Raw genomic sequence first — 115,343 nt, 5'->3', positions numbered from 1 at the left:
TCGCCGCAGGCTCCGGCCTGCGGCGACCCCGGACCTACAGAGAAGCACGGGGCCGCACGGACCCTAGAGGCTCAGCGCGACGGCGGCGGTGACGCCGCCGAGACCCAGCGCGAAGGCGGCTTCAGTCCAACCGCCCTTCCCCCAGCGGAACGGGCGGTCCAGGGCGAGCCGTCCGGGGCCGATGGCGGCGATGGCCAGTGCGACGACCGCGATGCACACGTTGTACTCCACGCCACCCTGTGTCGCCCATAGACCATGTGCCGCGGTGACGGTCACCATGGCGTTGATCATCACGCCGATCAGGGCAGCCGCCGCCAGTGGTGTGAACAGTCCCAGAGCCAGACCGATGCCTCCCAGGAACTCGGAGCCACCGCCGATGGCGGCGAACACCGTGCCGGGGTGGTACCCCAGTGCGGCGAACCCTTTGCCCGTGGCGGTGAGGCCCTCACCACCGAATATTCCGAAGAGTTTCTGACAGCCATGGCCTGCCATCAGCAGGCCGAACGTGATTCTGATGAGGAGCAGCCCGCAATCGGCGGCGGACACTGCCGGCCGCGCCGGGACGTCGGCCGCAGGACTGGGCGAGGCGCGCAACTGCTCAACTATGGACTTCACCGGGGGCTCACTTCTGCTCCGAGGTCCCGGGGCGGTGCCGACCAGCCACCAAGGAAACGGCAGGGCGGGTTGTTCAGTCACTGTGGCGTTTGTAAGGAAATGCCAGGTCCGGAAGACCGCGACGCTGCCGGGACGCAGTCGCGGCGAAAGTCAGCTGGACTGTCGCCACCGTTCTCGCATCAGTCCGGTCAGGCCGCCGGCCATTTTCGTTATGAAATACATGACGTCGGCTTGTCTCTTTCCATCATTACCCCATGCCTCCCTCGGTGCCGAGCCTGCAGCGGGGGTGTGCACACGTTACTTGCGGGTGGTTCATGACCGTCCGTCATCTTCCCTACGGCATCCGTCGACGCGCCGGGCAGCAGCCAACGTGGGTGGAGACGATACGGAGCCGGATGCGCGAGATTGCTGCCGCACCCCATGCGACCTGCAGAAACAGAATCCAGAGCCCTGCGAGGGTGTTCGTGCCGGTCACCTTCCGACCAGGGCCGCGCGGGCCGCTCGTACCAGCCGGGTGGCGCGGCGCGGCGGTCGCGCGGCGGCCCGGTCCTGCCACCAGTGGGTCAGCCGGCGCCGTGCCGCGTTGTCGGCGGGCCGGCCGGAGACCAGCAGCCCCTCGGCGAAGTCCAGCGCGTCGCGCCGGTAGCCGGCGGACATGGGACGGGTCCTGGCGTACGCGAGGAAGGCGTCCCGGTAACCGGCGCCCAGAATCTCCGGCAGCTCGGGTGCCACCTTGGCGACGACCCCGGCCCGTTTGGCGGCCAGGGCATGGCTCTGGATCCCGAGTCGGCGGTGGTCGAAGCCCTGCGGGGCGGGGGCGCCCGCGACGAGGGCGGAGAGCAGGGCGGTCTGGGCGACCGCGATCCGGTCGCGCACGGATTCCGGGGTCGGACCGGGGCTCCGGACAGGTCGCGGCACGGAATTCCCGGCGTGCGCGGACGCACCGGCGCCGAGGGCAGCCGCCCGGTCCAGCGTGGCGCGGATCGTGATCATTTCGCCCGCCAGCTCCTCGGCCGGCGGGAAGTCGTCGTCCCGTTCCAGGAGGACGCCGGGCGGGTCGACCCGCGAGCGGAGTTCGGCCAGGACGTCGAGCACGGGCTCGGTGACCGGGTGGGCGTGAGTATCGTGCCAGACGCCGTCCTTCTCGACGCCGCCCGCCACATGTACGTACGCGATGGCCTCCACCGGCAGCTCGTCGAGCGCGGTGGCCGGGTCTTCGCCGCGGTTCACGTGGTTGGTGTGCAGATTGGCGACATCGATCAGCAGCCGGACACCGGTGCGCTCGACCAGCTCCGCCAGGAACTGCCCTTCGGTCAGCTCCTCGTCGGGCCAGGAGATCAGCGCCGCGATGTTCTCCAGTGCCAGCGGCACCGGCAGCGATTCCTGCGCGATCCGTACGTTCTCGCACAGCACGTCCAGCGCGTCCCAGGTCCGCGGTACGGGCAGCAGATGGCCCGCTTCCAGCCCCGGCGAAGCGGTGCGCGGGCCCCCGGCCCGTACGAACGCGATGTGCTCGGTGACCAGCGGCGTGCCGAGCAGCTCGGCCCGGGCCGCGAGATCCGCGAGCCGTCCCGCGTCGGGGCGCTCGGCCCCGCCGAGGCCCAGCGAGACGCCGTGCGGGACGACGGTGACATCGCGTGCCCTGAGCCGTACCAGCGAATCGGGCAGATGGTCGGTGCAGATGTTCTCCGCGACCGTCTCCACCCAGTCGATCCCCGGCAGTGCCTCGACGGAGTCCGCGATCTCCGGCCGCCAGCCGATGCCGATTCCCAGTTTCATGTCGTCCCCCTCCTCCACCGTGTGCAGGTCTGATGGCCCTGGCAGGTGGTGGTGAATCCGGAGAGGGGGACGTTCAGAGGTTGATTTGAGGTTCCCGACAGCCTTTCAGCCGCGCAGCGCGGGATGGTCGGCGACCACGGTGCACGACCCCGGAGCGATCTCGGTGAATCCGGCGTCGCGCACCACCGGAAGTCCGCTCACCGTGAGTTCCTGCCAGCGGCCCGCCTCCGCAGTGGCGACCGACAGCGGGAAGTCCGCCTCGCGCCACGCCTTGCGCTCCGTTTCGGACAGCTCCCACCAGGCGAGCTGCGCACCGTGTCCGGCCTGCGCCATCGCCTTGCCCGCCGACATGTCCAGCTCCGGGTTCAGCCACAGCACCGGGCCCGCGGGATCGGGCGCGGCCGGCGGCTCGGGGTCGTCCAGATCCGTCCCTGACACCTGGAGCTTCGCCAGCTCCTTCGGCCAGCCGTCCAGAGGCACCGGCGGGAAGACCCGTACCTCGGCGCTCTCGCCCGTGACCGTGATGCCGGGCAGCGTGGACGCCTTGCGCCACTCCGCGCCGCGCGCCCGCCGCACCACCTTGCGGATCCGGGCATCCTGCCAGTCCCGCATCGCCCGCGCCCACTCGCCCTCGCCGGCCGACCGCTCGTCGGAGAGCATCACGAGCACCGCGCGCGCGGCGGTCCGCAGCGCGTCGGTACGGGCCGGGGGAGCCGTCTTCTCGATGCGCACGACCAGCGGCAGCACGTACTGCGGGGCCTCGTCCCGGTGCGTCCGCTCGGACCTGAACGGGCTGTCCGCCGCAGGGGAGCAGGACATGGCCGGGGATTCGGACGGGGATACGGGGGCGTCGTTGTCACTCACTCGTCCCAGTCTGCCAGCCGCCCGAGAATCGCTTCTTGGCGGAATGAATCGCTCTGGGTAAGGATGCACAGCATGAAGAGCGATCTCTTTTCCAGCGAGAACATGGCGCAGCAGGCAACCGCCCCCGGGATGACCCTGCAGAACGCCAAATCCATCAAATACGCCGTAAACGGCGAGATGTACGCCCGTCAGGGATCGATGATCGCCTTCCGTGGTGATCTGCAGTTCGAGCGCAAGGGCCAGGGCCTCGGCGGCCTGCTCAAGCGTGCCGTCACCGGCGAGGGGCTGCCGCTGATGGCGGTCCGCGGCCAGGGCGAGGCCTGGTTCGCGCACGAGGCCGCCGACTGCTTCATCGTGGACATGGAGCAGGGCGACGTCCTCACCGTCAACGGCCGCAACGTGCTCTGTTTCGACGCCACGCTCTCCTACGAGATCAAGACGGTGAAGGGCGGAGGGATGACCGGCGGCGGCGTCTTCAACAGCATCTTCACCGGATACGGCAAGCTCGGCCTGATGTGTGAGGGCCACCCCATCGTGATACCCGTCACGCCCCAGCAGCCGGTGTGCGTCGACACGGACGCGGTGGTCGGCTGGAGTGCCAACCTGACCACATCGCTGCACCGCTCGCAGAGCCTCGGCTCGATGGTGCGCGGCGGGTCCGGAGAGGCCGTCCAACTGCGGCTGGACGGCGAGGGCTTCGTGATCGTGCGGCCCAGTGAGGTCAAGCCCGAGAAGCCGTCGGCCAACTGAACCTGAGCGGTTGGCAGAAGGCTTCGCAGGAACCCGGCCCCGTAGCGCGCAGGGGCGGGCAACAGCTGCCCACCCCCGCCCATCAACGCATCAGCGCCACGGCCCCGTCACCGCGAACGTCGTCCCCGGCGTATAGCAGTTGACGAACATCGTCCCGCCGTCCGGGGCGAATGTGACCCCGGCGAACTCGCCCCACGCGGGCTCCTCGGACGTCCCGATGTTCTGCCGGCCCCGCGCCATCGCGTACACCTCGCCGCCCCGCGTCAGGCCGAACACATGCTGCGAGCCGTCGCCGTCCTCGCACACCATCAGCCCGCCGTCGGACGCCAGGCAGATGTTGTCGGGGGACTCGCCGGGCAGTTGCACGTCCGAACCGGGACCGAAGACGATCACCAGCGTGAGGCGACGCCGCTTCGGCTCGTACCGCCACACCTGGCCGTAGTGGTCGGCCGCCGAACCCTGCGAGCTGTGCGCGAAACTGGAGACGAAGTAGATCGCGGACCCGCCCCAGTAGCAGCCCTCCAGCTTCTGCGCGTGTGTGATGCCCTTCGGGCCGAAGTCCTGGAACCGGATCGGGGTTTCGGCCGCCTGCGGATCCGGTACGGGAACCCACTCGATGCCCTCGAAACTCGCACCGGTCTCCTGGACCGCGGAGAGGTCGGGGACGCCTGGCACCCGCATGGCCTCCAGATGGCCGCCGGCCCGCAGTGAGCCCGTCCCGCCGAGCGGTTTGTCGGGCAGGAAGCGGTAGAAGAGCCCGAACGGCTTGTCGAACGCGTCCTCCGTCTCGTACACGATCCCGTTCTTCGGATCGATCGCGATCGCCTCATGCTGGAAGCGGCCCATCGCGGTGAGCGGCACGGCCCCGGTGCGGTGCGGATCGGCGCCGTCCACCTCGAAGATGAAGCCATGGTCCTTGGTGTAGCCGTTGGTGCCGGCCTTGTCCTCGGTCTCCTCGCAGGTCAACCAGGTGTTCCAAGGGGTGCGGCCGCCCGCGCAGTTCACCGCGGTACCGGCGATGGCGACGCGTTCGCCGAGGACGTTGTTGCGGCCGTCGAGCTCCAGGACCGTACAACCGCCCTTGCCCATCGGGTCGTAGGTGAGGCCCTCGACGGTCGGTACCGGGATTCTTCCGGCGGCGCGGTTCTCGTGGTTGCGTACGAGACGGACGTGTCCGTGCCGGCCGCTGAAGGCGGCCATGCCGTCATGGTTGCTGGGGACCTGGCCCTCGCCGGAGCGGAGCGGGTCGCCCTCCCGGGACAGGACCCGGTAGCGGAAGCCTTTCGGGAGGTCGAGCAGACCGTCCGGGTCGGATACGAGCGGGCCGTAGCCGCTGTGTCCCCGGGCGGCGGCGGTGCCCGCGAAAAGTTCGGAGAACGCCCCGGCGAAGGCGATCGAGGCAACGGCCGCGCCGCTGCCGGCCAGGACCTGTCGTCGTGTTGCGAGCTGTCGTGCTGATGCTGATGACATGAGGCAACTCCCTGCTGGCGGACAGGAGATGTGACCCGCATGTGTGTACCACGCGTATCGTCGCGCGGGAACCATGCGGGTCACGAGCCTCGTGAGTACCACTGGCCCACAGGGGCCCCGTGGGATCAGGCCAGGGACGCGGTGAGCGTGATGGTCGTGCCCGTGAGCGCCTGACTGACCGGGCAGTTCGCCTTGGCGTCCTCGGCGGCCTTGACGAAGCCCGCCTCGTCGAGACCCGGCACCTCGCCGTGGACGGTGAGGTGAATACCGGTGATGCCGGTTCCGGGCTGGAAGGTGACCTCGGCCTGCGTGTTCAGCCGGGTCGGCGGGGTGCCGGCGGTGGCCAGGCCGTTGGACAGGGCCATCGAGAAGCAGCTGGAGTGTGCCGCCGCGATGAGCTCCTCGGGGCTGGTCTTTCCGTTCGCCTTCTCCGCGCGGGACGGCCAGGAGACCTCGTAGTTGCCGATGCCGGAGGAGTCGAGGGTGACGACACCCTTGCCCTCGATCAGGTTGCCTTCCCAGACCGTGTGCGCCTGACGCGTGGTAGCCATGCTGGATCCCTTCGAACGGTGTGCGCGGTGAGACGGGAGATAGGAGGCGCCCCGGGGCACCTCGGGCGTACCACCCGAACCTGCATCGGCTGGTACGCCCCCGAACCTACTGCGCCACCAGACCCTTCGCGTCGCGCGCCAGCGCCGTCAGCCGGGAGATCGCCCGGAAATACTTCTTCCGGTACCCGCCGTTCAGCATCTCCTCACTGAACAGCTTGTCGAACGGGACCCCTGAGGCGAGCACCGGAACCTCCCGGTCGTACAGCCGGTCGGCGAGGACGACGAGCCGCAGCGCGGTCGACTGGTCCGGCACCGGCTGGACCTCGGTGAGGCAGACCGCCCGCAGGCCGTCCGTCAACGCGCCGTAGCGGCTCGGATGGACCCGGGCGAGATGGTCGAGGAGCGAGGGGAAGTCGTCCAGGCTGGCTCCCTCGGTGGCGTACGCGGCCTTGGTGACCTGCTCGTCCGAGTACGGCGCGGGGGCCTCGGGCAGCCCGCGGTGGCGGTAGTCCTCGCCGTCGATCCGCAGCGGACGGAAGTGCGCCGACAGCCCTTGGATCTCCCGCAGGAAGTCGGCGGCGGCGAACCGGCCCTCACCGAGCTTGCCGGGCAGCGTGTTGGAGGTGGCGGCGAGCGCGACCCCGGCCTCGACCAGCCGGCTGAGCAGCGATGACACCAGTACCGTGTCACCCGGGTCGTCCAGCTCGAATTCATCGATACACAGGAGCCGGTGCCCGCTCAGCGTCCGCACGGTCTGCTGGAAGCCCAGCGCGCCGACGAGGTTCGTCAGTTCGACGAAGGTGCCGAATGCCTTCAGTGAGGGTGCGGCGGGCGTGGCGTGCCAGAGGGAGGCCAGCAGGTGCGTCTTGCCGACGCCGTAGCCGCCGTCGAGGTAGACCCCGAGGGGTGCCGCGGGCGCTGCCGGCTTCTTGCTGAACCGCCCACCCGTCGCCCGCCACCACCCCTCCAAGGAAGCGCTTCGCGCTCTCCTGTTCTTGCCGGAGCCAGTGGCATGTGCCCCGCCGAGCCCGGCCGCGAAGCCGCTCAGGACGTTGACTGCCTGGGCCTGGCTCGGCTGGCCGGGGTCCGGGACATACGTTTCGAAGCGTACGCAGTCGAAGCGTGGTGGCGGCACCATCTCGGCGACCAGGCGGTCGGCGGGGACGTGCGGCTCAAGGGCACACAGGGACAGCGGGGCCGTTTCGGCTATGGGGCTCTGCCCCGGCACGGCGGTGGAGGACGACACAACCCTCAACCTTAAGCGCCGTGCCAGACTGCAGAACATGCGACGCCTCTTCCCTGTGACCGACCTGACACCGGCTGACGACGAAGGGGAGTGGAGCCTGGACCAGCTGGCCGACGCCTACGCGTACCCCGAGCAGGACAGCCCCTGGCTGCGCGCCAACATGGTTTCGACGCTCGACGGCGCCGCCCAGCACGACGGGCGCTCGCAGCCGATCTCCTGCGCGAGCGACATGCTGATCTTCGGCACCCTGCGCGCTCTGGCAGATGTGGTCGTGGCGGGCGCGGAGACCGTGCGGCTGGAGGGCTACCGGCCCGCCAGGGCCCGCGAGGCCTTCGCTGCCCGCCGGGCCGCGGCCGGGCAGGGGCCCGCACCGGCGATCGCCGTGGTGAGCGGCAGCCTGGACCTGGACTTCTCGTTGCCGCTCTTCGCCTCGCCGCTCGTCCCGACCCTCGTGCTGACCGGTACCGGAGCCCCTGCAGACCGGATCCAGGCAGCGCGGAAGGCGGGCGCCGAGGTGGTGATCGCGGGGGAGGGCTCCCGGGTGGACCCCGCCAGGGCCGTACAGGAGTTGGCGGACCGTGGACTCAAGCGGCTGCTGACCGAGGGCGGGCCGAGGATGCTGGGCCAGTTCGTGGCGGCCGGGGTGCTGGACGAGCTCTGTCTGACGCTCTCGCCGATGCTGACCGCCGGAGACGCGCAGCGGATCGCCGGTGGCCCGTCGGTGGCCGTGCCGGAACGATTCGCCCTGACATCGATGCTGGAAGAGGCCGGGTTCCTCTTCACTCGATACCGTCGGATCTGACAATCAGCGGAATTTGTCGTTCCGGTTAGCCCCCGGAGGGCACAATTACTCTCGCAGACCCCGTGCGAGCACGGGGAAGGACGGTTTCAGCAGAGACCGGTGACGGTCACTGAAGCAGAAGGGCGCCCGTGGTGTTCACCAGCGTTTTGATGATCGAGAAGCCCCTCACTTCCGAGGACGTCGAGTTCGTCACCACCCTGCACGGGGAGGAGCAGACCTCCTTCGTCGTGCTCATGCAGCCGCGCGGTGACCAGGCCGATGTGCTGTTGCGGGCCATCGACGACCTGGCGATGGGCGATCTGAAGGAAGCCGCCCGGGAGGGTGAGGAACCGGAGGGCAAGAATGCCAGGCAGTCCGCCGAACTGGCGCTCGAAGTTTCGCTCGAGGCCCTGCGGCAGGCAGGCTCCGAAGCGGTCGGACAGGTCATCGAGACGCACCCGCTGGACAAGCTGAAGTCCGTGGTCGACGAGGCGGGGGCTGATGAAGTGATCGTGCTGACGGCACCGCACTACGTGGAAGAGTTCTTCCACCGGGACTGGGCGTCCAGGGCCCGGCACAAGGTCGGCGTACCGGTGCTGAAGCTCTTCGCGCACAGCGAATAGGCTGGGCGGGTACTCGATTCGACTTCTGGGGAGACACACGCATGGCACCCGGTATTCCTGCCGCCATGGAACGGCCGCACTTCATCGGCATCGGCGGCGCCGGAATGTCGGGCATCGCGAAGATCCTCGCCCAGCGCGGCGCGAAGGTCGCGGGCAGCGACGCCAAGGAGTCGGGAACGGCCGAGGCGCTGCGGGCGCTGGGGGCGACCGTCCACATCGGACATGCCGCCGGACATCTGGCGGACGACGCCTCGTGCGTGGTCGTCTCCAGCGCCATTCGCCCCGACAACCCGGAGCTGGTGCGCGCCGCCGAGCTGTCGATCCCCGTCGTGCATCGCTCCGACGCGCTCGCTTCCCTGATGGGGGGCCTGCGCGCGATCGCGGTGGCCGGTACGCACGGCAAGACGACCACCACATCGATGCTGGCCGTCGCCCTGTCCGAATTGAACCTCGACCCCTCGTACGCCATTGGGGGCGACCTCGCGGGCCCGGGCACCAACGCCGCGCACGGCGAGGGCCGGATCTTCGTCGCCGAGGCGGACGAGAGTGACCGCAGCTTCCAGAAGTACGACCCCGAAGTCGCGATCGTCCTCAACGTCGAGCTGGACCACCACGCGAACTACGCCTCGATGGACGAGATCTACGAATCCTTCGAGACGTTCGTCGGCAAGATCGTCCCCGATGGCACCCTGGTGATCGCCGCCGACCAGCCCGGCGCCGTCGAGCTGACCGAGCGGGTGCGCGCCCTGTCCTCGGTGAAGGTCGTCACCTACGGCGAGTCCGAGACCGCCGACGTACGCGTCCACAAGGTCACCCCGCGCGGTCTGACCAGCGAGGTCACGGTCCTCCTGAACGGGAAGTTCCTCACGTTCACGGTCTCCGTGCCCGGCCGTCACTACGCCCTCAACGCGGTCGCGGCCCTCGCCGCCGGTGTCGCCCTCGGTATCCCGGCCCACAATCTGGCCTCGGCCCTCGGTAAGTACACCGGGGTCAAGCGCCGCCTCCAGCTCAAGGGCGAGGCGGCCGGGGTGCAGGTCATCGACTCGTACGCACACCACCCCACCGAGATGACCGCGGACCTCGAAGCGATGCGCGGCGCCGCATCCGACGCACGCCTCCTGGTCGTCTTCCAGCCCCACCTCTTCTCCCGCACCCAGGAGCTCGGCGCCGAGATGGGCCAGGCCCTCGCGCTGGCCGACGCCTCCGTGGTTCTGGACATCTACCCGGCCCGCGAGGACCCGATCCCCGGCATCACCAGCGACCTGATCATCGCCGCCGCAAGGTCCGCGGGCGCCGATGTCACCGCGGTCCACGACAAGGCGGCGGTCCCCGGGGCCATCGCGGGAATGGCGAAGCCCGGCGACCTCGTTCTCACCATGGGGGCGGGCGACGTCACGGACCTCGGCCCGCAGATCCTGGACCACCTGTCGAGCTGAGGGAGCGCCGTGTCGTACGACATCGAGAAGCCGGACGAGCAGTGGCGGGCGGAGCTGACCCCCGCCGAGTACGCGGTGCTGCGCCAGGCCGGCACCGAACCCGCCTTCGTCGGCGAGTACACCGATACCAAGACCACGGGCGTATATTCCTGCCGCGCCTGTGACGCGGAGCTGTTCCGCTCCGACACCAAATTCGAGTCGCACTGCGGCTGGCCTTCCTTCTACGACCCGAAGGACACGGACGCGGTCGAACTGATCCAGGACCGTAGCCACGGCATGGTCCGCACCGAGGTCCGCTGCGCCCGGTGCGGATCGCACCTCGGCCATGTCTTCGAGGGAGAGGGCTACCCGACCCCGACGGACCAGCGGTACTGCATCAACTCGATCTCGCTGTGGCTGACGCCGGACGAGGGCTGACGGCCACGACCTGAGCGAGGGCCGGCGCCTGGCGTCAGCCCTCGTTCTCGTCCTCGGCGCTCTCCGGCCGCAGCAGTGGGTGCGCGACCCCAGGGAAGACTCGGGCCCGCACGACCGGCACTCGTGCTTCCCGACGGGGCTTCCGTCCCTACGACCGCCGCACCCGTGCTGTCAGCCTGCTGCCGAGCCGTCTGCCGAAGCCGCCCGGCGGCCGGTTCCACGCCCGGAACGCCTCCGCCGTGCGGCTGCTGCCCGTACGCTCGGCGGCCTCCTCCACAGCCGCCACCTCACCGGCGGACAAGCCGCGCACCACAGGTCGCAGCACCTCCTCCAGCAGCGCCGCTCGCGTCTCGCTCCAGGCGCGACCCGCATGCGGGTGTGAGCTCCAGACGGTGAAGCAGTCGGCCACATAAGCCGGTTCGGAACGCAGCCGGGCGAGGACCGTGTCATGACGGGCAGCCCGGCCATAGGCCGTGATGAGGTGCGCGTCGTCGCTGTGGACGAACGCGTACAGCTCCGCCTCGGGCCGGTCCGGAGCGAGCAGCCTCCCGGCCAGTGCGCCGAACGCCTGGTCGCGTACGCCCGGCTCCACCGGTTCGGCCCCGGCGCAAAGCTTCCGGGCCCGTTCCGTCCAGCCGGGCTCCGCCGCCCCCGACCGCACATCCCGTGCGAACTCCAGGAGCAGCAGGGCGCCGCGCACCCGCGCGTCGATCTCCTGAGGGAAGCCGCGCAGCAGGTCATGGGCGAGTTCGGGGGCCTCCTCGTCGTCGGCGGGGGCACCGAGCGCCGCCGCGACCAGGGCAGACCACGTACCGGCTGTACGGTGCGCGTCGGAGGTGGTCCCGCCAAGCAGCTGCCGGGCCTCGCCCGTCGTGGGCGTGGCCTCGCCCCAGACCAGCCCCACCGCCGTGCGCAGCACCAGTGGTTCGGTGAAGGGTGACATTCCACCGGCGCGGAGCACCGTGTGCAGCACCGTCACCCGGTCGCCGCCGCCCGCCCTGGCGTCCGCCGCCGCCGCACACATCCGCAGATGCGGCAGCGCCTGCGTCCCGGTGAACGGCAGGGCGACACTGGTCAGCAGCCGCTCCGTTCCCGCCGGATCGTTCGGGGCGATCCGGTCCAGTTCGCCCAGCAGCCCGGTACGGACATCGAACTGTTCGTCCAGGAGGCCGAGCAGCACCGGCACGCAGTCGGCCGCCCCTTCGTCGAGCAGGGACCGGGCCATCCGGCGTACAACATCGGGGAGCAGGTCCGCGCAGTCCACGTCGAGCAGCCGTGCGATCCGCAGCAGCTGCACGGTGCGCGCCACACCGGGGCCGGGCACGGTGGGTGCGCCGGTGGCGAGCTCGGTACGGAGGTCGTCGCCGAGGGCTGTGACGAGTGCGGCGGCGGCACGTTCGCCGGCCGGTTCGGCGAAGGCCGAGCGCGCGGGTAGTTCGAGTATGACATTGCCACCGCGTACCGCCTCCGTCACCAGCAGGGCGGCGAGCGATGCGGTTGTGGCGGCGGGGGACCGCCCGTCGAGGGCGGTCAACAGCCGTGCCACACAGGACAGTTCGTGGGTCGTGCGGTCGATGCCGGGAGCGGTCAGTGCGTCGGCCAGCCGCCGCGTCCGCTCCTCGTCCAGCGCGTACGGCCGCTCTGCGGCCCAGTCAGCTGCCGCGGCACGTTCGACGGGGCCGAGCGTGATGCCCGCGCAGAGCGCCATGAGGGCGAGCGGTCCGGCGGCGAAGGGCTCGCCGGGCAGCTCTGCCGCCGCCTGGAACAGTTCCGGAGACCGGCTCCGCCAGATCCGGGCGCAGGTCTCGGCCCAGGCGTCGTCCACCGGTCCCTCCGGGCGCGGCCCGGAGCAGGTGTGCACCCGCAGTCCGATGTCGGAGCCGCTCGGTTCCGGTGCGTCCTCCGGCAGCACTCCGACGACCCGGTGCGGGGAGTGCGCGGGACGGCGGGTGTAGGTCGTGAAGGTCAGCCGCTGTACGTTCTCCGGCGGGAGTACGGCTCCGGCCAGGGCGATCCACCGGGCCACATCGGCGCTCTGCCGCTCCACGAGAACCACTCGCGTCGACGACGATTCCTCGCTGGCCCGGCGCAGGTCGGCGAAGACCGCCGCCAGCCAGGGGCTCCGGGAGACCGCGAAGTCGTTCAGCGCCTCCGGCCCGAAGGCGGCGGAGGCGGGCAGGGAGCTTATTCGGCCGGGCGTGCCGCCGTCCGGTGTGGTGGAGGCCCAGTTCGGCGACCGCCAGGCCGTGATCGCCGGCGCGTCACCCGGCAGCCGGGTACCGGCCGGGAGATGCACCGCGTGCGCGTGGAAACGGCCGGCTCCGGGGCCGCCGAGCGCCACCGTACGGCTCAGCAGGTGGCTGCCGTCGGACAGTGCGCTGAAGCTGAACGCCTCAGGGAACGATCGGAGTTCAGCGGTCGTGGGGTGGTACGGGGCCCCGGCCGGCGGCTCGTAGCCGAGGAGCTGCTCGGCCTCGGCCAGCACCGGCGTGGGTATACCGGCGCTGACCGCCGTGAACCGTGCGCCGCCCCCGTCGTCCCCCGCAGAGGCAGAGGTGTAGTGCAACTGCGCGAGGCTCATGCGTCGGCCCTCTTCGTCCTTGCCGCGAACGTCCCCGTACCGTCAGCACGCCCGCTCCGTCGGCCGTCCGTCGAGGGCAGGCCGTCCGGGCGCGGCGACGACCCCGGCGGGGAGCGGTCCGCAATCGCGGGAGCGACGCTATCAAGGCGCACCGCTCCCGCATGCACCCTGCCGCTTTGCGTACTGCCCCGGTCCTGTGGCTGCGTTCTCGCCGCGCCTCGCTCGCCCCCCGGCGCACGGCAGGAACCCGCTCAGTGCGCCGTCACCACTCCAATGGCCGACGCACCGCCCGCCCTTCCGGTCGAAGAATGTCTTCGGATTGACCAATCCCCCCAAGGGCACCGAAACCCGGACCCAAGGGTCGCTCTGCGTACAGGAGTTAATCGGATGAATCTCAGGACTCTCTCCGCGGTCGCCGCCGTTCTGGCGCTGGCCGGTCTCACCGGTGCGTCCACGGCCCATGCGGTGCCCGGCACGGTCTCCGGAGACGGTGGCAATCGCATCGGCGTCCTGCGTGCCAACGGCGACGCGCACGTCAAGGAGGGTGGCCTCAGCGCGACGTGGGTCAAGGAGCACGACAACGTCAAGCAGGTCACCCTGTCCGGCAACCGCATCGGCGTTCTCACGGGTGACGGCGTCGCCTGGGTGAAGGAGGGCGGCCTCAGCGCCTCCTGGGTCCGGGAGGCCGACGACGTCAAGCAGATCGCACTCTCCGGCAACCGCATCGGCGTCCTGAAGGACAACGGCGATGCCTACGTCAAGGAGGGCGGCCTCAGCGCGACGTGGGTCAAGGAGGCCGACAAGGTCAAGGAACTGGAGCTCTCGCGCAACCGCATCGGCATCGTGAAGGGCAACGGCGACGCGTACGTGAAGGAGGGGGGCCTCAGCGCCACCTGGGTCCGGGAGCACGACAACGTCATCGGCATCGACCTGGCGGGCAACCGTATCGGCGTTCTCACGGCTGACGGCGTCGCCTGGGTGAAGGAGGGGGGCCTCAGCGCCTCCTGGGTCCGGGAGCACGACGACGTCATCCAGCTCGAACTCTCGGGCAACCGCATCGGCGTCGTGACCGACAGGGGTAACGCGTACGTGAAGGAGGGCGGTCTCAGCGCGAGGTGGGTACACGAGTACACCCACACCATTCAGATCGCCCTGTCCGGCAAGCGCATCGGCGTCCTCAAGGGCGACGGCGACGCCCGGGTCAAGGAGGGCGACCTGAGCGCCAGGTGGGTCCTGGAGGCCAACAACGTCACCGAGCTGGCGCTGTCCTGACACGTGATGCCTGACATGTGATACCCGCCGCGCCGCGCAACGGAGTTGATCCGGTGCGCGGCGCGGTGTCGTGCCGGTCTCCCGTCCGGTCAGTCGCTCACGGCGTAGGCGACGAAGCCGGTCCAGGCGGCGGGGGAGAGGTCGAGCTGGGGACCCTGCTCGACCTTGGAGTCGCGGACGTGGACGGTGGTGGGACAAGCGGCGACCTCTACGCAGTCATCGCCGGAACCGCCGCTGTAGGTGGACTTGCGCCAGGAGAGGGCGACTTCTACGCAGGAGTCGCCGGATCCGCCGCTGTAGCTGCTCTTGAACCAGGACAGGTCTGTGGTGCTCATACCGCTCCTCGCATCCGCTGCAACAGGCCCACGGAGTATTCGAGGGAGTGAGCCTGTGAACGCATCCTGGCATACCGCATCTGGAGCATGCTGACGACTGCCGGGTCGGCGTGGAAGTGACCACTTTCCTGTCCTTCGCTGTAGCCGAACCACTTGTGATCCGGGGCCTCCAACAGCCTCATTGGACCGTCCAGCCCGGCGTGACTCTCCCGAACCTGCGGCATGATCTGGACCTCGATGTTCCGGAGCTGGACCAGCCGGAGAACGTGATCGATGAGGTTCCTTGTGACCTCCGCACCGCCCGTTCGCCGTAGGAACAGGTGCTCTTCGAGGATGAAGCTGTACGCGGTGTTGGGCCGTTCCGTCAGCAGGCGCTGTCGATCGAGTCGAGCCGTGAGTTGTGCCTCGATCTGCTCGTCTCCGAGCGGCGGAAGCTGATTTACGAACAGTGCTCGCGCGTATGCCTTCGTCTGTAACAGCCCTGGAACCAATCGGCATTCGTATGTGTACAGGCTGAGCGCTTCCGTCTCCAACTGCGCCCACTGACGGAACCAACTCGCCAAGCCCGGCCGCCTCGACAAGTGCTTGGCTGCAGCCTTGATGACCCCGAATGCGTTGAGCACGTCCTCTGCCCGCTCGACGAACGCCAGCGGTGGGAACCGCCGCCCCTGTTCGATCGAGGCGACCGTCGGCACCGAGTACCGCACCATCGGGGCGAACTGTTCCTGTGTCAGCAGCGCTCGCTTGCGGAAGACCTTGACGACTTCCCCGAACGCCTTCAGGCTGTCCGACGGCTCCGGCTCCCCGTTCGCGCCCGTCGCTCCACCTGTTCCGCCGACGCCGTCCGTCATGTCCGGCCACCTCCCGTGCCCTGTGCCTGCGCCTGTCCCGGTCCGCAACTCACCCATGGTCACGGACTGTTACGCGTACCGTCCACCCTCTGCACCCGTACGCTGACTCAGCGTACGAGTCGCTGAGCTGGTCCGATGGGCGTTCCGACCGTCACGGTGGGCGCATGGAAGCATCCTCCACTACCCAACCGCCGGTCACCGTACGTGTGTTCGCGCAACGCTTCAGTTCCACGCCGCGAGGGGCAAGGCTTGCCCGTCATCTTGCACTGCACGTGCTGCACGACTGGGGCATCCCGTACCGCAGTGACGCGTCGGAGGCGGCAGCGTTGATCGTTGCCGAGCTTGCGGCGAACGCAGTCACGCACGGCCGGGTGCCGGGCCGTGACTTCGAGTTGCGGCTCACCCACGCACCGGGCGATACGGACCTGCTCGGCGTCCTGCGGATCGAGGTCAGCGATACGCGGGGCGAGCGGCGCCCACCGGGGCCGGGGGAGCTTCTGCCGCCGCCGCCCGGTTCCGGCTGCGGGCACGGGCTGATTCTGGTGGAGGCGCTGGCCGACCGGTGGGCGGTGCTGGACCGCGTACCGCTGGGCAAGACGGTCCGTGCCGAGCTGGACCTGCTGTACTGACCGGCGCGGGACCGCCCGTTGCGGCCGGATTATCCGGGCAGTGAGGACGACTCACCGAAAGCGGCGCTGACCACGCATTCCATGCGCGGACGCACCGCCCGTGATCGCGGGGACCGGGAATACTTCGTCGCCTTCGGGGCTCCGAGCTGGACGGGGTGATCAATCGGCACGTGCGGCGTCAGCGGAGTGGGGCTGACCTGAATGCTCTGTCCCGCGGGTGGTCACGACGGGCCCACGAACTGAACGACATTGTCAGATGCGCCGTTGCGCTATCAGATTTGCGCTCTGCCGCCATCAACGAATAGTTCGATTCCCGTGACGAAGCTGGAGTCATCCGAGGCCAGAAAAAGCGCCGCCTTGGCCACTTCGTCGGGCTCCCCCATGCGGCCCATCGGAATGGTGGACGCAATCCTCTCGACGGCGTCCTGGGGTTGCGCCGCCAAAAGCGGCGTCTCGATCGGACCAGGGCTGAGGACGTTGGACCGGATACGGCGATCCTTCAGCTCTACCGTCCATCCTCGAACGAAATTCCGGATGGCAGCCTTGCTGGCGCCGTAGACCGAGAACTCGGGTGTTCCCTTGGCGCTCGCAACGGAGCCCGTGAGAATGATGGAGGCACCGTCATTCAAGAGGGGTAGGGCCTTTTGTACCGTGAAGAGCACCCCCTTCACATTGATGTCGAAAATTTTGTCGAAATGTTCTTCTGTGACGTCTTCCAGCGAAGCGGACTCGGATAGACCGGCGTTGGCGAAGACGATATCGATTCGCCCCTTCGCCTTGACGGTCTCGTAGAGGCGGTCAAGGTCGGCCGGTTCGGCGACGTCGCCCTGAATGCCGGATGCGTTGCCGCCGATTGCCTGCACGCCCTCATCGAGTTCTTTCTGGCGGCGGCCCGTGATGAAGACATAGGCGCCCTCTCTGACGAAGAGTTTTGCTGTGGCCAGCCCGATTCCTGTGGTGCCACCGGTGATGACCGCCGTCTTTCCCTGTAGCTTGCCCATGGCCACTGCTCCCGGTAATGGTGGATACGGATGGTCGGACGGTCCGGGTTCATCCCGGACGAGGCAATCATTATTCGGAAAGATCAGGTCGAGCCGATACATGCACGCCCAATGGCGAATTAAACAGCCAGGCGGCGGTCCGAGTGGCGTTGTCTGCCGCACCTGGTGGCTGAGAAAGTGGCGCCGACCGGCGCGACGAATAGCAGCGCGGGCGCATCGGCGCATGACCAGGTCGTGAGCATCGCTGGGGGCTTGGCTGTCGGAGCGGACGGTCATCGATGGCCTAAACGTTCTGCGTCACGGCGCGAGGTTGCGACCGCGGGCCTGGAACCCTGCTTCGCGATGGTTCTCTCGGGTGGTGATGGCGGCGGGATCACCCGGGGCGGGTAGTCAGGGATCTGTGCCGCCAGTTCCTTTCTCGTACTCGCCCCTTTGAGGAGCCGTCGTGAAATTCGGGGTTTCGACCTTCATCACCGACCAGGGCATCCGCCCGACCTCGCTCGGAACCGCCATTGAGGAACGTACGTTCGACTCGTTGTTCATCGCCGAGCACAGCCATGTCCCGGCGAGCCGCGAGACGCCCTACCCGGGCGGTGGCGAGCTGCCGGAGATCTACTACCGCACCCTCGACCCCTTTGTCGCCCTGACCGCGATCGGTGTGGTGACCGAGCGGCTGCTGTTGGGCACCGGCATCGCGCTGATCCCGCAGCGCGACCCGATCATCACGGCGAAGGAGGTGGCCTCGCTCGACCTGGTCTCCGGTGGCCGGGTGATTCTCGGCGTCGGTGTCGGCTGGAACCGTGAGGAGATGAGGAACCACGGAACCGACCCCTCCACTCGCGGCCGGCTCACCGATGAGCGGCTGCGTGCCATGCGGGAGCTGTGGACCGAGGAGAAGGCCGAGTTCCACGGCGAGTTCGTGAACTTCGATCCGGTCTTCGCCTGGCCCAAGCCCGTGCAGCGCCCCCATCCGCCGATCTACGTCGGCGGCGGCGAGGGCGCGTTCCGACGGGTGGCGCAGCTCGGAGACGCGTGGCTGGCCAACAGCATGTCGCCGCAGGATCTCGGTCCGCAGATCGAGCGGCTGCACGCCCTCGCCGACCGCGAAGTGCCGGTGACGGTGTACGCGGCTCCCGACGACCCCGAGCAGATCGAGGGCTACATCGGTCTGGGAGTCGAGCGGCTGTTGTTCTACGTACCGACGATGCTGGAACGGGAGACGCTGGAGTACCTGGACCGACTGGCTGAAGTCGCTGCCCGGTACCGCTGAGGCGCCGGAGACCGCTGCGCCTCGGGAGTGTGCCACCGATCGGAAATTCCGTAACCGTCGTAACCGCCGTGATTGCCGTATCCGCCGTGACTGCTGGGAAGGGATGCGATGCCCGCCCTGACAAGTGCTGAGGCACGGGAGCGGTTCGCCGTGGCGCGCATCGCCCATCTCGCGACGGCCGACACGGAGGGCCGCCCGCACCTGGTTCCGGTGGTGTTCGCCCTGGACGGCGACACGGTGATGCTGGCCGTGGACGACAAACCGAAGCGGACGACGCGGTTGAAACGCCTGGCCAACATCGCCGCCAATCCGTCGGTCTGCCTGCTCACCGACCACTACGAGGACGACTGGGACCGCCTGTGGTGGGTTCGGGCCGATGGCGAAGCCCGTGTGCTCCCGCCGCCGGACCGGTCCCCCGAGGCAGCCCGCTGTATCGGCCTGCTCACGGCGAAATACCGGCAGTACGCCGACCAGCCCCCGGGTGGACCGGTGGTCGAGGTCTCGGTCCTGCGCTGGAGCGGCTGGCGCGCCACGTGACAGCGCGTTGGTGAACTGCCACCTCCGGCCACTCGTCGTGATGAGCCCGTGACGACCCGACCTCTCTGAACGGCCCAGCGTATCCGCTGTCGCCTCAGCTACTTTGTGACTTCGTCATAGCTACGGAGGGAAGGGCCGTCTCGTCAGCCCAACAGGGTGGCGCAGGCCCGGGAGTTGCATATGGACTTACAGGACGCGCAGGACACGGCCAAGAGGCTACGGGCGATCAGCGACGAGCTGTCAGACCGCTTCTACGAGCGCGCTGACATGGTGCGCACGCTGGTGGTGACACTGCTGGCAGGGCAGCACTCGCTGGTGCTCGGCCCGCCCGGAACGGCGAAGTCCGAGATGGCCCGGGAGCTCACGGGCAGGATCGAGGGGGCGTCCTACTGGGAGATCCTCCTGTCGAAGTTCACCGCGCCGACGAAGATGTTCGGTCCCATCGACGTCGCCGCGCTGGCCCGGGGTGAGTACCGCCAGATCTACGACGGCCGCGCCACGACCGCGCACGTCGCGTTCATCGACGAGATTTTCAAGTGCTCCACGGCGGCGCTGAACGAGACGTTGGGCTACCTCAACGAGCGGATCTACCACCCCGAGAGCGGCGGCGAGCCGATCCGCTGCCCCCTGATCGGGGCCATCACGGCGAGCAACGAACTGCCCAGCGGAGAGGAGACGGCCGCGATCTACGACCGGCTGCTGGTGCGGATCGAGGTTGGGTACCTGACAGACCCATCGAACTTCGCTGCGCTGGTTCGCTCCGCCGTCAGCCGCCCGGCGGCACCGACACGGACCACGGTCGAGCTGGCCGCGTTACAGCGCGCCGTGACCGAAGCCGTCCCGGCAGTGGACGTCCCCGACGTGATCGTGGATGCGGTGTGCACACTGCGGGCCGCCCTGCGCCGCAAGGAACTCGTCGCCTCCGACCGCCGCTGGCGGCAGGCGGTGGGACTGCTCCAGGCGTCGGCGTACCTCGACGGCCGCCCGGCGGTCGCCGAGAACGACCTGTCGGTGCTGACTCACGTGTTGTGGGACTCCCCCGCCGAACGCCCGACCGTCGAGCGCGAGGTGTTGCAACTGGTCAGTCCCGACGTCAAGGAGGCGCTCGACCTGGCGGACGTCATCGAGGAGCTGGAGGCCCAGCTCGACGCCATGGCCGGGCAGTCCCGCGAGGCGCTGAGCCAGTGGGTCATCAAGAAGGCCCACAACCAGCTCGCCCTGGCGGGGAAACGGCTGGAGAAGCTGCGCGAGGAGGCGGCGAGCGGCGGCCGCTCGACCGCCGCCATTGACCGAGTCACCTGCCGCCAGCGCGCCGTCCGCGCCCGCGTTCTCACCGAGGCCCTCGGCGTGGACGCAAGCGTGGTGCAGGCCCAGCTCTGAACACCGGTGGGACAGGCCATGGACAGGACACTGAGCAAGCTCGACGAGCTGACAGGCCGGGGCGGGAAGTGGCTGGGACTGTCCGCCACCGCTCCCGAGCGGCACACCGCGGCCGTAATCGCAGACCGGTTCGACCAGATCACATGGCGCGAAACCTACGAGCAGTCGGCCGGGCTGCGCGATCTGGCCGAGGAGCTGAACAAGCGCTACTACCACACCACCGACCTCCTGGCCGACGCGTTCCTTGCCGCCTACAAGGTCAGCCCGCGGCTGCGCGAGCACACGGACATGGACCCCTGCCGTCTGGTGAACCACCAGGTCATCACTTCACTGGTGGAGTCACTGGAGTTCGCCGAGCTGCGCCGGGAGACGGCCGGCGACCCCTACGCCGCCGCCATGGCCGTGCTCGCCCAGGCCGCCGCGCTCCGCGAGATGCTGGAGCGCTCCCGGAATACCCAGGAGCAGGCCGAGCAGGCGAAGAAGGCTGAGCAGGGCGCCGAAGGCGCGGCGACCGCCGTTAGCGAGGCGCTCCAGCAGGCCGCCGACGAGGCCGACGAGGACGGCACGGTGCCGGCCCCGGCCGCCGACACCGTACAACAGGCGATCGAGGCCGCCAGAACCGCCGAGGCCGCTGCGCAGCAGGCCGCCCAGGGCGCCGCGCAGGCCCTCGTGGCGGCGGCCCCCGGTATCCGTGCCGCCGCGCGGAACGCGGCGGCGAAGGCCGCCGACGCCGCGCGGGAGGAGGCTGCACTGATGCGGGCATGGGGAGTTGGTCCCGGTGAGCTGGAGCGGATGCCGTTCGACCAGCGCGCCCGGCTCGCCGAGCGACTGCGCACCGGCCGTCTCGCACAGTGGGCCGAGCTGATCGGTCGCTTCCGGCAGATGGCCGGCGGTGAGCGCGCCCGCAAGGTGGAGAACGCTGCCGGGGAACTGGTCGGCGTCACGCTCGGCAATGACCTTTCCCGCGTCATCCCCTCAGAGCTGGCCAACCTGGGCCTGCCTGAGCTGCGTGCGGTGTTCGCCGCGCGCTACGCCGCCGGGGAGCTGATGCTCTACGACAGCCTGGGAGAGCAGGCCACCGGCCAGGGCGCCATCATCGCCTGCGTAGACACCTCGCACTCCATGTACGAGGCAGGGCCAGGCGGAGTCACCCGGGAGGCCTGGGCGAAGGCGTGCGCCCTGGCGCTGCTGGATCAGGCCCGCCACGCGGGGCGTGACTTCGTCGGCATCCTGTTCTCCGCCGCCGACAAGATCCAGATCTTCCGCTTCCCGGCCGGCCGGCCCGCCGACACCGCCCGGATCCTCGACTTCGCGGAGACCTTCCTCGGTGGCGGAACCAGCTACCAGACGCCGCTGACAGCGGCCGGCGAACTGCTGGAGGAGGAGTTCAACGACGCCGCCCGCACGCGCGGCGACATCGTGATGATCACCGACGACGATTGCGGCGTCACCGAGGAATGGATGCGCGGCTGGAACGACACCAAACACCGGTTGGGCTTCCGGGTCTTCGGCGTGGTCATCGGCGCCCCGCGGGCCGCCGAAGCCGACTCGGTCCTGGATGCCCTGTGCGACAACCTCCGCTCCGTCGAGGACCTCACCGACGTCCGCGCAGCCGCCGACCTCTTCCGCGTGATCTGACCCGGCTTCCTCCCCAGCGGGCTGAACCTGGCGCCGCAGGCGGTCGTACCCGTGATCGCAAGCCTCTCAACTCCCCAGGAGGACACGTCATGACAAAGAAGAAGCTCGGCTGGGCGCTCGGCGCGGGTTCCGCCATGATTCTCGGCCTGGGCGCCGCGGCCTCCGGGGTGTCCAGCGCTAACGCCTCGAGCCTGGACACGTCCGCCTCCACCGCAACGCACCCGGTCAAGGTGGAGGTCTTGGCGCCCAAGCACGGGGACCACGCGGGCGTGGAGGGCAAGGGCTGGTTCGTGGACCTGAAGCTCTCCTTCCGGGGCAAGTCCCTGGAGCAGACCGGGTTCAACGGGCTCCAGCTCACCGGCCCGGCCGCGCACAACAACATCGCCCCCTTCCCCGGCACGTTCTCCACAGGTCAGGACGAAAAGATCCCTGGACTGGTCGTGCTGGACTCGACCACCAACAGCACCCTCCCCGGCTTCTCCGGGCCCGGCACCAACCTGGCCAACCTGTTCAACCTCTCCGGCGTCACCAACCGCACCCCGCAGAAGACCGAACTGTGGGACAGCTGGATCGTCGGTGCCCCCATCGCGGGGCAGGATGTCGACACCACCCTGACCGTGGCCGTCGTCGACGACCTCAACCACGATGGCATCTACAACGACGCGCCCGGCGTCGTGAAGGACCTCAACGGCGATGGGAAGGTCGACGCCAAGGACCTGCGGCAGGTGGGCGTCGCCTCCAACATCGTCACCGTTCCATTCCACATCGAGGCCGACCCCGCCTGAACCCCGTCAGGCCCTAACGGCCTGATCCACTCTCTATCGTGCACCAGGCCGTAAGTCGCCGCTGCTGCTCCTGTGAACGCCTGCGTGTGTGCCGCAGTGCGCGCCGGCGCTGATGAACGGAGCGGCGACGATGCCGTCCCGCCCTTCTCCGTCTGCTGCTCCGTACGGGGTCGCCGACACGGGACTGTGCTCCGCAGGTTCCCGGGCCAAGGCCCCACGGCATCGTCCGGGAACCTGCTGGGCCGGCGCAAGGTCCTCAAATCTCTACGCCCGTCGCACTTGACTGCCAGACGGGCCTGCCGACACCCGCCCCTCCACACCACCATGAGGAGCCACTCCCATGAACTCCCTGAAGACCCGTGCGGCCCTGGTCGCCTCCATGGCACTGCTGGTCGCCTCCGGAGCGACGTCGAGCGTCGCTGCCGCCCCTGCGCCCGGGCACGATCGCACATCCGTGGCGCTCGCCTGGTACGACACCACAGCTGACACGATCGCGACGGCTGGCTCATCACTCCCACCGGTGACCAACAGTCGTACCTGGGCGGTCAGTTGGATCGCGGCGGCGCGGGCCCTGCAACATGTGCCGTCCGGGGTCGACCGTAGGGACTACCAGGATGCGGCGCTGGGCGCCGCGGTGCACCGCGCCCTGGTGGAGCTGATGCCCACTCGTGCCCCGGAGCTGGATGCCGCACTGCAGCAGACCCTGGATCAGATCCCGGACGGCCCGGCCGAGACCTTGGGCGCCGCGGCCGGCGAACGCCAGGCGTTGGAGGTCCTGCAAGAACGCGAGGGAGACGGCCTCGACGCGGCCTCGGTAAACGCCCCCTACACCCCGCCGCCGGTTGCGCCGGGCGTCTGGCAACCCACCCCGCCCGCGTTCGCCCCCGCCATCCAGAACGGCACCCGGTTCGCCCGGCCCTTCCTGCTGAAGAGCGGCAGCCAGTTCCGACTGCCCGCGCCTCCCGCTCCGACGTCCAAGCGGTACCAGACCGACCTGAAGGAGGTGCGAGACTTCGGCGAGCTGAACAGCACCGTGCGCACCGCGCGGCAGACCGACACGGCCAACTTCTGGTTCGACTCCTCGCTGACCCTGTGGACCAAGCCGATTCGCGTCGCGCTCGCCGCCACCTCCCACCAGCCGCTGGTCAAGCAGGCCGAACTCGTCGCCCTGACCAATGCCACGCTGGTGGACACTCAGATCGCCACCTCCGACAGCAAGTACACCTACCCGCTGTGGCGCCCCGTCACCGCGATCCGAGCCGGCGTCGGTGAGATCCCTGCCGACCCGTCATGGACCCCACTGCACCCCACCCCGGCGCACCCGGACTACCCCAGCGGCCACAACACCTACGCAGGCGCGACGGAAACCGTTCTCACCGCCCTCGTAGGACCGCGCACGGCCCCGTTCACCCTGACCAGCGCCACCGCACCAGGCGTTGAGCGCACCTACACCGCTTGGCACCAGCTCTCGCTGGAGAACATGGATGCGCGGGTCTGGCTGGGCATCCACACCCGGCTCGCTGACGAGGCCGGGATAGCACTGGGTACCGATGTCGCCAGGTATGGCGTGAGCCACGCCCAGTCGCTGTTTCAGGAACACTGAATCGGCCAGGTGAACACCGCAGGACCGCAGTAGCCCGCGGACCCCGCCCGGCCAGAAGCTGGACGGGGTCCACCGTGAACCGCACCCGTATGAGGGGCAACCGGCCCTGCGGCCGGTCGTACGGAGATCAAGAGGGCATGAAGCGGAGCTGCGGGCGCGCTTAAGAAAACCTCGATGGACCTGTGGCGCGGGGTGCGGCAGATTTCTCCGTGACGGCGCAGGATGGTGCGCGGCAGCCGGTCGACGCGCGCTGCCATGTCGTCCCTCTCTTCTTCCCCGGGCCGCAGGCTTGCCTCAATGCTGCCCCCGGCCCGGGGTACTCAACGCCGTACAGCGCAGGGAGCCGCAGCCGTGAAGGCACTCGTGAAGCAGAAGGCCGAGCCGGGACTCTGGCTGATGGATGTGCCCGAGCCGGAGACCGGCCCCTCGGATGTACTGATCAAGGTGCTCCGCACCGGCATCTGCGGTACCGATCTGCACATCCGGAACTACGACGGCTGGGCCCGGCAGGCCGTACGCACCCCGCTGGTCCTCGGACACGAGTTCGTCGGTGAGGTCGCGGAGATCGGCGCCGATGTCGTCGACATCAACGTCGGCGACCTGGTCAGCGGCGAGGGCCACCTGGTCTGCGGGAAGTGCCGCAACTGTCTGGCCGGCCGTCGTCACCTGTGCCGTTCCACGCTCGGGCTGGGCGTCGGCCGGGACGGTGCGTTCGCCGAGTACGTCGTCCTGCCCGCGTCCAACGTCTGGGTGCACCGGGTCCCCGTCGACCTCGACGTAGCCGCGATCTTCGACCCGTTCGGCAACGCCGTGCACACCGCGCTGTCGTTCCCGCTGGTCGGCGAGGACGTGCTGATCACCGGCGCCGGACCGATCGGTATCATGGCCGCCGCCGTCGCCCGGCACGCCGGCGCCCGTCACGTCGTCATCACCGACGTCAGCGAGGCCCGGCTGCAACTGGCCAGGAAGGTCGGCGTCAGCCTCGCTCTCAACGTCAGCGAGGAGACCATCTTCGACGGGCAGAAGCGCCTTGGACTGCGCGAGGGCTTCGACATCGGCCTGGAGATGTCCGGGCGGCCCGAGGCAATGCGCCACATGATCGAGAACATGACGCACGGCGGCCGGATCGCCATGCTCGGACTGCCGTCCGAGGAGTTCCCCGTTGACTGGTCCCGCATCGTCACCTCGATGATCACCATCAAGGGCATCTACGGCCGCGAGATGTACGAGACCTGGTACGCCATGTCCGTACTACTGGAGGGCGGCCTCGACCTCGCCCCCGTGATCACCGGCCGGTACGGCTACCGAGACTTCGAAGCGGCCTTCGACGACGCGGCGAGCGGCCGCGGCGGCAAGGTCATCCTGGACTGGACCGCCTGACCTCCGACCGCCTCCGTACTCAGCTGGGAGACACCCTCATGTTCGACTCCGTACGCGACGACATGCGCACTACCCTCGACCAGATCCAGGCCGCCGGACTCCACAAGCCCGAGCGTGTGATCGGCACCCCGCAGTCCGCGACCGTCGCCGTCACCGCGGGCGGCCAGCCCGGTGAGGTGCTCAACTTCTGCGCCAACAACTACCTGGGCCTCGCCGACCACCCCGAGGTGATCGCCGCCGCCCGCGAGGCGCTGGACCGCTGGGGCTACGGCATGGCCTCGGTCCGGTTCATCTGCGGCACCCAGGAGGTCCACAAGGAGCTGGAGCAGCGGCTGGCCACGTTCCTCGGCCAGGAGGACACGATCCTCTATTCCTCCTGCTTCGACGCCAACGGCGGTGTCTTCGAGACCGTTCTCGGCCCGGAGGACGCGGTCATCTCCGACGCCCTCAACCACGCCTCCATCATCGACGGCATCCGCCTGTCCAAGGCCAAGCGCTTCCGCTACGCCAACCGCGACATGGCCGACCTGGAGACGCAGCTGAAGGAGGCGTCCGGGGCCCGGCGCCGACTCGTCGTCACCGACGGCGTCTTCTCCATGGACGGGTACGTCGCCCCGCTGCGCGAGATCTGCGACCTGGCCGAGCGCTACGACGCCATGGTCATGGTCGACGACTCGCACGCCGTCGGATTCGTCGGCCCCGGCGGACGCGGCACGCCCGAGCTGCACGATGTGATGGACCGCGTCGACATCATCACCGGCACCCTCGGCAAGGCGCTCGGCGGTGCGTCCGGCGGCTACGTCGCGGCCCGCGCCGAGATCGTCGCCCTGCTGCGCCAGCGCTCCCGCCCGTACCTCTTCTCCAACTCGCTCGCCCCGGTCATCGCGGCAGCCTCGCTCAAGGTCCTCGACCTGCTGGAGGCCGCCGGTGACTTGCGCGAGCAGCTCAATGCCAACACCGCGCTCTTCCGTACCCGGATGACCGAGGAAGGCTTCGACGTCCTGCCCGGCGACCACGCCATTGCCCCCGTCATGATCGGGGACGCGGCGAAGGCAGGCCGGATGGCGGAGCTGCTCCTGGAGCGCGGTGTGTACGTGATCGGGTTCTCGTACCCGGTCGTCCCGCAGGGCGCGGCCCGTATCCGCGTCCAGCTCTCCGCCGCGCACTCCACCGCGGATGTGAACCGCGCCGTGGACGCGTTCGTCGACGCGCGGGCGGCGCTGGGGGAGTAGCGGCGCTGAGGACGGGGCGCGCTGACCGGGCCCTGTCCGGGCCCGGCCCGTCGGCTTCGCCTCTTTGACCCTGCCGCCCGCAAGTCGCACCCGGGCGGCGGGGTCACCTCTGTGACCTGGGACAATGGGGCACATGATCGATGCACGGCGGCTGCGCATTCTCCGTGCGGTGGCCGACCACCGCACGGTGACTGCCGCAGCCGCCGCGCTGTATCTCACGCCCTCCGCGGTCTCGCAGCAACTCGCCGCGCTGGAGCAGGAGACCGGGCACCGGCTGGTCGAACGCAACGCGCGCGGCGCCCGGCTCACTCCAGCCGGCGAGATCCTGCTGACCCACACCAACGCGGTGCTGGCCCAGCTGGAACGGGCCGAGGCGGAGCTCGCCGCATACAACGCGGGGGATGCCGGTACGGTCACGGTCGCCGCGTTCGCCACTGGCATCGGCCTGGTCCTCGCCCCTGCGATCGCCGAACTGACGTTCACCGCGCCCGGCATCCGGGTCCGCGTCCAGGACGCCGAGGGCGATGCGAGCGTGCCGATGGTGCTGGACCGGCAGGTGGATGTCGCGGTCGCCGTCGAGTACCGGGGCGCGCCGGGCGAGGACGACCGGCGGCTGACCCGGGTACCGCTGTACTCGGAGCCGTTCGACGCGGTGCTGCCGGTGGACCATCGGCTGGCCCACCAGGAACAGGTGGCGATCGCCGACCTGGAGCAGGACTCGTGGATCGGTCCGTACCCCGGCAACCCATGCCATGACGTGGTGGTACTGGCCTGCGAGTTCGCCGGGTTCCAGCCGAGGCTGGAGCACTCCTCGGACGATTTCCGCGCGGTGGTCGCGCTGGTCGGCGCGGGTGCCGGGGTGGCGCTGGTGCCGCGGTCGGCGTTGCGGGGGATGCAGCTGACTGGGGTGGTGGTGCGGCCGGTGGAGGGCAGCGCCCCGACCCGCCGGGTCTTCGCCGCGGTACGGCACGGGGCGGAGGGGCATCCGCTGATCGCGCCGGTGCTCGACGCGCTGGCCACGGCGGCGGTACGGGAGGCGGCGCTGCCGGCCTCGCCCTGACGCGCGCCCGCGGGCGGGGGCGTCCGCCTGTCGTGACGCGCGTCCGCGGTGGGCTGAACCCCCACTCGTGCGGACCGGCACGCACGGGCAGGATGCTTTATGCCGTATCGCATCGCCAGGAGGTCCGCATGTCCAGCCCGAACCAGCCCGTACCGTTCACCGCCGACGACTACCGGGCCCGGATGACGCGTGCCGCCGAGAGCGCCGCCGAAGCAGGGCTCGCGGGAGTGCTCGTCGCGCCTGGCCCGGACCTCGTCCACCTCACCGGATACCAGCCCGTGAACACCGAACGCCTCACCGTCCTCGTCCTCACGGTCGGCCAGGACCCGGTTCTCGTCGTCCCCACCCTGGAGGCCCCGGACGCCGAGAAGGCCGTCGGCGCACCTGCCCTCACCGTCCGGGACTGGACCGACGGCAAGGACCCCTACGCCGTCACCGCCCCGCTGCTCGACGGGCGGGGCCGGTTCGCGGTCAGCGACAACGCCTGGGCGATGCACCTGCTCGGACTGCAGCGGATGCTTCCGGACACCTCGTACGTCTCCCTCAGCGAGGCCCTGCCGATGCTGCGCGCGGTGAAGGACGCCTCGGAGCTGGAGCGGATCGCTGCCGCCGGTGCCGCCGCCGACGCCACGTACCGTGAGATCCTCAAGGTGCGCTTCGCCGGCCGCAAGGAGACCGACATCGCCGCCGATCTGGCCGATCTGCTCAAGCGGTTCGGGCACTCCCAGGTCGACTTCACCGTCGTCGGCTCCGGCCCGAACGGCGCCAACCCGCACCATGAGGCGGGCGACCGCACCATCGAGCGGGGCGACATGGTCGTGCTCGACTTCGGCGGCCTCAAGCACGGCTACGGCTCCGACACCTCCCGTACGGTCCATGTCGGTGAACCCACCGCCGAGGAGCAGCGGGTCCACGACATCGTGCGGGAGGCCCAGGAGGCGGGCTGCGACGCGGTCCGGCCCGGCGCCGCCTGTCAGGAGATCGACCGGGCGGCCCGCGCCGTCATCACCGAGTTCGGCTACGGCGAGCGCTTCATCCACCGAACCGGACACGGGATCGGCGTCACCACCCACGAACCGCCGTACATGATCGAGGGCGAGGAGCAGCCGCTGGTGCCCGGGATGTGCTTCTCCGTGGAGCCGGGCATCTATCTGCCGGGCCGGTTCGGTGTCCGGATCGAGGACATCGTGACCGTGACTCAGGACGGCGGCCGACGTCTCAACAGCACCGCGCGCGAACTGGCGATCGTCGAGTAGCCGGACGCGGGGCGGACAGGCCCCGGTTCAGAGGCTGTCGGGTGACCTCGGATCGGGCGGCCACCCAACAGCCTCAGCCGTCGGCCAGCACCACGCACGACTCCGGCGGCAGATGCAGCAGCCCGTCGCCGCCCGGGGCCTCCACCGGCTCCCACGCGGCCACCACCCTGACTCCGACACCCAGGCGCCGACCGCCGCCCAGCGGGATCGCGGCCGGCTTCTCGTCCAGGTTGACCGCGATCCGCAGATCACCCCTCCGGTACGCCAGCCAGCGCGCCTGCTCGTCGTGTGCGGTCCGTACCGACTCCAGATCCGGGTCGGAGAGGTCGGGCAGGGCCCGGCGCAGCGCGATCAGCTTGCGGTGCCAGGCGTGCAGACGGGCGTGCGGCTCCTGAGCCGGTTCGCTCCAGTCCAGGCAGGAGCGGTTCCTGGTGGCCGGGTCCTGCGGGTCCGGAATGTCGTTCGCCGCCCAGCCGTGCGCCGCGAACTCGCGCCGCCTGCCGCTTTGGACTGCCTCGGCGAGCGCCGGATCGGTGTGGTCGGTGAAGAACTGCCAGGGGGTGCGGGCGCCCCACTCCTCGCCCATGAACAGCATCGGGGTTAAGGGCCCGGTCAGTACGAGGGTCGCGGCGCAGGCCAGCAGGCCGGGGGAGAGCGTGGCGGAGAGCCGGTCACCCAGTGCCCGGTTGCCGATCTGGTCATGGGTCTGGGCGTAACCGACGAAGCGGTGGGCGGGGGTGCGGGCGATGTCGACGGGGCGGCCGTGGGTACGGCCGCGGAAGCTGGAGTACGTACCGTCGTGGAAGAACACGCGCGTCACGGTCTTGGCGACGGCGGCCAGCGGGGCGGCGGCGAAGTCCGCGTAGTAGCCCCGGGACTCACCGGTCAGCGCAGTGTGCAGGGCGTGGTGGAAGTCGTCGTTCCACTGGGCGTGCAGGCCGATGCCGCCCGATTCGCGCGGTGTCGTCGTCCTCGGGTCGCAGCGGTCGGACTCGGCGATCAGCGAGAGCGGACGGCCGAGTTCGGCGGCGAGCGCGTCGGTCGCGGCGGACAGCTCCTCCAGGAAGGTCAGCGCCCGCGTGTCGACCAGGGCATGGACCGCGTCCAGCCGCAGCCCGTCGAGCCGGTAGTCGCGCAGCCAGGCGAGCGCGCTGCCCAGCAGATACGCCCGCACCTCGTCCGAACCGGGGGCGTCGAGGTTGACCGCCGCGCCCCACGGCGTGTGGTGGGTCTTGGTGAAGTACGGGCCGAAGGCCGGAAGGTGATTGCCGGACGGGCCGAGGTGGTTATGGACCACATCCAGGATGACCGCGATCCCGAGACCATGCGCCGTGTCGACAAAACGCTTGAGCCCCTCCGGGCCGCCGTACGGCTCGTGCACGGCCCAGAGCGACACCCCCTCGTACCCCCACCCGCGGGTACCGGGGAAGGGGCAGACCGGCATCAGCGACACATGGGTGATGCCGAGTTCGGCGAGATGGCCGAGCCGGGCCGCCGCGGCGTCGAAGGTGCCCTCGACGGTGAACGTACCGATGTGCAGCTCGTACAGGACGGCGCCCGGGAGCCCCCGGCCCGCCCAGTCGTTGCGCCAGCTGTACGCCGAGTGGTCGACGACGGCGCTCTCGCCGTCCGGCCCGTCCGGCTGGCGGCGCGAGCGCGGATCGGGCAGCACCGGCCCGTTGGTCCCGCCGCCCTCGCCCCCGTTGAGCACAAAGCCGTAGCGGTCCCCGTCCGACGCCTCGGCTTCGGCCGTCCACCAGCCGGCCCGTACAGAATCACGCTCCATTGCCCGCAGCGCATCCGCCAGCCGCAGTTCGACCGAGTCCGCATCCGGTGCCCATACCTCGAACAGCATGCAACGCTCCTCGTCTCCTCGCCCCCGTGCCCCATGGTCGGCATCAGCCGCGACGACTGACTGGCGACACTGGATCGAGCCCGTTACTGGCGATTAGGTCTGGTTCTGATCACTGCCCCGCAAGGTTCTGCTCAATACGCACTCCTCAATACGCACTCCCTCTTACGGCTGTGGAGGCCGGTGTGAATGTGCCGGCGTTCCCGTCCGCTTTCCTCCGGGGAGCCTCCGCCTCCGCATCCCAGACCGAAGGGGCGTCCCGGAACAAGTGCTACGCGCGGGTCTGGAGGGCGGAAGCGGGCTTGTCCTGGACACTCCGGGGCGGTCGGTCCGACAATTGGCTCCGTGACGTCTCCCTTCGAGTTCCACACGTATCCCGCGCGGCTGTCCGACGCCCAGCGCGAACGTGTTCTCGGCGTACTCAGAGACGGCGCGGCACAGGGCAAGCTGTCCCACGACACCTTCATGCGGCGCATGGAACTGGCCCTCACGGCCCGGCGTTCGGAGGAGTTGGAGGCTCTCACCGCCGACCTGGAGAGCGAAGGCCGCTGGTCACGGCGGATACTCCGGGTCGTGAGCGGAGTGTCCGGTTTTCCAGGCCGGGTGCGCCGGGTCTGGCAGACCGAACGCCTCCCGAAGCTCCTGCTCCCCGCCCCCAGCCCGTACCCCCTCCTGATCGGCCGCGATCCGGGCAACGGGCTGCGGCTCAACCATGAGACCGTCTCCCGGCTCCACGCGGAACTCACCGTGCAGGGCGGCCGCTGGATGCTGCGCGACCTCGGCTCGACCAACGGCACCTGTGTCAACGGACAGCGGCTCACCGGTATGGTCCCGGTCCGTGACGGGGACCAGGTGAGCTTCGGGCGGATGAGCTTCCGGCTCTCCGCGCCCGTCCTCGGGCCCCCTGCCTGAGAGGCTGTCGGGTGGCCTCTGATCGGGCGGCCACGCCCTGGCACGCACGCTTCCCGCGTTGCCGAAATATCCTCGTAGCGCCTTCCCCAAGCTCTCAAGGAGCAGGGGAGACCCCATCCGAGGACATCCCGGCGCCTTGGAATCGCACGCACCAGACCGCGTCCGCTTTCCGATCGGAGGCCACCCGACAGCCTCTGAGTGGGCCGAGGGCCCGGTGGCGACGCGTACGGCGCACAGACACGGTCGCGATCACGGAACAGCCGTTGGCGCCAAGAGATGATCTCGGTTGCTGAGCTGCTTGTTGCCTTGGAAACGTCGTGAGGCACTGGTCACGCCGGGCGGGGACGCGCGAGCCGTTGACCAACTGCTCCAGAGGCGTTGTTGCGAGGGTATCGCACCTGGTCAGGCGGCATATGACTGCTGTAGCTGCAATTGAATCCGTGTGCCACGGTGAGGTGCATGGAGGGAAATATGCACACCCATATGCACGAACAACACGATCATGGACATGGGCGCGTGAACGCGGAGCGCCGGCACGGGGGTTCGCGGCCGGCTCGGGTGCGGCACCGGTTCGCCCACCTGGTCCGGCCGCACAGTCACGAGGTCGGTGACAAGGTCGACGCGGCGATGGAGACCTCTCGGGAGGGGACGCGCGCGCTGTGGATCTCCCTGGCCGTTTTGGGGCTCACCACCGTCATCCAGGCCGTGATCGTCGTCCTGTCCGGGTCGGTGGCGCTGCTCGGCGACACCATCCACAACGCCGCCGACGCGCTGACCGCTGTGCCGCTCGGGATTGCGTTCGTGCTCGGGCGCAGGGCGGCGAACCGCCGCTACACCTACGGCTATGGCCGTGCCGAGGACCTGGCCGGCATCCTCATCGTGGCGACCATCGCCGCGTCCGCGGCCCTGGTCGCCTGGGTGGCCGTCGACCGGTTGCTCAACCCGCGCGACATCACCCACCTGTGGGCCGTCTCCGCGGCAGCGCTGACCGGGTTCGTCGGCAATGAGTGGGTGGCCCGCTACCGCATCCGCACGGGTAAGAAGATCGGTTCTGCTGCGCTGGTCGCGGACGGGCTGCACGCCCGCACCGATGGCTTCGCCTCCCTTGCCGTTCTGCTGGGCGCCGGCGGGGTCGCGCTCGGCTGGCAGATGGCCGACCCGGTCATCGGCCTGCTGATCAGCGTTGCCATCCTGCTGGTCCTCAAGGATGCCGCCCGTGAGGTCTGCCGACGTCTGATGGACAGCGTCGACCCTGCACTGGTCGAAGCCGCAGAAAGAGCGCTGCGCGGCGTGGAGGGCGTGCTGGACATCGGCCAGGTTCGGATGCGGTGGATCGGCCACGCTCTGCGGGCCGAAGCCGACATCGTCGTCGGCGCAGGCCTGACCGTTGTTCAGGCCCACGAGCTGGCCGTCGCCGCCGAACACGCTCTCATCCATGCAGTCCCCAGGCTGACGGCCGCGACCGTCCACACCGACCATGTCCCCACTGGCGGCCACGACCCGCATGCCGCCCTCGCCCACCATGGCGTTCGGCCCCGGGCGTTGTCAGTGGTGCCGCTGGCGCGAGGCAGGGCAGAGCGGAGTTCCGTACGTCGTCGGCGTCGGCACACTGCCGTGGCGCCGGGGCGTCGCCGCCGACGACCTGGCGGAGGCGGTGCGCCCGCTCATCAGCGACCTGCGCATCGGACCCCGTATACCCCCGCGGGTATTTGACAGTCGCGGTGGTGCATGTCTACCGTGGTCACGAAATAATACCCATGGGGGTATGCGGGTAGGTGTCGCGGTGTGTGAAGGAGGGCGCCGCCCAGGCGGGCGTTCCGCCGTTTTCTTTTGGCCATCCTTATACCCCCGGGGGTGTAAGGCATCGTTGCGGAGGGTTCCTGTGTTCTTCACCCAGTACTACCTCGACTGCCTCTCCCAGGCGTCGTACATGATGGCCGACCAGGCCAGCGGGCAGGCCGTGGTCGTCGACCCGCGCCGTGACATCTCGGAGTACATGGCCGATGCCGAGACCCGCGGCTTCACCGTCGTCGGCGTCATCAACACCCACTTCCACGCCGACTTCGTCGCCGGACACCTGGAGATGGCAGCCCGCACCGGTGCCTGGATCGGCTATGGCCACCGCGCCGAGACCGAGTACCCCATCCGCAAGCTCACCGAGGGCGAGCGCATCAGCCTCGGCGACGTCACCCTTGAGATCCTGGAGACCCCCGGGCACACCCCGGAGTCGATCAGCGTGCTGGTCTACGAGCACGCCGCCGACACTGTCCCGTACGGGGCGCTGACCGGCGACGCACTGTTCATCGGTGATGTGGGGCGGCCCGACCTGCTCGCCTCGGTGGGTGTGACTGCCGAGGAGCTCGGCGCGATGCTCCACGACAGCGTCCAGAACAAGTTGATGGGCCTACCGGACGAGGTCCGGGTCTTCCCCGCCCATGGCGCTGGCTCTGCTTGCGGCAAGAATCTCTCCACCGAGAGGCAGTCCACCATCGGCGAGCAGCGCGCCACCAACTACGCCTGCGCGCCCATGAGTCAGAAGGACTTCGTGGCCCTTGTCACCGCGGGCCAGTCCGCGGCACCGGGCTACTTCTCCTACGACGCGGCACTGAACCGCAAGGATCACGAGCTGTACAACCCGGCCGCAGCACCCCGGCCGCTGACCGTCGAGGAGTTCTCGGAGCTCCGCGGGGCCGGAGCCGTTGTGGTCGACGCCCGCGGCCCACAGGAATTCGCTGCCGGGCATGTGCGCGGGTCGATCAACGTGCCGGCCGACGGCCGGTTCGCCGAGCAGGCCGGAACCGTGCTCACGCCCGACGCGGAACTGCTGGTCATCGCACCCGAGAACCGCGAGGAGGAGATCGTCACCCGCCTCGCCCGGATCGGCTTCGACCGGGTGGCCGGCTACCTGCGCAACCCCGACGACGCCCTCGCGGCCCTGGAGGACGAGGCCGGCCCCGCCAGCCGGCTGACCGCCGCCCAGCTCCGTACCACCCTGGAGAGCGGAGAGCCTCCGCTCGTGGTCGACGTACGCAACTGCTCGGAGCGCGCGGCGGGATTCATCGACGGCTCGTTGCACATCTCCCTCGGCGACCTGCCCCGGCACCTGGAAGAGATCCCGCGAGACCGTCCGCTGGTCCTGTACTGCGCGGGCGGTCACCGCTCGTCCATCGCCGCCAGTCTGCTGCGCCATCACGGCTTCATTGACGTCTCCGACCTTCTCGGCGGCTATGCCTCATGGGCGCTGCTGACCGAACCGACCGCCACCTGACCCCAGGCATCACCCGAGACCACCGGCATGCCCGCGAGGAACAGTCCGTTCCCTGACGAGCCCTGGCGGACTGCCGGTGTCCTTCCCCCACTCAGACCGACCACCTATGGAGCCCCCCATGACCAGCACCGCTTCCGGCACCGCCGCAATCGACTCCGCCGCCCTTCAGCGGCTGATCCAGGAAGGCCGCGGACCCCGCCTTCTCGATGTCCGTACTCCCGGCGAGTTCCGCACCGTTCACATACCCGGCGCCTGCAACGTGCCCATGGCCATCCTGCGCGAGCACCGTACCGAACTCCTCAGTTACCTCGACGAAGACGTCGTCCTCGTCTGCCGCTCCGGCACCCGCGCCGCACAGGCAAAGGCCGCTCTCGCCGAGGCCGGACTGCCGAACCTGCGCGTCCTGGACGGCGGCATGACCGCATGGGAGACGGCGGGCGCCCCCGTCAACCGCGGCTCCGAACGCTGGGACATGGAACGCCAGGTCCGCCTCGTCGCCGGATCCATCGTGCTGACCACCGGGCTCGTCGGCTTGCTGGTACCCGGTGTCCACCTGATCGGCACCGCCGTCGGCGCAGGCCTGACCTATGCGGCTGTCAGCAACAGCTGCGCCATGGGCGTGCTGCTGTCCAAGCTGCCCTACAACCGTGGCCCGCGCACCGACATCCGCACCGTCACCACAGCCTTGCGAAACAAGGCCTGATCACGGTCGTCATCACGCCACCCCTGTGCGTCGGGATCAGCCTCGGTGTACTCGGTGGCGGAGGCTGGGTCCTCACCGTGGCCGTTCCATCCCCGGACGGCCACGGAGCGAGGCCCGGCGCGACCGGGTTCACCGCCGTCACCCGGACGGCCGTACATCGACTGCGCAACACTCCCGTCGGTGATCCCCTGATGAGGAACCGCGCCGCACACCGGCGCCCTGACGCCCCGGGGGTACCGATGCAGGCCGACGCGCCGGAGGGCATACCCGCACCGGACCCCGGCCGACGGGCCGGCCAAACTGCACGCGGATCCCGCCCCGGCACCGGCCCCAGCCTGCTCGCACCCGGCGCCGCGCACGACCCGTACCGGCTCTACCGCATCCTGCGCGAGGAATACCCGCTCAGCTACGACGCGCCCCTGGGCGCCTGGCTGGTCAGCCGATACGCGGATGTGACCACGGTCCTCAGCGACCCCCGGTTCACCGGGTTCCCGCACGACAGTGCGCCCAGCGGCGGCCCCGCACCCCTCGGACTCTGCCACGGCACCACCCTGTGCGCGCCCCGCAAGCAGCGCAGGGCCGCGACCGGATCAGTACCACGTCACATGGCCGAGCGGATCGAGCGGGCCGCCTACGTGCTGGCGCGCCGCATCGCGAGCCGCCAACAGGCCGACCTCGTCGAGGAGTTCTGCCGCTGGCTGCCCGCCGGTTCCGCATCCGGCCCGCCCGCCCGCCCGCACACGACCCGGCTGCCCCGCGCCGGCACGGGCGCCGTCGCCACACCCTGCACCCGGCACACCGGCCTCCGCGAGACCGCGCTCGCCTCCTTCCTCGCCAACCTGCTGGACGCCCCCGACCTCCTGGCCGCCCTGCGCATCGAACCCGCCCTGGCCATCCGGGCCTGGACGGAGTCGCTGCGTCGCAACCCACCCGTCCAGGTCGTGCTGCGCCGCACCGTCACCGAGGTCACCCTCAGCGGCGGCACGCTGCCGGCCGGGGCAAACGTCGCCTGCCTGATCGGCTCGGCGGGCCGCGATCCGGAACGGTTCTGTGCACCCGACCTCTTCGATCCCTTCCGCTGCGACCAGGGCCGGTCCCTCACCGGACCGGCGGGCTGCCCGGCCGTTGTGCTCGGCCGGCTGGAGGCCCAGCAGGGCCTGCGCGCCCTGCTCGACGCGATGCCCCGGCTGCGCTGGGCGGACGGATTCCGCCCGGCCGGCACCGGGGTACTCACGCGTGGACCACGGGCCCTTCTCGTCCGGCCCGGCTGAGCAGCGCCACCGGACGTTCCGCGAAGAGCTCGACCAGCGCGATCGTGGCCCCGGTGAACTTCCGACCGGGCACCAGCAGATCGGTCCACGGCCCGTCGTCCGGCAGCGTCAGCTCCGTCCCGCGCCAGCCGCCCGACTCCGCCAGCCGCAACGACAGCCTGGTCACCGCGGTGACCACCTCGCCCGAGCGGCAGAAGGCCACACAGTGCGCGGCCGCCGGCCCATGGGCGTTCAGCGGGGCGTACGTACCCGACTCGCCGAACACCTCCGGCCGTTCACGCCGCAGCCGCAACGCCGCCGTGGTGAGCTCCGCCTTCTCACTGAAGGCCTCGTTCCCGGACGGGTGGCGCAGCGGCCGCCGGTTGTCCGGGTCGACCAGCGCCACGTACTCCCGTTCCGTGCCCTGATACAGATCCGGCACACCCGGCATCGTCAGCTGCACCAGCGCCGCGCCGAGCACATTGGCCCGTACGTACGGGTCGAATCTGCCCGTGAACCGGTTCAACGCCTCGCGCACCGGGCCGTTGACGGCAGCCGGTCCCGCAGCGACGAAGTCCGTCACCGCCCGCTCGTACGCCGGATCGGGCTCGGTCCAGCTGGTGAAGAGCCCCGACTCGCGGACCGCCTTCAGCAGTGCGGGCTCCAGCCTGCCCGCCATCTCCCGGACCGGCAGCTTCGCGCAGCCGAAGGCCGTCTGCCAGGCCTGCCAGGCGAGCTGCGCATCGGGAGCGGTCGCGGGAGTCACCCGTCCCAGCTCCACCAACAGCCAGGACCACTGCTCCGGACACTCGGTCAGCACCGCGACCCGGGCCCGTACATCGGCGCTCCGCTTGGTGTCGTGCGTGGTCAACGCCGTGCCGGTGGCGGGCCAGTCGCGCGCCAGCCGGGCACAGAACGCATGGAACTCCTCCGGCGTCACCGCCGGGTGCCCGGGATCGCCGCCCACCTCGTTCGCCGAGATCAGCGGTACGTACCGGTAGAACGCCATGTCCTCGACCGACTTGGCGCGCAACGCCGACGCGGTCTGGGCGAACCGGGTGCAGAACGCCGCCTGGTCGGGTCCCTCGCCCAGCCGCCCCAGCGCCAGCTCCCGCACGACGTCCACGGCCGACGCCTCCTCCGGAACGGAGAACACCGCCTTCGCATCCCGTACGGCCGCATCCGTGAGCGTCGCCTCCGCCGCCTTTGCGCGGGGCCCGCCGGGTGTCACATAGGGGCGGTAGACGGGTACGCGTACCAGAAGTTCACGCACGGCGGTGTGCAGCGTCCAGGGTGCGTGGTCGCGCAGTGCGGGGTCCTTGGCGCAGATGCGTACGGCGAGTTGGGTCAGCAGCTCGGTCTCGGCGGCCAGTTCATGCGTCACCACCCGGTACGCGGCCCGGCGGACGGTCGACGTCCAGTCGCCGCCGCGGTCCCCCGCGGGCCCCGCGTACTCCCGGTAGCGGCCGAGCAGCTCCGCGGCGCCCATCGGATCGACGAAGAGGCCATCGATCCGGTGCAGCGCGTCGTACCCGGTCGTCCCTGCGACGGCCCAGCCCGCGGGCAGCGGCTCGGTACGGCTGAGAATCTTCTCCACCACTGTCCACCGGCCGCCGGTTGCCGCCGAGAGCCGCTCCAGATAGGCCGCAGGATCGGCGAGCCCGTCGGGGTGGTCGATGCGCAGCCCGTCGACGACCCCGTCCCGGACCAGTTCGAGGATTTTGCCGTGGGTGGCGGCGAAGACTTCGGGGTCCTCCACCCGCACCCCGATGAGGTCGGAGATGGTGAAGAACCGCCGGTAGTTCAGCTCGGTACGGGCCAGCCGCCACCAGCCGAGCCGGTAGTGCTGGGCATCCAGCAGCACGGGCAGCGGCAGGCGGGCGGTGCCGGTCCGCAGCGGGAACTCCTGCTCGCCGTAGCGCAGCACCTCCCCGTCGACCCGGAGCTTGTCGATCTCGTCGCCGATCCGTCCGGCCAGCACCGGCAGCAGCACCTTGCCGCCGCCTGCCGCCCAGTCGATGTCGAACCAGCGGGCATACGGGGACCCGGAGCCCTCGCGCAGCACCTCCCGCAGCGCGTGGTTGTGGCGGGGGACGGCGGCCATGTGGTTGGGCACCATGTCCACGACCAGCCCGAGACCGTGCTCACGCGCCGTACGGGCCAGCTCCCGCAGCCCCTCCTCACCGCCGAGCTCGGCGCGTACCCGGCTGTGATCGACGACGTCGTACCCGTGTCTGGAGCCGGGCACGGCTTCCAGGACCGGGGACAGATGCAGATGGGAGACGCCGAGCGCGGCGAGATACGGCACGGCGTGTCCGGCGGCCGCGAACGGAAAGTCCGGCTGGAGCTGCAGTCGGTAGGTGGCGGTGGGCGTCATGCGCCGTTACGTACCCAGCCTGCGGGCTCCTGTGTCACCGCACGCCGCAAACGCCTCGACCGGCGGTGTCGTCGATCCAACAGTCGGGCCGGAGGCCGAGCCCTACGCCGCCCGCTGCAGCACCGCCATGCTCCGCCCCACCAGCGTCATACGTTCGCCCGCCGACACCTTCGGTCCCGAGCCGGGAAGAACCCCGGCGGGGCGCGCCGTGTCGACCACTACCAGCCACTGCCGGCCGTGATTCACCGGAACGGAAAATTCCAGCGTGTCGGCGCTCGCGTTGAACATCAGCAGGAACGAGTCGTCGGAAATCCGTTCGCCGCGCGGCCCCGGTTCCGAGATCGCATGGCCGTTGAGAAAGACCGTCAGTGCCTTGGCATGCGCGGCCTGCCAGTCCCGTTGCTTCATCTCGCCGCCTTCGGGTGTGAACCACGCGATGTCCGACAACTCGTCGTGCGTGCCCTCGACCGGACGGCCGTGGAAGAACCGGCGGCGCCGGAAGACCGGATGGTCGCGGCGGAGCCAGACCATGGCCCGGGTGAACTCCAGCAGACTGCTCCCGAGACCGTTTCCGTCCGCCGGACCAGCCTCGTCCGCATCGTCCGTCGCGGGCTCGGCCGGGTCGGGCCAGTGCACCCACGACAACTCGCTGTCCTGGCAGTACGCGTTGTTGTTGCCCTGCTGCGTACGCGCGAACTCGTCGCCGTGGCTCAGCATCGGCACGCCCTGCGACAGCATCAGCGTGGCGATGAAATTCCGCATCTGCCGCATCCGCAGCTCCAGAATCTCCGGCTGGTCCGTCCGGCCCTCGGCGCCGCAGTTCCAGGACCGGTTGTGGCTCTCGCCGTCCCGGTTGCCCTCCCCGTTCGCCTCGTTGTGTTTGTCGTTGTACGAGACCAGGTCGTGCAGCGTGAATCCGTCGTGGCAGGTGGTGAAGTTGATCGAGGCGAGCGGCCGTCGGTCGTCGTCCTGGTACAGGTCCGACGATCCCGTCAGCCGTCCCGCGAACTCGGCGAGGGTACGCGGCTCGCCGCGCCACAGGTCCCGCACGGTGTCCCGGTACTTGCCGTTCCACTCGGTCCACAGCGGCGGGAAGTTCCCCACCTGATAGCCGCCCTCACCCACGTCCCACGGTTCGGCGATCAGCTTCACCTGGCTGACCACCGGGTCCTGCTGTACCAGATCGAAGAACGACGACAGCCGGTCCACCTCGTGGAACTGCCGGGCCAGGGTGGCCGCCAGATCGAAGCGGAAGCCGTCCACATGCATCTCCGCGACCCAGTACCGCAGGGAGTCCATGATCAGCTGCAGTACGTGCGGCGACCGCATCAGCAGGGAGTTCCCGGTCCCCGTGGTGTCCATGTAGTACCGCTGGTCGTCCGCGAGCCGGTAGTACGAGGCATTGTCCAGGCCCCGGAAGGAGAGCGTCGGGCCCAAGTGGTTGCCTTCCGCAGTGTGGTTGTAGACCACGTCGAGGATCACCTCGATGCCGGCCTGATGCAGCGCCCGAACGGCCTGCTTGAACTCCAGTACCTGCTCACCGCGGTCCCCCCAGGAGGCATACGCGTTGTGCGGGGCGAAGAAGCCGATGGTGTTGTAACCCCAGTAATTGGCCAGCCCCGCGTCCACCAGCCGGTGGTCCTGGACGAACTGGTGAACCGGCATCAATTCGATCGCCGTGACACCGAGTTCCGTCAGATGGGCGATCACCTCCGGATGGGCCAGCCCCGCATAGGTCCCGCGCATCTCCTCCGGCAGCCCTGGATGGAGCATCGTCAGACCCTTCACATGGGCCTCGTAGATCACCGTGCGGTGGTAGTCCGTACGGGGCCGCCGGTCGTCACCCCAGTCGAAGTACGGGTTGACCACGACCGAGGTCATGGTGTGCGGCGCCGAATCGAGATCGTTGCGCGCGTCGGGCCGGCCGAACGGATAGCCGTACACTGCCTCGCCCCACCGGACCTGTCCGGCGACGGCCCGGGCGTACGGGTCGAGCAGCAGTTTGGCCGAATTGCAGCGGATACCGCGCTCCGGTTCGTACGGCCCGTGGACTCGAAATCCGTACCGTTGACCCGGCATCACCCCGGGCAGATAGGCATGGCGGACAAAGGCATCGGTCTCCCTGAGCTCCACCGCCGTCTCGGAACCGTCGTCGTGCAGCAGGCACAACTCGATTCGGTCGGCGGCCTCGGAGAAGACCGCGAAGTTGGTCCCGGCGCCGTCGTACGTGGCACCGAGGGGATACGCCTGTCCCGGCCAGACCTGCATAGGTTGACTCTTCCACTTCTGATCCGGGTGCCTGGGGCTTGCGGGAGCTGCTTGAGCCAGATCTTCCCCGAAAGAGGTGCGGCTGCCTAGGAAGTCGCGCGGTCCGGTCAACATCGGGCTTCTCCGTGTCGCCCGGAACCGGGATCCGGAGACCCGAGCCGGTCCACGGCCCGCACAGGGTCCCGGACAGGGCGCTCAATCGCTATGAATCCGCTCACTATGGCAAATCTCGTCGTGGAGAACGTGTCTGCGTAATGGGCGAGTTGAGGAATCAGCCTGTGCATCCGGCTGCACTGGCTGCCGCTCGCGGAGTACCCTTCCTTGATCGTTGGTGGGGGAGTGGAAGGCGGTGCGCGGGTGAGCTCGGGAGGGTTCGAGCTGCCCCCAGGTGACACAGGTCACGAGGGGGAATCCACCGATGCCCCGCCTGGGGCGGTGTCACTTGCGCAGCCCATGGAGATCGGCGCGGAACTGGGCTGGGGAGCGGACGCCTGGAGCGAGGTGCGTACGCGCGCCCAGCGGGCAGGGCGTGCGTACATCTGGCTGAATCTCGTGGAGCAGCGGCTGCGCGCCGTGGTGGCCGCGGTGCTCCGGCCCGTCTACGAGCCGGTGCACGGCGAGGACTGGGTGGTGGCCGCCGCCGGACCCGCCGGGCAGGAGTGGGTGCAGCGTGCCGTCGCCGTACGCGAGGTCTCCCGCCGCAAGGGGTATCTGCTGGACCCGGCCGACGACAACGTCCTCAGCTTCCTCACTCTGCCGCAGCTGCGTGAGCTGATGGTCCAGCACTGGCCGTGCTTCGAGCCGTACTTCGACGACCGGCGCGAGGTGGAGCTGGCGCTCGACGAGCTGGAGGTCGCCCGCAACGTGGTCTCCCGCAACCGCGCCCTCAACGAGGCGGTCCTCGCCCAGGCCGAGCGCGCCTCGGCCCGGCTCCTGGAGATCCTGGGGGGCGGCGCCGCGGTCCCGTCCTACGACCGGCTCCCGGTCGACGCCGTCGAGGAGCTGGTCGGCGACCGGTACGCGGACGTGGTCTCCGTCCACTCCGACCGGGTGCGGCTCCAGCGCCAGCTGCCCGCCGAGGACCTCTTCGGAGGCTCACGCCGCCTCGATGCGATCGGTATAGGACTCAACCTGCTGGTGCAGAACTTCTCCGGCCGCAGGCTGATCCGGCTCGCCGAGTCGGGCTGCCGGGTCCGGCTGCTCTTCATCAACCCGGCCAGCAGCGCGGTCAAGCGCCGGGAGCGGGAGCTGGGTCTCAAGAAGGGCGAGCTGAGCCGGTCGGTGGAGATGAACATCCTCCATATGCGCCGGGTCCGCTCCAAGCTCCGCGATCCGGGCGCCTTCGAGATCCATGTCTTCGACGAGACGCCGCGCTTCACGGCCTATCTGGTGGACGGCGACGGCACGGACGCCGTCGGGGTCGTCCAGCCGTATCTGCGGCGCGCACGCGGCATGGAGGCGCCCGTGCTGGTGCTGCGGGGCGGTGGGCGCGCGGTGGTCCGGGCGGGTCAGGACAACGAGCACGGGCTGTTCGAGACGTACCGCGAGGAATTCGAGTCGGTCTGGACGGACTCCCGGCCCGTCTCCTGACGCCCCTTCCAGCGTTGTCAGTGGTGCGTGCGAAGGTGGTCATCACTTGGGGGAACGCACCACAGAAGGAGGTACGGGATGAGCTGGCACCAGGAGTGCCTGGTCGGCTTCGGCCCGGAGGTGAGCGGCACGGACCCGCTGGAGGCCCGGATCGCCACCGCCGCGGTCGTCGGGGCGGGGGCGGTCCGATGAGCTGGATCAGCGGGCCGTTGCTGGCGTTCGACCTGGAGACCACGGGGACGGATGTCGAAACCGACCGCATCGTGACGGCGGCGGTCGTCCGGCTGGAAGCGGACGGATCCGTATCGCAGGAGCGGACCTGGCTGCTGAATCCGGGTGTGGCCATACCCGAGCAGGCATCGGCGATCCACGGCATCTCGACGGAACGTGCCCGCGAGCACGGGGCGCCGGCCGCCTCCGCGATCGAGGAGATCACACGGGCCGTCGCTGACGGGCTGCGCTCAGGGACGCCGCTGGTGGTGATGAACGCACGCTATGACCTGTCCCTGCTCGACCGTGAGTGCCGGCGGTACGCGGTCGAGTCGGTCAGCGAGCGACTGGGCGACGTGCCTTCGCCGGTCATCGATCCGTTGGTGATCGACAAGCATGTTGACAAGTACCGGAAGGGGAAGCGGGCCCTCCACGCGCTGTGTGCCCACTACGGGGTGTCGCTCGACGACGCGCACGACGCGAGGGCGGACGCCGTGGCCGCTGCCCGCGTGGTGCGGCGCATGGGGGAGAAGCACCAGCCCGTCGGAGTGATGCCGTTGGAGGACCTGCACGGTCTTCAGGTGCGCGCGGCGGCCGAGCAGTCGCTCTCTCTGCAGGCCTACCTCCGGCGCACCGCGGACCCGGCTGCGGTCGTCGAACCAGCCTGGCCGCTCATCCCCCGGAGGCGGGAGCCCGCAGGCGGTTGAGGGCGATCCGGCGGGGCGAGGGGTGTCAGTTCGGAGCCGGTGAAGCCGTCTTGTCGGCCTCGAAGTCGTAGCGGATCTGGTCTCTGTCCACGGATGTGATGGTGACCGTCACACCCAGGGTGCAGCCGTCGTCCGCGGTGAGCGTGCACCGGGTTTCGGTGCCGACCTTCCCGGCGAGGCCCTGGTCGTGGTGCCGCAGACCTCACAACCTGCCGAAGATCACTCCGCGCCAGGTCCAGCCCGACTCGAGGGCGGCGTTCCGCAGGGGTTTGGTCAGCTGCGCGCTGTCGAAGCTGAATGTCTCCGTCGCTTCGAGGCGGCCGTTCTCCCCGCGTTGGAGCGTCCAGCTACGGGAGACGGTCCTGCCCGCGCCGCGCGCGTACTCCGCCGAAGTCTGGAGCCGCGGAGGATTCCCGACGCGGGTGACCTCCCACTGCTCCTCGACGGCACGCACCTCAGGGACCTCCTCGACCAGGCGCATCCGGATCCGGAGGGCGTGCGTCAGCTGGGACCCGATGAAGAAGGGCTGCCAGGCGGGCTCGGCGATCCGCCACTCCGCCACCAGATCGGCTTCATGCGCTGCGCCGTCGCTGATGATGTACGGGACATCCGGCCGGTTGAGGCTGAGCAGGGCTGTCCTCAACTCCTCGGCTGAGCGTGGCGCGACCCCGCCCTCGGGGCGCTTGGTTCCGGTCAGCATGTCGAAGAATCCCATGATGTCAACCTATGAAGGGGTCGGATTGTCGGCGTGAGAAGGGCCGTTCCGGCGGGACATCGCTGGGCGAACTCGCGAGCTTCTGCTCGCCGCCTTCTCCGACTCCCATGGGCAACCCCCGTTGCACTCGCACCTGTTCGGCTTCACGGCTAAGAGGCATAGTACGGAAGGTCATTGGGCACCGGACAGGCTCCCCCGGGACTCGGCACCGCGCCCTCGCCCGAACAAGGGCATACGCCCGTGAAAACCGCTCGGCGGACCGATGGGGAGACATGGGTGACCGGGTGCACGGCGGTGCGGGCGGGCGGCCCGCTGCGCGTATTCAGCTCTTCCGCGCGACGGGAAGCGCCGTTCAGAAGGGGTACCAGCGCACCTCGGGGTCGTCCGCGCGCAGTGATGCCACCCTGCGCCGGAATTCCGTCAGCGCCTTGGGGTTCGCCGGGGCGTGCTGGGAGACCCAGGCGCAGCTCGCCGTCTCGCGGGCGCCGCGCAGAACCGCGCATCCGTCCCAGGTACGCACGTCCCAGCCGTACGCTTCGGTGAACGCGTCGTAGGCATGGGCGGGCAGGCCGTACCGGTCGCGGGAGAGTGCGAGGACCACCAGATCGTGCTCGCGCAGGTCGGCGGAGAAGGTCTCGAGATCGACCAGCACCGGCCCGTCCGGGCCGACGTGGACGTTGCGGGGGAGCGCGTCGCCGTGTATGGGACCGGGCGGCAGGTGCGGGGCAAGGGCCGCCGCGGCCTTCGCGAAGCCGTCGCACCGGCCGCGCAGATAGTCGGCGTCGGCCGGGTCGATCGCATCGCCCGCGAGCCGTAGCCAGCGCTCGACCCCGCCCAGCAGGTCGCGGCGCGGCAGCGTGAAGCCCTCCGGGGCCGGCAGCGCGTGCACCTGGGTGAGCAGCGGGGCGAGATCGCACGGCTCGGCAGGACGTACGGCATCGGGCAGCCGGTGCCAGAGCGTCACCGGGTTGCCCTCCACCAGCCGTGCCTCGGGCTCAGCGACCCGTACAGCGGGGACACCGGAGGCGGCCAGCCACTGAGCGACGGCCACCTCGCGCTCGGCCCGGTCCCGCAGTTCCGGGTTCTGCACGGCGTCCCGGCCGACCTTGACCACCAGGTCGTCCACGGCGAACACCGCGTTCTCACCCAGCGCGAGCAGCTCCGCACCGCCGGACAGTCCGGCAGCGGTCAGCACCTCGCGCGCACGCATTTCGTTCATGACTCCGATTTTCGCATCCGTGCAGGCCGCCTTGACGAACCGACGGCCCCTCAGCACGATGGCGAGGGCTACCTGAGCGGCCAGAACGGTACAAAACCGATCGAATGACGCAAGGGGGCGAATTCGTGACATTGGCGAGTGCAACCGTACAATCCGGGAGAGACGGTCCGCCCGGCAGCCCGCTCGACAAACGCACCCGGCCGACCAACCGGAACGCCGGCCCTTGGTTCCTGGTACTCCCCGCGCTGATCCCGATCCTGATCCTCAGTGTCGGCCCGCTCCTCTACGGCATCGCGCTGGCCTTCACCGATGCCCAGTCCGGCCGCACCCGTTCCACCCAGTGGGTCGGCGGGCTGAATTTCCAGGACCTGCTCCACGACACCCTGTTCTGGGATTCGTTCCGGATCGGTCTGCTGTGGGCGGTCGGCGTCACCGTCCCGCAGTTCGTACTGGCGCTCGGTCTCGCCCTGCTGCTCAACCAGAATCTGCGCATGCGCTGGCTGGCGCGGGCGCTGGCGATCATTCCGTGGGCGATGCCCGAGGTGGTGGTCGGCATCATGTGGCGGCTCGTCTACCACCCGGACGCCGGCATCCTCAACGAGGCCATCCGCGATCTCGGCCTCGGCGACGGCCGGGACTGGCTGACCGGACTGGCCACTGCCTTGCCCGCGGTGATCGTCGTGGGTGTCTGGGCCGGTATGCCCCAGACCACCGTCGCCCTGCTGGCCGGACTGCAGAACACCCCGCACGAACTCCACGAGGCGGCCGCGCTCGACGGAGCAGGTGCCTGGCGCCGCTTCCGCACTGTCACCTGGCCCGTGCTCAGACCGGTCGCGCTGTCCATCACCGCGCTCAACTTCATCTGGAACTTCAACTCCTTCGCCCTGGTCTACGTACTGACCAACGGAGGACCCGGCGGCCGCACCCGGCTGCCGATGCTCTTCGCGTACGAAGATGCTTTCCGCTACGGACAGTTCGGCTACGCCGCGGCGATGGGCTGTGTGATGGTCGCGGTGATCTCCGTGATCCTCGCGGTGTATCTCGTCGGCCGGATCGGGGGAGGCGAGGACCGGTGAGCCTGCGCACCAGCAGATCCGCACGCGCCGGACAGTACGTCGCACTACTCGGCTATCTCGTCTTTCTGGCGTTCCCGTTCCTGTGGCTGATCTCCACAACCTTCAAACCGGCGCGCGAACTGGGTTCCCTGCACCCGGCCTGGATCCCCGAGCATCCGACGCTGGACAACTTCCGCACGGCATTCGACGAACAGCCGCTGCTCCAGGCCGCCACCAACTCGCTGATCGCCGCGCTCTGTGCCGCCCTCGTCGCGGTCCTCATCGCCACGCCCATGGCCTATGTCATGGCCCGCCACCGCTCCAGGCTCTCGAAGGTCACCACCGGATGGGTCGTGGTCAGTCAGGCGTTCCCGTTCGTCCTGCTGATCATTCCGCTCTTCCTGGTCCTGAAGAATCTCCATCTGATCAACACCCTGTGGGGGCTGATCATGGTGTACGTCGTTTGGGCGCTGCCCTTCGCGCTGTGGATGCTGGTGGGATACGTACGGGCCGTGCCAACCGAGCTCGAAGAGGCCGCCTCGGTCGACGGCGCGGGCAGACTGCGGACGCTCGTCTCGGTCACCGCCCCAGTGCTGGCCCCCGGCATCGTCGCCACCGCACTCTTCGCGTTCATCACCGCATGGAACGAGTTCTTCTTCGCACTCGTCCTGCTCAAGACACCGGAGAAGCAGACCTTGCCGGTCGTACTGACCCACTTCATCGGCACGGAGGGCGCGGCCGATCTCGGGCCGCTCGCCGCCGCCGCGTTTCTCGCGACCCTTCCCTCGCTGGTCATCTTCGCGATCATCCAGCGGCGGATCACCGGCTCCATGCTGACCGGGGCGGTGAAGAGCTGATGCGCGCATCTGTGCGGACGGCGGCCGCCGCCGTGACCACCGCGCTGGCCCTGCTGCTCACCGGCTGCGCGGGGACGGGCGACGGCAGGGACGACAGCGGGCGGACGGAACTCAGCTTCCAGTCGTTGGCCTGGCAGAAGGAGTCCGTCGACGCCAACAAGCAGTTGGTGAAGGAGTGGAACGAAACCCACCCCGACATCCACGTCAACTACGTCCAGGGCAGCTGGGTCACCGTCCATGACCAACTGCTCACCTCCTTCGAGGGCGATGAGGCGCCGGACATCATCCATGACGCCTCCGACGACCTTGCCGACTTCGCGTACGGCGGCTACCTGGCCGATCTGCGGACGCTCCTGCCGGAGCGGCTGACCGCCGACATTCCGCAGCAGAGCTGGCGGGCGACCACTTTCGGCGAAGGTGTCTACGGAGTTCCGTTCCTCCAGGAGCCCCGTGTCCTGATTGCCAACACCAAGATCCTCAAGGAGTCGGGAGTCCGTATCCCGAACCCGGGCAAGCCCTGGAGCTGGACGGAGTTCCGGCAGATCGCCAAGGAGCTGACGGGCAAGGGGAGATACGGCGTCGCCTGGCCGCTCAAGGAGCCCGTCTCCGTCACCCTCAACCTCGGCCTCTCCGCCGGTGGCCGGCTCTTCCACCCGGGTGCCGACGGCAAGGTGACCATCCGCGCGAGCGAGGGCGACCAGGTCGTTCCCGGCACCATTCACGACCAGGTCAACATCGATCACAGCGCTGCCCGCACCGCGCTCGGCATGGGTGGCTCCGACACCCTCCCCGGATTCTTCGGCGGCAAGTACGCGCTGGTTCCGCTCGGCTTCTCATACCGCCAACAGGTCGTCGAGCAGGCCCCCGAGGGCTTCGAGTGGACGGTCCTGCCCGCCCCGGCCGGCAGCGGGGGCCTCGCCCAGGGGGTGAGCCCGCAGACCCTCTCCGTCTCGGAGGCCAGCCCGCACAAGAAGGAGGCCGCGCAGTTCATCGACTTCCTGCTCCGCCCGCAGAACATGGTGCGCCTCGCCAAGGGTGACTGGATGCTCCCGACCGGCACCGCGGCCCTCGCGGATCCGGCCCTGCACACCGACAAGGACGGCTGGTCGACCGGTGTCGCCATGGCGAAGGCGCTCAGGCCGGCGCCGGCCCAGTCGGTCCGCGGCTACCCGGAATGGAAGGACAAGGTCGCCACACCCTCCCTCCAGGAGTACTACAGCGGGGCCATCGGCGCGCAGGAGCTGAGGAAGCGTCTGGTAGAGGACGGGAGCCGGGTACTGGCCCGCTATCAGCGCTGAGGCGCCCTGAAAACCACATGCACGAGACGTCTCGTCTCGTCTACGGTGAGGGCATGCCGAAGACCGAGCGCACCCATATCGCCATGTTCTCCATCGCCGCCCACGGGCACGTGAACCCCAGCCTGGAAGTCATCCGGGAGCTCGTCGCCCGTGGGCACCGCGTCAGCTACGCCATCCCGGCGTCCTTCGCCGAGAAGGTCGCCGCCACCGGCGCCGAACCGGTGCTCTACACCTCGGTGCTGCCGACCGAGGAGGCCCCGGACGCCTGGGGCACCGAACTGATCGACAAGCTCGAACCCTTCCTCGACGACGCCGTCCAGGCCCTGCCCCAGCTCATCAAGGCCTTCGACGGGGACGAACCCGACCTCGTCCTGCACGACATCACCTCCTACCCGGCGCGGGTCCTCGCCCATCGCTGGAATGTGCCCGCCGTCTCGCTTTCGCCCAACCTGGTCGCCTGGGACGGATACGAGGAGGAGGTCGGCGAGCCGATGACCGCCGAGCTGAAGCGGTCCGAGCGCGGACGGGCGTACTACCGGCGCTTCCAGGACTGGCTCACCGAGAACGGGATCGACCAGCACCCGGACCCGTTCGTCGGCCGGCCGCCGCGGTCGCTCGTCCTGATCCCCGAGGTACTGCAGCCGAACGCCGACCGTGTCGACAGGGCGGTCCACACCTTCGTGGGCGCCTGCCAGGGCGACCGTGCGGACCAGGGGGAGTGGCGGCGTCCCGAGGGCGCCGAGAAGGTGCTGTTGGTCTCCCTCGGCTCGACCTTCACCAACCAGCCCGGTTTCTACCGCGACTGCGTCACGGCCTTCGGCTCCCTGCCCGGCTGGCACGTCGTGCTCCAGATCGGGGCCTGGGTCGACGTCGCCGAACTGGGTGACGTACCAGCCAATGTGGAGGTGCGCCCCTGGGTGCCGCAGCTCTCCGTGCTGAAGCAGGCGGACGTCTTCATCACCCACGCGGGCGCCGGGGGCAGTCAGGAGGGGCTCGCCACCGCCACCCCGATGGTCGCCGTGCCGCAGGCCGTCGACCAGTTCGGCAACGCCGACATGCTCCAGGCGCTCGGTGTCGCCCGCCACCTCCCGATGGCGGAGGTGACCCCCGAGTCGCTGCGGGCCGCCGTGCTCGCCTTGTTGGGTGACCCCGAGGTGGCGAAGAGGGCCGCGGCCGTGCGCAAGCAGATGGCGGGGGAGGGCGGAACGAAGCGGGCGGCCGACCTCATCGAGGCCGAACTTCCCGCCTGACGGGCCGGGGTGGAATCAAAGAGAAAACCGGAACCTGCGTCGCGGGCGACGTCGATGATCGGCGGCCGTCATCTGAGCTTGCCCGCGACCGCCTTCATGAGCTGCGTCTTCGCCACGGTCAGCGCGAACCGCTTGCCGGCGCCGGACGCCGGCTTCGCGTACCAGGGCAGGCCCCAGCGGCGCCACTTGGCGGGCTTCAGGTCCTTGGGTAGGGCGGGCAGGGGCACCGACCAGTCGCCGAGGCGGAGTTCCCCGCTCCATACGCCCGGGGCGAGGTCGCAGACCGGCACGTGGACGGAGAACAGGTCCGCGTGCGGGGAGCGGGTGACGGGGAAGACGGCGGTGGCCCCACCGTCACCGGTGAGGGCCGCGACGAGCGGGGCGGCCTTGGGGGACGCGCCGAGCGTGCAGCGCCCGCTGACCAGCAGTTCGGTGGGGGAGCCGGCGTTCCAGCGGACGGCCTCGAACGTGAAGCGGGACCGTACGAGGTGCTTCTTCTCGCCGAGGTCGAGGGTGTAGTTGCCGTGCGGCTTGGTGGTGTAGACGGTGACGGCACGGGCGCCGCGTGCGCTTTCCACGATCCGTGTGTCCGGCTCGCCGGACAGCTGCTCGGCGCGCTTGCTGCCGATCCGCACCTCGCGGGTCAGCCCCTGGGCGCCCACGGCCAGCGACACGTCCCACAGCCCGTCGCCGAGCGGGGCGCCCCCGGCGGCGGTGTCGATGTCGACGACGGCCTCGAACCCGGCCTTCTCGTACGCGTACCGCCCCTCGTCCTCGTCGGCGCCGAGCCCGGGGGTCGCGGTGTGCGTGACGGGCAGCCGGTACTCGGTCCCGCTGTCGCGTTCCCGCAGCACCAGCTCGGTGGTGACGTCATCGGTGGCGACCCGGTGCAGATACGCGTGCCCGGCCAGCCGCAGCTCGGTGCCGCGCAGTTCGGCCCGCGCGACATGGTGCCGCACGCCGACCTGGGCGGTGACGTCGTAGCACGCGTCGGGGACGGCTACGGCGGGGTCGCGGAAGAAGGGGTACTGGGCGTAGGCGCGGCCCTGCTCGACGACGAGCGGGGTGGCGGACGCGGACTTGGCCAGCCGCTTCTCGAACGCGGTGAGTTCGAGGACCTCGTCGAGCATCTGGTGGCGCACGAGGTGCAGCCGCAGCCGCGCCATCGCCGAGAGCCGGTCGGCCAGGCCGTCGTGCCAGAGGGGTTCGATGATCTCGGCGAGCCGCCTCAGCGTCTTGACCTGTGTCTCGCGGGGTTCCCACACCAGGTGCCCGCCGAGCAGTTGCTGGACCTCGACGGTCAGGTGCCGGTGGGCCAGGTGGTCGCGGCCGGGACCCGGCGGCACGTTCTCGATGATCATGTCGACGACGCGCGGCAGGAAGCGCAGCCGGGGCTCCGAGCCCGAGGTCCGCTTGGTGATGTTGCCGTTGTCGTCCCGCTCGACCCAGAACAGGCAGTCGTAGTCGGCCAGTACGGATATGCCGGAGGCGTGGATGTACGCCGGGCCGACGAACAGCTGGTCCTCGCCGATCTTCAGGTCCGTCGGGAACCGCAGCCGGTACCGTTCCAGCAGCTCGCGGCGGAACAGCTTCATGGGATTGAGCGTCCAGTAGACGCGCGACGAGTAGACGTCGGTCTTCGGCTGGTTGCGCCGGAACATCGAGGTGGGCGCACCACGGCCCCCGACGCCGACCATTTTGCCGAGGACGACATCGGTGCCGTTCTTCTCGGCCAGGGCGACCATGCGCTCCAACGCCTCGGGCCCGAGATAGTCGTCGGCGTCGAGGAAGAAGACGAACTGCCCCCTGGCTTGGTCGAGGCCGACATTGCGGGGCGCGGACGGGCCGCCGGAGTTCTCCTGGTGGATGACGCGCAGAAGGCCCGGGTGGACGCCGGTCAGCCGCTCGAGTTCCTGGGGCGTTCCGTCGGTCGACCCGTCGTTGACGACGATGACCTCCAGGGCGTCCCGGCCGATGCTCTGCTCGGCGACGGACGTGATGCACCGCGTCAGATAGGGCATCGCGTTGTACGCAGCGATAATCACCGAAACGGTGGGGCCGGCCATCGTCATGCTCTCCAAAGTGATGCGGGGCACAGCCCACTTCGCCGGCTGTCATACCGCTGTCGCCGTTCACTCATGGGTAAGGTGCCGGTAATCGTGTGAAGATACCATGACTTGCCTGTGAGTTCACGGTGACCGCGGCGGCCGACCGGCCCCCGGCGGCCATGGCCACGGCCACGGCATCCACGTGGCGGGCACCATCGCCGGTGCGACGCGATCGCCGGCCGCCGCGCCCTCCTCCTGCCGAATGCTGAACGCGCCGCCCGTTTCGGCCTGCCCGGAGGGAAATCTTCAGCACTTGGTTCCACCTCTGCCCGATTCGCTGCGATTTGGACATGGTGAAAAAAGTGAGTCATTGACAATTGCTTTCGCGCTGGGCTTCACTCCTTTCGGCGGTGAGCGGCGCAAAATTCCCGGTCCGAAGCGGGGGATTGTCGTCGCGAACGGTTCAAGTCATGCCCGCTCGAATGTAAATTCAGAGTAAAAGATGGAGGTGCTGTTATGAAGTTCCTTTTCTTGCTCAAGGACAAGATGACGCCGGAGAAGAGCCTGAAGGCGTACGCCTGGTACCACTGGTACTAAGCCGACGGAACGGTCCGTCGCTTCGAGGGACACGGTCAGTCGATTCGGGCCCGTGTCCGGCCAGGCCTCATCGGCCCGCCGGGCGCGGGCCCTTCCCGCTTCTTGGAGACCATCGATGCACATGTCCGGTACCGGCAGCCGCGCCCGGGACGTCGTCTTCGCGCCCAGACTCCAGGCGCTCCTGCGAGACCATCGGGGCGAGGAGGTCTTCCGCCTGGACCCCGGCACCGTCGGCGTCGCCGGGGCCGACCTGACGGACCGGATTCTCGCTAGCAGGCCGGCTGCCGAGGACGAGCGTCCCACATTCAAACCCCTCCACGGTCGGTCCATTCCGCGCACCGAGGCGTCTACGGTCATGCAGGCCATCGGCCGGGACGTGCGGGCGGCGCTGAAGAAGCCCATCGGTGCGGTCGACCTCTCCGGCGAGTGGCCGCACGTGGGCCATGTGTTTCTGCGCGATCTGGTTCTCGGAGCCGACCCCTTCCGGCTGCGTATCCTCATGGACCGCGCCCTGGAACTGACGCCCAAACTCACCTGGACGGTCATCGCCGCAGGGGCCGCGCTGCCCGGCCGGCTCCGCCCCGGCGCACCCGTCTCCGCCATCGCAGGCCTGACCGCCGACGCCGTGGGCTACAACGACCGTCGCTACGCGATGGGTCTGTACCGGCGGGCGGCGGCCCCGGTCTGCTTCACCGTCTCGACGCTCGTCGCCAACGCGCTCTGGCTCGGATCGCCCTTCGATGACGACACCTCGAACCGGAACATCCTGTACGAGGCAATGCGACTGCTGCCACCCTCCTGGAACGTCCTGCGGAAGGCGTCATCGGAGTACCCCGCTCTCGACTCCCGGATCGGCGCGGCCGACGACGTTCTGATCCTGCCGCTGGTGAGCCACCGCGACCCCGCGCTCTGGGAGGACCCCGACGAGTTCCGCCCCGAGCGCTGGGACAGCCTCGACCCGGACGACCAGCCCGGGTACCTGCCCTTCGGACATGCCTCGGAACGCTGTTGGGGGCGGCACATGGTGATGCCGCTCGCCGAGATGCTGCTCGACATGCTGCGCGGCGACGGTCTGACGGTGAGTCCGGAGCAGACCACCGCGAAAGTGCCCCTCGCCGGGCTGATGGGGGTCTCCGAGGTCCGGATCGTCCGAGGCTGACCTCAACGTGGTCACCTCGTGAGGGCTCTGTGAACACAGGGGCGGAAACAAGCCATCCCCCCGTCCGTCCGTGCGGTCGGGCGGGGATCGTCTTTCCGCGTGTGAAGTGTGCCGGTGGTGCCGTAAGACCCGTGTGCGCGAAGGACGTTGCGGCGACCGTGCCCGGCTTGGGCACGGCTGGCCTGTTTCTTATTACGAAGCCTTATTGAATAAGTCACAGCCTCATGAGGGGCTTGATCTGAGCGCGTCAATCGGCGAGGGTTTCGAGCCGTCCCCCGGAGATATTCCGGCCGGGGGCCAATCCCCCCACAAAGAATGACGAGGAGACCCCTCTTCATGGCAATTCACAAGCGCGCACGCCGGATCAAGCTGACCGCGGCGATAACCGCCGTGGCCGCGGCCGCCGGAGTCACCCTGATGGGCGGCTCCCTCGCCGGAGCCGCTCCCGCTCCCGCGATGGGCACCGTCTACGGTGCGGAGGCGGCGAACGCCGTATCGGGCAGCTACATCGTGATGCTGGATCACAAGGCCGACAAGGCGAAGCTCGCCAAGGAGTACGGCGGCAAGCTCAAGCGGAGCTACAGCTCCGCCATCAACGGCTTCTCCGCCAGCGGCCTTTCGCTCACGGAGGCCAAGCGCCTGGCGGCCGACCCGGCCGTCTCCAAGGTCGTCCAGAACAAGAAGTTCCACATCAGCGAGACCCAGAACAACCCGCCGTCCTGGGGTCTGGACCGGATCGATCAGACCGAGACGACCGGCGACAACACGTACACCTACCCGGACAGCGCGGGCGAGGGCGTCACCGCATACGTCATCGACACCGGCGTCCGCACCACACACAACGAATTCGAGGGCCGGGCCAGCTCGGGTTACGACGCCGTCGACAACGACGACAGCGCCGACGACGGCAACGGTCACGGCACCCACGTGGCGGGCACCATCGCCGGTGCGACCTACGGGGTCGCCAAGAAGGCGAAGATCGTCGCCGTCCGGGTCCTCGACGACTCCGGCTCAGGCACCACCGAGCAGGTTGTCGCCGGCATCGACTGGGTCACCGAGCACCACGAAGGCCCTTCCGTCGCCAACATGAGCCTCGGCGGCGGCGCGGACGAGGCGCTCGACGCCGCGGTCCAGAAGGCCATCGCCTCCGGAGTCACCTTCGCGGTGGCGGCCGGAAACGAATCCGCCGACGCGAGCGACAGCTCCCCGGCCCGCGTCCCCGAGGCCATCACGGTCGCCTCGTCCACGGTGGACGACGAGCAGTCGTCGTTCTCCAACTACGGCTCGATTGTGGACATCTACGCCCCGGGCTCGGACATCACCTCGTCCTGGAACGACAGCGACGACGCGTCCAACACCATCTCCGGTACGTCCATGGCGACCCCGCACATCGTCGGTGCCGCCGCCGTCTACCTCGCCGGTCACCCGGACGCCACCCCGGACGAGGTCGCCACGGCGCTGACCGAGGGCGCCACCCCCGACGCGATCTCCAACGCGACCGAGGGCACGCCGAACAAGCTGCTGAAGGTCGTCGAGTAACCGACCTCGCAGCCGTCACCGGGTGAACGCCGTCCGGCACGACGGAACCGAAGGCCGCCGCGCCCTCCCCCACGGGGCGCGGCGGCCGCACGGTGCGAAGAGCTCGCCCACGCGACGCGCTGTCCCGTACTTCCGTCACCAAGGGCCTCGTCGCCACCCCGCCACGATCATGGCCGAACTCACCTCCCGCTGATGCTGCCGCGTCACGCACTGAGCGCGGCGGTCCGGGCCGCCGGGACGCGGGCCTCGTCGTACCGGGTCAGCAGCAGCCGCGCCAACTCCGGTGACGCGCCCAGTACATGGGCAAGTACGTCCGCCCCGGCCGCGCCTGCGGCGATACGGTCCGGCAGGCGGCCGGGCGCGATGACGTACGGGGCCACCGCCACCCGTCGCACCCCCTCGGCCCGCAGGGCCCGCACCGCGTCCTCGGTACGGGGGAGTGATGCGGAGGCGAACGCAGGCCGCACGGCGCACCAACCGGTGTGCCGCAGCTCCCGCGCGATTTCAGCGATCACTGCGATCGCCTCCGGGTTGGTGGAACCCGCCGAGGCCAGCACGAGACCGGTCGATCCCCGGTCACCGGGGCGGACCCCGGCCTCGCGCAGTCGCCGTTCCAGTGCCGAGTTCAGCAGGGGTGACGGGCCGAGCACCTCGCCCTGACGGATGCGGAGCCGGGGCTGCCGGGTCCGGGCCTCGTGCAGCACCGCGGGGATGTCGGACTTCGCGTGGAAGGCCCGGGTGAGGAGCAGGGGAAGCGCGATGACATCTTTCGTCCCTTCCGCCTCCAGGCGCTCCAACACCCCTGTGACGGCAGGGGCGTTGAAATCCAGGAATCCGGTCTCCACGCGCAGCCCCGGTCGCAGCGACCGGGCCCGTGCGGTGAGCGCGTGCACGGTCGCCGCGTGCCGCGGGTCGCGGCTGCCATGGGCGATGACGAGGAGGACCGGGGCGGACATGGCGTGCTCAGTTCTTGACAAGGAGACCGCGGCTGCGCAGCACCCACCGCTCCAGCGGGCTGAAGATCAGCAGGTCGATCGCGACGCCGACGGACAGAATCAGGATGATGGCGAGGAAGATGCCGGGCATGTCCGCGTTGTTGCGGCCGTTCTCCAACAACTGACCGAGTCCCAGGCCGAGATCGGGGGAGGATGCGATGATCTCGGCGGCCATCAGCGAGCGCCAGGAGAACGCCCAGCCTTGCTTGAGACCGGCCAGATAGCCGGGCAACGCGGCCGGCAGCACGATGTGCCAGGTCCCGCGCAGCCCGGTCGCCCCGAGCGTACGGCCCGCCCTGAGGAACAGCGGCGGCACCTGGTCGACGCCGGAGACCAGTCCGCTGGCGACCGAGGGGACGGCGCCCAGCAGGATCACGGCGTACATCATCTTGTCGTTCAGCCCGAGCCAGATCACGGCCGGCGCCACCCAGGCGACCGACGGCAGGGACTGCAGCCCGGTCAGGACCGGGCCGACCGCGGCCCGTACGAACTTCACCCGGGCGACCAGCAGACCCAGCGGCGTACCGATGGCCACCGCCATCAGGAAGCCGAGCAGACCGCGCGAGATGCTGGTCCAGACGACATCCAGGAGCGTCCCCTGCAGCCACATGCCGACCGCGCTGTTCCACACCGCGGCCGGTGCGGGCAGCTTGTAGTCGTCGGTGGCCTGGGCCTCGACGAGCAGCTGCCAGACGGTGATCACCAGCGTCACCGCGAGGACCGGCGGCAGCACCTTGCTGACCAGCACCTTGCGCACGGGGGTGCGGCGCACCTGCACGGCGTCCAGCGCGTCGAGCCCGGCTTCCAGACCGGCCAGGTCGTGGGGCTTCGCGTCAGTGCCGGCCATGACGGCGGATCTCCCCACGCAGTTGTTCGGTGATCTCGACGGACAGCTCAGCGACCGCGGTGTCCTCGATACGGCGCGGCTGCTCCATGCCGACCGTCCACTCGCGGGCGATCCGGCCGGGGCGGGACGACAGCAGGACGACCCGCTCGGCCAGCCGCACCGCTTCGCGCACATTGTGTGTCACGAAGAGGACCGAGACGTTCGTCTCGCGCCAGATCCGGGTCAGCTCGTTGTGCAGCACATCCCGGGTGATGGCGTCGAGCGCGGCGAACGGCTCGTCCATCAACAGAAGTTGACTGTCCTGGGCGAGAGCCCGGGCCATTGCCACCCGCTGCCGCATGCCGCCCGAGAGTTCATGCACACGCTTCTTGTACGCCCCGCCCAGCCGCACGAGTTCCAGCAGCCGCTCCGCTTCCGTGCGGCGCTCCGACCTGGGTACGCCGCGCAGCCGCAGCGCGAGTTCGATGTTCTTGCCCGCGGTCAGCCACGGGAACAGGGCGTGTTCCTGGAACATGAGGGCCGGCCGCCCGCCGGGGGTCTCGACAAACCCCGCGGTCGGTCGGTCGAGTCCGGCCACCAGATTGAGCAGCGTCGACTTTCCGCACCCGGAGGCTCCCAGCAGGGTTACGAACTCGCCCGGCGAGACATCGAGCGTGATGTCGTCCAGGACCAGCTGCTGCCCCTCCGGTCCGCCGAAGGACTTGGAGACATGTGCGATACGGGCGGCGTGCCCGACCGCTGTACGGTCGTCGGCCTTGGTGAGGGTGGTCGTCATGGTCGTCACCTCCTGGGAATCCTGGATTCGGCTTCGGGTTCGGGGTTCGGGTTCGGGCGTTTACTTGACGCCGAGACCGGCGTCGGCGACCTCGGGTCTGCCCGCGGCCTTCAGGACCTTGTTCAGCGGTTTCAGGTCGTAGATGCCCGTCAGGTCCGGCTTCTCCAGCAGACCGGCCTTCACCGCGTGCTCGGCCTCCGCATCCAGCGTGGTGGCCAGCGGGTCATCGGTGATCTGGATCGACTTCCACGCCGGGTCGATGATTTCGGCGGGCAGCGCCTTGCCGGTCAGCTTCTCGAGGGCGGCGTTGGCGGAAGCCTTCGCCTTGTCCGGGTTGGCGTTGATCCATGCGTTGGTCTTCACCGAGCCGCGCAGTACCGCCTCGACGACGTCCGGGTGCTCACTGAGGAACTGCTGCGACACGATGATGTTCGTGATCACGAACTTGTTGTCCGGCCACAGTGTCGACTCGTCGAGCAGTTCCTTGGCACCCTCGGCGACCAGCTCGGACGCCGTGGGCTCGGGGATCCAGGCGCCGTCGATGGAACCGGACTTGTAGGCGTCCGGGGTCACCTTGTTGTCCGTACGGACTACGGAGACGTCGCCCTTGCCGGTCTGGGCGTCGACCTTCCAACCTTTCTCGGAGATCCAGTTGAGGAAGGCCACGTCCTGCGTGTTGCCGAGTTGCGGGGTGGCGATCTTCTTGCCCTTGAGGTCGTCCAGGCTCTTGATTTTCTTCGGGTCGACGACCAGCTTCACCCCGCCGGATGCCGAACCGCCGATGATCCGCAGACTCTTGCCCTCGGACTTGGCGAAGCCGTTGATGGAGGGCGACGGGCCGATGAAGCCGATGTCGATCGATGTGGCGTTCAGCGCCTCGATCTCTGAGGGGCCGGCGTTGAATTGCGAGGTCTTCAGCCGGGTGCCGCCCAGTTCCTTCTGGAAGATCCCCTCCTGGTCGCCGACCAGCGCGGTGGCGTGCGTGAGGTTGGGGAAGTAGCCGATCCGCACGGTGTCCGTGGAGAGCTTCTTCGCGTCGGTGGCGACGTCCGGCTTCTTGGATTCGTCGTCCTTCGCCTCGGAGCCGTAGCCGCAGGCGGTGAGTGCGACGGCGAGCAGCGGCAGGGCGGTGGCAGCGGCGAGGCTGCGGCGGAGCGTGGTACGGGGGACAGGCACGGGAGGTCTTCCTCTCGTTGGCCCGGTGCTCGCGTTTTCCTTGGAAACTACGGGGGAGCGGCCGGGAAGTCGGCAGGTCTTCGTCTGAACCAGCGGTGCGGTTGGTGCAAGCGGGCGCGAAGGCAGCGCGCGTACGTCATCGCGCAACATCGTGCGACCCCGCCCTGGCCGCTGCCGAGGGCGCCGCTGCTGCCTACGCGGCCGCCCTCCTTTGCGAACGTGGAGCAGATATCGATGCTCATCAGAAGTCCCATTCGGCGTCGTTGTCGGCCGCGGCCTCGGGCTCGGTCAGGGCGGCAAACGGGGCACCAGCCATGCCGGCTGTCAGCGTGGTGCCGTCCGCCGGGTCGATCAGGAGGAAGGAGCCGGTGCTCCGGCAGTCCGCGTACGCGTCGAGCGCCAGTGGTTCGGCGGTGCGGACGACGACCCGGCCGATGTCGTTGGTGATGAGCCGGCCGGGTGCCGGGTGCTGGGAGAGGTCGTCCAGTGTGAGGCGCGAGGGGATGTCCTTGACGATCGCCTTGACCGTGCGGGTGGTGTGCTTGAGCAGCACCCGCTGGCCCACGGTGAGCGGCTGGTCGGCGACATGGCAGACAGTCGCCTCTACGTCCTGGGTGACCGCCGGTGCGTCGTCGGCCGGTGCGATGAGGTCGCCGCGCGAGATGTCGATGTCGTCGGCCAGCCGGATGGTCACCGACTGGGGTGCCCAGGCGATGTCCGCGCTCTCGCCGAGCGCGTCGATCGCGGTGACCGTCGACGTACGTCCCGAGGGCAGGACGGTGACGGAATCGCCGACACGGAAGGCACCGGCCGCGATCTGGCCCGCGTAGCCCCGGTAGTCCGGGTGCGCGGCCGTTTGCGGCCGGATGACGTACTGGACGGGGAAGCGGGCGTGGCAGGCGGTGCGGTCATGGCTGACCGGCACCGTCTCCAGGTGCTCCAGGACGGTGCGGCCGCCGTACCAGTCCATGTGCGAGGACGGCTCCACGACATTGTCACCGGCCAGCGCGGAGATCGGGATCGCACTGATCTCCGGGATGCCGAGGGATGCGGCGTACGCGGTGAACTCCTCGGCGATGGCAGCGAACACCGGCTCCGCGTAGTCGACCAGGTCCATCTTGTTGACGGCCAGCACCACGTGCGGCACCCGCAGCAGCGCGGCGACCGCGGCATGGCGGCGGGTCTGCTCGACGACACCGTTGCGGGCGTCGACCAGGACGAGCGCCAGCTCGGCCGTCGAGGCGCCCGTCACCATGTTCCGGGTGTACTGCACATGCCCCGGGGTGTCGGCCAGGATGAACCGGCGGCGCGGCGTCGCGAAGTAGCGGTAGGCGACATCGATGGTGATGCCCTGCTCGCGCTCGGCCCGCAGCCCGTCGGTCAGCAGCGCCAGGTCGGGCGCCTCCTGGCCCCGGCTGCGCGAGGCGTGCTCAACGGCCTCCAGCTGGTCGGTGAGGACCGACTTGGAGTCGTGCAGAAGACGTCCCACGAGGGTGGACTTGCCGTCGTCGACGGATCCTGCGGTGGCGAACCGCAGCAGGGTGGTGGTCGACAACTGCTCGCTTGTGGCGGTCATTTAGAAGTATCCCTCGCGTTTACGGTCTTCCATCGCGGCCTCGGACAACTTGTCGTCGGCACGCGTCGCGCCCCGCTCGGTGAGCCGGGAAGCGGCGATCTCGGCGATCACGGCGTTCAGCGTCGTCGCATCCGAGTCGACGGCGCCGGTGCACGACATGTCGCCGACCGTGCGGTAGCGCACCTGCCGGGTCTCGACCCGCTCGCCCTCCTTGGGGCCGCCCCAGACGCCCGCGGTCAGCCACATGCCGGAGCGGTTGAAGACCTCGCGGTCATGGGCGAAGTAGATCTCCGGAAGCTCGATGCCCTCACGGGCGATGTACTGCCAGACGTCCAGCTCCGTCCAGTTGGAGATCGGGAAGACGCGGACGTGCTCACCGGGGGCGTGCCGACCGTTGTACAGCTGCCACAGCTCGGGGCGTTGGCGGCGGGGATCCCACTGGGAGAATTCGTCGCGCAGCGAGAAGACCCGCTCCTTGGCGCGCGCCTTCTCCTCGTCACGGCGCCCACCGCCGAGCACGGCGTCGAAGCGGTGCTGCTGGATCGTCTCGGTCAGTGGCAAGGTCTGCAGCGGGTTACGGGTGCCGTCCGGGCGCTCGCGGAGCTTCCCGGCGTCGATGTACTCCTGTACGGAAGCGACATGGAGCCGCAGTCCGTGCCGGGCCACCGTCCGGTCGCGGTACTCCAGCACCTCGGGGAAGTTGTGCCCGGTGTCCACGTGCAGCAAAGTGAACGGCACCGGCGCGGGCGTGAACGCCTTGAGCGCCAGATGCAGCATCACGATGGAGTCCTTGCCGCCGGAGAACAGGATCAGCGGCCGCTCGAACTCGCCCGCCACCTCACGGAAGATGTGTACGGCCTCGGACTCCAAGGCGTCCAGGTGGCTGAGTGCGTACGGATTGTCGGTGCCTTCCGACACAGCCGCGACGGTCGTCACGCCGCACCCCTCTCGCTCAGCAGCGCATACAGCTCCGCCGCGGACTCCTGCACGGTCTGGCGGTGCGACTCGATCCGCAGATCCGGCGATTTTGGCGCCTCGTACGGGTCGTCGACCCCGGTGAGCCCGCTGATCTCGCCGGCTGCCTGCTTGGCGTAGAGGCCCTTCACATCGCGTACGGAGCACACCTCGACCGGAGCCGCGACATGCACCTCCAGATACGCGGTGCCCTCGGCCCGGTGCCGCTCGCGTACCGCGTCCCGGCTGTCCGCGTACGGGGCGATGACGGGGACCAGCACCTTCACGCCGTTGGCCGCCAGCAGTTCGGCGACGAAGCCGATCCGCTGGACGTTGGTGTGGCGGTCCTGGCGGGAGAAGCCGAGGCCCGCGGAGAGGAACTCCCGGATCTCGTCGCCGTCGAGCACCTCCACGCGGTGGCCCTCGCCGCGCAGCCGCCCGGCGAGTTCGTACGCGATGGTGGTCTTGCCGGCGCTCGGCAGACCGGTCAGCCAGACGGTGGCTCCCGTCTCCGTCACGCTCATCGAAATCTCCTGATCGTCGTCATCAGCCGTGCAGCCCGCACTCGGTCTTGCCCCGTCCGGCCCACCGGCCGGCGCGCGCGTCCTCGCCCTCCAGCACCCGGCGGGTGCAGGGCGCGCAGCCCACGGAGGTGTAGCCGTCCGTCAGCAGCGGGTTGGTGAGGACCCCGTGCTCCGCGACGTACGCGTCGACGTCGTGCTGTGTCCAGCGGGCGATCGGCGAGATCTTCACCTTCTGCCGCTTCTCGTCCCAGCCGACCACCGGGGTGTTCGCCCGGGTCGGGGACTCGTCGCGGCGCAGCCCGGTGGCCCAGGCCGTGTACGGCATCAGGCCCTCCTCGAGGGGCTCGACCTTCCGCAGCTTGCAGCACAGGTCGGGGTCGCGGTCGTGCAGCTTCGGGCCGTACTCGGCGTCCTGTCCGGCTACGGACTGGCGCGGGGTCAGCGTGATGACGGTTACGTCCATCACGGCCTCGACCGCGTCTCGGGTGCCGAGCGTCTCGGGAAAGTGGTAGCCGGTGTCGAGGAAGACCACGTCCACACCCGGAAGGACGCGCGAGGCGAGGTGCGCCACGACCGCGTCCTCCATGGACGAACTGACGCAGAACTTCCTGCCGAAGGTGTCGGCGGCCCACTGGAGGATCTCCGGCGCGGATGCGTCCTCCAGCTCCCGGCCGGCGCGCTCGGCCAGCTCCTTCAGTTCCTCCGCCGCGCGTTCTCCTTGCAGGGCGTCCGTCATATCCCGCCCCGTTCAACATCGTTGTGCTGCAGTCCCCGGCTCAGCAGGCCCAGGAACTTCAGCTGGAACGCGCGGTTGCAGGAGGCACATTCCCAGGCCCCGTGCCCGGTCTCGTGCGGGCGCAGGTCCTCGTCGCCGCAGTACGGGCAGTAGAACGGAGCGGCGCGCTCGCTCATGACAGCGACTCCGTACTTGCCCGTGCCGCCCATGTCGCGAACCGCTCGCCGTCCTCACGCTGCTCCTGGAACCGGCTCAGCACCCGCTCGACATAGTCCGGCAGCTCGGCCGAAGTGACCTTCAGGCCACGGACCTTGCGGCCGAATCCGGCTTCCAGCCCCAGCGCGCCGCCCAGGTGCACCTGATAGCCCTCGACCTGCTTGCCGTCGGCGTCCAGGACGAGCTGGCCCTTGAGACCGATGTCCGCGGTCTGGATGCGGGCGCAGGCGTTGGGGCAGCCGTTGATGTTGATGGTGAGCGGCTCGTCGAAGTCCGGCAGGCGGCGCTCCAGTTCGTCGATCAGCGAGGCACCGCGCGCCTTCGTCTCGACGATCGCCAGCTTGCAGAACTCGATGCCGGTGCAGGCCATCGTGCCACGCCGGAACGGCGACGGCTTCACCTGGAAGTCGAGTGCCTCCAGTCCTGCGACCAGGGAGTCCACCTGGTCCTGCTCGACGTCGAGGATCAGCATCTTCTGCTCGACGGTGGTGCGCAGCCGGTCCGAGCCGTGCGCGGCCGCAAGGCCGGCGATCTTGGCCAGGGTGGAGCCGTCCACGCGGCCGACCCTGGGTGCGAAACCGATGTAGAAACGGCCGTCCTGCTGCTGGTGCACACCCACGTGGTCGCGCCAGCGGCTACTGGGCTGCGCGGGGGCGGGCCCGTCGATCAGAGGATGCTTCAGGTACTCGTCCTCCAGCACCTGACGGAACTTGGCAGGGCCCCAGTCGGCCATCAGGAACTTCAGGCGGGCGCGGGTGCGCAGCCGCCGGTATCCGTAGTCACGGAAGACGCCGACGACTCCGGCCCAGACGTCCGGAACCTGGTCGAGCGGCACCCAGGCGCCCAGCCGCTCGGCGAGCCGCGGGTTGGTCGAGAGTCCGCCACCGACCCAGACGTCGAAACCCGGACCGTGCTCGGGGTGGACCACGCCGACGAACGCGATGTCGTTGATCTCGTGCACCACGTCCTGCACCGGCGAGCCGGAGATCGCGGTCTTGAACTTGCGCGGCAGGTTGGAGAATTCCTGGTTGCCGATGTAGCGGTCGTGGATCTCGTCGACCGCCGGGGTCCCGTCGATGATCTCGTCGGCGGCGATGCCTGCCACGGGGGAGCCGATGATCACGCGGGGGCAGTCGCCGCAGGCCTCGGCGGTGGAGAGCCCGACGGCCTCCAGCTTCTCCCAGATCGCCGGTACGTCCTCGATCCGGATCCAGTGGTACTGGACGTTCTGCCGGTCGGTGAGGTCCGCGGTGCCGCGTGCGTACTCCTGCGAGATCTCGCCGATGACCCGCAGCTGCTCGGTGGTCAGGCGGCCGCCGTCGATGCGGACCCGCAGCATGAAGTGCTTGTCGTCCAGCTCCTCCGGCTCCAGGACAGCGGTCCTGCCGCCGTCGATCCCGGGCCTGCGCTGGGTGTAGAGGCCCCACCAGCGCATGCGTCCACGGAGGTCGTCGGGGTCGATCGAGTCGAAACCGCGCTTGGAGTAGATCGTCTCAATGCGTGTCCGCACATTGAGACCGTCGTCGTCTTTCTTGAACTGCTCGTTGCCGTTGAGCGGAGTGTGGTGCCCCACGGCCCACTGACCTTCGCCACGGTGGCGTCCGGCCTTGCGGCGGGGCGTGGTGGTCGCAGGCTGTTCCGGGGTAGCGGCCATGACAGTACGTCCTTCGGGACTGCAGGAGGGCGGCTCTGAGCTGCACACTCGCGCTGAGGCGCGATGGTGCGCAGGGATTGCAGAGACGGCAGGGATTGCAGAGAAAAAGGGGGGAATCGCGGTGGTGCTGGGAACCTCAGCTCACCGGACAGATGGCGCTGGACACGCGGCCGAGATCGACGTGGCGTCGACTCACCAAGGCAGTCCCAGTTCCATACATGAGGGAAGCGTGTCATGCGAATCTCGGACCAGTCCACCGCTATCCATGATGTGGACGAAGCTGTCCTGTCATGCGAGATAGTGTGCTGCCCGTCACTCGACCCGCCCGGGCCGTCCGTAATCGCTGCGTTCTCCCTGCCTGTCGCCGGAAGCCGCTGTCCGCGCGCTACCGCGCCGCCCCCGGCCACGGCCCCGGCGTCGCGACCTCGGGCTCCAGCTCCACCTTCGTGTCGAAGAGCTTGAAGCCGCGCCGCAGATAGTTGTCCATGGCGTGCGGTCCGTCGTTCGAGCAGGTGTGCAGCCACACCCGCTTCGTCGGCGTCCGCTCCGGCCAGCGTTCCGCCAGGTCCCAGGCGCGGGCGACGCCGTGCGAGAGCAGGTGGCCGCCTATCCGGCGCCCCCGGAAGGCTGGTATCAGCCCGAAGTACATGATCTCGACCACGCCGTCGTCCTGCGGGTCCAGCTCGATATATCCGGCCGGGGTGCCGTTCTCGTACGCCACCCAGGTCTCCGCCCCGGGTCGGTCCAGGACCTCCTGCCACTGCGCGTACGTCATCGTGAGCCGGTCCGTCCACTGGATGTCGCCGCCGACCGCCGTGTACAGGAACCGGCTGAACTCGGGCAGCGGGACCTCGGACCGCACGATCCGCACGTCGCCCTCCGGGACCGCGGCGGGACGCAGATCGTTGGGGGAGGTCTGTTCCAGGGACCAGATGGTCACCTCGGCGGTGGGGGCAGCAGTGCGCGCGGGGTTGCTCATGGCTGCCAGGGAATCATGCCGCGCGGCCGGGGCCCAAGCCGGTCCCGCGGCTCGGACAGCGGACCGGACGCACTTGCCCCGCCCTGCGGGCGGACCACTCTGCTCGCGAAACACGACACCTAACGCTCGACGGGCCGCGCCCGTTCCACGACCGATGCCAGATCGAGGCTGTGCGGCAGCGTCCCGAACGCCGTGCCCCAGTCCCCGCCCAGCCGTGATGCACAGAACGCGTCGGCGACCTCTGGCGGCGACCAGCGCACCAGTAGCGAACCCTGCAGCACCAGAGCCATCCGCTCGACCAGTCGGCGGGCCCGTGCCTCGATCCCGTTCAGATCGGCGAGCTCGGTCAGCATGTCCTTGATCGCCCCGTCCAGCCGGTGATCTGCACCGCGCGCCCTGCCGACCTCCTGGAGGAACGCGTTCAGCGCCAGCGGCTCGCGCTGCAACGCCCGCAGCACATCCAGCGCCTGTACGTTCCCGGAGCCCTCCCAGATCGAGTTGAGCGGCGCCTCGCGCAGCAGCCGCGGCATCCCGGACTCCTCGACGTAACCGTTGCCGCCGAGACACTCCAGCGCCTCACCCACCATCGGCGTGCACCGCTTCGTCACCCAGTACTTCGCCGTCGGCACCGCAATCCGAAGGAAGGCCCGCTCGCTCTCCGTATCTGCGTCGTACGCCGCCGCCAGCCGAAGCGCCACCACCGTCGCGGCCTCCGACTCCAGCGCCAGATCGGCCAACACATTGCGCATCAGCGGCTTCTCGATCAGCACCCCGCCGAACACGCTGCGGTACGTGCAGTGGTGGATCGCCTGCGCCACCGCCTGCCGCATCAGCGCCGCCGAACCGACCACACAGTCCAGCCGGGTCGCCGCCACCATTTCGATGATGGTGCGCACCCCGCGCCCCTCGTCGCCGACCCGGCGCGCCCACGTCCCGTCGAACTCGACCTCGCTCGACGCATTGGAGCGGTTGCCCAGTTTGTCCTTCAGCCGCTGGATCGCAAACGTGTTGCGCGTGCCGTCGGGCAGCACCCGGGGCAGCAGGAAGCACGTCAGGCCGGCAGGCGCCTGCGCCAGCACCAGGAAGCCGTCGGACATCGGTGCCGAACAGAACCACTTGTGCCCGGTGAGCAGATACTCGCCCTCCGCCGCCAGCGGCTCGGCCCGCGTCGTATTGGACCGCACGTCCGTTCCGCCCTGCTTCTCCGTCATGCCCATCCCGAAGAGCACACCGGCCTTCTGCGCCGCGGGCCGCAGCCCCTGCTCGTACACCGTCGAGGTCAGCAGCGGCTCCCAAACGGCGGCCAGCGCCGGATCGGTCCGCAGCGCGGGCACCGCCGCGTGCGTCATCGACAGCGGGCAGCCCTGCCCCGCCTCGGCCTGCGTCCACACCAGGAACCCGGCCGCCCGACGCACATGACCGCCCGGCCTGCCCCAGGCGTCGGTCAGACCCGCGGTGACCGCATGACCCAGCAGCCGGTGCCAGGCCGGATGGAACTCCACCTCGTCGATGCGATTTCCGTACCGGTCGTGGGAACGCAGCACCGGCGGATTCTCGTTCGCCTGCGCCCCCCACGCCTGTACCTGCGCGGAGCCCGCGGATCTGCCCAGCTCGCCGAGCTCGCCCCGGGCCTCGGCGAGGAGCTCGGGCGGCATGTGACGTTGCACCGCCTCGGCGAGCGCGAGGTCGGCGGCGAAGACGTCGTAGCCGACCAGCGGCGGTACCTGGTTGGACACTGTGTGGGTGGTGGCTGCCATGCCGATACGGTAAGGACGTGCAGGCAGCAAATGAAACACCCGAGCGGCCGTCGGGTCGGCTCGACCGGGCCCGAGTCCTCTACCGCAACGTATCCAAGCGGCAGATGGTTTGGCAGTTGCTCAAGGACACCGTCAACTCGTGCATGGAGTACCGCATTCTGGGACTCGCCGCCGAGGCGGCGTTCTTCACCCTGCTGTCCCTGCCACCGCTGCTCCTCGGCCTGATCGGGCTGCTCGGTTACGTCGACGAGTGGACCAACACCACGACGGTCGCCTCCATCGAGCGCAACATCCTCAACGCCGCGCAGACGGTGCTCAGCCAGCGGGGTGTGAACGACTTCGCCAAACCGCTCCTGGCGGACGTCTCCGGCGGCGCCCGGCCCGATGTCATCTCGATCGGCTTCGCCATCGCGCTCTGGTCCGGCTCCCGCGCGGTCAATGTCTTCATCGACACCATCACGGTGATGTACGGCCTCGACGGCCAACGCGGCATCGTCAAGACGCGGCTGCTCTCCTTTCTGCTGTACGTCGTCGCTCTGCTGCTCGGTGCCGTCGTGCTGCCACTGCTCGTGGTCGGCCCCGACCGGGTCATCGAGTTCATCCCGTGGGGCACCGAGGTCATAAGCGTTCTGTACTGGCCGCTGGTGATCCTGCTGTCGATCGCGTTCCTGACGACGCTCTACCACGTGTCCGTACCGGTCCGTTCGCCGTGGATCGAGGACGTGCCGGGTGCGCTGGTGGCGCTCGCGATGTGGGTGCTCGGCAGCTTCCTGCTTCGGATCTACCTCACCAGTACGGTCGAGGGGCCCACGATCTACGGCTCGTTGGCGGCCCCGATCGCCGTCCTGCTGTGGATCGGTGTCTCCGCGTTCGCGGTGCTGGTCGGAGCGGCGGTCAATGCCGCGATCGACCGGGTGTGGCCCTCGCTCGCGACGGCCGCGGCACGTGCGGCCAATGACCGGGTACGGGCGGCCCAGGCCGCGGAGTTCGTCGCGCGGACGCAGGCGGAGAACCGGGAGGGGGACGACGGCGATGACGACGACAGTCCCTGTATGCCGTCCGAGTTCCCGGAGCGCTGGTCGAGGTTCCTTCCGCCGGACGATGTGAAGTCCAGGCTGCAGCCGAGCCGCGACAAGGAGCCGGACAAGTCGAACCACCTGTCCGGCCCACGTGAATAGCGTGGGCATATGGGCGACAGGTACGAGGAGTGGGCATCGCGGTTCGACGGTGCGACCGTGTGGACCCTGAGTGTTTCGGGCGGATCGGTTCATCCGGTGCTGCCCGACGGCTGCATGGACCTGCTCTGGATCGGCGGACGACTGATCGTCGCAGGCCCCGACACCCATGCCGAGACGCCGGACGTCGGGGCCGGTGGGCAGTACACCGGCATCCGCTTCGCGCCCGGCACGGCCCCCGCACTCCTCGGCCTACCGGCGCACGAACTGCGTGACCGCCGGGTCGACCTTGCGCATCTGTGGCCGGGCGCACGGGTCCGCGTACTCGAAGAGCGCCTCGCCGAAGCCCCCGACCCCGCCGCCGCACTGGAGACCATTGCCCTGCGGCGGGCGGCCGACACCGCACCGCCGGACCCTGTGATGCGGTCCGTAGCCGCACAGCTCGGCGACGGGCGGTCCGTCGCGGACACCGCGCAGACAGTCGGCCTCGGCGCCCGACAGCTGCACCGCCGCTCACTCGCGGCCTTCGGCTACGGGCCCAAGATGCTCGCCCGGGTCCTGCGGCTGCAGCGCGCGCTCACCCTCGCCCGGTCCGGAACGCCGTACGCCGAGGCGGCGGTCGAGGCGGGCTGCACCGACCAGGCCCATCTCGCACGGGAGCTGCGCGACCTGGCCGGGACCACCCTGACCGCCTACCTCACGCCCTCGTAACGGGGCCGGACAGGCACTCGGCCTCAGCTGTTGCCCGCGAACAACGACACCGCGCAGCCGTCCGGGTCGAGGACCGTCGCGTAGCGCTGCCCCCACACGGCGTCCCATGGCTTCAGATGTCCCCGGTACCCGGCGCCGGTCAGCTCGTCATACACCGCGTCCACCTCCGCCGGGCTGTCGCAGAGGAAGGCGAGTTGGAGGCGTTCCCCGCCGCGCGGCGCGGTCCATTCGGGGTCGAACGAGCGGATGACGTTCTCGGTGTCCCACAGCAGACGCTGCCCGCCCGGGAGCGTCACTTCGACATGAGGTGCGGATTCCGCATCGGCGGGGATGTCGAGACCGAGCCGGCGGTAGAAGGCGAGCGATGCGGCCAGATCCGCGGTGATGATGCCGATCGCGTCCATTCGTGGAGTCATGTTCCGAACGTAGGCCGGGCCCCACCACGGGTCTTGTACGAAACGGACATGGGCTGTGATCTCCGAGCGTCTCCGAGGACGCGGACCGTGTACGGCGGGACCTGCCGGGACTGCGGCCCCCCGTCAGATCCCGCCCCGCCGTCACGACGACGCGGTGCCGGCCGTGCAGTCGGCAGGTGACGTCCCCGGGTCCGTCAGCGCCAGACCGAGCTGGGCGCGTTCGGTGACCCAGCGGCTCGGGCGATGGCGCGGATCGCCCGTCGTGCGGTGCAGCGCCCGGTGCAGCTCCAGCATCCGTTCGGCGCCGACTCGGTCGCCCCAGGCCAGCGGGCCGACGGGGTAGCCGAGTCCGGCCGTGACGGCCAGGTCGATATCGGCCGGCGTGGCGATGGAGCGCTCCGCGATCGAGGCGGCGACCGAGACGATCGAGGCGAGCAGCCGCTGAGCGACCGAGCCGGCCGTGTCCCGTACCACCGAGACCGCGAAGGGCTCGTTGCCGTCCCCCGCCCGGGCCAGCACCGCGCGGGCGTCGCGCGCGGCGGCCGGGTCCGCCGCCGGGGTCACGGCCAGCACCCGGCGCCGGCCGCCCGCAGCCAGCGGGTCCACGCCGAAGGTGCGCCCCGCGGGCAGCCGGTGTGCGGGGATCGCGGAGGCCACCGTGATACCCCAGACCGGAACCAGTACGAGGGCGTCGGCGGACGGCTCCGTGCCCGTCTCGACGACGGCGCCCGCAGCGGCCAGCGCCTGACGCAGCGCAGCCGCGTCCGGGTCCTGAGGTGAAGCGCCGTGGACGAACACCGGGCGGTCCTCGTCGCCCGTGACCGGCGGTTCCGGGGCCCAGGCGGGGGCCTTTGGGCCGTAGTCGAACCATCCGCGCCCGGTCTTGCGGCCGTGGAGTCCGGCAGCCACCCGGTTCGGGGTGAGGTAGGAGGGGCGGAGCCGGTCCGCGTACCGGAATCCCTGCCAGATCGAGTCGATCACCGCGGCCGTCACATCCAGACCGGTGAGATCCATCAGTTCGAACGGGCCCATCCGCAGGCCGAGCACATCACGGGCGATCCGGTCGATGTCCGCCGGTTCGGCGACCGTCTCCTCCAGCAGTGCGAGGGCTTCGGTCACCAGGCCGCGGCCGGCGTGATTGACCAGGAAGCCGGGGGTGTCGGCGACCGTCACGGAACGGTGCCCGCAGCTCTCGACGAGCGCGGTGAGGGCCGGCGGGATCTCCGGGCGGGTGGCCGCGCCCGGCACGATCTCGACGATCTTCATCAGCGGTACCGGGTTGAAGAAGTGCAGCCCGGCCAGGCGCGTCGGGTCCTTGAGCGCCGCGGCGATCCGGGTGACCGACAGGGACGAGGTGTTGGTCGCGAAGACGGCCGTCGCGGGCAGCGCCTGCTCCAGCCGGCCGAAGACCTCTGTCTTGGTGTCGAGGTCCTCCCGCACGGCCTCGATGACCAGATCCACGTCCGGGCCCTCCTCCCAAGGGTCGTCGAGTGGTATCAGCCGCTTCAGGGCGGCGGCGGAGTCCTCTGCGGACATCCGGCCCTTCTGCACGGCCCGTTCGAGCATGGACCGTACGAATTCCACGGCGGCCGTCACCGCCTTTGTACGTACGTCGCACAGCTCGACGGTGTGTCCGGCGGTCGCCGCCCACTGGGCGATGCCGCGGCCCATGGCCCCGGCGCCGACGATCCTGATACGCATGGCGGTCGCGGTCCTCTCGGTGTGACATGTGATTCGTCTCAGCGAAGATAGACGCGGTCCGGAGCCATGTCCTCGCGCAGCAGCCGACTGGCAGCGCCTCGGCACGGAGCCGGCCCGAGCCTTCGCCGGCTCGGTGCCGGCCGGCCGGGCGGGCCGCCGTCGGCCTCATGGTTCGCGTGCTGTAAACGAAGCAGGTCCGGTCGGACAGCGTTGGCTGTCCGACCGGACCTGCTCGTCTTCCGGCTGACTGATTCGTGGATCAGCTCTGAGAGCGGCGGACCCGACGCATCAGTACCGCGCCACCGAGCACCAGCGCGGCGCTCGCTCCTGCAGCCACGCCGACGTCAGTGGCACCGGTGTGGGCCAGCTGCGGGCTGCTGCTCGGTGGCTGCGTGGCGTCCCCCGGCACACTGTTGGTCGGAGGCTCATTGACGACGGGAGTGGTCACCGGGGGTTCGACTACCGGCGGTTCGATCACCGGCGGTTCGACCACCGGGGGTTCGACCACCGGGGGTTCGACCACGGGCGGTTCGATCACCGGGGGTTCGACCACGGGCGGTTCGATCACCGGCGGTTCGATCACCGGGGGTTCGACCACGGGCGGTTCGATCACCGGGGGTTCGATCACGGGGGGTTCGACTACCGGCGGCTCGACGCTCGGTCCGCTCCCGTTGGAGCACTCGTTGCCGATCGCGGGATTCAGCGCACCGATGACGTTGACGCTGTTGCCGCAGGCGTTGACCGGGACGTCCACCGGAGCCTGGATGACGTTTCCGGACAGCACACCGGAAGAGTTGGTCGCGGCGCCCTCGGCGCTCGCCCCCTGGCCGCCGTTGCCGTTCCCAGCGCCGCCCTTGTTCTCGCACTCATTGCCGAACGCGGGATTCAGCAGACCGATCACAGTGACCGTGTTGCCGCACACGTTGACGGGAACATGCACCGGTACCTGCACGGTGTTCCCCGAGCCGACACCCGGCGAACCGATGGCGGCGCCATCGGCCGACGCGTCCGCGAACGCGTACCCGCCTGCCGCGGTCAGAATGCCTGACGCCGCCGCCATGACCAGCACGCTCTTACTCAAGGCTTTTCGCATTGGTTGCCCTTTCTTAGGACATTCCGTGCGAGCGGAACGCTCGCGGTTCATCATCAGGCGATGCAGCTTGCGCCGGGGACGCCACCCGGGGGTCTTCCCACGTGAGTCGGCAAGCGGCGATTGCGGAAAGGCGGAGAGACCACGAAGAAGCGTTCTTCATGTGATAAGTCCTGTTCCTGCTCGGTGAACGCCAAAGCTGCACGTTTGATAAAAGTCATAACGACGAGGAATTGTTGAGGAAACTCGAAAGTTCGTGGAAATTTTGTGACCGCTCGAATGGCTTACATGTGAGCGTTCATGTTGACGCTTTGACGCCATTCGTTACGCGCGGGTGCTCGACTCCGCATGGCCCCAGGTCGTTGGCGCCTTGGGGAAGGACTGGGGGGCTGAACGGTCCTCGTCCTTCGCCCCCGTGGCGTTGCTTCGTACTGCTGTCCGTGCGCCTTGGCATTCGGGTGAACGGAGAGAACCAAACGCCCGGCCACGAGTTGGGCAGGTGGCTCCTGCGTGGGGCATTCAGTACGAGAGCAGCATTCCGGTGCCCTCCGGCAACGGTGCGGGCAGCGGCTGATCCAGCCACAATGACAGGCCGGGCCGTCGGTATTCCTCCTCCGTGTGGCCCGGGTCTGATGCTGCCTTCCTCATTGTCGGCGCATCGGATTGTCCGATGATCGTGCCCGTGACATCGAGTGATCGATACTGCGTCATTCGGGCGGTTTTTCGGGAATCTTCTTCTCGAAGAGTTTCTCCTACGGTCTTACATCGTTACGAGTTGCAGTGGCGGAGTTACGAGCGATCAGGACCGCGCTCGTGCGGCACGAAAGACGTGGCCGCTCCGGACTCCGTCGAAAGAAAGGGAAAAAAGTGAAGTACACCAAGGTTGCCGCCATCGCCGCCGGAACCCTGATGGCGATGGGTGCTGCCGCGCCCGCCTTCGCCGACGCCGGCGCCGAGGGCAGCGCCGCCAACTCCGGGGGCCTGCTGTCCGGCAACGTCGTCCAGGCTCCGGTCCACGTTCCGGTCAATGTCTGTGGCAACACCGTGAGCGTGATCGGTCAGCTCAACCCCGCCTTCGGCTGCACGAACTCCTGATCTCTGGTCGGTCCAGCCGAACACTCACGGCCTGAAGCCCCCGTACGCATCCGATGCGTACGGGGGCTTCCCCCTTCTTTCGGTAGTCGATGGCTCCGGTCGCTCGTCGCTGATTCCTCACCCCATGTCGTGCGTCCGGGGGTCCGACCCCTCGAAGGGACGAGCGGACTGGTCCGGTTGCCGTAGTGACGGCAGACGTGACCCGTCGCACCGGGTAGGGGCCGATCATGGACCAGTACGACAGCCAACGCCCCAGCGGCCGGCAGCGGCACGCGCAGGACGCCACACCCATCTACGACCGGCTGCTCGCCGAATGGCGGGCGACCCGCGGCGGCCCGGAGCCGGCTCCGTCCGCCCAGCCCCGTCGACCTGGTACGGGAAGTCGCGTTCCTGCAGCCCGTATCTCCGAGGAAAACGTGGGCGGGTGACGGGCCATCCGTCCCGTCGCCCAGCGAGCAGACGGGAAGGAAGACGACATCGTGGCCGCCATCGGGGTGTTCGCCGCTCCGCCCGATCGGCGTAATCGTGCCCAACTGGGCCTGGGCGAACGCGCCGGTGGCGGTCTGCGGTGAAGTCGTGCTGGGCACGAGAGCGGCCCCGGACCGGTCGTTGTGAATGCGTATCACCTGATCGAGGAGATCTACGGATGTCTCCGATAAGTGCGGTCGTGAAGCACTCCGGACCGGGGCGGCCGGTCGGTCTGACGACCTGGGGAGCAATAGGGAGCCCGCTCCCTATTGCTCCCCAGGTCGTAAATGTGTTGACGCCACCGGACGGCTGCGGGCTATCGTGTGCAGCGTTCCGGACGGCGGACACGAACCGCCGGTGTCGGCCCCGTGCTTGAACCAGGAGGTGAGGACATTGATGACTGTCGCTGCGGTGGGCGTTGCCCACAACCAGAAGAACATCGTTCCCGCCCCCGTGGTCGCCGGCTGACCCTTCCGTAACTTTCCGTGCCTGTGTGCGCGTTGCCGGGGCCACCCTTTGAAGGGTTTCCCTTGTCTTTCCCGTCTTCTCCGTTCTTCGCTTCTTCTCTTCAGGGCTCGTCCGCTTCGCATCCGCTGTCCCCGTACGGCTGGGACGACGACTGGGCCGCTGAGTTCGCCCCGTACGCCGGACAGGGTCTGCTGCCTGGACGGGTGGTGCGGGTGGACCGCGGGCGGTGCGATGTCGTCACCCCGCACGGCACGCTCCGGGCCGACACCGCCTTCGTCGTCCCACGCGATCCGATGCGGATCGTCTGCACGGGCGACTGGGTCGCCGTCGACCCCGATGGTGATCCGCAGTTCGTACGGACGCTGCTGCCGCGGCGTACGGCCTTCGTCCGCTCGACGTCGTCGCAGCGCTCCGAAGGGCAGGTGCTCGCCACCAATGTTGACCACATCGCCATCTGTGTCTCGCTCGCCGTGGAGCTCGACCTGGGGCGCGTGGAGCGCTTCCTCGCGCTCGCCATGTCCAGCTCCAGTGGCGACGCACTACTGCGCGACAGGGCGTCCGCCGGGGACGGTGCCGCCCGGCCGATCGTGGTGCTGACCAAGGCCGATCTGGTGCCGGACACCGCCACGCTGTCGTACCTCGCCCAGGACATCGAGGCCATCGCGCCCGGCGTTCAGGTGCTGCCCGTCAGTTCCGCCACCGGGGAGGGGCTCGATGTGTTCGCCGCCATCGTCTCGGGCGGGACGAGCGTACTGCTCGGGGCATCCGGCGCGGGCAAGTCGACCCTCGCCAACACCCTCCTCGGCCGCGACGTGATGGAGGTGCAGGCCGCCCGAGACGTCGACGGCAAGGGCCGGCACACCACCACGACCCGCAATCTGCTGGTCCTGCCCTCCGGGGGTGTACTGATCGACACGCCCGGACTGCGCGGGGTTGGACTCTGGGACGCGGAGACCGGCGTCGGCCAGGTCTTCTCCGAGATCGAGGAGCTGGCCGAGCAGTGCCGGTTCCACGACTGCGCCCATGCGTCGGAGCCCGGCTGCGCGGTACTTGCCGCGATCGAGGACGGTTCGCTGCCTGAGCGGCGCCTCGAAAGCTTCCGCAAGCTGCTCCGCGAGAACCAGCGCATCGTGGCCAAGACCGATGCCCGGGTGCGGTCCGAAATGCTGCGTGAATGGAAGCGCAAGGGCGCCGAGGGCCGGGCGGCCATGGACGCGAAGCGGGGCCGGCTGAGGTAGGCCGCAGCCCCCGGTCGACGTCCGAATACCGCTAGTGCGGTGCCTGGAGGTGCCGCACACTGGACGGCGTGATGGACGAACAGACCAGGTACGAGGCGGTGAGCAGCCGCGACGCCCGTTTCGACGGGGAGTTCTTCTTCGCCGTCGAGACGACCGGCATCTACTGCCGACCGAGCTGCCCCGCCGTCACCCCCAAACGGAAGAATGTCCGCTTCTACCCGACCGCGGCCGCAGCCCAGGGCAACGGCTTCCGGGCGTGCCGACGCTGCCGCCCGGATGCCGTGCCCGGCTCCGCGGCCTGGAACGTCCGGGCCGATGTCGTCGGCCGGGCCATGCGGATGATCGGCGATGGCGTGGTCGACCGGGAGGGCGTGCCCGGTCTCGCCCAGCGGCTCGGCTACAGCTCACGCCAGGTGCAGCGGCAGCTCAACGCGGAGCTGGGCGCCGGTCCCGTTGCGCTCGCCCGCGCCCAGCGGGCCCACACCGCGCGGGTGCTGCTCCAGACGACCGGGCTGCCCGTGACCGAGGTCGCCTTCGCGTCCGGCTTCGCCAGCGTGCGCCAGTTCAACGACACGATCCGGCAGATCTACGCCCGTACGCCGAGCGCACTGCGCGCCGAGGCCGGGACGGGGCTGGGAGCGGCGGTGCGGAAGGCGCGCACCACCGGGATCCCGCTGCGGCTCGCCCACCGGGGGTCGTACGCGGCCCGCGAGGTCTTCGATCTCCTGGCCGGTGAGGCGGTCACCAGGATCGAGGAGGTCAGCGGGGAGCCAGGCGCCCGTACCTACTGGCGCACTCTGCGGCTCCCGTACGGCACCGGCATCGTGGCCGTCGACGAGCGGTCCGCGGGGTCCTGGCTGGAGGCCCGGATCCACCTCACGGACCTGCGGGATCTGACGACGGCCGTGCAGCGGATGCGGTGCCTCTTCGACCTGGACGCCGATCCGTACGCCGTCGATGAGCGGCTCGGCACCGACCCGCGACTCGCACCGGCTGTCGCCGCCCGCCCGGGGCTGCGCTCGCCGGGTGCCGCGGATCCGGATGAGTTCGCCGTCCGGACGCTGGTGGGCAGGGCCGGGGCTGAGCGGCTCGTCGAGATGTACGGGAAGGTCCTCGACGTACCCTGCGGCGGGCTCACGCATGTGTTTCCCGAGCCGGAAGTGCTGGCCGGTGCGGCGGACGACCCGGCGCTGCGGGCCCTGGCGACCGCGCTTGCCGACGGGGACGTACGGCTCGATGCCGGGGCCGACCGCGACGAGGCCGAGCAGGCGCTGCTGCGGCTGCCGGGGATCGGCCCGGCAGCGGCGGCGCTCATCAGGATGCGTGCGCTCGGCGACCCCGATGTGGATCTGGACGGGAGGCCCGAGTCGGATCGGTGGCGGCCATGGCGTTCGTATGCTGTACGCCACCTCGGTCTCAGGCCTCTTCGTCGAGGGCCCGGCTGTGGATCTTCTTCTGGCCAAGCTCTGCGCTGAAGTGGGCGCCGCGACGGTGACGTACAGGGCACGTCGGCTGATCGCGTCGGCCGGTGGAAGACCCGGTCGGGAGATCAGGACCAGATCACCGCGGCCAGCCAGGCCCCCGTCACCAGCAGACAAGCGAAGAGCTCGACGAGCACGGAATAGCCCGTCGCCCGCATCACCGAGCGGACCGACGCCCAGCCCGCCCCGCGGCTGCCGAGCCGCAGCCGCTCCGCCCCGTAGATCGCCCCCACGTATCCGGCGATCCCGCCCACCACCGGCACCACGAAGAAGCCCACGATCGCGCCGGCCCCGCCCAGCATCAGCGTCTTGCGCGGCGCTCCCGACTCACGGGGGCGCCGCGGCGGCAGCAGCGGCTTCAGCGCCTGGTTCAGCAGGAGCAGCGCGGTGGCACCCATGAGTACGCCCCAGGCGGCCGGAGTCAAGTCGGTCAATGCCCACCAGAGCACCGCGGCCCAGACGATCGCCTGCCCGGGCACCCCCGGCACCAGCACTCCGACCAGGCCGAGAAGCATGACCAGGCCGACAGCGGCGAGCTGCCACACACCCATCTGACCAGCCTGCCGGAGTCCGGCCGGTCCCGCCCGTCAGCGCGGTTCAGAGGCTGCCGGGGCTGGGACCGGCGATACCGCTCAGCGCCGTATCGGCGCGGCGGGCATACCCGGCCGGAGTATCCGGCAGGGCTCGGTCAGGCCAGTGGTGTCCGGGACACCCAGCCCCGCTCGTACGCATGCCAGCCCAACTGCAGCCGGGTCGACACCCCGCTCAGCTCCATCAGACCCTTCACCCGCCGCTGTACGGTCCGCAGCCCGAGCTCCAGTTGTTTCGCCACGCTCGCGTCCGTCAGACCGGCCAGCAGCAGCGACAGAATCTCCAGGTCCGTCGTATCGGGTCCGGTGGATTCCTCCTCCGGCCGGCCGCTCTCGCCGAGCCTGAGCGGCATGGCGTCGCGCCACACCGCCTCGAAGAGCCCCACCAGCGACTCCAGCAGCCCGGAGGCATGAACCACCAGCGCCGCGGGCTCGGCGCCGTGCCCGGTCAGCGGCACCATCGCAAGGGCCGCGTCGGAGATGACCAGTTTGGTGGGCACCCGGTCGACGACCCGGCACTGCTCGTCACGGCTCAGCGCGCTCGACAGCTCCGTCAGCGCGGACGGCAGCGAGAGCACCTCGCGTTCGACCACCACACGGAACGACACCCCGCGCGTGGCGGCCTGTTCCTCGGATTCGTTCTCCACGCCGCTCACGGCGACCGGCTTCCCAGTGACCAGGACGCACACCTCGCTCGTCGCGCCCAGCTGCAACTGGTGGAAGCGGTGCGCCACCGCGCCCGCGCCCGTGACCACCTCGACCAGATCGTGCACGGCGGGCTCGGCCGCATCCGCCCGGTACTCCTCGGCGAGCAGCGCCGCCGCCAGCTCCGCCTGCTCCAGTGCGTGGCGCTGCTGCGTCAGCAGCGCACCCAGGGCGACCCCCGGAGGCGCCGCCACCCACCGCCCGGTGCGGGCGGACGACTGCGCGGCGAGGCCCTGTTGCTCCAGCCTGCGCAGCGCCCGTTCGGTGTCCGACCCGGGAAGTGCCAGCCGGTGCGCGAGGTCGGAGACCTCCGCAGCTCCCACCGCCACGAGCGCGCGGTATGCCGACTCCTGGATCTCGTCGAGTCCTATGGCTCCCAGCATCCCCGGTCCCCTCCCGGACGCATTGATTCCGCACAATTTCGCAGTCTTCGGGCGCCCGGTCGTGGCGGAAAGCAGCCACGGCGTAAACCCGCCATGTACATCATCCCTCCAACGTCCGTCGCTCTGTCAATGTGGCGCCACCGCAGTAGCAACAGCAGCCGGAATGCAGCGGTTCGTTAAGAAGTGTTCCGGTTTAATTTGGGGAGAACGATGCGTCCGATATCGCGTACGGCACTGGGGGCGGCCACTGCAGCCGTCCTGGCCGTTACCGCTATCGCACCGTCCACGGCAGCGCCGCAGGACGACACAATTGCGAAGAGACCGCTGACCGGCAGCGCGGCTGCCGAGGCCAAGGCGGGCAAGCCGGTGATCGTCACCCTGGTCACCGGCGACAAGGTCCTGGTGAGTACGGACAGTTCGGGGGCCGCGTCGGCCACCGCGCTGCCGCGCGAGGACGGCACCGTCCCCCTCGTACAGACCCGGCAATCCGGCAAGGACCTCTACGTCTACCCCGAGACCGCCACCGACGCCCTCGCCGCGGGCAAGGTCGACGAGGAACTCTTCAACGTCACCGGACTGATCCGCCAGGGTTACGACGACGCGAGCACCAAGTCGCTGCCGCTGATCGCCGTCTACGGCCAGGACGCGGCCCGCTCCGCGTCCGTCACCCCGCGTGGCGCCGAGCGCGGACTCGAGCTCGACGCCATCGACGGCGTCGCGCTCAAGGCCGACAAGGCCAGGGCCGCCGACTTCTGGTCGGACGTCACCAACACCCGTTCCCGATCGGCCTCCGGTCTGAAGAAGCTGTGGCTCGACCGTAAGGTTCAGGCCACTCTCGACCAGTCGACCAAGCAGGTCGGTGCCGACCTCGCCTGGGCCGCCGGATACGACGGCAAGGGCACCAAGGTCGCCGTGCTCGACACCGGTGTCGACGCCGAACACCCCGACCTCAAGGGCCGGGTCGCCGCCTCGAAGAACTTCACCGACTCCGCCACCACCGACGACCGGCAGGGCCACGGCACCCACACCATCTCCACCGTGGGCGGCTCCGGCGCGGCCAGCGACGGCAAGCAGAAGGGCGTCGCCCCCGGCGCGGACCTGCTCGCCGGCAAGGTCCTCAACGACAGCGGCTCTGGCGCCGAGTCCTGGGTCATCGCCGGTATGCAGTGGGCTGTCGACCAGAAGGCCGATGTCGTCTCCATGAGCCTCGGCGGCGCGGCGCCGAGCGACTGCAGCGACCCGATGAGCCTGGCCGCCGAGGAACTCGCGCAGAGCAAGGACACCTTGTTCGTCGTCGCGGCCGGCAACTTGGGCCCGACGCTGAACACCGTCTCCTCGCCCGGTTGTGCCCCGAGCGTGCTCACCGTCGGTGCCGTTGACCGCGAGGACGCCACGGCCCAGTTCTCCAGCCGCGGACCCGTGACCGGCTCGCACACCCTCAAGCCCGAGATCACCGCCCCCGGCGTCAACATCTCGGCCGCCGCGGCCGGTGGCCGCGGGGTGTACGCCTACCGGACGATGTCCGGCACATCGATGGCCACCCCGCATGTCGCGGGCGCCGCAGCCATCGTGAAGCAGCGTCACCCGGACTGGACCGCCCAGCAGATCAAGGCGGCTCTCGTGTCCTCCGCGAAGAGCGACATCCCCGGTGACGTGCGCGAAACCGGTGGTGGCCGCCTCGATGTGAAGGCCGCCATCGACACCACCGTCGTCGGTGCCCCCGCCGTCCAGGGCGGCTCGTTCAACTGGCCGCAGGAGACTTCCGACCGCACCACGGTCGACGTCCCGTACACCAACTCCGGCACCAAGCCGGTTAAGCTGTCGCTGAAGGTCCAGGGCGTCACCGGCAACGACGGGTCGGTGGTCCGCTCCTCCGTCGCCAAGCTCGACGCGAACACTGTCACCGTCCCGGCGGGCGCGACCGTCAAGGTCCCGCTGCAGATCGATCCGACCGCGAAGCTGAAGGCCGCCCAGTACGGCGATGTCACCGGGCGTGTCCTGGCCACCGGGCCCGACGGCGTCAAGGTCTCCACCCCGTTCTCGCTGTACGTCGGCGCCGAGACGGTCACCCTGCAGGTCAAGCTGATCGACCGTTCGGGCAAGCCCGCCGCGGGCGGCTCCTCGGTGGACGTCATCGGCACCGACACCGCCAGCGGCGATCGCCGCTTCAACAACGGTGCCGCCGAACAGGTCTACCAGGTGCGTCCCGGTACGTACTTCGTCTCCAGCTTCGTCACGACGACGGACCCGAAGGACGCCACGGGGCGGTTCGTCGAGTCCGTCGGCTACCTCGCACGGCCGCAGCTGAACGTCACCGAGGACACCACCCTGGTCCTGGATGCCCGCAAGGCCCACCGGATCCAGGTGAGGACGGAGGACCGCGCCTCCGAGAACCGCTCCACGACGCTCTCCTTCGGCCGCAGCTGGGACGATGTCTGGCTGCACTCCGGCTCCGTCACCGGTACCGACTCGGTCAAGAACTACTTCGCCGATGTGCAGGGCAAGGCCAGCGATGGCGACTTCGAGTTCGCCAGCTTCTGGCGCGCGTACGCCCCCCGGGTCGAGGAGCTGTCGGTCGTCGGCGGCGCCGAACTGCACCCGGCAGTGGTCGGCGGCGGCTCGGCGAACCTCGACGGAACGGGCGAAGCCGTACTCGTCGACGCGGGCACCGGCACCCCCGACGAGCTGGCGTCCGCCGGTGTCTCGGGCAAGATCGCCCTGGTCAAGGTCGGCGACGACGGCCGCATCGGCACCCACGCGGCGAACGCCAAGGCCGCGGGCGCAAAGGCGGTCATCGCATACCGGCCGTCCGCCGGCCCCTGGCAGCCTTCCGGCAAATTCGGCACGACGCCGCCTCTGCCCGCACTCGGCGTCGAGGCGAGCGAGGCCGACGCCCTCAAGGCCGCCCTGGCCACCGGCCCGGTCAGGCTGAGCTGGAAGGCCACCGCCGTCAGCCCGTTCGTCTACAACCTCGCCTTCCCCGAGACCGGCCCCGTCACCTCGGACCGGACCTACAAGGTCAGGGACAGCAAGCTCGCCAAGTCCACCGCCACGTACGAGGCGATGGGCGTCGCTGCCGACTACCCCGACCTGCTGACCAGCGAGCGGCCGTACGGCGCGCGCTACTCCGCCGCCTTCGACACGGTCGCCATGCCCAGCACGCGCACCGAGTACTACTCGGCGGGCGACACCATCTGGACGCGGTACCTCTCGTCCAGCGCCCCCTACGGCGAGTTCATGACCGACCAGACCCGTACGTACACGGCCGGCGCCGAGCGCACGGAGAACTGGTACCGGGGCATCCCGGTCCCGACCGCCCCGCGTAACGCCGCGGGCAAGGTCCAGCTCGCCGCCGAGCGGCAGGACAACCTGATCGGCGTCGCCCCGAGCTTCTGGAGCGACACCGAGCACGCCGGTATCCAGGGTTCCTTCGGTGACATCGGCAAGATGAAGCTGACCAGTGGCGGCAAGGTGCTGGGTCAGTCCATCTACCCGTACGGGGTGTTCACCGTCCCGGCCGAGGACGCCGCGTACGAACTCACCCTGGAAACTGAAAAGTGGGGCAAGCCCGCCGCGATGTGGAAGCGGTCCACCGCCACCGCGACCACCTGGAAGTTCCGCTCCGAGCGGGACGAGAACGTGTACTCGCAGGGGATTCCGCTGCTCTTCCCGGGCTACGACCTGGACGCCGACGGGCTCAAGGCCCTTGCGGCGAAGGACGGTCAGACGATCGGCCTGAGCGTCACCGGCCACGCGGGCTACACCCCCGGCAAACTGGTCGCCGCAAAGGTCTCCTACTCGTACGACGGCGGCGAGACCTGGACCCAGGCCACCACCGCGGAGGAGGGCGGCCACTGGACCGCGACCGTGAACCACGCGGGCGCGGCCGGCAAGCCGGTCACCCTGAAGACCGAACTGATGGACGCCAACGGCAACTCCGTCATCCAGACCGTGACCGACGCGTACGCCGTGCGTTGATCACGCCCTGACCGGTCCGCCGGGCGTCCTTCCCGTGGGGGTGGGGACGCCCGGCGGACCTTTTTGCTGTACGACGAGACCGCCAGGGGAGGTGCCTGGGCCTCCGCCCGCCCCATTGTCGGCCATGTGGGTGACCGGCCAGGTCTGGATCAACTACCCGACCAAACGAAGACAAAAACCGAATCACAAGGTTCATAACACGGCGAACGTCTCATTTGACTTGACAACTACCGCCATGGGTTGATGGGTGCGGATTCCGGAAGCCGAAGCGCGGAAAGGGTACGTACCCATGGCCAAGCAGAACGTGTCGGAGCAGTTCGTCGACATCCTCGCCCGGGCGGGCGTCAAGCGTATGTACGGCGTCGTCGGCGACAGTCTCAACCCAGTCGTCGACGCCATCCGCCGCAACTCCGCCATTGACTGGATCCAGGTCAGGCACGAGGAGACCGCCGCGTTCGCCGCCGGAGCCGAGGCCCAGATCACCGGCTCGCTGGCGGCCTGCGCCGGATCCTGCGGACCCGGCAATCTGCACCTCATCAACGGCCTCTACGACGCCCACCGCTCCATGGCGCCCGTTCTCGCCCTCGCCTCGCACATTCCTTCGAGCGAGATCGGTCTCGGCTACTTTCAGGAGACCCATCCGGAGCTCCTCTTCCAGGAGTGCAGTCACTACAACGAGATGATCTCCAACCCGGAGCAGATGCCGCGGCTGCTCCAGACGGCCATTCAGCACGCGATCGGCCGAGGCGGCGTCAGCGTCGTCTCGATGCCGGGTGACATCGCGTCGCGGCCCGCTCCGGAGAAGTCGATCGAGCACGCCCTGGTCACTTCGCGGCCGACGGTCCGGCCCGGTGACGACGAGATCGAGAAGCTCTGCCGGATGGTCGACGAGGCGAAACGTGTGACATTGTTCTGCGGCAGCGGCACGGCGGGTGCCCACGCCGAGGTGATGGAGTTCGCCGAGCGGGTGAAGGCCCCGGTCGGGCACGCGCTGCGCGGCAAGGAATGGATCCAGTACGACAACCCGTACGACGTAGGCATGAGCGGACTGCTCGGCTACGGCGCTGCCTACGAGGCGACCAACGAATGCGATCTCCTCATCCTGCTCGGCACCGACTTCCCGTACAACGCCTTCCTGCCCAGCGATGTGAAGATCGTCCAGGTCGATGTGCGCCCTGAGCGCCTGGGCCGCCGCTCCAAGCTGGATCTGGCGGTCTGGGGCGATGTCCGTGAGACGCTGCGATGTCTGACCCCGCGGGTCAAGGCCAAGACCGACCGCAAGTTCCTCGACCGGATGCTGAAGAAGCACGCCGACGCGCTGGAGGGCGTGGTCAAGGCGTACACCCGCAAGGTCGAGAAGCACATCCCGATCCACCCGGAGTACGTCGCCTCGGTGCTGGACGATCTGGCGGACGACGACGCCGTGTTCACCGTCGACACCGGTATGTGCAATGTCTGGGCCGCCCGCTATCTCTCGCCCAACGGCAAACGCCGCGTCATCGGTTCGTTCAGCCACGGCTCGATGGCCAACGCGCTGCCGCAGGCCATCGGCGCCCAGTTCATCGACCGGAACCGGCAGGTGGTGTCGATGTCCGGCGACGGCGGATTCAGCATGCTGATGGGCGACTTCCTCACCCTGGTGCAGTACAACCTGCCGGTGAAGGTTGTGCTGTTCAACAACTCCTCGCTCGGTATGGTCGAGCTGGAGATGCTGGTCGCCGGCCTGCCGTCGTTCGGGACGACCAACAAGAATCCGGACTTCGCGGCGATCGCCAGGGCTGCCGGGGCGTACGGCGTACGGGTGGAGAAGCCCAAGCAACTCGAAAGCGCCCTCAAAGACGCTTTCAAGCACAAGGGCCCGGCGCTCGTCGATGTCGTCACCGACCCCAATGCGCTCTCCATCCCGCCGAAGATCAGCGCGGACATGGTGACCGGCTTCGCGCTCTCCGCCAGCAAGATCGTGCTGGACGGCGGAGTCGGCCGGATGGTCCAGATGGCCCGCTCCAACTTGCGGAACGTGCCCCGCCCCTGAACGAACCCGGGCAGCGGGCCGGCCGCGCCGGGACTTCGCGCCGGGGCGGGCCGGGACCTCATGCAGGGGTCAGGCGCACCGTCAGGATCTGGAACGGCCGCAGCGACATTACGAGACCGCCGTGCTCATCGGCGCTCGCCTCGTACAGCGGCCGTTCCAACAGGTCGCTGATCCGGGCCTGCACGACGGGGAATCCGACCCGCAGCGTCGTGTCGGCGCGCCCGCCCGCCGACTCGTACAGCCGCACGATCACATCGCCGCTGCGGTCCTCGGCGAGCTTGACCGACTCCACCGTGACCGCCGGATGCCCGGTGCTGATCAGTGGCGGCAGGGCCGGCGCTACGGCCGTCCGCAACGGCAGATTGAGCGCCAGCCCCTCCCGTACCGCATCCGTGACCTCACCGCCCGGCGCCAGTGCGTACCTGAACCGGTGCGTACCGAGGTCGGTCTCCGGGTCCGGGCTGTGCGGGGCGCGCAGCAGTGTCAGCCGTACGGTCGTGCCGAGTCCCGAACCGTGCGGGGTCCGGGTCACCTCGTGCCCGTACGTCGAGTCGTTGAGCAAGGTGATGCCGTACCCCGGCTCCGCGACACGCAGCCAGCGATGGGCGCAGATCTCGAAACGGGCCGCATCCCAGCTGGTGTTGTCGTGCGTGGGTCGGTGGACGTGCCCGAACTGAATTTCGGCCGTGGACCGTTCGGCGTGCACATCGAGCGGGAACGCCACCTTGAGGACCTTCTCCGACTCCCGCCAGTCCACCTCGGTGTCGATGTCGATGCGTCGGCTGTCCGCGGTCAGCCGGATCTCCTGCACGATGCGGGACGCCCCGAACGAACGAATCACACGGATGGCGGCCCGCAACGGCCCTTCCTCGACCAGTTCGACGGAGTCGGCGTGGGTGAGGTCGGTGCGGGTGCGGCGATAGTGGCGGTCGATGTCCCAGGCGTCCCAGTGATTGGGATGGTCCGGGTGCAGCTGGAGAAGGTTGGCCCGGTGACCGGGGGCGAGGACGTCCCGCGCCGCGCCGAGATCGCGGACTGCGGCGATCAACCCGTCGCCGTCGACCGTCACCCGCAGCAGCTCGTTGTCGAGTACGAAACCCTCGTCCGCCGAACCGGTCGCTGTGACCGCGTGTTCCGGAACCGCCGAACCGTCCAGCAGACCCGTGCCCAGCCCGGGTGTCTCGGTCAGCACCGCCGTACGCCCGTCGCCCAGTGGCTGCACATGCGCGCCGGAGGGCAGCGCCGCGCTCGCTTCGGCGTCCAGCTCGATCACCTGGCTGCGGTGATACGGCGATGAGTTGAGCGCCACGAGATTCTCGGCCGCGCCCAGCGCCGCCACCGCGTCCGCCACCAGATCGGCCAGCTCCTCCCGCACCCGTTCGTATGTCTCGCGTGCCTCGCGGTGAACCCAGGCGATCGACGAGCCCGGCAGGATGTCATGGAACTGATGAAGCAGCACCGTCTTCCACAGCCGGTCCAGCGCCTCGTACGGATATCGGTGGCCGGGAGTCCGCAGTGCCGCCGTGGTGGCCCACAACTCGGCCTCACGGAGCAGGTGTTCGCTGCGTCGGTTGCCCTGCTTGGTCTTGGCCTGAGTGGTGTAGGTGGCCCGGTGCAGCTCCAGATACAGCTCGCCCGACCAGACCGGTGCCTGCGGCCCGTACTCCTCCTCGGCCGCCATGAAGAACGCCGACGGTCTCTCGATCTCGACCCTTGGTGAACCCTCCAGATTCCTGAGCCTGCGCGCCTTCTCCAGCATTTCGCGGGTCGGACCGCCCCCGCCGTCGCCCCAGCCGAACGGGACGAGGGAGCGGGTAGCCAGCCCTTTTTCCCTGAAGTTCCTTTCTGCATGGGCGAGTTCCCGTCCATGGAACTGTGCGTTGTAGGTGTCCACGGGCGGGAAGTGGGTGAAGACCCTGGTCCCGTCGATGCCCTCCCACCAGAAGGTGTGATGTGGCATTTTATTGCTCTGGTTCCAGGACAGCTTCTGCGTCAGGAACCATTTCACCCCTGCCAGCCGCGCCAGTTGCGGGAAGGCGGCCGTGTAGCCGAAGGAGTCCGGCAGCCAGATCTCCTCCGTCTCCACCCCCAGCTCCTGCTCGAAGAACCGCTTGCCGTGCACGATCTGCCGGGCCAGCGCCTCACCACCCGGCATATTGGCATCGGACTCCACCCACATCGACCCCACGGGAGCCCACTGCCCGTCTGCCACGGCCTGCTTGATCCGCTCCCAGATGTGCGGCTGATGCTCTTTCATCCAGGCGTACTGCTGGGCCTGCGAAGCGGCGAAGACCAGCTCCGGATAGTCCTGGGCCAGCGCGGTGACATTGGCGAAGGTGCGTGAGGCCTTGCGCACCGTCTCGCGCAGCGGCCACAGCCACGCCGAGTCGATGTGCGCGTGCCCTGCGGCCGAGATCCTGTGCGCGCTCGCTGACGCCGGTTGGGACAGTACCTGGGTCAGCTGGTCCCGGCCGGCTCGCGCCGTGCCCGCCACATCGTGCAGATCCAGCGCATCGAGCATGCGCTCCAGTGATCGCAGGATCTCGTGCCGTCGCGAACGGTCGACGGGCAGTTCCCGCATCAGCTCGGAGAGCACCTCGATGTCCAGAACGAGATGCCAGACCTCCTCGTCCAGCACGGCGAGGTCCGCGGAGGCGAACCGGTACAGGGGCCGGTCACCCGCCGTGAGTACGTCCCCGAGCGGCGTCGGCGCGAAGCCGTGCTCCAGAACCGCCGGGTTGGCGGCCGCCTCCAGGAGTAACGAGACCGGTTCACCGCCGGCGGCCGGGGACGCGACCGTCAGATGCCGGTTTCGCGGATGGACCCCCTTGAGCGGGATGCCCGTGGTGTCGTACAGCATCCCCTCGGCCTGGAAGCCGGGCCCCTGAGCGGAGAAGCCGGGGTCGACGACCACCTCGACGCGCCGCCCCGCCCAGTCCTCGGGCACCGTCCCCTCCAGCCGGAACCAGCTGGTGGACCACGGCTTCCCCCACTCCGTGCCTGTACTGAACGGCTCGTAGCTTCCTTCCAGTGCCTGGGCCACCGGTACGGGTTCGCCTGGGATGTGCCGGACGGAGAGGGTGAGCGGGGTTCGGGCCGGGTACTGGGCGGGGCGGATGAACTGGTGAAGGGCCCTTTCGAGGCGGTCCTCCACCAGGGTGCGGTCGTCGTGCATCACGGCTCCTCGGGTCGGTGCCTTGGGAGTGTCCATGGCTTCACTTCCCCGGGGGCGGAACCCGCACCCCTGCGGGCGGTGCGAGGGGGTGACGGCTGACCGGCGAAGGGTATGACGGTTGATCAACTGGCCCTGCACACACCCTTGGCACCCTCAAAGCAATGTGACATATTACTGTCGTGCTCATGAGACAGCCCCTGGATGTCGTCATCGTCGGGGCCGGAGTGGTCGGTGCCGCCTGCGCCTATTACGCCTCCCGGTCCGGACTGTCCGTAGCCGTCGTCGACCGCGGACCGGTCGCCGGAGGTACCACCGGAGCCGGGGAGGGCAACCTCCTGGTCTCCGACAAAGTGCCAGGACCCGAACTGGAACTGGCCCTGCTCTCCGCCTCCTTGTGGCGCCGACTGTCGGAGGAACTGCCTGCGGACATCGAGTACGAGCTCAAGGGCGGCCTGGTCGTGGCGGCGTCCGAGGACTCCCTCGCCATGCTGTCCACGACGGCCGCCGGCCAGAGGGGAGCCGGCGTCGAGGCGTACCACGTCACATCCGACCGGCTCCGCGATGTCGAGCCCCACCTCGCACCACATCTCGCCGGAGGCTGCCACTACCCGCAAGACGCCCAGGTCCAACCAGCCCTGGCTGCAGCTGAGTTGTTACGTGCAGCCGGTCGTGAAGGGGCACGTCTGTGTCCGGGGGAAGAGGTCGTCGGGATACTCAGGGACCGGGAAGGAGCGGTACGGGGGGTGCGCACCGCACGGAGCGAATTGAGTGCCCCGGTGGTTGTCAACGCGGCGGGCACCTGGGGCGGTGACCTGGCCGCACTGGCCGGAGTGGAGCTGCCGGTCCTGCCGCGCAGGGGATTCGTGCTCGTCACGGAGCCGTTGCCGCGGCTGATCCGGCACAAGGTATATGCGGCGGAGTACGTGGCCGATGTGTCGAGCGGGTCCGCGGCGCTGCAGACGTCGCCCGTGGTGGAGGGCACCCCCTCGGGGCCGGTGCTGATCGGGGCCAGCCGTGAACGGGTCGGCTTCGACCGGACGCTGTCCGTTCCGGCGGTCGCCCGGCTGGCCGCCCAGGCCGCCGCGCTCTTCCCGGTACTGGGGGATGTGCGGGTGCTGCGCGCCTACCACGGGTTCCGCCCCTATCTGCCCGATCATCTGCCCGCGATCGGCCCGGACCCTCGGGTGCCAGGCCTGTTCCACGCCTGCGGTCATGAAGGAGCCGGAATCGGGTTGGCCCCCGCGACCGGACTGCTGATCGCGGACGCGATCAGCGGGCGGAAACCGGTACTGGATCTCGGACCGTTCGCGCCCGACCGGTTCGACGCGGCCCTCGTGCCCGAGGAGAGGAACCTGTGAGACGCACCCGTGCACGTACCCCGGCCGAACTCGTCGGGGCCGAGCCCGAACCTGAATTCCAGCTGACCTTCGACGGGCGCCCGATCCGCGGGCTGCCCGGCCAGAGCATCGCCGCCGCACTCTGGTCGGCGGGCATCCTGACCTGGCGGACCACTCGGGTCCATGGCCGGCCGCGGGGAGCCTTCTGCGGCATCGGCGCATGTTACGACTGCCTGGCCACCGTCAACGGCCGGCCCAACCAGCGCGCATGCCTGCTCCCCGCCCGTCCCGGCGACGCCATCACCACACAGGAGGGCGACGGGCATGCCTCACTCGACAGATGAACACCGGCCACCGGACGCGGACCGCGCCGAACTCGCCGTGGTGGGCGCGGGGCCGGCCGGTCTGGCCGCTGCCGTCACCGCGGCCGACCACGGGCTCGACGTGGTTCTACTGGACGCGGCCACCGCGCCCGGTGGACAGTACTACCGCAGCCCGGCCGACGGGCTCGGCGCCACCCGGCCCGACGCCCTCCACCACGGCTGGCCAGTCTTCGCCGAACTCTCCTCAAGGCTGGCAGCGCACCGTGACTCCGGTGCGATCCGTCATCTCCACGACCATCAGGTGTGGACGGTCGAGCGGGCCGCTGACGGTGACCGGATCCTGCACGCCATCACCGGAGCCGAAGGGGACCGCCGCTGCGCCGTCCGGGCCCGCCGGCTGCTGCTGGCGACGGGTGCTCATGAACGACAACTTCCCTTTCCCGGCTGGACACTTCCGGGCGTGGTGAGCGCGGCCGGTGCCCAGGCCATGCTCAAGTCCGGCCTGGTGCTGCCGGGCCGGCGGATCGTGGTCGCGGGCAGCGGGCCGCTCCTGCAGGCCGTCGCACTGTCGCTGACGCGTGCCGGTGCGAGCGTGCCGGCACTGATCGAAGCGTCCGGCTACGGGGCCTACGCGCGCGCTCCCCAGGTGCTGGCAACCAACTCCGGCAAGGCTGCGGAGGGTGTCAGGTACGCGGGGGCTCTGGCCCGCTCCGGAGTCCGGATGCTGAGTCACCGCGCGGTCACCGGCGTACACGGCGACAACCGGGTGGAAGCGGTGACCGTCAGCCGGGTGGACCAACGGTGGCGTCCCGTGCCGGGGACCGGACGCGAGATCGCCTGCGATGCTCTCGCCGTCGGACACGGGCTCGTTCCTCAGCTGGAACTCGCCCTGGCAGCGGGCTGCGGTACGCGCGTGTGCGCCGACGGTACGCATGCGGTCGCCCTCGACGAGCAGCTCAGGACCACCGCACAGGGGGTCTGGGCGGCGGGCGAGACCGGTGGTATCGGTGGAGTCGAACTCGCCCTGTATGAAGGAGAACTGGCGGCACTTTCGATCATTCGCGAGATACGGGGCGGGGTGCGGAGGGAAACGGCGCGCAGAGCGGTCGCGCTGCGTCGTTCCCGGCGTCGTCTGCGGGCCTTCGCCGCGCTGATGGGCGCCGTCCACCGGCCGGGCGCGGGATGGAGCGAGTGGCTGACCGACGACACGGAGGTCTGCCGTTGTGAAGAGGTCACCGCGGGCCGGATCCGTAACGCTTGCGAGGAGCTGGGAGCCGGTGACACCAGGACCGTCAAACTGCTCACCCGAGCCGGGATGGGGTGGTGCCAGGGCCGGACGTGCGGATTCGCCGTCCGTGAACTGGCCGGCGCGCACGGCACTGGACACGGCGCCGGTGAAGCCCCGCAGGGACCCGACCGGCGCCCGCTGGCCTGCCCCGTGAGGCTGTCCATGCTCGCCGACCTGGCCGGCCCCGGGTAAGGGCTGTCCCGCAGCCACCACCCGAAACAACCGACCCTCCCGGCAAGCCTCGGCCATTCCCGGCACACCTCGTCCGCGCCTCGGTACTGCGCGCGGCCACCTGCTGCCCACTTCTACACACCATGACATGTCACACCTCTCTCAAGGAGTCACAATGCAGACGAACGCCCACCCGCGCACCCGCCCCTGGCACGGTGTCATGGTCGCCACCCCGCTCACCCTGCGGGAGGACGCCACGATCGACTACGACGCCTATGCCACACACGTCCAACAGCTCATCGCGGCGGGTTGCGACGGTGTGGTGCCCAACGGGTCACTGGGGGAGTACCAGACCCTGACCGACAGCGAACGCGAGCAGGTGGTCCGGGTCGCCGTCGAGGCGGCGGGCGACGGCAGCCGCGTCATGCCGGGCGTCTCCGCCTACGGCAGCGCGGAGTCACGGCGCTGGGCGGAACAGGCCGCGGAGGCGGGCGCCGGTTCCGTGCTGCTCCTTCCGCCCAACGGATACCGCTGCGAGGACGCGGCGGTCCGCGCCCACTACGCCGATGTGGCCGAAGTCGGGGTTCCGGTCGTCGCGTACAACAACCCGTACGACACCAAGGTGGATCTGGCACCGGGCCTGCTCGCCGCACTCCACCAGGAGGGCAGCATCGTGGCGGTCAAGGAGTTCAGCGGCGACGTCCGAAGGGCCTACGAGATCGCTGAGCAGGCGCCCGGCCTCGACCTGCTCGTGGGCGCCGACGACGTACTGCTGGAACTGGCACTCGCCGGAGCCGTCGGCTGGATCGCGGGCTGCCCGAACATGCTGCCGTCCTGCTGTGTCGAGCTCTACCGAGCCGCGGTGACGGGTGACATGGCAACCGCCCTGCCGCTGTACAGGGAGCTGCATCCCCTGCTGCGGTGGGACTCGAAGCCGGAGTTCGTCCAGGCCATCAAGGCGTCCATGGACGTTGTAGGACGCCACGGCGGCCGTACCCGCCCGCCGCGCTTTCCCCTGCCCGACGACGACGCGGCCGCCGTACGCGCCGCGACGGAGAAACTGCTCGCCGAGGGCCGCGGCTGAGCGCCGCTCCGCCGGCGTACGTACGGTCAGTACCCGACCCAATCCGTTCTTCGCGTTCTTCGTGACGAACCAGGGGGAGCCTTGCAGACACGTCACATTTTCCATGCAGTCGACTCACACACGGAGGGCATGCCCACCCGCGTCATCACCGGCGGCATCGGCACCATTCCCGGTGCCACGATGGCCGAACGGCGCCGGTACTTCGGGGAGCATCGGGACGCCGTGCGCACCCTGCTCATGTACGAACCGCGCGGCCATGCCGCCATGAGCGGCGCGATCCTCCAGCCGCCCACCCGGCCCGACGCGGACTTCGGGGTCCTCTATATAGAGGTCTCCGGGTATCTGCCGATGTGCGGGCACGGCACCATCGGGGTCGCGACCGTGCTGGTCGAGACCGGCATGGTCGAGGTCACCGAACCCGTCACCACCGTACGGCTGGACACCCCGGCCGGACTCGTCAGCGTCGACGTACAGGTGCGCGACGGCGCGGCCACCGCCGTCACCCTGACCAACGTTCCCGCGTTCAGCGTCGCACTCGACAGGACGGTGGACGTACCCGGCTACGGACAGGTGCGCTACGACCTCGCCTACGGCGGCAACTTCTACGCGATGGTGCATCTGTCCGACCTCGGGCTGCCCTTCGACCGGGCGCGCAAGGACGACATCCTGGCTGCCGGACTCGCCCTGATGGATGCGGTCAACGCGGCTGACCGGCCCGTTCATCCGGAGGCCCCGGACATCCATGGCCTCAAGCACGTGCAGTTCATCGCACCCGGTTCCGATGCCCGCCACTCCCGGCACGCGATGGCGATCCACCCCGGCTGGTTCGACCGGTCGCCCTGCGGAACCGGCACCTCGGCACGCATGGCTCAACTGTACGCACGCGGTGAACTGCCCCTGGGTACCGACTTCGTGAACGAGTCCTTCATCGGAACCTCGTTCACCGGGCGTCTCATCGAGACGACCACCGTGGGCGGGCTGCCCGCCGTCGTCCCGACCGTCACCGGCCGCGCCTGGATCACCGGCACCGCACAATACTTCCTGAACCCGTCCGACCCCTTCCCCGAAGGATTTCTGCTGTGAATCTTCCCCTGCTCGGCGCCGACGACATCGAGGCCCTGGGGCCGACCGGAGCCGTGGACGCACTGGAGGCGGCGCTGAGCGGGGGACTCGATCCGGAGACATCCCCGGCCCGGCACCATGTCACAGTGCCCGGCGGGGAACTGCTGATCATGCCCGCCACCACCCAGCAGGTGACCGGAGTGAAGATCGCCGGAGTCGCCCCCGACAACCCGGCACGCGACCTGCCACGGATCACCGGAAGCTATCTGCTGCTCGACGGCCCCACCCTGATGCCGCTCGCCCTGCTCGACGGGGCCGCGCTCACCACACTGCGCACACCGGCTGTGTCCGCACTCGCGATCCGCCACCTCACCCCGCCCGTCCTGCGCCATCTGGTGCTCTTCGGAACCGGCCCCCAGGCGTACGGACACCTTGCCGCGGTGCTCGCGGAACGGCACGTCGAACGGGTCACCGTGATCGGCCGTACCCCGCACCGGGTCGCCGCACTGGTCGAGCACGCGCGTCAATTCGGCGTGGATGCCGGTGCGGGTGACTCTCATGGGGCCGGGGAGGTCGCCACGGCCGACCTGGTCCTCTGCTGCACCACGTCCGCAACCCCGCTGTTCGACGGCACCCTCGTACCGGACGGGGCAACGGTCGTCGCGGTCGGCTCGCACACCCCGGATGCCCGGGAGGTCGACACCGCGCTGGTGTCACGCTCTGCCGTGATCGTCGAATCGAGGGCGGCAGCTCTGTCGGAGGCGGGCGATCTGCTGATTCCGATGGCGGAAGGAGCCTTCGGCGCCGAGGACATCGTCGGAAACCTCGCCGACCTGGTGACCGGTCGGATCCTCGACGAAAGGCCGGCTGCCTTCGAGCGTCCGCGATTCTTCAAGAGCGTCGGAATGGGCTGGGAAGACCTCGCGGTCGCCGCGGCGGTGCACCGGAAGTCCGCGCCCTGACCGAGTTGTCCACAGGCCAGGAAGCGACGGGCCCCAACAGAAACGTGACATTGTATTCTGAGGGCCCGTACGGCGCTGGAGGAACAAATATGGCCCGCCTGACGACGCTCAACGCCATTTCGGCGCAAGAGCACTTGCGTGACAGGGTGGCGAACGCCCTCAGAGCGGCCCTGATCGCCGGGGACCTCCGTCCGGGCACGATTTACTCCGCCCCCACGCTCGCCGCCGAGTTCGGGGTGTCCGCGACCCCGGTCCGGGAGGCCATGCTCGACCTGGCGCGTGAGGGCCTTGTCGAAGCGGTACGCAACAAGGGCTTTCGGGTCACCGAGCTGACCGAGCAGGATCTCGACGACTTCACCGAACTCCGCGCCATGATCGAGGTACCCACCGTCGGCCGCATCGCCCGGATGGGCAAGACCCGGGAGCTGAAGGCGCTGCGACCGCTCGCCCTGGCGATCGTCGCGGCCGCCGCCGAGCACGACATCATCGGCTATCTGGAGGCGGACCGGCGCTTCCATCTCGAACTGCTCGGACTGGCCGGCAACCGCAGGCTGGTGGAGGAAGTCAGCAAGCTGCGCAAACGATCGCGCCTCTTCGGTCTCAACCGGCTGGATGCGACAGGTCAGTTGACCGCATCGGCGGAGGAGCACGTCCAACTGCTCGATCTCGTGATCGCCGGTGACGCCCAGCGCGCCGAGAGTTGCATGCTGGCTCATATGTCACATGTCAGGTCGCTCTGGGCCGAGGAGGAGGACGGTGGCACGGGAGCGGGAGGCGTCCGGGCCGCAGTGGCGTCGCTGCCGGCCGCGGAGGCCTGAACCGCCGGTCGAGTCACGCAGCCCCGGGGGACGCGCCCGCCTCGGGCGGCCGGCCCGGTGTGCGAGGGACGCGTCGCCCGAGGCGGGCCGTCCGGCTCAACCGTCGAGCAGGGCGGCCATCCACTCCTCGATTCCGTCGGCGGTGCGCGGCAGCGCGGACGACATGAGGCGAGCGCCGTCGGCCGTGATCACGAGGTCGTCCTCGATCCGCACCCCGATTCCGCGCAGTGACGGGGGCAGTGTCTCGTCGTCGGGCTGGAGATAGAGCCCCGGTTCCACGGTCAGTACTTGGCCCGCTTCCAGGCGCCCGTCCAGATAGGTGTCGGCGCGTGCCTGGGCGCAGTCGTGAACGTCCATGCCGAGCATGTGGCCGCTGCTGCAGAGCGTGTACCGGCGGTAGAAGCCGTTGTCGGCGTCGAGTGCCTCATCGGCGGACATCTTCAACACGCCCCAGTCGTGGAGCCCTTCGGCGATGATCCGCATGGCCGCCATGTGGAAGTCACGGAATCGCGCCCCGGGACGCAGGGCCGCGATGCCCGCTTCCTGCGCGGCCAGCACCAGCTCATAGACGTTGTGCTGTACGGGGGAGAAGCGGCCGGACAGCGGCAGGGTGCGGGTGATGTCGGCCGTGTAGAGCGAATCGGTCTCCACTCCGGCGTCCAGGAGCAGCAACTGGTCGCGGTCCAGTGGACCGTCATTGCGGATCCAGTGCAGGACACAGGCGTGTGCCCCCGCTGCGGCAATCGTGGAGTAGCCCGGACCGTTGCCCTCCAGCCGGGCCCGCAGATCGAAGACGCCCTCGATCCAACGCTCTCCGCGAGGGTGCCGCAGCGCCTGCGGAAGGCTTCGCACCACATCCTCGAATCCAGCCACCGTCGCATCGACGGCATGCTGCAACTGACTTGTCTCCCAGGGGTCCTTGACGAGTCGGAGTTCGCTGAGGACGGCGGCCAGTCCGGCCGGAGCCGACCGTCCGGGCGGAAAAGCGCCGTGGGAAGTCAGGAGTTCGTCGACGGACGGGTCCACACCGCCCAGCACCCGTACCGGGGGCTGCGGTCCGGTCAGCAGCTTCTCCCAGGCGTCCAGGTGCGCGCAGCGGATGCCGGTCATCCGGGTTGCCTCCGTCAGGTCGGGTCGGCGCCCGACCCAGAACTCCCCGTACCTGCGGTCACGGTAGAACTCGTGGCCGGTGCGCGGTGACCGGGGACGCAGATACAGCACCGCTTCGTGCCGCTCGTCACCGTCGGGTTCCAGGACGAGGACATGGCCGGCCTGATCCTCGCCGGTGAGGCCGGTGAGCCAGGCGTAGCCCGTGTGCGGACGGAAGCGATGGTCGGTGTCGTTGGAGCGGACCGCGAGCGCGCCCGCCGGGATGATCAGGCGCTCGCCCGGGAAGCGGGCGGCGAGCCGGGCCCGGCGGGCTGGGGTGACGTCGTAGGAGGGGACGCGGATGTCCGCCGGCAGTGGGCTGTCGGCCCACGCCGTGCGCATGAAGGCGTCCAGCGCGGGCGACACCGGAAGGTCATGGCTGCTGGTTCCGGGTGCGGGGAGGGAACGGGACACGGGCGTTTTCTCCTCAAGGCTCTGTCGGGGCTCGGGGCTCGGGGCTTGGGCGCGGTCCGGACAGCGGCTCGGCGGTCAGAGATCCGATGGTGGTGGCCGTCAGCGTGCAGGCCGCTACTGAAGTTCCGGACCGTGTCGGTGAGTTGTCGCGGAGATGAATGTGCGTGAGAGGGCTACCAAAGAACATGTGACATGTGCCATTGTACAGCGCGCAGAGGGGAAGAGGTCGTGTCCATGCCATAGCGCATGCACCAGGACCTGACCCGCACCCACCCCCGCGCATTCCCCCACAGCCGCGCGATGTTGCGCGGTCACCACTCCGCTGGGAGGCGGCACGTGAAGAACCTGAGGGTTCGACAGAAGATATCCGGATGGTCCACTGCGGTTCTGGCGGCATGCCTGGGCGTGGGCCTGTTCACGGCCCCGAGCCAGGCCGTCGAGCAACGCCCCGTCGCATCGGCCGCGACTTCCCACTCCTCGGACGCTCAGAAACGGGCGGAACCCCGGACCGAGGACCCCGGCGGCCCCACCGCCGAAGCGCTTACGGCACCCGCCGACGATGCCGCTCACGTCCAACGCAAGCCGCTCAAGGCCGCCGACCTGCCGCCGCTGTCCGCTTCCAAGGACGCGCTCAAGCGGGATTACGACGACCCGTCCACCGCGCTCCCGAGCCACCTGGCACCTTCGATGAAGGCCGAGAAGCAGGCCCGCGCCAAGAAGTCCGGCAAGGCCGCGGCCGAGTGCAACATCACCGACTTCACCAACAACACCGGAGGTGCCCTGGTCGAGAAGGTCAAGGCGGCGACCACCGACTGCGTCAACACGCTGTTCCGTCTCCAGGGCCAGGACGGCTACCACGCCTTCCGCGAGGACCAGATGGTCACCATCGCCAACGCGATGCGCGATGCGTCCGCCTCCTACCCGGGTGACGGCAGCACCGGCGTGCCCCAGCTGGTCCTCTTCCTCCGGGCCGGCTACTACGTGCAGTACTACGACCCCGACACCGTCGGGGAGTACGGGCCGCGCCTGCGCACGGCCATCCAGGGCGCGCTCGACGGCTTCTTCGGCTCCTCGCACGCCTTCGACGTCACCGACGCCAACGGCGAGAGCCTGTCCGAGGCGATCATCCTGGTCGACAGCGCCGAGGAGAACGCCCGCTACCTGAACATCGTCAAGCGGATGCTGGCCGACTACGACGAGTCGTACAACGCCTCCTGGTACATGCTCAACGCCGTGAACAGTGTGTACACGGTCATGTTCCGTGGTCACCAGGTGCCCGAGTTCATCAGCGCCATCGAGGCCGATCCCAGCGTGCTGAACTCCCTGCACGACTTCGCCGCGAACCACCTCGACCTGCTGGGCACCAAGCAGTCGTTCCTGGCCGCCAACGCGGGACTTGAGCTCGGCCGCTTCCTCAAGGAGGACTCGCTGCGCGCCAAGGCGAGCCCGCTCGTGGTCGACCTGATGGGCAAGAGCTCCATCGACGGCCCCACCGCCCCGCTCTGGGTCAATCTGGCCAAGATGGTCGACGCCTACGACAAGGACAACTGTGCGGAATACGACGCCTGCAACCTCGCGGAGCGTCTCGAGAAGGTCGTCCTGCCGGTGAAGCACACCTGTAGCGACAGCATCACCATCCGGGCGCAGGACATGGCCGCGGAGGAGCTCGAAGCCAGCTGCACCAGCCTGCGCAACCAGGACGCCTATTTCCACGAGGTGGCCCGGGACAACGGCCCGGTCGCCGACGACAACAACAAGACCATCGAGGTCGTGGCCTTCGACTCCAGCGCCGATTACCAGACCTACGCCGGAGTGATCTTCGGTATCGACACCAACAACGGCGGCATGTACCTGGAGGGCGACCCCAAGGTCGAGGGCAACCAGCCCCGGTTCATCGCCTACGAGGCCGAGTGGGCCCGTCCCGACTTTCAGATCTGGAACCTCAACCACGAGTACACGCACTACCTCGACGGCCGCTACAACATGTACGGCGACTTCGAGGCGGGAATGACCACGCCGACCGTCTGGTGGGTCGAGGGCTTCGCGGAGTACGTCTCCTACTCGTACCGCAAGCTCGCCTACGAGGCCGCCATCACCCAGGCCGCGAACCACACCTACACCCTGCGCACCCTGTTCGACACCACCTACGACAACGCCGGCCAGACCCGCGTGTACAACTGGGGCTACCTGGCCGTCCGTTACATGCTCGAATCCCACCGCTCGGACGTCGACACCCTGCTCGGTCTCTACCGCAAGGGTGACTGGGACGGCGCGCGCACCCTGCTCACGTCGACCATCGGCAGCCGTTACGACACCGACTGGAACACCTGGCTGACCGCCTGCGCGGCCGGTGCCTGCGGCGGCGGGTCCACCAACCCGCCTGAGATCACCGAGTGCACGGCGAGCGACACCAGGCTGCTGGGCCGGAACTGCATGCGCAGCGAGCTGAAGGCCGTCAAGGGCGACTACGCCTACCTGGCCATCCTCATCCCGGCCGGCATCACCCAGCTGAAGATCACCGCGTCCGGCGGCACGGGTGACGCCGACCTCTACTACAGCTCGGAGGAATGGGCGACCACCCAGGTCAACACCGACAAGTCCGTCGGGCCGGGCAACGAGCACACCCTGACCGTCAACAACCCGGCGCCGGGCTACCACTTCATCAGCCTCTACGGCAACGAGAAGTTCGACGGCGCCAAGGTCACCACCGAGTTCTGATCCCCACGACCCCCGACGTATCGGCCGGCCGAGTGATGTTCCCGCTCGGCCGGCCGATACCGTCCGGGACGCGTCCGCCGGACCCGGCCCGGGGCTCACGACAGCCGCAGCGTGCCGGGCGTCGCGCCGACGAAGTCGTCGTCATCCGGAGTGCCCATCCAGCCGTCGAATCCGACGCGCGCGCCGGGTAGTGCCGCCCGTTCTATGTTCACTTATTGATGGGTCGACAAGCGTGGCGGCCCGTCTGTGGGGCATGCATCCCCGTGAAGGTGTTCAGCGAAGGTGTTCGACCAGGAGACGAGACGACAAGGCAACGAGAAGTCGAGAAGGGGGCGATTCACTGTGCGGGCGGGGGAAACGATGGAGCGTCAGGGAGATGCCGATTCCATGGCGGGCGGGGCGGCGTACGAGCCAGGGGCGCAGGGACGGCAGCCGGTCCGGCTGCATCGAAGACTGGCCCACACCGATCTGGCGGCCGTGAGTGAAGTGCGCGGTGCGTTACGGGAGTTCCTGCGCTACCGGTGGCAAGGTGAGCCCGCCGAGGTGGCGGAGCTCCTGCTGAGCGAGCTGGTGACCAACGCACTGATCCACACGAGACATGGCGCGGTCGTCACAGTGAGCGTGGCGCCCGCCAAACTTCGGGTGGAGGTAAGAGACTTCGTATCCGGAATGCCCCTGTCGTACCTGCCGAACGCCGACGACGGTACGCATGGCCGAGGGCTGATCCTGGTGCAGGGCCTCGCGGACGCCTGGGGAGTCAGCACACACACGCTGGGCAAGGTCGTCTGGTTCGAGCTGGACGGCGAAAAGCCCTGATAGCCCGGAAGGGACCGGGCCGTCAGGGCCTTCGAAGCGGATGGTCAGCCGAACTGCTGCTCCAGATCCTTCAGTTTCCGCTCCAGCGAATCGAGCCGGGGCAGTGCCTGGGTGTCGTCCTCGGCGGTGAGGTCGACGGTGACCGGATCATTGGAGTTCCGGTCCGAGGCGCTGGAGCTCGGCCCCGTCACGGCCTGCAGGGACGGCCGGTGGTGCAAGGGCAGTTGTCCCGGCGCGGATATGGCGGGCTCCAAGGCGGACTGAGCGGAATCCGTCGCGGGGGCGATGGTCTGGACGTCCACCTGGGTGCCACCCCGGCCGACCCGGCGCCAGGCCCGGTTCTGCCGGTTGAGCGCCTTGATGCGGGCCCGGTCCAACCTCTCCTGGTCCTTCCTGCGGAGACGGTTCTGCTCCTTCTCCCGTCGGTCCTCGCGTACCTCTTCGACCGCTTCGTCCAGGGTGCGTACGCCCTCCAGCAGCATCAGCGACCAGGCACCGAAGGTCTCCCGGGGTGCGCGCAGCCACCGTACGATCCGGATCTGCGGCAGCGGACGGGGCACCAGGCCCTGCTCGCGCAGCGCGGCCCGGCGGGTCTGCTTCAGTGCCCGGTCGAAGAGCACGGCTGCCGAGAGCGACATCCCCGCGAAGAAGTGCGGGGCGCCCGCGTGGTCGACTCCGCGCGGCGCGTGCACCCAGTTGAACCAGGCGGCCGCGCCGGCGAACGTCCATACGAGCAGTCGTGATCCGAGCGCCGCATCACCGTGGCTGGCCTCGCGCACCGCGAGTACGGAACAGAACATTGCGGCCCCGTCGAGGCCGAACGGAACGAGATACTCCCAGCCCCCGGAGAGGCCGAGGTTCTGCTCGCCGAAGCCGACGAGCCCATGGAAGGAGAGCGCGGCGGCGACCGCCGCGCAGCAGAACAGCAGCACGTACGAGGCGGTGGCGTACAGCGCCTCCTTGCGTCTGCGACGCTCCTCGCTGCGTTCCCAGCTGTCTTCGGCCGCGGACTTGTCAGCGGCGCGCTTGCCGCGTGTGACGACCGCCACCGCCGCCAGGACCCCCACGAGCAACACGGCGCCCGGAAGCAGCCAATTCAGCGATATGTCGGTCAGTGTCATGCGCGGTCCCTTGCATCGCGTAGGGCATTTCGGGCGCCATGATTGCCGAAACCCCAACACGCTCAGGGGGTTTCGGGGCAAGAGAACGCCATTGGGTTGGCAGAGCATACGGATAGCCGGGATCTGATCGAGTATCCGCACGCGGCCAGTGATCTGTGTTCGAATAGTACTACTCGTACGAGCGGTGGTTGATCAGTGAGTGTGGATCAGTGAGTGGCCGTCAGTTTCCTTACCCGGTCGGCATCACAGGTGCGCGGGCAGGTGACGCAGGTGTCCTCGGGGCGCAGCGTGTAGAAGAGGCAGCAGCTTGCCCGGTCGCGAGTCGGAAGCAACTCGCCGTCCGGCCCGGTTAGTTCACGAAAGCCTGCCGAGCCGACGTACGGCTTCGTGGTGCCCGGCAGGAGTGCCTCCAGCTCGGCCATCGCCCGACGCTCCTCGCCGAGCAGATGGGCGATGTACCAGAGGCCCTCGACGACCTCGTCCGTCGCCATGGCCCACAACGCCCGTCTGCCGCGCCGCATCCGCGGTCCGAAGCCGTCCAGCACCGGTCCGATGTGGTCGGCCACGGAAGCGAGCACCTCGGACCGCAGCGCCGCCTCGTCCGGGACCACCCGGGCGCCTGTTAGTCCTGCCGCCGGATCGTCCGGAAGGCAGGCGAATTCCCTTACGCGGACGGCGAGATGACCCATTTCCCGCTGGAACGCCACGTCCCCGACAGAAACTCGGGGCACCCGCCGGTACAGGAACCACGGCACCGTCATCAGCAGACAGGCAGGCCAGGCGTACCGGTGCAGCCCGAAGCCGGCGACCACATCGGACCGGGGCTGCTGCCCGTGGTCCCGCAGCATCTGCGCGTGGTCCCAGGCGAGGAAGGCATCGAGCGCGGCACCACCCGCCGCGAGTTCGTCCGCACCCACCCACCCGGCACCGCAAGGGGTGGCCTCGCCCTCCGCCAGCACCTCTGCGCGCAGCCCGGGGAAGACCTCGGCCAGACGTGCGTACGCGCCCGTCACGGCGGACGCGGTGGTGCCGGGAAGCAGAGTGGGGAGAGGCATGCAGGGACCACCGAATCGCGATCATTTGCAGGTAAGCCTTACCTTACCCGAATCGATCGATGTTTGAACTGCGGCCTGCGCCGCCTATCGTGCACAGGGGCATGGCGCACGCGAGCCGCGCCCACGGCAGGCCGAGGAGGTCCGAGTGGAGCAGCGCAGAGCGCGTGGTCAGGCGTCGCCGTCGCATGTGTCCGTGGTATCCGCGACGCCCCTGGCGTCCGTACGCGTGCCCGCGCAGGTACGTGGCGAACAGGCACGTGGCGAGCACACCCACAGCGAGCCGCCCGCCCCTCGGCCCGCAGTGCAGCGGCACTCCGTACGCGGCCAGATCCTCGACGCCCTGCGCGCCGCCCTGGTCGACGGTCAGCTGGTCCCGGGGCAGGTCTACTCCGCCCCGGCTCTCGGCGCCCGATTCGGGGTCTCCGCGACCCCGGTGCGCGAGGCGATGCAACAGCTGGCCATCGAGGGCGCCGTCGAGGTCGTACCGAACCGCGGATTCCGGGTGTCCCAGCGGGGCCCGCGCGAGCTGGCCGAGCTGGCCGAGGTACGCGCCCTGATCGAGGTCCCCGTCATGCTGCGGCTGGCCCGCACCGTCCCCCCGGCCCACTGGTGCGCCCTGCGCCCGCTGGCCGAGGCCACGGTTGCGGCAGCTGCCATGGGCGACCGGGCGAGTTACGCCGAATCCGACCGGGCCTTCCACAGCGCGGTCCTCGCGCTCTGTGGCAACGAGCAGTTGGTCATGATCGCCGACGATCTGCACCGCCGCTCCCAGTGGCCCCTGGGGAACAACCCCGCCACCCGCCGCGCCGACCTGCTCGCCGACGCCGCCGAGCACACCGCCCTGCTCGACGCGCTCATCGCCCAGGACCTTGCCGTCGTGCGGTCGCTGGTGCGGGAACACTTCATCGGCGCCGAGAGCTGACGGCACGCCGGCCTTCCGGGGCGCACGGCCTCCCCCACGACAGGGGGCGGGCTCCCCGTCATGGGGGAGGCCGTCAGCTCACCCCGGCCGTCTCCGGGGGCGGCGGGTCCAGGTGCGGAGCCAGCCAGGTCGGTACGCCCCCCAGCAGCCGGAAGAGCCGGCCCGCCTCGGCACGCAGCCGGGTCGCCGCCTCGGGCTCCGGCTCGGAGTCGGCGAGGGCGATGAGGGCCGGAGCCGTACCGATCAGATAGCCCAGCTCCTCCCTGATCCGCAGGGACTCGGCGAAACCGTGCCGTGCCTCCGCCAGTTCTCCCTCGCGCAGGGCGAGCAGGGCGAGATGGCGCCAGGTCGAGGAGAGCAGCAGTGCGTCGCCCTGCGCGGTGGCGCCGGCGTGGGCCCTGCGGTACGCGGCACGCGCGGCCTGGGGCGAATCGGCGATGTTCTGTGCGATCAGGCCCCGGCGGAAGTCCAGCAGCGGCCGGCCCGGCGCGGACGGGGCGAGCAGTGCGGCGGCCCGGCTCAGGGCGACGCTGGCCTCATCGGCCCGGTCCCGTACCCCCAGCAGCGTCGACGCGTACGCCAGATGGCCGCGCTCACAGGCTGCCGCCCCGCGCTCGGCGTCGTCGTGAGCCAGCGCCTCGGCGGTGCGCAGGGCGTCCTCGGCATCGGTCCAGCCCTGCCCGGTGTACAGGCACCGCTCGGTCAGCAGCGCGGTCCGCTGGAGTGCCGCCGCCGGATCGGTGACGGCGTCGTGTTCGAGCAGCGCGGCGGCGTCCGTCCAGCAGGCGCGTGACCGCAGCCGCCATACCGCTGTCTGGAGCGGCGGATCGTCATCTGCTGTCGTTCCGGAACCAGACATGGCGGTATGCGCCACATTGCCCTCCCCGAGCGCGCCAGGAGCTGTTGGGTCTGGCCGCATCTCAGCACGGAATGGCACGCCGGGCCAAGGGGTCGGGTCAATGTCAGGTGAAAGATTTCACAAACGCCAAAGCCGCCAGGAGCCATGGCAGGGCCCGGAACTCAGCTCATACGCAGGGCGAGGAAGAAATCGAGCTTGTCCTCCAGGCGCGAAAGGTCACGCCCCGTCAACTGCTCGATTCGCCCGACCCGGTAGCGCAACGTGTTGACATGCAGATGCAGCCGGGAGGCGCAGCGGGTCCAGGAGCCGTCGCAGTCCAGGAACGTCTCCAGCGTCGGGATCAGCTCCGCGCGATGGCGCCGGTCGTAGTCGCGCAGCGGGTCGAGCAGCCGTGCGGTGAACGCGCGGCGCACATCATCGGGGACGAACGGCAGCAGCAGTACGTGCGACGCCAGTTCGTGGTGCCCGGCCGCGCAGACCCGGCCGGGGCGGGCCGCCGCCACCCGGCGGGCGTGCCGGGCCTCCTCCAGGGCGCCGCGCAGGCCTTCGGGGGAATGCACGGCCGCACTGACACCCAGTGTCAGCCTGCCGTCTTCGGCAAGGCCAGCGGAGAGCGGTTCGCGGATGACGGCGAGCAGCACATCGGCGTGCAACGCGCGGTCCTCGGCGGCGGCCGACTCGGCGGGTGCCGCATCCGGACCGGCGTCATGGGCCGGTACGGGCGCTGTGACGGCGGGCAGCGGTACGAGGGCGACAGCCTCGTCGCCCGTGTGGGCGACCGCGATCCGGTCCGCGGAGTCGGGGCCGGTGACTGCGGGGTCGATCAGGATCTCCTCCAGCAGCGCCTGGGCGACCGGCCCGCCCGCGACAGCGGAGTCGGGGCTGCCGGCCGGGGCGCCCGTGGCTGCGGAGCCCTCCGCGCCGCCCCACTCGACCCGGGCCACCACGACCTGCCAGTGCGGCGCGGTCCCGAGACCCGGGAGCAGTACGGGGGCGGCGACCCGCAGCCTGGCGGCGATCTCCGCCGGCGGGGCGCCCGTCTGGACCAGTTCGAGGACTTCCTGGGCGAGCCTGCGGCGTACCGTACGGGCCGCGTCGCGCCGGTCCCGTTCGACCGCGATCAGCTGGGTGACGCCCTGGAGCAGATCCAGCCGGGCGGGCGGCCAGTCGCTCGCGTCCGCCTCGACCGCGAGCAGCCAGTCGGAGAGCACCGACTCGCGCACATCGCGGGAGGCGGGGACCGTGCCCCGCCCGGTGTTCCGGATCGGGAAGAGCGAATACGTGGTGCCGCCGACCGTGGCCCGGTGCGGGGCCCGGCGGCCGGTGCGGGTGGCGGCCAGATGGTGGCCGGCGAGCGCCGCGCCGACCGGTCCGGCCAGTGGTGTGTCACCGGCACCGGCGATCTGCCGGCCGGTGGGGGAGAGCACCCAGGCGTGCAGGTCGAGGTCGGAGCCGAGCAGATCGAGGACCACTTCGGGCCCACCGCCCGCCGGGCCCGAGGTCATGAGCCTGCGGTGCCGGTCCACGACCGCGGCCAGATCGCCCGCACGCTCACCGGACACCTGGCGCACCACATGCTCGGTGATCGTTGCGAACGCGACGGTCTCATGGACGGCGAAGAGCGGCAGCCGGTGCCGCGCACACGCCTCCACCAGATCTCCGGGGATGTCGCCGAGCTCCGCCTCGCCCGCCGCGAGCCCGGCGACCCCGGCGGCGGCCAGGATCCGTACGAACGGCTCCGAGTCCGTCGCGTCCCGGCGCCAGGCCAGGCCCGTCAGGACCAGCTCGCCGCCCGACAGGTAGCGGCTCGGATCCCGCAGGTCGGTGGTCATCACGCCGCGTACGGACCGGTCCAGCTCGTCCCCGCCGCCGAGCAGCCGCAGGCCCAGCGCGTCGGTCTCCAGCAGTGCGCGCAGCCGCATCTCGTCGCCGCCGATCTCTTTCGTTGGTGCGGGTGAAAACTGGGTATTGCGGTGAGGTCAGTGACCCCCGCCATTCGTTCGAATCTACAAGACGAGGAGATCGACCAGCCAACCCCTTCATGGTTTCGGTGACTGCACCAGGTGGAGCAGGGCTTGTGTACTTGGCCCCGCACCGTGTCAACAACACATGAACGACCAGTCGAGGGCCGGCCGTCCCCAGGTCTGTCGTCGATCCGGCGTCTGCCGCGCGACGCCCGGAACACACGCTCGCAGGCCCGGCCCCAGCGAACGAACCGATCGACAAGAAGAGAGCCACTCATGGACTTCCTTCGCCCCGCCAGCTGGGAGGAGGCGCTCGCCGCCAAGGCCGGGCACCCGACGGCTGTGCCCATCGCGGGTGGTACCGATGTGATGGTCGAGATCAACTTCGACCACCGGCGGCCCGAGTACCTCCTGGACCTGAACCGCATCGGTGAGCTGGCCGAGTGGGAGGTGGGCCAGGAGCACGTACGGCTCGGCGCCTGCGTACCGTACAGCCACATCATGGAGCATCTGTGGGCCGAACTGCCCGGACTGGCGCTCGCCTCGCACACCGTCGCATCCCCGCAGATCCGCAACCGCGGTGGCGTCGGCGGCAATCTGGGCACCGCGTCTCCCGCCGGAGACGCCCACCCGGCGCTGCTCGCCGCGGGTGCCGAGGTCGAGGCCGAATCCGTACGCGGGACCAGGATGATCCCGATCGACGCTTTCTACACCGGCGTCAAGCGCAACGCCCTCGCCCCGGACGAGCTGATCCGGGCCGTGCACATCAAGAAGGCCGACGGGCCGCAGCAGTACTCCAAGGTCGGCACCCGCAACGCAATGGTCATCGCGGTCTGCGCCTTCGGCCTGGCCCTGCACCCCGAGACCCGTACGGTCCGCACCGGCATCGGCTCGGCAGCCCCCACGCCCGTACGGGCGAAGGAGGCCGAGGAATTCCTGAACGCCGCGCTCGAAGAAGGCGGATTCTGGGACAGCCGCGCGATCATCACCCCGTCCATCGCCAAGCAGTTCGCCGACCTCGCCGCCGGTGCCTGCAACCCGATCGACGATGTGCGCAGCACCGCGGGCTATCGCAGGCACGCAGTCAAGATCATGGCCCGCCGCACCCTCGGCTGGACCTGGGAGTCGTACCGCGGCGACGGCCGCAGCACCGAAGGAGCTGCCTGATCATGCGCGTCAATTTCACCGTCAACGGCCGCAGGCACGAGGCGGACGACGTCTGGGAGGGCGAGTCCCTCCTCTACGTGCTGCGTGAGCGGATGGGCCTGCCCGGCTCGAAGAACGCCTGCGAGCAGGGCGAGTGCGGTTCCTGCACGGTCCGTCTGGACGGTGTCCTGGTCTGCTCCTGTCTGGTCGCCGCAGGCCAGGTGGAGGGCCGCGAGGTCGTCACCGTAGAAGGCCTCGCCGACTTCGCGGCCCACCGCTCCCAGGCAAACCCCGGCAGGGGGCACCTCCCACCCGCGGAGCGCAGTGGGGGAGCCTCCGGCGCCTGTGGCACCGAACTCGACAAAGCCCGGCAGTGGGAGGCCGAGCCGGCCGGCGAGGAAACCCGGGACACCGGTGAACTCTCCCCGATCCAGCAGGCGTTCATCGACGCCGGAGCCGTCCAGTGCGGCTTCTGCACCCCCGGTCTGCTGGTCGCCGCCGACGAACTGCTCGAACGCAACCCGCAGCCGTCCGACGCGGACATCCGCGAGGCGCTCTCCGGCAACCTCTGTCGCTGCACCGGCTACGAGAAGATCCTCGACGCGGTCCGCCTCGCGGCCGCCCGCGCGGAAGAAGCGGTCTGACGATGGGCGTTACCGGCAACCCCACCAGCATCAACCAGGGCACCCGCACCAAGGGCGGCATCGGCGAGTCCACACAGCGCCCCGACGGCATCCTGAAGGTCACCGGCGAGTTCGCTTACTCCTCCGACATGTGGCACGAGGACATGCTCTGGGGCCACACGCTGCGCTCCACGGTCGCGCACGCCGAGATCGTCTCCGTCGACACCTCGCAAGCGCTCGCCACGCCCGGCGTCTACGCCGTACTCACCTACGACGACCTGCCGACGTCGGTGAAGAACTACGGGCTCGAGATCCAGGACACCCCGGTCCTCGCCCACGGCAAGGTCCGTCACCATGGCGAACCGGTGGCGCTCGTCGCCGCAGACCACCCGGAGACGGCCCGCCGCGCCGCCGCGAAGATCACGATCGACTACCGCGAGCTGCCCGTCATCACCGACGAGGCGTCCGCCACCGCCCCCGACGCGATCCTCGTCCACGAGGGACGGGGCGACCATCACGCCGGGCACGTACCGCACCCGAACATCGTCCACCGCCAGCCCATCGTCCGCGGCGACGCGGACGCGGCGGCGGCCCGCGCCGATGTCATCGTGAGCGGTGAGTACGTCTTCGGCATGCAGGACCAGGCCTTCCTCGGCCCCGAGTCCGGTCTTGCCGTGCCCGCCGAGGACGGCGGCATCGACCTGTACGTCGCCACCCAGTGGCTCCACTCCGACCTGCGCCAGATCGCCCCCGTCCTCGGCCTGCCGGAGGACAAGGTCCGTATGACGCTCTCCGGAGTCGGCGGCGCCTTCGGCGGCCGCGAGGACCTGTCGATGCAGATCCACGCCTGCCTGCTCGCGCTGCGCACCGGCAAGCCGGTCAAGATCGTCTACAACCGCTTCGAGTCCTTCTTCGGACACGTCCACCGCCACCCCGCCAGGCTCTGGTACGAGCACGGCGCCACCCGTGACGGCAAGCTGACCCATATGAAATGTCGCATCGTACTGGACGGCGGAGCCTATGCCTCCGCTTCTCCGGCCGTCGTCGGCAACGCCTCCTCGCTCAGCGTCGGCCCGTATGTCATCGACGACGTCGACATCGAGGCCATCGCGCTCTACACCAACAACCCGCCATGCGGCGCCATGCGCGGCTTCGGCGCGGTCCAGGCATGCTTCGCCTACGAGGCCCAGATGGACAAGCTCGCCGCCGAACTCTCCATGGACCCTGTCGAGTTCAGGCAGCTCAATGCCATGGAGCAGGGCAGCCTCCTGCCGACCGGACAGGTCGTCGACTCGCCCGCCCCGGTCGCCGAGCTGCTGCGCCGGGTCAAGGCCAGGCCGCTGCCGCCCGAGCGCCAGTGGGAGGTGGCCGGCGAGCAGGCCGATGTACGGGCCCTGCCTGGCGGACTGTCCAACACCACACACGGCGAAGGCGTCGTACGTGGCATCGGCTACGCGGTCGGTCTCAAGAACGTCGGCTTCTCCGAGGGCTTCGACGACTACTCCACCGCGCGCGTGCGCATGGAGGTGACCGGCGGCGAACCTGTCGTGACCGTGCACACCGCGATGGCCGAGGTCGGGCAGGGCGGCGTCACCGTCCAAGCCCAGATCGCCCGTACCGAACTCGGCGTCGCCCAGGTCACCATTCACCCGGCCGACACCCAGGTCGGCTCAGCCGGCTCCACCTCCGCCTCCCGGCAGACGTATGTCACCGGCGGAGCCGTGAAACACTCCTGCGAGGCCGTCCGCGAGAAGGTCCTGGAGATGGGCCGCCGCAAGTTCGCTGCGTACCACCCCGCCTGGGCCACCGCCGAACTGCTCCTGGAGGGCGGCAAGGTCGTCACCGACGGCGGCGAAGTGCTGGCCGATCTGGTCGACGTGCTGGAGGACGAGGCGGTCGACATCGAACTGGAGTGGCGCCACCGGCCCACCGAGGCGTTCGACCTCCGTACCGGACAGGGCAACGGCCATGTCCAGTACTCCTTCGCCGCCCACCGCGCGGTCGTCGAGGTCGACACCGAACTCGGTCTGGTCAAGGTCATCGAACTGGCCTGCGCCCAGGACGTCGGCAGGGCCCTCAACCCGCTGTCCGTCGAAGGGCAGATCCAGGGCGGTACCACCCAGGGCCTGGGGGTCGCCATCATGGAGGAGATCATCGTCGATCCGAAGACCGCGCAGGTGCGCAACCCGTCCTTCACGGACTACCTGATCCCCACCATCCTCGACACCCCGACGATCCCGGTCCATGTGCTCGAACTCGCCGACGACCACGCCCCGTACGGGCTCCGTGGCGTCGGCGAGGCCCCCACCCTGTCGTCGACCCCGGCCGTCCTCGCGGCGATCCGGAACGCGACGGGCCTGGAGCTCAACCGGACGCCGGTACGCCCCGAGCACATCACCGGCACCTAACGGCTCCTCCTGAACACTCCGGGCGGTGCATGCCGTCCGTGGCCTTAACCGTCCCACGAACCATTTGGGTTCGAAGGCGGATTACCGCCACGGCGGCTTCACGCCAGGTGTGAACTCAACCGCAGCCGTGGTTTTGCCTTTAGAACATCTGCATGACATTGACACCCTCCTCCGCTTCCGGCCGGACGAGATCCGCTCGCGCGGGACGCAGGGCACTGCTCATAGCGACTTCGGTCGCCCTGGTGAGTGGTGCACTGCTTCCCGCAGCGGGCTCCGCTTCCGCAGCAGCAGGCCAGTCCGGGCCCGCCGACCCCCGGGCCGCCGCCCCTGTCAAGGAGTACGACATCACCCTGGTCACGGGCGATGTGGTGCACTACTCGGACGGTGCCGGCAAGCAGGACACCATCACCGTGGACCGCCCCGACGGTGCGGTCGGCGGCGTGCATGTCCAGCAGGCCGGTGACGATCTGTACGTCCTGCCCGACGAGGCCGGCTCCCTCATCGCAGCGGGCAAGCTGGACCGTCGGCTGTTCAACGTCTCGGCTCTCGCCGAGATGGGGTACGACGACAAGAAGTCCGGCGGCATCCCGATGATCGCCACCTACCCGGCAAGCCAGGGCCGTTCGCTGCCCGCTGCCCCTCGCGGCGCGAAGAAGACCCGCACCCTGGAGAGCATCCACGGCGCCGCGCTGAAGGCCGACAAGGACACCACCCGGGCCTTCTGGAACGACATCGCCCGCACTTCCACGGCCCGTTCGCTGGACAACGGCATCGCCAAGCTCTGGCTCGACGGCCGGGTGGAGGCCGCGCTCAAGGACTCCGTGCCGCAGGTCAACGCCCCGCAGGCGTGGGCCGAGGGCTACGACGGCAAGGGCTCCAAGGTCGCCGTCCTGGACACCGGCATCGACGCGACCCACCCGGACGTCAAGGACCGCATTCTCGAAACGAAGAGCTTCGTGCCGGGCGAGGAGGTCGTGGACAGGAACGGCCACGGCACGCACGTCGCCTCCACGATCGCGGGTTCCGGCGCCGCGTCGGAGGGCGTCAACAAGGGCGTCGCCCCCGGCTCCGACCTCATCATCGGCAAGGTGCTCGGCGACGGTGGTTCCGGCGCGGACTCCGGCATCATCGAAGCCATGGAGTGGGCGAAGGCCGAAGGCGCCGACGTCGTCTCCATGAGCCTCGGCTCCAGCATCCCGGACGACGGCTCCGACCCGATGTCCCAGGCCGTCGACGCGCTCTCCGCCGACGGCGGACCGCTGTTCGTGATCGCCGCGGGCAACTCCTACGGCGCCGGCACCATCGGCGCGCCCGGCTCGGCGGAGAAGGCGCTCACCATCGCCGCCGTCGACAAGCGGGACAACCGCGCGGGCTTCTCCTCGATGGGCCCGCTGGTGAGATCCTTCGGCCTCAAGCCCGACCTGTCCGCACCGGGCGTGGACATCAACGCGGCCGCCTCGCAGTCGGTCCCGGGCGCCAGCCGGATGTACTCGACGAAGTCCGGCACATCGATGGCGACCCCGCATGTCGCGGGCGCCGCAGCCATCCTGAAGCAGCGTCACCCCGACTGGTCCGGCCAGCGGATCAAGGACGCGCTGATGAGCACGTCGAAGAAGCTCGACGCGTACACCCCGTACGAGCAGGGCACCGGCCGGCTCGATGTGAAGGCGGCGGTCGACAGCACGATCGAGGCCACCGGCTCCGTCGAGGTCGCCTCCTACAAGTGGCCGCACTCCGCGTCCGACCCGGTCGCCCAGCGGACCATCACGTACCGCAACACCGGTACGAAGGATGTCACCCTCGACCTGGCCACGGACACGGACGCCGACGCCTACACCCTGTCGACGAAGCAGCTGACCGTCCCGGCCGGTTCCACCGCCGAGGCCGTGCTCTCGCTGGACCCGTCGACGGTCGCGAACAACACCCAGTTCTCCGGTCAGGTCATCGCCAAGGACGAGGCGGGCACCGTCGTCGCGCACACCGGCTTCGCCCTGAACAAGGAGCAGGAGCTGTACGACCTGACGCTCAGGCTCCGTGACCGCGATGGCAAGCCGATGAACGGCCGGGTCGTCCTCGGCGCGCTCGGCAATCCGAACCTGGGTGTTGTCCAGGTGTCGGGCGAGACCACGCTGCGGATGCCGCCGGGCAACTACACCGCCTGGGCGACCACCGAAGTCGCCGGTGACCGCGCCGACTCGAAGGCCCTGGCCTTCCTCGCGGCCCCGGAGACCATCCTCGACAAGTCGACCACGGTCACCCTCGACGCGTCCAAGGCCCACAAGATCAGCGTGCGGACGCCGAAGGAGACCGAGAACCAGCAGCTGCGATTCGACATGGCACGTACCGCACCGGACGGCACCGTCCAGCGCGACGCGTACCAGATCCCTGTGATGTACGACCAGCTGTGGGCGAGCCCCACCAAGAAGGTCACCCAGGGCAGCTTCTCCTTCCTGACCCGTTGGCGGCAGGGCGAGAAGCACATGGACGTCACGGCCGAGGGACGTGACGTGCCGGTTACCACGCAGGTCGGTGCGGCCGTCACCGAAGACAGCGAGAAGCAGCTGACCGGTGTCTTCGCGGGCAACGGCGCCGCGGCCGACTACAAGGGCCTGGATGCCAAGGGCAAGGCCGTCGTGATCCGCCGCAGCGACGCGGTCGCTCCCGCCGACCGGCTCGCCAATGCGGTGGCCGCAGGCGCCGAAGCGCTGTTCGTCGTCAACGACGGTGACGGCGTCCTGATGGAGAGCTACGCCCCCAAGGGAACCAAGGCCGCCATTCCTGTCGCCTCGGTCCAGCGCCTGGCGGGCGAGAACCTGATCAAGTCCGTCCAACGGGGCGTCAAGCTGGCGATCGATCAGCAACGTTTCTCGCGCTACCTGTACGACCTGGTCGACCGTCACGACGGCGTCATTCCGGACCGCTCGCTGGAGTTCGCCCCCTCGACCGGTCAGCTCGCCAAGGTGGAGAACACCTTCTACGGCCACAAGGACACGCTCGGCGGCGGCTACCGCTGGGACGTCCCGGAATACGGGCCCGCCCTCGGCTTCGAACAGTACGAGATGTACCCCAGTAGCCGTACGGAGTGGGTCAACCCGCTTCCCGGCGCGTCGTACTGGTACGAGGAGCACTCGATCTTCAACGCAGCGCAGAACGGATTCGCGCAGGCGATGCGCAGTGGCGAAATGGACTACAAGGCGGGCCGCACCTACCCCGCCAAGTGGTTCGGGCCGATCACCCGCCCGCGTCTGGGTATCGCCTACTGGGGTCCGTTCCGTACCCCCGGCAACCAGATCCAGTTCAACCTCACCCCGTGGACGGACTCGGGCGCGGGCCACTCGGGCGCCATGCCGAGGGAGGAGCTCACCGCCACCACCACCAACGCCTTCTACCAGGGTGACACCCTGATCAAGAAGGGCACGGGCCAGTCCGGAGCCGCCTCGAACCTCTCACCCGAGAGACTGCCGTACCGCGTGGTGCTCGACTCGGCCCGGGATGCCGATGTGTGGAAGACCTCCATCCGCACGCACACCGAGTGGAGCTTCGTCTCGGGTGCCACGGACGAGAACGGCCCGTACCGGACCGACATCCCGATGCTCCAGCTGGACTACAAGGTCGACACCGACCTCGCCGGTGACGTCGAGGCCGGCCGGTGGACCGAGATCGGTATCGGCTCCGGTACACAGGAGTGGCTGGACGGTGCGGTGAAGGCGAAGCAGGCGGCGCTGTCGGTCAGCTACGACGACGGCAAGAGCTGGGACGCGGTGGAGCTGCGCAAGAGCTCCGAGGGCAGCTGGACCGCCCGGTTCAAGACGCCCGAGAAGGCCGGTGGCTTCGTCTCGATCAAGGCGCACGCCGAGGGCGAGGACGGTCTCGGCATCGACCAGGAGATCATCCGGGCGTTCGGCCTGAAGTGACCTTCTGAGGTTCGCCCTTGAGGTGGCCGCGCACCCCCGGCCGGCCCGAAAGCCGCTGCCGGTGACGCTCTACGCCGC

Annotated in this window: 92 protein-coding genes and 3 pseudogenes; 53 read left to right on the top strand and 42 right to left on the bottom strand. The window is 69.5% G+C overall.

What is annotated here, in order from left to right; genetic code table 11:
* Nucleotides 1–63 precede the first annotated feature (63 nt).
* The 3 genes from ABT115_RS13025 to ABT115_RS13015 all read right to left on the bottom strand — a co-directional run bounded on the left by ABT115_RS13025 (nucleotide 64) and on the right by ABT115_RS13015 (nucleotide 3,213).
* Nucleotides 64–606 carry a DoxX family protein gene (locus ABT115_RS13025; protein ID WP_502969087.1) on the bottom strand — a complete coding sequence of 181 codons (543 nt, stop codon included), beginning with the start codon at nucleotides 604–606 and terminating at the stop codon, nucleotides 64–66.
* Nucleotides 607–1,086: 480 nt separating this feature from the next.
* Nucleotides 1,087–2,394 carry an MbnB/TglH/ChrH family RiPP precursor modification enzyme gene (locus tag ABT115_RS13020; RefSeq protein WP_351787780.1) on the bottom strand — a complete coding sequence of 436 codons (1,308 nt, stop codon included), beginning with the start codon at nucleotides 2,392–2,394 and terminating at the stop codon, nucleotides 1,087–1,089.
* Between the two features lie 105 nt (nucleotides 2,395–2,499).
* Nucleotides 2,500–3,213, bottom strand: coding sequence for a peptidyl-tRNA hydrolase (locus tag ABT115_RS13015; RefSeq protein ID WP_351787873.1), 714 nt, complete (start codon nucleotides 3,211–3,213; stop codon nucleotides 2,500–2,502).
* A gap of 117 nt (nucleotides 3,214–3,330) precedes the next feature.
* On the opposite strand from ABT115_RS13015, the gene ABT115_RS13010 reads away from it, so the two are divergent.
* Nucleotides 3,331–4,008, top strand: a complete 678-nt coding sequence (locus ABT115_RS13010; protein ID WP_351787777.1) for an AIM24 family protein — start codon at nucleotides 3,331–3,333, stop codon at nucleotides 4,006–4,008.
* Between the two features lie 90 nt (nucleotides 4,009–4,098).
* Here the strand turns inward: ABT115_RS13010 and ABT115_RS13005 are convergent, their stop codons facing one another.
* From ABT115_RS13005 to zapE, 3 genes are all read right to left on the bottom strand, one after another.
* A complete protein-coding gene (locus ABT115_RS13005) occupies nucleotides 4,099–5,478 on the bottom strand; it encodes an alkaline phosphatase PhoX (RefSeq protein ID WP_351787774.1) in 1,380 nt (459 codons plus the stop codon).
* Nucleotides 5,479–5,603: 125 nt separating this feature from the next.
* Nucleotides 5,604–6,029, bottom strand: coding sequence for an OsmC family protein (locus ABT115_RS13000; protein ID WP_351787771.1), 426 nt, complete (start codon nucleotides 6,027–6,029; stop codon nucleotides 5,604–5,606).
* A 106-nt stretch (nucleotides 6,030–6,135) separates the two neighbouring features.
* Nucleotides 6,136–7,275, bottom strand: a complete 1,140-nt coding sequence (zapE, locus tag ABT115_RS12995) for a cell division protein ZapE (protein WP_351787769.1) — start codon at nucleotides 7,273–7,275, stop codon at nucleotides 6,136–6,138.
* A 37-nt stretch (nucleotides 7,276–7,312) separates the two neighbouring features.
* On the opposite strand from zapE, the gene ABT115_RS12990 reads away from it, so the two are divergent.
* From ABT115_RS12990 to msrB, 4 genes are all read left to right on the top strand, one after another.
* Nucleotides 7,313–8,077, top strand: a complete 765-nt coding sequence (locus ABT115_RS12990) for a pyrimidine reductase family protein (protein WP_351787767.1) — start codon at nucleotides 7,313–7,315, stop codon at nucleotides 8,075–8,077.
* Nucleotides 8,078–8,226: 149 nt separating this feature from the next.
* Nucleotides 8,227–8,679, top strand: coding sequence for an indole-3-glycerol phosphate synthase (locus tag ABT115_RS12985; protein WP_351787870.1), 453 nt, complete (start codon nucleotides 8,227–8,229; stop codon nucleotides 8,677–8,679).
* Nucleotides 8,680–8,720: 41 nt separating this feature from the next.
* A complete protein-coding gene (murC, locus tag ABT115_RS12980) occupies nucleotides 8,721–10,115 on the top strand; it encodes a UDP-N-acetylmuramate--L-alanine ligase (protein WP_351787765.1) in 1,395 nt (464 codons plus the stop codon).
* 9 nt (nucleotides 10,116–10,124) lie between these two features.
* A complete protein-coding gene (gene msrB, locus ABT115_RS12975) occupies nucleotides 10,125–10,532 on the top strand; it encodes a peptide-methionine (R)-S-oxide reductase MsrB (RefSeq protein WP_351787763.1) in 408 nt (135 codons plus the stop codon).
* A 148-nt stretch (nucleotides 10,533–10,680) separates the two neighbouring features.
* Here the strand turns inward: msrB and ABT115_RS12970 are convergent, their stop codons facing one another.
* Nucleotides 10,681–13,113: a GTPase-associated protein 1-related protein gene (locus ABT115_RS12970; protein ID WP_351787760.1), complete on the bottom strand. Its 2,433-nt coding sequence runs from the start codon at nucleotides 13,111–13,113 to the stop codon at nucleotides 10,681–10,683.
* 387 nt (nucleotides 13,114–13,500) lie between these two features.
* Here ABT115_RS12970 and ABT115_RS12965 point away from each other — a divergent pair, with 387 nt between their 5' ends.
* On the top strand, nucleotides 13,501–14,385 hold the full coding sequence (locus tag ABT115_RS12965) for a leucine-rich repeat domain-containing protein (RefSeq protein ID WP_351787757.1): 885 nt from the start codon (nucleotides 13,501–13,503) through the stop codon (nucleotides 14,383–14,385).
* 89 nt (nucleotides 14,386–14,474) lie between these two features.
* Here the strand turns inward: ABT115_RS12965 and ABT115_RS12960 are convergent, their stop codons facing one another.
* Both ABT115_RS12960 and ABT115_RS12955 read right to left on the bottom strand, forming a co-directional pair.
* A complete protein-coding gene (locus tag ABT115_RS12960) occupies nucleotides 14,475–14,720 on the bottom strand; it encodes a DUF397 domain-containing protein (RefSeq protein WP_351787754.1) in 246 nt (81 codons plus the stop codon).
* The gene (locus ABT115_RS12955; RefSeq protein ID WP_351787751.1) at nucleotides 14,717–15,571 is read right to left on the bottom strand and encodes a helix-turn-helix domain-containing protein; all 855 of its coding nucleotides are present in this window, start codon (nucleotides 15,569–15,571) and stop codon (nucleotides 14,717–14,719) included. The genes ABT115_RS12960 and ABT115_RS12955 overlap by 4 nt, the downstream gene beginning before the upstream one ends.
* Nucleotides 15,572–15,735: 164 nt before the next feature.
* Between ABT115_RS12955 and ABT115_RS12950 the strand changes: the two genes are divergently transcribed.
* A complete protein-coding gene (locus tag ABT115_RS12950; protein ID WP_351787748.1) occupies nucleotides 15,736–16,200 on the top strand; it encodes an ATP-binding protein in 465 nt (154 codons plus the stop codon).
* A gap of 272 nt (nucleotides 16,201–16,472) precedes the next feature.
* Here the strand turns inward: ABT115_RS12950 and ABT115_RS12945 are convergent, their stop codons facing one another.
* Nucleotides 16,473–17,201, bottom strand: a complete 729-nt coding sequence (locus ABT115_RS12945; protein ID WP_351787745.1) for an SDR family NAD(P)-dependent oxidoreductase — start codon at nucleotides 17,199–17,201, stop codon at nucleotides 16,473–16,475.
* Nucleotides 17,202–17,646: 445 nt separating this feature from the next.
* Here ABT115_RS12945 and ABT115_RS12940 point away from each other — a divergent pair, with 445 nt between their 5' ends.
* From ABT115_RS12940 to ABT115_RS12895, 10 genes are all read left to right on the top strand, one after another.
* Nucleotides 17,647–18,471 (top strand): LLM class F420-dependent oxidoreductase, encoded by an 825-nt coding sequence (locus ABT115_RS12940; RefSeq protein WP_351787742.1) that lies wholly within the window; start codon nucleotides 17,647–17,649, stop codon nucleotides 18,469–18,471.
* A gap of 108 nt (nucleotides 18,472–18,579) precedes the next feature.
* Nucleotides 18,580–19,008 carry a TIGR03668 family PPOX class F420-dependent oxidoreductase gene (locus ABT115_RS12935; RefSeq protein ID WP_351787739.1) on the top strand — a complete coding sequence of 143 codons (429 nt, stop codon included), beginning with the start codon at nucleotides 18,580–18,582 and terminating at the stop codon, nucleotides 19,006–19,008.
* 180 nt (nucleotides 19,009–19,188) lie between these two features.
* Nucleotides 19,189–20,388 (top strand): AAA family ATPase, encoded by a 1,200-nt coding sequence (locus ABT115_RS12930; RefSeq protein ID WP_351787736.1) that lies wholly within the window; start codon nucleotides 19,189–19,191, stop codon nucleotides 20,386–20,388.
* 18 nt (nucleotides 20,389–20,406) lie between these two features.
* Nucleotides 20,407–22,026 (top strand): VWA domain-containing protein, encoded by a 1,620-nt coding sequence (locus ABT115_RS12925; RefSeq protein WP_351787732.1) that lies wholly within the window; start codon nucleotides 20,407–20,409, stop codon nucleotides 22,024–22,026.
* A gap of 89 nt (nucleotides 22,027–22,115) precedes the next feature.
* Nucleotides 22,116–22,811 carry a hypothetical protein gene (locus ABT115_RS12920; protein ID WP_351787729.1) on the top strand — a complete coding sequence of 232 codons (696 nt, stop codon included), beginning with the start codon at nucleotides 22,116–22,118 and terminating at the stop codon, nucleotides 22,809–22,811.
* A gap of 340 nt (nucleotides 22,812–23,151) precedes the next feature.
* Entirely contained in the window at nucleotides 23,152–24,414 is a 1,263-nt protein-coding gene (locus ABT115_RS12915; protein WP_351787726.1) for a vanadium-dependent haloperoxidase, read from the top strand.
* Between the two features lie 351 nt (nucleotides 24,415–24,765).
* Nucleotides 24,766–25,794 carry an L-threonine 3-dehydrogenase gene (tdh, locus tag ABT115_RS12910; protein WP_351787724.1) on the top strand — a complete coding sequence of 343 codons (1,029 nt, stop codon included), beginning with the start codon at nucleotides 24,766–24,768 and terminating at the stop codon, nucleotides 25,792–25,794.
* A 38-nt stretch (nucleotides 25,795–25,832) separates the two neighbouring features.
* A complete protein-coding gene (locus ABT115_RS12905; RefSeq protein ID WP_351787721.1) occupies nucleotides 25,833–27,026 on the top strand; it encodes a glycine C-acetyltransferase in 1,194 nt (397 codons plus the stop codon).
* 133 nt (nucleotides 27,027–27,159) lie between these two features.
* The gene (locus ABT115_RS12900; RefSeq protein WP_351787718.1) at nucleotides 27,160–28,086 is read left to right on the top strand and encodes a LysR family transcriptional regulator; all 927 of its coding nucleotides are present in this window, start codon (nucleotides 27,160–27,162) and stop codon (nucleotides 28,084–28,086) included.
* A 128-nt stretch (nucleotides 28,087–28,214) separates the two neighbouring features.
* Nucleotides 28,215–29,342, top strand: coding sequence for an aminopeptidase P family protein (locus tag ABT115_RS12895; RefSeq protein ID WP_351787715.1), 1,128 nt, complete (start codon nucleotides 28,215–28,217; stop codon nucleotides 29,340–29,342).
* Between the two features lie 73 nt (nucleotides 29,343–29,415).
* Here the strand turns inward: ABT115_RS12895 and treZ are convergent, their stop codons facing one another.
* Complete coding sequence (gene treZ, locus ABT115_RS12890) at nucleotides 29,416–31,197, bottom strand: malto-oligosyltrehalose trehalohydrolase (RefSeq protein WP_351787713.1); 1,782 nt, start codon at nucleotides 31,195–31,197, stop codon at nucleotides 29,416–29,418.
* Nucleotides 31,198–31,539: 342 nt separating this feature from the next.
* Here treZ and ABT115_RS12885 point away from each other — a divergent pair, with 342 nt between their 5' ends.
* The 5 genes from ABT115_RS12885 to ABT115_RS12865 all read left to right on the top strand — a co-directional run bounded on the left by ABT115_RS12885 (nucleotide 31,540) and on the right by ABT115_RS12865 (nucleotide 37,348).
* The gene (locus ABT115_RS12885) at nucleotides 31,540–32,106 is read left to right on the top strand and encodes a DUF1707 and FHA domain-containing protein (RefSeq protein WP_351787712.1); all 567 of its coding nucleotides are present in this window, start codon (nucleotides 31,540–31,542) and stop codon (nucleotides 32,104–32,106) included.
* A 459-nt stretch (nucleotides 32,107–32,565) separates the two neighbouring features.
* Nucleotides 32,566–33,819 carry a cation diffusion facilitator family transporter gene (locus ABT115_RS12880; protein ID WP_502969085.1) on the top strand — a complete coding sequence of 418 codons (1,254 nt, stop codon included), beginning with the start codon at nucleotides 32,566–32,568 and terminating at the stop codon, nucleotides 33,817–33,819.
* Nucleotides 33,820–33,988: 169 nt separating this feature from the next.
* Nucleotides 33,989–35,374, top strand: coding sequence for an MBL fold metallo-hydrolase (locus ABT115_RS12875; RefSeq protein ID WP_351787709.1), 1,386 nt, complete (start codon nucleotides 33,989–33,991; stop codon nucleotides 35,372–35,374).
* Nucleotides 35,375–35,492: 118 nt separating this feature from the next.
* Nucleotides 35,493–36,077 (top strand): rhodanese-like domain-containing protein, encoded by a 585-nt coding sequence (locus tag ABT115_RS12870; protein ID WP_351787707.1) that lies wholly within the window; start codon nucleotides 35,493–35,495, stop codon nucleotides 36,075–36,077.
* Nucleotides 36,078–36,316: 239 nt separating this feature from the next.
* A complete protein-coding gene (locus tag ABT115_RS12865) occupies nucleotides 36,317–37,348 on the top strand; it encodes a cytochrome P450 (protein ID WP_351787864.1) in 1,032 nt (343 codons plus the stop codon).
* Here the strand turns inward: ABT115_RS12865 and treY are convergent.
* Together treY and glgX are read right to left on the bottom strand one after the other, a co-directional pair.
* Entirely contained in the window at nucleotides 37,308–39,704 is a 2,397-nt protein-coding gene (treY, locus tag ABT115_RS12860; protein ID WP_351787704.1) for a malto-oligosyltrehalose synthase, read from the bottom strand. The two genes, ABT115_RS12865 and treY, sit on opposite strands and share 41 nt — an antisense overlap.
* 102 nt (nucleotides 39,705–39,806) lie before the next feature.
* Nucleotides 39,807–41,972, bottom strand: coding sequence for a glycogen debranching protein GlgX (glgX, locus tag ABT115_RS12855; protein ID WP_351787702.1), 2,166 nt, complete (start codon nucleotides 41,970–41,972; stop codon nucleotides 39,807–39,809).
* A gap of 357 nt (nucleotides 41,973–42,329) precedes the next feature.
* Between glgX and ABT115_RS12850 the strand changes: the two genes are divergently transcribed.
* Together ABT115_RS12850 and ABT115_RS12840 are read left to right on the top strand one after the other, a co-directional pair.
* Nucleotides 42,330–43,562: a DUF5919 domain-containing protein gene (locus ABT115_RS12850; RefSeq protein ID WP_351787699.1), complete on the top strand. Its 1,233-nt coding sequence runs from the start codon at nucleotides 42,330–42,332 to the stop codon at nucleotides 43,560–43,562.
* Between the two features lie 188 nt (nucleotides 43,563–43,750).
* On the top strand, nucleotides 43,751–44,479 hold the full coding sequence (locus tag ABT115_RS12840; protein ID WP_351787696.1) for a 3'-5' exonuclease: 729 nt from the start codon (nucleotides 43,751–43,753) through the stop codon (nucleotides 44,477–44,479).
* A gap of 25 nt (nucleotides 44,480–44,504) precedes the next feature.
* On the opposite strand, the pseudogene ABT115_RS12835 reads toward ABT115_RS12840, so the two are convergent.
* The 3 genes and pseudogenes from ABT115_RS12835 to ABT115_RS12825 all read right to left on the bottom strand — a co-directional run.
* A pseudogene (locus ABT115_RS12835) lies at nucleotides 44,505–44,663 on the bottom strand (DUF4333 domain-containing protein); the annotation flags it as partial.
* A gap of 18 nt (nucleotides 44,664–44,681) precedes the next feature.
* On the bottom strand, nucleotides 44,682–45,194 hold the full coding sequence (locus tag ABT115_RS12830) for a hypothetical protein (protein WP_351787694.1): 513 nt from the start codon (nucleotides 45,192–45,194) through the stop codon (nucleotides 44,682–44,684).
* A 352-nt stretch (nucleotides 45,195–45,546) separates the two neighbouring features.
* A complete protein-coding gene (locus ABT115_RS12825) occupies nucleotides 45,547–46,413 on the bottom strand; it encodes a phosphotransferase enzyme family protein (RefSeq protein WP_351787691.1) in 867 nt (288 codons plus the stop codon).
* 104 nt (nucleotides 46,414–46,517) lie between these two features.
* Here ABT115_RS12825 and ABT115_RS12820 point away from each other — a divergent pair, with 104 nt between their 5' ends.
* The 4 genes from ABT115_RS12820 to mgt are packed head-to-tail and all read left to right on the top strand — an operon-like array spanning nucleotide 46,518 to nucleotide 50,873.
* Nucleotides 46,518–47,489, top strand: coding sequence for a carbohydrate ABC transporter permease (locus ABT115_RS12820; protein ID WP_502969084.1), 972 nt, complete (start codon nucleotides 46,518–46,520; stop codon nucleotides 47,487–47,489).
* Nucleotides 47,486–48,325, top strand: coding sequence for a carbohydrate ABC transporter permease (locus ABT115_RS12815; RefSeq protein WP_351787688.1), 840 nt, complete (start codon nucleotides 47,486–47,488; stop codon nucleotides 48,323–48,325). The genes ABT115_RS12820 and ABT115_RS12815 overlap by 4 nt, the downstream gene beginning before the upstream one ends.
* On the top strand, nucleotides 48,325–49,623 hold the full coding sequence (locus ABT115_RS12810; RefSeq protein WP_351787685.1) for an ABC transporter substrate-binding protein: 1,299 nt from the start codon (nucleotides 48,325–48,327) through the stop codon (nucleotides 49,621–49,623). The genes ABT115_RS12815 and ABT115_RS12810 overlap by 1 nt, the downstream gene beginning before the upstream one ends.
* Nucleotides 49,624–49,640: 17 nt before the next feature.
* Entirely contained in the window at nucleotides 49,641–50,873 is a 1,233-nt protein-coding gene (mgt, locus tag ABT115_RS12805) for a macrolide-inactivating glycosyltransferase (RefSeq protein ID WP_502969083.1), read from the top strand.
* Between the two features lie 68 nt (nucleotides 50,874–50,941).
* Here mgt and ABT115_RS12800 read toward each other — a convergent pair whose 3' ends face one another.
* Entirely contained in the window at nucleotides 50,942–52,945 is a 2,004-nt protein-coding gene (locus tag ABT115_RS12800) for a glycosyltransferase family 2 protein (RefSeq protein ID WP_351787681.1), read from the bottom strand.
* Between the two features lie 492 nt (nucleotides 52,946–53,437).
* On the opposite strand from ABT115_RS12800, the gene ABT115_RS12795 reads away from it, so the two are divergent.
* The 3 genes from ABT115_RS12795 (at nucleotide 53,438) to ABT115_RS12785 (ending at nucleotide 56,216) form a co-directional block, all read left to right on the top strand.
* A complete protein-coding gene (locus ABT115_RS12795; RefSeq protein ID WP_350985409.1) occupies nucleotides 53,438–53,518 on the top strand; it encodes a tryptorubin family RiPP precursor in 81 nt (26 codons plus the stop codon).
* Between the two features lie 115 nt (nucleotides 53,519–53,633).
* Entirely contained in the window at nucleotides 53,634–54,677 is a 1,044-nt protein-coding gene (locus ABT115_RS12790; protein WP_351787679.1) for a cytochrome P450, read from the top strand.
* 336 nt (nucleotides 54,678–55,013) lie between these two features.
* Nucleotides 55,014–56,216 carry a S8 family peptidase gene (locus tag ABT115_RS12785; protein WP_351787677.1) on the top strand — a complete coding sequence of 401 codons (1,203 nt, stop codon included), beginning with the start codon at nucleotides 55,014–55,016 and terminating at the stop codon, nucleotides 56,214–56,216.
* A 203-nt stretch (nucleotides 56,217–56,419) separates the two neighbouring features.
* Here the strand turns inward: ABT115_RS12785 and ABT115_RS12780 are convergent, their stop codons facing one another.
* The 13 genes from ABT115_RS12780 to ABT115_RS12720 form a co-directional block, all read right to left on the bottom strand.
* The gene (locus tag ABT115_RS12780; RefSeq protein WP_351787675.1) at nucleotides 56,420–57,172 is read right to left on the bottom strand and encodes a sirohydrochlorin chelatase; all 753 of its coding nucleotides are present in this window, start codon (nucleotides 57,170–57,172) and stop codon (nucleotides 56,420–56,422) included.
* A 7-nt stretch (nucleotides 57,173–57,179) separates the two neighbouring features.
* The gene (locus ABT115_RS12775; protein WP_351787673.1) at nucleotides 57,180–58,058 is read right to left on the bottom strand and encodes an ABC transporter permease; all 879 of its coding nucleotides are present in this window, start codon (nucleotides 58,056–58,058) and stop codon (nucleotides 57,180–57,182) included.
* Complete coding sequence (locus ABT115_RS12770; protein WP_351787670.1) at nucleotides 58,045–58,833, bottom strand: ABC transporter ATP-binding protein; 789 nt, start codon at nucleotides 58,831–58,833, stop codon at nucleotides 58,045–58,047. The genes ABT115_RS12775 and ABT115_RS12770 overlap by 14 nt, the downstream gene beginning before the upstream one ends.
* 60 nt (nucleotides 58,834–58,893) lie before the next feature.
* The gene (locus ABT115_RS12765; RefSeq protein ID WP_351787667.1) at nucleotides 58,894–60,009 is read right to left on the bottom strand and encodes an aliphatic sulfonate ABC transporter substrate-binding protein; all 1,116 of its coding nucleotides are present in this window, start codon (nucleotides 60,007–60,009) and stop codon (nucleotides 58,894–58,896) included.
* A gap of 241 nt (nucleotides 60,010–60,250) precedes the next feature.
* Complete coding sequence (locus ABT115_RS12760; protein WP_351787664.1) at nucleotides 60,251–61,585, bottom strand: sulfate adenylyltransferase subunit 1; 1,335 nt, start codon at nucleotides 61,583–61,585, stop codon at nucleotides 60,251–60,253.
* A complete protein-coding gene (gene cysD / locus ABT115_RS12755; protein ID WP_351787661.1) occupies nucleotides 61,586–62,521 on the bottom strand; it encodes a sulfate adenylyltransferase subunit CysD in 936 nt (311 codons plus the stop codon).
* Entirely contained in the window at nucleotides 62,518–63,063 is a 546-nt protein-coding gene (gene cysC, locus ABT115_RS12750) for an adenylyl-sulfate kinase (RefSeq protein ID WP_351787659.1), read from the bottom strand. The genes cysD and cysC overlap by 4 nt, the downstream gene beginning before the upstream one ends.
* 22 nt (nucleotides 63,064–63,085) lie before the next feature.
* Nucleotides 63,086–63,799, bottom strand: coding sequence for a phosphoadenylyl-sulfate reductase (locus tag ABT115_RS12745; protein ID WP_351787656.1), 714 nt, complete (start codon nucleotides 63,797–63,799; stop codon nucleotides 63,086–63,088).
* Complete coding sequence (locus ABT115_RS12740) at nucleotides 63,796–63,975, bottom strand: hypothetical protein (RefSeq protein WP_351787653.1); 180 nt, start codon at nucleotides 63,973–63,975, stop codon at nucleotides 63,796–63,798. The genes ABT115_RS12745 and ABT115_RS12740 overlap by 4 nt, the downstream gene beginning before the upstream one ends.
* Complete coding sequence (locus ABT115_RS12735) at nucleotides 63,972–65,669, bottom strand: nitrite/sulfite reductase (RefSeq protein ID WP_351787651.1); 1,698 nt, start codon at nucleotides 65,667–65,669, stop codon at nucleotides 63,972–63,974. Before ABT115_RS12735 ends, ABT115_RS12740 begins: the two co-directional genes overlap by 4 nt.
* 136 nt (nucleotides 65,670–65,805) lie before the next feature.
* Complete coding sequence (locus tag ABT115_RS12730; protein WP_351787859.1) at nucleotides 65,806–65,889, bottom strand: putative leader peptide; 84 nt, start codon at nucleotides 65,887–65,889, stop codon at nucleotides 65,806–65,808.
* A 165-nt stretch (nucleotides 65,890–66,054) separates the two neighbouring features.
* Nucleotides 66,055–66,648 carry a GNAT family N-acetyltransferase gene (locus tag ABT115_RS12725; protein WP_351787648.1) on the bottom strand — a complete coding sequence of 198 codons (594 nt, stop codon included), beginning with the start codon at nucleotides 66,646–66,648 and terminating at the stop codon, nucleotides 66,055–66,057.
* A 119-nt stretch (nucleotides 66,649–66,767) separates the two neighbouring features.
* Nucleotides 66,768–68,405, bottom strand: coding sequence for an acyl-CoA dehydrogenase family protein (locus ABT115_RS12720; protein WP_351787645.1), 1,638 nt, complete (start codon nucleotides 68,403–68,405; stop codon nucleotides 66,768–66,770).
* Nucleotides 68,406–68,422: 17 nt separating this feature from the next.
* On the opposite strand from ABT115_RS12720, the gene ABT115_RS12715 reads away from it, so the two are divergent.
* Nucleotides 68,423–69,583: a YihY/virulence factor BrkB family protein gene (locus ABT115_RS12715; protein WP_351787642.1), complete on the top strand. Its 1,161-nt coding sequence runs from the start codon at nucleotides 68,423–68,425 to the stop codon at nucleotides 69,581–69,583.
* 9 nt (nucleotides 69,584–69,592) lie between these two features.
* Nucleotides 69,593–70,375 (top strand): annotated as a pseudogene (locus tag ABT115_RS12710) (DUF6597 domain-containing transcriptional factor).
* On the opposite strand, the gene ABT115_RS12705 reads toward ABT115_RS12710, so the two are convergent.
* The 3 genes from ABT115_RS12705 to ABT115_RS12695 form a co-directional block, all read right to left on the bottom strand.
* Nucleotides 70,315–70,707, bottom strand: a complete 393-nt coding sequence (locus ABT115_RS12705; RefSeq protein ID WP_351787636.1) for a VOC family protein — start codon at nucleotides 70,705–70,707, stop codon at nucleotides 70,315–70,317. The pseudogene ABT115_RS12710 and the gene ABT115_RS12705 overlap by 61 nt on opposite strands.
* Before the next feature lie 141 nt (nucleotides 70,708–70,848).
* Entirely contained in the window at nucleotides 70,849–72,408 is a 1,560-nt protein-coding gene (locus ABT115_RS12700; protein ID WP_351787633.1) for a 3-hydroxyacyl-CoA dehydrogenase, read from the bottom strand.
* 259 nt (nucleotides 72,409–72,667) lie between these two features.
* On the bottom strand, nucleotides 72,668–73,501 hold the full coding sequence (locus ABT115_RS12695) for a chaplin (protein ID WP_351787630.1): 834 nt from the start codon (nucleotides 73,499–73,501) through the stop codon (nucleotides 72,668–72,670).
* An 864-nt stretch (nucleotides 73,502–74,365) separates the two neighbouring features.
* Here ABT115_RS12695 and ABT115_RS12690 point away from each other — a divergent pair.
* Nucleotides 74,366–74,593, top strand: coding sequence for a chaplin (locus tag ABT115_RS12690; RefSeq protein WP_351787627.1), 228 nt, complete (start codon nucleotides 74,366–74,368; stop codon nucleotides 74,591–74,593).
* A 227-nt stretch (nucleotides 74,594–74,820) separates the two neighbouring features.
* Nucleotides 74,821–75,021: a hypothetical protein gene (locus tag ABT115_RS12685; protein ID WP_351787625.1), complete on the top strand. Its 201-nt coding sequence runs from the start codon at nucleotides 74,821–74,823 to the stop codon at nucleotides 75,019–75,021.
* Between the two features lie 54 nt (nucleotides 75,022–75,075).
* Here the strand turns inward: ABT115_RS12685 and ABT115_RS12680 are convergent.
* A pseudogene (locus ABT115_RS12680) lies at nucleotides 75,076–75,180 on the bottom strand (DUF5949 family protein); the annotation flags it as partial.
* Between the two features lie 411 nt (nucleotides 75,181–75,591).
* Between ABT115_RS12680 and rsgA the strand changes: the two are divergent.
* Nucleotides 75,592–76,767 carry a ribosome small subunit-dependent GTPase A gene (gene rsgA, locus ABT115_RS12675; protein WP_351787622.1) on the top strand — a complete coding sequence of 392 codons (1,176 nt, stop codon included), beginning with the start codon at nucleotides 75,592–75,594 and terminating at the stop codon, nucleotides 76,765–76,767.
* Nucleotides 76,768–76,838: 71 nt separating this feature from the next.
* Nucleotides 76,839–78,242: an AlkA N-terminal domain-containing protein gene (locus ABT115_RS12670; protein ID WP_351787856.1), complete on the top strand. Its 1,404-nt coding sequence runs from the start codon at nucleotides 76,839–76,841 to the stop codon at nucleotides 78,240–78,242.
* Between the two features lie 74 nt (nucleotides 78,243–78,316).
* Here ABT115_RS12670 and ABT115_RS12665 read toward each other — a convergent pair whose 3' ends face one another.
* Both ABT115_RS12665 and ABT115_RS12660 read right to left on the bottom strand, forming a co-directional pair.
* Nucleotides 78,317–78,799, bottom strand: coding sequence for a DUF456 domain-containing protein (locus ABT115_RS12665; RefSeq protein ID WP_351787619.1), 483 nt, complete (start codon nucleotides 78,797–78,799; stop codon nucleotides 78,317–78,319).
* A 137-nt stretch (nucleotides 78,800–78,936) separates the two neighbouring features.
* Nucleotides 78,937–79,926, bottom strand: coding sequence for a helix-turn-helix domain-containing protein (locus tag ABT115_RS12660; protein ID WP_351787617.1), 990 nt, complete (start codon nucleotides 79,924–79,926; stop codon nucleotides 78,937–78,939).
* A gap of 210 nt (nucleotides 79,927–80,136) precedes the next feature.
* Here ABT115_RS12660 and ABT115_RS12655 point away from each other — a divergent pair, with 210 nt between their 5' ends.
* Both ABT115_RS12655 and ABT115_RS12650 read left to right on the top strand, forming a co-directional pair.
* Entirely contained in the window at nucleotides 80,137–83,904 is a 3,768-nt protein-coding gene (locus ABT115_RS12655; RefSeq protein ID WP_351787614.1) for a S8 family peptidase, read from the top strand.
* 289 nt (nucleotides 83,905–84,193) lie between these two features.
* Complete coding sequence (locus ABT115_RS12650) at nucleotides 84,194–85,936, top strand: pyruvate dehydrogenase (protein WP_351787611.1); 1,743 nt, start codon at nucleotides 84,194–84,196, stop codon at nucleotides 85,934–85,936.
* 58 nt (nucleotides 85,937–85,994) lie between these two features.
* Here the strand turns inward: ABT115_RS12650 and ABT115_RS12645 are convergent, their stop codons facing one another.
* Nucleotides 85,995–89,111 carry an alpha-mannosidase gene (locus tag ABT115_RS12645; protein WP_351787853.1) on the bottom strand — a complete coding sequence of 1,039 codons (3,117 nt, stop codon included), beginning with the start codon at nucleotides 89,109–89,111 and terminating at the stop codon, nucleotides 85,995–85,997.
* 179 nt (nucleotides 89,112–89,290) lie between these two features.
* On the opposite strand from ABT115_RS12645, the gene ABT115_RS12640 reads away from it, so the two are divergent.
* From ABT115_RS12640 to ABT115_RS12610, 7 genes are all read left to right on the top strand, one after another.
* On the top strand, nucleotides 89,291–90,469 hold the full coding sequence (locus ABT115_RS12640) for an NAD(P)/FAD-dependent oxidoreductase (protein WP_351787608.1): 1,179 nt from the start codon (nucleotides 89,291–89,293) through the stop codon (nucleotides 90,467–90,469).
* Nucleotides 90,466–90,792 (top strand): (2Fe-2S)-binding protein, encoded by a 327-nt coding sequence (locus ABT115_RS12635; protein WP_351787605.1) that lies wholly within the window; start codon nucleotides 90,466–90,468, stop codon nucleotides 90,790–90,792. The genes ABT115_RS12640 and ABT115_RS12635 overlap by 4 nt, the downstream gene beginning before the upstream one ends.
* Nucleotides 90,773–92,251 carry an FAD/NAD(P)-dependent oxidoreductase gene (locus ABT115_RS12630; protein ID WP_351787602.1) on the top strand — a complete coding sequence of 493 codons (1,479 nt, stop codon included), beginning with the start codon at nucleotides 90,773–90,775 and terminating at the stop codon, nucleotides 92,249–92,251. The genes ABT115_RS12635 and ABT115_RS12630 overlap by 20 nt, the downstream gene beginning before the upstream one ends.
* Before the next feature lie 154 nt (nucleotides 92,252–92,405).
* Nucleotides 92,406–93,314, top strand: a complete 909-nt coding sequence (locus tag ABT115_RS12625) for a dihydrodipicolinate synthase family protein (protein WP_351787599.1) — start codon at nucleotides 92,406–92,408, stop codon at nucleotides 93,312–93,314.
* An 81-nt stretch (nucleotides 93,315–93,395) separates the two neighbouring features.
* On the top strand, nucleotides 93,396–94,397 hold the full coding sequence (locus ABT115_RS12620) for a proline racemase family protein (protein ID WP_351787596.1): 1,002 nt from the start codon (nucleotides 93,396–93,398) through the stop codon (nucleotides 94,395–94,397).
* On the top strand, nucleotides 94,394–95,338 hold the full coding sequence (locus ABT115_RS12615) for an ornithine cyclodeaminase family protein (RefSeq protein WP_351787594.1): 945 nt from the start codon (nucleotides 94,394–94,396) through the stop codon (nucleotides 95,336–95,338). Before ABT115_RS12620 ends, ABT115_RS12615 begins: the two co-directional genes overlap by 4 nt.
* Before the next feature lie 89 nt (nucleotides 95,339–95,427).
* The gene (locus tag ABT115_RS12610; protein WP_351787591.1) at nucleotides 95,428–96,156 is read left to right on the top strand and encodes a GntR family transcriptional regulator; all 729 of its coding nucleotides are present in this window, start codon (nucleotides 95,428–95,430) and stop codon (nucleotides 96,154–96,156) included.
* Nucleotides 96,157–96,252: 96 nt separating this feature from the next.
* On the opposite strand, the gene ABT115_RS12605 is transcribed toward ABT115_RS12610, so the two are convergent.
* Complete coding sequence (locus ABT115_RS12605) at nucleotides 96,253–97,719, bottom strand: aminopeptidase P family protein (protein WP_351787588.1); 1,467 nt, start codon at nucleotides 97,717–97,719, stop codon at nucleotides 96,253–96,255.
* Between the two features lie 336 nt (nucleotides 97,720–98,055).
* On the opposite strand from ABT115_RS12605, the gene ABT115_RS12600 reads away from it, so the two are divergent.
* Nucleotides 98,056–100,437 (top strand): M9 family metallopeptidase, encoded by a 2,382-nt coding sequence (locus ABT115_RS12600; protein WP_502969082.1) that lies wholly within the window; start codon nucleotides 98,056–98,058, stop codon nucleotides 100,435–100,437.
* Nucleotides 100,438–100,890: 453 nt separating this feature from the next.
* Complete coding sequence (locus tag ABT115_RS12595) at nucleotides 100,891–101,253, top strand: ATP-binding protein (protein ID WP_351787847.1); 363 nt, start codon at nucleotides 100,891–100,893, stop codon at nucleotides 101,251–101,253.
* Between the two features lie 44 nt (nucleotides 101,254–101,297).
* On the opposite strand, the gene ABT115_RS12590 is transcribed toward ABT115_RS12595, so the two are convergent.
* Complete coding sequence (locus ABT115_RS12590; RefSeq protein WP_351787586.1) at nucleotides 101,298–102,374, bottom strand: DUF2637 domain-containing protein; 1,077 nt, start codon at nucleotides 102,372–102,374, stop codon at nucleotides 101,298–101,300.
* Nucleotides 102,375–102,580: 206 nt separating this feature from the next.
* Nucleotides 102,581–103,429 carry a (2Fe-2S)-binding protein gene (locus ABT115_RS12585; protein ID WP_351787583.1) on the bottom strand — a complete coding sequence of 283 codons (849 nt, stop codon included), beginning with the start codon at nucleotides 103,427–103,429 and terminating at the stop codon, nucleotides 102,581–102,583.
* A 145-nt stretch (nucleotides 103,430–103,574) separates the two neighbouring features.
* On the opposite strand from ABT115_RS12585, the gene ABT115_RS12580 reads away from it, so the two are divergent.
* The gene (locus ABT115_RS12580) at nucleotides 103,575–104,351 is read left to right on the top strand and encodes a GntR family transcriptional regulator (RefSeq protein WP_351787580.1); all 777 of its coding nucleotides are present in this window, start codon (nucleotides 103,575–103,577) and stop codon (nucleotides 104,349–104,351) included.
* 73 nt (nucleotides 104,352–104,424) lie between these two features.
* Here ABT115_RS12580 and ABT115_RS12575 read toward each other — a convergent pair whose 3' ends face one another.
* Together ABT115_RS12575 and ABT115_RS12570 are read right to left on the bottom strand one after the other, a co-directional pair.
* Nucleotides 104,425–105,210 (bottom strand): hypothetical protein, encoded by a 786-nt coding sequence (locus ABT115_RS12575; protein WP_351787577.1) that lies wholly within the window; start codon nucleotides 105,208–105,210, stop codon nucleotides 104,425–104,427.
* Nucleotides 105,211–105,371: 161 nt separating this feature from the next.
* Nucleotides 105,372–107,132 carry a PucR family transcriptional regulator gene (locus ABT115_RS12570; protein ID WP_351787575.1) on the bottom strand — a complete coding sequence of 587 codons (1,761 nt, stop codon included), beginning with the start codon at nucleotides 107,130–107,132 and terminating at the stop codon, nucleotides 105,372–105,374.
* A gap of 318 nt (nucleotides 107,133–107,450) precedes the next feature.
* On the opposite strand from ABT115_RS12570, the gene ABT115_RS12565 reads away from it, so the two are divergent.
* The 4 genes from ABT115_RS12565 (at nucleotide 107,451) to ABT115_RS12550 (ending at nucleotide 115,265) form a co-directional block, all read left to right on the top strand.
* The gene (locus ABT115_RS12565) at nucleotides 107,451–108,341 is read left to right on the top strand and encodes an FAD binding domain-containing protein (protein WP_351787572.1); all 891 of its coding nucleotides are present in this window, start codon (nucleotides 107,451–107,453) and stop codon (nucleotides 108,339–108,341) included.
* A 2-nt stretch (nucleotides 108,342–108,343) separates the two neighbouring features.
* Nucleotides 108,344–108,964, top strand: coding sequence for a (2Fe-2S)-binding protein (locus tag ABT115_RS12560; protein WP_351787570.1), 621 nt, complete (start codon nucleotides 108,344–108,346; stop codon nucleotides 108,962–108,964).
* Nucleotides 108,965–108,966: 2 nt separating this feature from the next.
* The gene (pucD, locus tag ABT115_RS12555; RefSeq protein ID WP_351787567.1) at nucleotides 108,967–111,351 is read left to right on the top strand and encodes a xanthine dehydrogenase subunit D; all 2,385 of its coding nucleotides are present in this window, start codon (nucleotides 108,967–108,969) and stop codon (nucleotides 111,349–111,351) included.
* 152 nt (nucleotides 111,352–111,503) lie between these two features.
* Nucleotides 111,504–115,265 carry a S8 family serine peptidase gene (locus ABT115_RS12550; protein WP_351787564.1) on the top strand — a complete coding sequence of 1,254 codons (3,762 nt, stop codon included), beginning with the start codon at nucleotides 111,504–111,506 and terminating at the stop codon, nucleotides 115,263–115,265.
* Nucleotides 115,266–115,343 lie beyond the last annotated feature (78 nt).

Origin of the sequence: Streptomyces sp. NPDC001832 (genome assembly GCF_040297265.1) — a bacterium.
In the GTDB taxonomy this organism is placed as follows: domain Bacteria; phylum Actinomycetota; class Actinomycetes; order Streptomycetales; family Streptomycetaceae; genus Streptomyces.
The sequence above is the reverse complement of the archived record's forward strand: the minus strand, read 5'-3'. Positions and strand labels throughout refer to the sequence as shown.

Excerpts from the sequence above, each read along its gene's own strand:
- ABT115_RS13020 (WP_351787780.1), bottom strand. The coding sequence starts at position 2,394 with ATGAAACTGGGAATCGGCATCGGCTGGCGGCCGGAGATCGCGGACTCC.
- ABT115_RS13015 (WP_351787873.1), bottom strand. The coding sequence starts at position 3,213 with ATGTCCTGCTCCCCTGCGGCGGACAGCCCGTTCAGGTCCGAGCGGACG.
- ABT115_RS13010 (WP_351787777.1), top strand. The coding sequence starts at position 3,331 with ATGAAGAGCGATCTCTTTTCCAGCGAGAACATGGCGCAGCAGGCAACC.
- ABT115_RS13005 (WP_351787774.1), bottom strand. The coding sequence starts at position 5,478 with ATGTCATCAGCATCAGCACGACAGCTCGCAACACGACGACAGGTCCTG.
- ABT115_RS13000 (WP_351787771.1), bottom strand. The coding sequence starts at position 6,029 with ATGGCTACCACGCGTCAGGCGCACACGGTCTGGGAAGGCAACCTGATC.
- ABT115_RS12990 (WP_351787767.1), top strand. The coding sequence starts at position 7,313 with ATGCGACGCCTCTTCCCTGTGACCGACCTGACACCGGCTGACGACGAA.
- ABT115_RS12985 (WP_351787870.1), top strand. The coding sequence starts at position 8,227 with ATGATCGAGAAGCCCCTCACTTCCGAGGACGTCGAGTTCGTCACCACC.
- murC (WP_351787765.1), top strand. The coding sequence starts at position 8,721 with ATGGCACCCGGTATTCCTGCCGCCATGGAACGGCCGCACTTCATCGGC.
- ABT115_RS12970 (WP_351787760.1), bottom strand. The coding sequence starts at position 13,113 with ATGAGCCTCGCGCAGTTGCACTACACCTCTGCCTCTGCGGGGGACGAC.
- ABT115_RS12965 (WP_351787757.1), top strand. The coding sequence starts at position 13,501 with ATGAATCTCAGGACTCTCTCCGCGGTCGCCGCCGTTCTGGCGCTGGCC.
- ABT115_RS12960 (WP_351787754.1), bottom strand. The coding sequence starts at position 14,720 with ATGAGCACCACAGACCTGTCCTGGTTCAAGAGCAGCTACAGCGGCGGA.
- ABT115_RS12955 (WP_351787751.1), bottom strand. The coding sequence starts at position 15,571 with ATGACGGACGGCGTCGGCGGAACAGGTGGAGCGACGGGCGCGAACGGG.
- ABT115_RS12950 (WP_351787748.1), top strand. The coding sequence starts at position 15,736 with ATGGAAGCATCCTCCACTACCCAACCGCCGGTCACCGTACGTGTGTTC.
- ABT115_RS12945 (WP_351787745.1), bottom strand. The coding sequence starts at position 17,201 with ATGGGCAAGCTACAGGGAAAGACGGCGGTCATCACCGGTGGCACCACA.
- ABT115_RS12935 (WP_351787739.1), top strand. The coding sequence starts at position 18,580 with ATGCCCGCCCTGACAAGTGCTGAGGCACGGGAGCGGTTCGCCGTGGCG.
- ABT115_RS12930 (WP_351787736.1), top strand. The coding sequence starts at position 19,189 with ATGGACTTACAGGACGCGCAGGACACGGCCAAGAGGCTACGGGCGATC.
- ABT115_RS12925 (WP_351787732.1), top strand. The coding sequence starts at position 20,407 with ATGGACAGGACACTGAGCAAGCTCGACGAGCTGACAGGCCGGGGCGGG.
- ABT115_RS12920 (WP_351787729.1), top strand. The coding sequence starts at position 22,116 with ATGACAAAGAAGAAGCTCGGCTGGGCGCTCGGCGCGGGTTCCGCCATG.
- ABT115_RS12915 (WP_351787726.1), top strand. The coding sequence starts at position 23,152 with ATGAACTCCCTGAAGACCCGTGCGGCCCTGGTCGCCTCCATGGCACTG.
- ABT115_RS12905 (WP_351787721.1), top strand. The coding sequence starts at position 25,833 with ATGTTCGACTCCGTACGCGACGACATGCGCACTACCCTCGACCAGATC.
- ABT115_RS12900 (WP_351787718.1), top strand. The coding sequence starts at position 27,160 with ATGATCGATGCACGGCGGCTGCGCATTCTCCGTGCGGTGGCCGACCAC.
- ABT115_RS12895 (WP_351787715.1), top strand. The coding sequence starts at position 28,215 with ATGTCCAGCCCGAACCAGCCCGTACCGTTCACCGCCGACGACTACCGG.
- treZ (WP_351787713.1), bottom strand. The coding sequence starts at position 31,197 with ATGCTGTTCGAGGTATGGGCACCGGATGCGGACTCGGTCGAACTGCGG.
- ABT115_RS12880 (WP_502969085.1), top strand. The coding sequence starts at position 32,566 with ATGGAGGGAAATATGCACACCCATATGCACGAACAACACGATCATGGA.
- ABT115_RS12870 (WP_351787707.1), top strand. The coding sequence starts at position 35,493 with ATGACCAGCACCGCTTCCGGCACCGCCGCAATCGACTCCGCCGCCCTT.
- ABT115_RS12865 (WP_351787864.1), top strand. The coding sequence starts at position 36,317 with ATGCAGGCCGACGCGCCGGAGGGCATACCCGCACCGGACCCCGGCCGA.
- treY (WP_351787704.1), bottom strand. The coding sequence starts at position 39,704 with ATGACGCCCACCGCCACCTACCGACTGCAGCTCCAGCCGGACTTTCCG.
- glgX (WP_351787702.1), bottom strand. The coding sequence starts at position 41,972 with ATGCAGGTCTGGCCGGGACAGGCGTATCCCCTCGGTGCCACGTACGAC.
- ABT115_RS12840 (WP_351787696.1), top strand. The coding sequence starts at position 43,751 with ATGAGCTGGATCAGCGGGCCGTTGCTGGCGTTCGACCTGGAGACCACG.
- ABT115_RS12830 (WP_351787694.1), bottom strand. The coding sequence starts at position 45,194 with ATGGGATTCTTCGACATGCTGACCGGAACCAAGCGCCCCGAGGGCGGG.
- ABT115_RS12825 (WP_351787691.1), bottom strand. The coding sequence starts at position 46,413 with ATGAACGAAATGCGTGCGCGCGAGGTGCTGACCGCTGCCGGACTGTCC.
- ABT115_RS12820 (WP_502969084.1), top strand. The coding sequence starts at position 46,518 with ATGACGCAAGGGGGCGAATTCGTGACATTGGCGAGTGCAACCGTACAA.
- ABT115_RS12810 (WP_351787685.1), top strand. The coding sequence starts at position 48,325 with ATGCGCGCATCTGTGCGGACGGCGGCCGCCGCCGTGACCACCGCGCTG.
- mgt (WP_502969083.1), top strand. The coding sequence starts at position 49,641 with ATGCACGAGACGTCTCGTCTCGTCTACGGTGAGGGCATGCCGAAGACC.
- ABT115_RS12800 (WP_351787681.1), bottom strand. The coding sequence starts at position 52,945 with ATGACGATGGCCGGCCCCACCGTTTCGGTGATTATCGCTGCGTACAAC.
- ABT115_RS12795 (WP_350985409.1), top strand. The coding sequence starts at position 53,438 with ATGAAGTTCCTTTTCTTGCTCAAGGACAAGATGACGCCGGAGAAGAGC.
- ABT115_RS12790 (WP_351787679.1), top strand. The coding sequence starts at position 53,634 with ATGCACATGTCCGGTACCGGCAGCCGCGCCCGGGACGTCGTCTTCGCG.
- ABT115_RS12785 (WP_351787677.1), top strand. The coding sequence starts at position 55,014 with ATGGCAATTCACAAGCGCGCACGCCGGATCAAGCTGACCGCGGCGATA.
- ABT115_RS12780 (WP_351787675.1), bottom strand. The coding sequence starts at position 57,172 with ATGTCCGCCCCGGTCCTCCTCGTCATCGCCCATGGCAGCCGCGACCCG.
- ABT115_RS12775 (WP_351787673.1), bottom strand. The coding sequence starts at position 58,058 with ATGGCCGGCACTGACGCGAAGCCCCACGACCTGGCCGGTCTGGAAGCC.
- ABT115_RS12770 (WP_351787670.1), bottom strand. The coding sequence starts at position 58,833 with ATGACGACCACCCTCACCAAGGCCGACGACCGTACAGCGGTCGGGCAC.
- ABT115_RS12760 (WP_351787664.1), bottom strand. The coding sequence starts at position 61,585 with ATGACCGCCACAAGCGAGCAGTTGTCGACCACCACCCTGCTGCGGTTC.
- cysC (WP_351787659.1), bottom strand. The coding sequence starts at position 63,063 with ATGAGCGTGACGGAGACGGGAGCCACCGTCTGGCTGACCGGTCTGCCG.
- ABT115_RS12745 (WP_351787656.1), bottom strand. The coding sequence starts at position 63,799 with ATGACGGACGCCCTGCAAGGAGAACGCGCGGCGGAGGAACTGAAGGAG.
- ABT115_RS12740 (WP_351787653.1), bottom strand. The coding sequence starts at position 63,975 with ATGAGCGAGCGCGCCGCTCCGTTCTACTGCCCGTACTGCGGCGACGAG.
- ABT115_RS12735 (WP_351787651.1), bottom strand. The coding sequence starts at position 65,669 with ATGGCCGCTACCCCGGAACAGCCTGCGACCACCACGCCCCGCCGCAAG.
- ABT115_RS12730 (WP_351787859.1), bottom strand. The coding sequence starts at position 65,889 with ATGTATGGAACTGGGACTGCCTTGGTGAGTCGACGCCACGTCGATCTC.
- ABT115_RS12725 (WP_351787648.1), bottom strand. The coding sequence starts at position 66,648 with ATGAGCAACCCCGCGCGCACTGCTGCCCCCACCGCCGAGGTGACCATC.
- ABT115_RS12720 (WP_351787645.1), bottom strand. The coding sequence starts at position 68,405 with ATGGCAGCCACCACCCACACAGTGTCCAACCAGGTACCGCCGCTGGTC.
- ABT115_RS12705 (WP_351787636.1), bottom strand. The coding sequence starts at position 70,707 with ATGACTCCACGAATGGACGCGATCGGCATCATCACCGCGGATCTGGCC.
- ABT115_RS12700 (WP_351787633.1), bottom strand. The coding sequence starts at position 72,408 with ATGCGTATCAGGATCGTCGGCGCCGGGGCCATGGGCCGCGGCATCGCC.
- ABT115_RS12695 (WP_351787630.1), bottom strand. The coding sequence starts at position 73,501 with ATGCGAAAAGCCTTGAGTAAGAGCGTGCTGGTCATGGCGGCGGCGTCA.
- ABT115_RS12685 (WP_351787625.1), top strand. The coding sequence starts at position 74,821 with ATGGACCAGTACGACAGCCAACGCCCCAGCGGCCGGCAGCGGCACGCG.
- ABT115_RS12670 (WP_351787856.1), top strand. The coding sequence starts at position 76,839 with ATGGACGAACAGACCAGGTACGAGGCGGTGAGCAGCCGCGACGCCCGT.
- ABT115_RS12665 (WP_351787619.1), bottom strand. The coding sequence starts at position 78,799 with ATGGGTGTGTGGCAGCTCGCCGCTGTCGGCCTGGTCATGCTTCTCGGC.
- ABT115_RS12660 (WP_351787617.1), bottom strand. The coding sequence starts at position 79,926 with ATGCTGGGAGCCATAGGACTCGACGAGATCCAGGAGTCGGCATACCGC.
- ABT115_RS12655 (WP_351787614.1), top strand. The coding sequence starts at position 80,137 with ATGCGTCCGATATCGCGTACGGCACTGGGGGCGGCCACTGCAGCCGTC.
- ABT115_RS12650 (WP_351787611.1), top strand. The coding sequence starts at position 84,194 with ATGGCCAAGCAGAACGTGTCGGAGCAGTTCGTCGACATCCTCGCCCGG.
- ABT115_RS12645 (WP_351787853.1), bottom strand. The coding sequence starts at position 89,111 with ATGCACGACGACCGCACCCTGGTGGAGGACCGCCTCGAAAGGGCCCTT.
- ABT115_RS12630 (WP_351787602.1), top strand. The coding sequence starts at position 90,773 with ATGCCTCACTCGACAGATGAACACCGGCCACCGGACGCGGACCGCGCC.
- ABT115_RS12625 (WP_351787599.1), top strand. The coding sequence starts at position 92,406 with ATGCAGACGAACGCCCACCCGCGCACCCGCCCCTGGCACGGTGTCATG.
- ABT115_RS12610 (WP_351787591.1), top strand. The coding sequence starts at position 95,428 with ATGGCCCGCCTGACGACGCTCAACGCCATTTCGGCGCAAGAGCACTTG.
- ABT115_RS12590 (WP_351787586.1), bottom strand. The coding sequence starts at position 102,374 with ATGACACTGACCGACATATCGCTGAATTGGCTGCTTCCGGGCGCCGTG.
- ABT115_RS12585 (WP_351787583.1), bottom strand. The coding sequence starts at position 103,429 with ATGCCTCTCCCCACTCTGCTTCCCGGCACCACCGCGTCCGCCGTGACG.
- ABT115_RS12575 (WP_351787577.1), bottom strand. The coding sequence starts at position 105,210 with ATGTCTGGTTCCGGAACGACAGCAGATGACGATCCGCCGCTCCAGACA.
- ABT115_RS12570 (WP_351787575.1), bottom strand. The coding sequence starts at position 107,132 with ATGCGGCTGCGCGCACTGCTGGAGACCGACGCGCTGGGCCTGCGGCTG.
- ABT115_RS12565 (WP_351787572.1), top strand. The coding sequence starts at position 107,451 with ATGGACTTCCTTCGCCCCGCCAGCTGGGAGGAGGCGCTCGCCGCCAAG.
- ABT115_RS12560 (WP_351787570.1), top strand. The coding sequence starts at position 108,344 with ATGCGCGTCAATTTCACCGTCAACGGCCGCAGGCACGAGGCGGACGAC.
- pucD (WP_351787567.1), top strand. The coding sequence starts at position 108,967 with ATGGGCGTTACCGGCAACCCCACCAGCATCAACCAGGGCACCCGCACC.
- ABT115_RS12550 (WP_351787564.1), top strand. The coding sequence starts at position 111,504 with ATGACATTGACACCCTCCTCCGCTTCCGGCCGGACGAGATCCGCTCGC.